This is a genomic window from Achromobacter anxifer (genome assembly GCF_903652925.1).
Classification (GTDB): domain Bacteria; phylum Pseudomonadota; class Gammaproteobacteria; order Burkholderiales; family Burkholderiaceae_B; genus Achromobacter; species Achromobacter anxifer.
The window spans coordinates 1-109,585 of the sequence record NZ_CAHLAR010000001.1; the positions used below are offsets into that span (position 1 = coordinate 1).

Genomic DNA, 109,585 nt, shown 5'->3' on the forward strand with positions numbered 1-109,585 from the left:
ACCGAGCCGCCGGTGTCGCCGCCCAGCGCCAGCGGCGCCAGGCCGGCGGCCACGGCCACGCCTGCGCCGCTGGACGAACCGCCCGGCGCACGCGCGGCCTGCGCATCCCAGGGGTTGCGCGCCGTGCCTTGGGTCGGGTTCTGGCCCGACAGGCCGAAGGCGAATTCGGTCATGCGGGTCTTGCCCAGCACCACCATGCCTTGAGCGGCCAGCTTGTGCAGCGCCGCCGCCGTCTCGCCGCTGATCCGGCCCTGCAAGGCTTGCGAACCCAGGCTCGCGCTGACGCCTTCCCATTGCACGCTGTCCTTCACCGCCACCGGCACGCCATGCAGCGGACCCAGCAGCATGCCCGCATCGCGCAGGCGGTCGGCGGCGTCGGCCTGGGCCAGCGCGCGCTCGGCCGTGACTTCGCTGAAGGCGGCGAGCGCGGGGGCGCGCTCGATGCGGTCCAGGAAGTGGGTGGTGAGCTGGCGCGAACTCAGTTCGCGCCGGCGGAGGGCGCCGGCCAGGGTCTGGGCGTCTTGGAAGTGCAGGGCGGTGTCTTGTGCTGGCATGGGTCTCATCGGAAAAGAAAAAGCTTTCCGGTCCTTGGTGAACCGGAAAGCGCGCGGACGTGATGCGGATCGTGGCTTATTACTTCAGGGTCTGGCCCTTGGTCTCGGGCATGCGGATGAAAGTGATCAGCGTGATCACGGCGCCCGCCAGCACGTAGTAGAAGAACCAGCGCTCCATGCCCTTGCTTTGCAGCCAGGTCAGCAGATAGGGCGTGGTGCCGCCCAGCAGCGCCACGACCAGGTTGTACGGCGTGCCGATGCCGACGGCGCGCACGCTGGTGGGGAACTGCTCCGACATGATGGCCGGCGCGATCGAGGTGTACATGGCGTACAGCACCAGGCCGAACAGTTCCACCGCCAGGATCGAGCCGAACGAGGGGCCCAGCGTGGTCATCAGCGGGTAGAAGAACACCAGGTAGCCGGCCGCGAAGAAGATCAGCTGCGGCTTGCGGCCGATGCGGTCGGACAGGATGCCGAACAGCGGCTGCACCAGCATGAACACGATCAGCGCGACGGTATTGGCGGCGAACGCGGTCTTGGGGTCGGCATGCACCTGGCGGATGGCGTAGGTGGGCACGTAGGCCACGAAGATGTAGAACGCGAACGTGGTCAGGATGGAAAAGCCCACGATGCGCAGCACTTCACGCGGATGGTCGCGCAGCAGGGTGCGCAGCGGCTGCTTTTCGATGCCGGCCTTCTTGGCGTGCGAGAACGCCTCGGTTTCCGGGATCGAGCGGCGGATCCACATGCCGGCCAGGCCGCCCAGCGCGCCCAGCAGGAACGGAATGCGCCAGCCCCAGGCGGCCATTTCAACCTTGCTCAGCGTCGAGGTCAGCACCCAGCCGATGGCGGATGCGGCCAGGATGCCCACGGCGGCGCTGAAGAACACGAAGCTGGAATAGAAGCCGCGCTTGTTGGGCGGCGCCATTTCGGCCAGGAAGGTCGTGGCCGAGGCATACTCTCCGCCCAGCGACAGGCCTTGCAAGAGGCGCGCGGCGGTCAGCAGTAGCGGAGCGGCCAGGCCGATGGTGGCGTAGGTGGGGGTGATGGCGATGATCAGCGAACCGCCGGCCATCATTAGGATGGTCAGGCCCAGCGCGGCCTTGCGGCCGTAGCGGTCGGAGAAAATGCCCAGCAGCCAGCCGCCCACCGGACGCATGAAGAAGCCCACGGCGAAAATGCCGAAGGTTGCCAGCAGGGCGGTGGTTTCGTTGCCTTCGGGGAAGAACTGGCTGGAAAAGAAGATGGCGAAGGACGCGTAGATGGTCCAGTCGAACCATTCGACCGCATTGCCTACACTACCGGCCAGGATGGTGCGCGAGCGGGAGACGGGCGCGGTGCCGGCCGAGGCGGCTGCCCCCTGCTGCTTGCGCAGGGGCGCTGAAGTGCTGCTCATGGAAACCTCAAATAAGAATTTATTTTTGGTCAAAAAGACCGTTTAATTTTGTGTTTTTATCAATGCGCGAACGTTAATTTAATGAATATGGACACGTCAAGTAAGGGTAAGCCCCTAGCTCCGGGCCTGGACGAGACCGATCTCGCCTGTCTGATCGCGCTGCAGGCGGACCCGCGCGCTTCCTGGCGCGAGCTGGGCGCGGCCACCGGCATCGCCGAGCGCACGGTCGCGCGCCGCATCAAGCGCCTGATGGACGCCGATGCCCTGCGTGTCATTGCCGAACCCGACCCCCTGGCCACCGGCCGGGGCGTGGTGCTGCATGCCTGGGTGCGCTGCCGTTCGGGCCGCGTGCCCGAGGTGGCGGACCAGCTGGCGCGGCTGGACATCAGCCAGCTCGTGGTCACCCTGGCCGGTTCCGCCGACCTGATGGCCGAACTGACGCTGGCGGACGCGGCCGACATGCCGCACGTGGTCACGCGCGTGCTGCCGTCCATCGACGGCGTCGAGCACGTGGAGGCGCGGCTGGTGCTGCGGCCCTTCCGCCGCGCCGGCCAATGGCGCATCCAGGCTCAACCATCGGGCGCCGCCGAGACTGCCCCGCCGCAGCAGCCCGCCGCGCTGACGGACGCCGAACAGCGCATGGTCGCGCACCTGATGCGAGACGGCCGCGCCAGCCTGGCCGAACTGGCCGAGCAGGCCGGCGTCAGCGAACCCACGGCGCAGCGCCTGCTGCAGCACATGGTGGAACGCCGCGCGCTGAGCTTCCGCGTGGAAGTGGAGCCGGCGCTGGTCGGCTTTCCGGTGGAGGCGGTGATCTCCGTGCAGGTGCGGCCGCAGGTGGTGGACGCACTGGCCGCGCATCTGGCGCTGGACCCCAACACGCGCTGCCTGTTCGGCACCAGCGGCGCGTCGCAGCTGTTCTGGCATGTGCTGTGCCGCGACAGCCTGCATCTATGGGACGTGGTGACGCGCCGCCTGGGCGAGCTGGACGGCGTGTTGCACAGCGAGGTCGGCGTGGTGATGCGGGCGCACAAGCGCTGCGGCATCGTGCGCGCCTAGCCGGCGCCCTTTCACCAGACCGCGTCGTCCGAACCTGGAGCCCGCAGATGCCGCGCGAAGCGCTGCGACAGGAAGTCGACGAAGGCCAGCGTCTTGGCCGGCAGGTTGAGGCGTTCCGGATACAGCGCATGGATGTCGGCGGGCGGCGTGCGCCAGTCCGCCAGCACCGCGCGCAGGCGGCCGGCGCGCAGGTGCTCGGCGGTTTCCCATTCCGACCGCATCACGATGCCGTGGCCGTCCAGCGCCCATTCCAGCGCGCTCTGGCCGTCATTGGAACTGAGCGGTCCGCGCACCTTCACGGTCTCCGCGCGCAGGCCCGATTCCAGGCGCCATGTGCCGTAGGCCACGTCGTTTTCGCGCACCACGATGCAGCGGTGGCGCTGCAGGTCGCCCGGCGTCCGCGGCTCGCCATAGGTGTCCAGATAGCGCGGCGACGCGCACAGCAGCCGGCGGTTGGAGGCGATCTTGCGCGCGGTCAGGCGCGCGTCGGGCAGGTCGCCGAAGCGCACCGCCACGTCGAAGCCTTCCTCGATCAGGTTCAGCGGCCTGTCGGTCAGGCGCATCTGCACTTCCACTTCCGGGTATTGGCGGGCGAAGTCCGACACCGCGGGCACGATGTGGGCGCGTCCGAAGCCGAAGGTCGCGTTCAGCCGCAACAGGCCCTGGGGCCGGGCGCGGGCGCTCGATACCGAACGTTCCAGCGCCTCCAGGTCCGTCAGGATGCGTCCGCCCTCGGCCAGGTACAGCTCGCCTTCCTGCGTGACGCTGACGCGGCGGGTGGTGCGGTTCAGCAGCCGCACGCCCAGGCGCTGTTCCAGCTTGGCCAGGCGGGTGCTGACGGCGGGCGGCGTCAGCCCCAGTTCGCGCGCGGCGGCGGACAGGTTGCCGTGCTTCACCACCAGCGAAAAGAAGGCGAGATCCGATAGGGCGTCCATGCGCTTATTTATAAACTGAATTTAATAAAGCTTTATCGCGTTCATTAATTATAAGAACCGGACCGGCCTATACACTGGACTCGCCAACATAGAGCCGCCTGACGCGGCCAAACGAGGAGACCAGGAATGAAGATCAAGAAAGCGGCCGGCGCCTTGTGCGCGGCCATCGCCGCATCCTGTTGGGTCCAGCCGGCGCTTGCCGCCGACGCCTTTCCCGCGCGCGCCGTGACGCTGATCGTGCCGTTCGCGCCCGGCGGCAGCGTGGACATCGCCGCGCGCCTGATTTCCGACGCCTGGGGCCGCGCGCTGGGCCAGAGCGTGATCGTGGAGAACCGCGCCGGCGCCTCCGGCAACATTGGCATGGCCGCGGTGGCGCGCGCCGAGCCCAACGGCTACACGCTGGCCGTCAACACCATGTCGCTGGCCATCAATCCGGCGCTGTTCCAGAGCATGCCGTTCGACACGCAGAAGGATCTGCGCTCGGTCGGCACGATAGGCACCTCGCAGCACGTGCTGACGGTGACCAACAGCCTGCCGGTCGCCAACGTGGCCGAGCTGCTGGCCTACGTGCGGGCGCGGCCCGCCAACGAGCTGAGCTTCGGTTCGGCGGGCACGGGCAGCACCTTCCACATGGCCGCGGAGTTGTTCAAGTCGGTGTCGAAGACGCAGATCCTGCACGTGCCGTACAAGGGCGGCGGCCCGGCCATGGTCGACACCATCAGCGGCCAGGTGCAGATGAGCTTTCCGGTGCTGTCCGCGGCCAAGCCGCAGGTGGACGGCAAGAAGCTCAAGGCGCTGGGCGTGACCGGCACGACCCGTTCGCCGCTGCTGCCCGACGTGCCCACCATCGCCGAGTCGGGCCTGCCCGGCTATGAGTTCAATACCTGGTTCGTGATCAGCGCGCCCGCGGGCACGCCGCAAGCGGTCATCGACACGCTGAACGCCAAGCTCGAACAGGCGCTGCGTTCGCCGGAACTGGCGCAGCGCATGGGCCGGGAAGGCTTCGATCCGCTGATTTCCTCGCCGGCCAAGACCGACGCCATGGTGGCCGCCGAGATGACGCGCTGGGCCGGCATCGTCAAGGACGCCGGCATCCAGGCCAACTGACATTCCATCGAAGGACGCAAGACATGCGCGGCATGACGCTGTACGACAAACTGGTGGCCAGCCATGAGGTGGCCCGCATCGACGACGAGCACATCCTGCTTTACGTCGACCTGCACATCATGAACGAATACACCAGCCCGCAAGCCTTCAGCGGCCTGGCCGCGCGCGGGCGCGGCGTGCTGCGCCCGAGGCAGCAGATGGCGGTGGTGGACCACATCATCCCGACGCATCCGGTACCGGCGGCGCTGCGCGTGATCGCCGACGACGCGTCATCGCGCCAGGCGCTCAACCTCAAGCGCAATTGCGAAGCGCAGGACATCGCGCTGTTCGACACGACCGATCCGCTGCAAGGCATCGAGCACGTGATCGCGCCCGAGCACGGCATGATCCTGCCGGGCATGGTGGTGCTGTGCGGCGACAGCCACACCACCACCTACGGCGCGCTGGGGGCGCTGGGCTTCGGCATCGGCACCTCCGAGGTCGAGCACGTGCTGGCCACGCAGACGCTGGCCTACCGCGTGGCGCGCAACATGCGCATCCGCATCGACGGCGCGCTGCCGGCCGGCGTCACCGCCAAGGACCTGGTGATCTGCGTGGTGCATCGCATCGGCGCGCAGGGCGCGCGCGGGCATGCGGTGGAGTACTGCGGCGAGGCCATCGCCGCGCTGTCCGCCGAGGCCCGCATGACCTTGTGCAACATGACGGTGGAGGCTGGCGCCCGCGCCGCGCTGATCGCGCCGGATGCGGTCACCGACGCCTACGTCGCCGCGCATGCGCCTGAACTGCAGGGCGAGGCGCTGGCGCAGGCGCGCGCCCACTGGACCACGCTGCGCACGGACGCGGATGCCGTGTTCGATGCCGAGCACGTGATGGACGCGGCGGCGGTCGCGCCCTTCGTCACCTGGGGCACCAGCCCGGACCAGGCCATGCCGGTGGACGGCGTGGTGCCTGATCCGCAAGCCGAGCCCGACGCGCTGGCCCGCCTGGCGCTGGAGAAGGCCATGGACTACATCGGCCTGGCGCCGGGTATGCCGATAGCCGGCCTGCCGATAGACCGCGTGTTCATCGGCTCCTGCACCAACGGGCGCATCGAGGACCTGCGCGCCGCCGCGGCCGTGGTGCGCGGCCGCAAGGTGGCCGCCGGCGTGCGCGCCATGGTGGTGCCCGGATCGGGCGCGGTGCGCGCCCAGGCCGAGGCCGAGGGCGTGGCGGCGCAATTGATCGAGGCGGGCTTCGAATGGCGCCAGCCGGGCTGTTCCATGTGCCTGGCCATGAACGACGACGTGCTGAGCCCGGGCGAGCGCTGCGCCTCCACCACCAACCGCAATTTCGAGGGCCGGCAGGGGCGCGCGGGCCGCACGCACCTGATGAGCCCCGCCATGGCTGCCGCCGCCGCGCTGGCCGGCCGCATCGTCGACGTACGCGCCTGGGAGCAACAAGCATGACCGCAACGATGGAAGGCATTGCCGCGCCGCTGCCTTTTTCCAATCTGGACACCGACCAGATCATGCCCAAGCAGTTCCTGCGCATCATCGACAAGGCAGGGCTGGACCGGGGGCTGCTGCATGATCTGCGCTTTGACGGGAATGGCGCGCCCAGGGCCGACTTCGTGCTGAACCGGCCGGCCTATGCCGGCGCGTCCATCGTGGTGGCGGGGCCGAATTTCGGCTGCGGTTCCAGCCGCGAGCACGCCGTGTGGGGCTTGCAGCAGTTCGGCATCCGCGCCGTGATCGCGCCCAGCTTCGGCGAGATCTTCTACTTCAATGCGGTGAATAATGGCCTCTTGCTGATCAGCCTGGCGCCGGCCGAGATCGACGCCCTGCTGGCCCAGGTGTCGGTTGCGGCCAGCAACCGCGTGCAGATCGACGTGGCTGCCGGGCGCGTCACGGCCGCGGACGGCTGGACGGCGGACTTCACGCTGCCGGAGCGGCATCGCCGCATGTACGTCCAGGGGCAGGACATGGTGGGCGCATCATTGCAGCAGCTGGACGAGGTGGAACGTTTCGAGGCCCGCCATTGGGCGAGCCATCCGTGGATGAAAGACCTGGCGCGCCGCGTGCGCGACCGCCTGGACCGAGAGGCCGTATGACCGCATTCTTCGACCTGCCCGTGCGCCGCATCGCCGCCAACGGCGTGGAGATCGCCGCCCGGGTCGGCGGTTCGGGACCGCCGCTGCTGCTGTTGCACGGGCATCCCCAGACCCACGCCATCTGGCACCGCGTCTGGCCGGAACTGACGCGCCACCGCACTTGCGTGGCGGCGGACCTGCGCGGCTACGGGGACAGCGGCAAGCCCGCCGCGTCGCCGGACCACTCGGCCCATTCCAAGCGCGAGATGGCGGCCGACATGGTCGGGCTGATGCGGGCCTTGGGGCACGAACGCTTCGAAGTGCTGGCGCACGACCGCGGCGCGCGGGTGGCGCACCGGCTGGCGCTGGACCATCCCGCCGTCGTCAGCCGCATGATGCTGCTGGACATTGCGCCCACGCTGGACATGTACGAAGGCACCACGCGCGCCTTCGCCCAGGCCTATTTCCACTGGTTCTGGCTGATCCAGCCCGCGCCCTTGCCCGAGACCATGATCGAGCGCGATCCGGTGTTCTACCTGCGTTCCGTGATGGGCGGCAGGCCTGGCGGGCTGGCGCACTTTTCCGCCGAGGCCATGGCCGAATACGAGCGCACGGCGCGCCTGCCCGGCTGGGCCACCGGCCTTTGCGAGGACTACCGCGCGTCCGCCACGCTGGACCTGGAGCATGACCGCGCCGGCCGGGCAGCCGGCGAGCGCCTGCGCCTGCCGCTGCGCGTGCTGTGGGGCGAGCGCGGCGCGGTGGGCCGGAACTTCGACGTGCTGGCGCTGTGGCGCGGGGTGGCGGACGAGGTTTCCGGCGGTCCGCTGCCGGGCGCGCACTATCTGGCGGAAGAGTGTCCGGACGCGTTGCTGGAGCAGGCGGCGGCGTTCTTCGAATGGGACCGGGACGGCCGTTCCGAGGCGGCCGCGTCCTGAATTCAGGGGCGTTTTGTGGCGTCTAGCACCCCGCGCGCGGGCTGGCAGCCAAGCCCGGGCGGGGCATAGGGCCTTCCAAAAGGGGACGCACTGCGGGTGTTAACCTACGCCCGATGAATCAGCACCACGTCGACCTTTCCAAACTTCCCGATGCCGAAGACGCGCAACGCGCCTTCAAGGCCTCGGATTCGCCCTGCGTGGCCGTCTGCTCCACCTTGTTCGACGACATTTGCCGCGGCTGCGGCCGCACCGCCATGGAAGTCGCCAACTGGGTCTTCATGACGGAAGAGGAAAAGCGCGAAGTCTGGGTGCGCATCACGGCGCAAGGGTATCCCCGCCGCAACAATTAGCGCCGGGCCTGCGGGCCGTCTTGGGCATGTCACATGGCGCGGGCTAAATCGCGCTATTGCCCACTTCCGGCCCCATCATGCGCATCGTCCTGGTCACGGATGCCTGGCATCCGCAAGTCAACGGCGTCGTCCGCACCTGGACGACCATGCAGCAGATCCTCGGAGAATGGGGCCACGAACTGATCGTGGTGAACCCGCAAGGCAGCCGCACCGTGCCGGCGCCTTCCGAGCCGGACCTGCGGCTGTGTTTGCAGCCCCGCCGGCAATTGCGCCGCATCCTGGGCGACATCGTGCCCGACGCCCTGCACATCGCCACCGAAGGCCCGCTGGGCCTGGCCGCGCGCCGCATGGCGCTGAAGCGGGGCTGGCGCTTCACGACCTCGTTCCACACCATGTTCCCGGACTACCTGCAGGCGCGCATGGGCATACCGGCGGCCTTGCCCTGGCGCTATCTGCGCTGGTTCCACCGGCCTTCGCAGCGCGTGCTGGTGCCCACGCCCACGGTGCGCGACGTGCTGGCGCGGCGCGGTCTGGCCAACCTGCAGATCTGGTCGCGCGGGGTGGATCCGCGCAAGTTCCAGCCCGGCGCCGGCCCGGCCTTCCCGGAGCTGCCCCGTCCCGTATTCCTGAGCGTGGGCCGCGTGGCGCGCGAGAAGAACCTGGACGCCTTTCTGTCGCTGGACCTGCCGGGCAGCAAGGTGGTGGTGGGCGCGGGGCCGGACGAGGCGCGGCTGAAGAAGCGCTTTCCCGACGCGGTCTTCCTGGGCATGCGGCACGACGACGCGCTGCCGGCGCTGTATGGGTCGGCGGACGTCTTCGTGTTTCCCAGCCTGACTGACACCTTCGGCCTGGTCATGTTGGAAGCCATGGCCTGCGGCACGCCGGTGGCGGCGTTCCGCAGCGAGGCGCCGCTGGCGGTGGTGACCCAGGGCGTCACAGGTTTCCTGGACGAGGACCTGGCCCACGCCTGCCGCGCCGCGCTGACGCTGGACCGCCACGCGGTGCGCGAACACGCGCTGACGCGCAGCTGGGATTCGGTGGCCTCGACCCTGCTGGCCGCACTGGTGCCGCTGGACGGGAGCGTCCGCGGGGCGGAACATGCGGAGGCGTCGTGCGTGCCCGAAGGGGCCGTGCTGGGACGGCGGCCCGGCGGCGAAATGCCCGTCAGGGAACCAGGGGTTTGATCCCTGGCGGCCGGTTCCCGGGTACAATGCGCGGCAATCCTGAGGAGCGTTGCGACGACCCTGCGGTACCCGCCAGCCGGCAAGGCATGCGGGCCAGGCTCGCCAGGCTCAGGAATCCTTGTTCAAGCGGCGCGCTTCGCGCGGCGCTACAGCAACGGCGCTCACCTTTGTCGCATATGGCGGGAAAGGCGAGCACTCGACCTTCGTGGTGTCTTCGCGTTGTCCGGCCATATCGTGCGCCGTTCGTATTTCACGTGGAGCCTACACACCATGAATGCTGTGACCGATAAATCCTTCTCCGACTACCTCGTCGCCGACATGTCGCTGGCCGGCTGGGGCCGCCGCGAACTCGCCATCGCCGAAACCGAAATGCCCGGCCTGATGGCCATCCGCGAGGAATTCGCCGCCAAGCAGCCGCTCAAGGGCGCGCGCATCGCCGGCAGCCTGCACATGACCATCCAGACCGGCGTGCTGATCGAAACGCTGGTGGCGCTGGGCGCCGAAGTGCGCTGGGCCTCGTGCAACATCTTCTCCACGCAGGACCACGCCGCCGCCGCCATCGCCGCGTCGGGCACGCCGGTCTTCGCCGTCAAGGGCGAGACGCTGGAAGAGTACTGGCAGTACACCCATAAGATCTTCGAATGGCCCAATGGCGAAAACGCCAACATGATCCTCGACGACGGCGGTGACGCCACGCTGATGCTGCACCTGGGCACCAAGGCCGAGAAGGACATCTCGGTGCTGGCCAACCCGGGCAGCGACGAAGAGCGCATCCTGTTCGCCGCCATCAAGGAAACCCTCAAGCGCGATCCCAAGTGGTATTCGACCCGCCTGGCCCTGATCAAGGGCGTGACGGAAGAAACCACCACAGGCGTGCACCGCCTGTACCAGATGTCGCAGAAGGGCGAGCTGGCCTTCGCCGCCATCAACGTCAACGACTCGGTTACCAAGTCCAAGTTCGACAATCTGTACGGCTGCCGCGAATCGCTGGTCGACGGCATCAAGCGCGCCACCGACGTGATGGTCGCCGGCAAGGTGGCCGTCGTGGCCGGCTACGGCGACGTGGGCAAGGGCTGCGCCCAGGCGCTGGTCGCGCTGCGCGCCCAGGTCTGGGTCACCGAAGTCGACCCGATCTGCGCCCTGCAGGCCGCCATGGAAGGCTTCAAGGTCGTGACCATGGAAGAAGCCGCCGCGCACGGCGACATCTTCGTCACCGCCACCGGCAACTACCACGTCATCACGCGTGAGCACATGAACGCCATGAAGGACCAGGCCATCGTGTGCAACATCGGCCACTTCGACAACGAAATCGACGTCGCCAGCCTGGCCGACTGCAAGTGGGAAGAGATCAAGCCGCAGGTCGACCACGTCATCTTCCCGGACGGCAAGCGCATCATCCTGCTGGCCCAGGGCCGCCTGGTGAACCTGGGTTGCGCCACCGGCCACCCCTCGTTCGTGATGTCGTCCTCGTTCGCCAACCAGACGATCGCCCAGATCGAACTGTTCACGCGCAACGAAGCCTACACGTCCGGCCAGGTCTACGTGCTGCCCAAGCACCTGGACGAGAAGGTCGCCCGCCTGCACCTGAAGAAGCTGGGCGTCAAGCTGACGACCCTGCGCCAGGACCAGGCCGACTACATCAACGTGCCGGTGCAAGGCCCCTACAAGCCCGAGCACTATCGCTATTGATGGTTGTAGCAAAATAGGAAAGTGCCGCGCCATGTCGGCGCGGGCTTTCCGGTCTGCGGGGCCCCTGTCGCGAACGTATCGCCGTGGCGGGGCCAGCGGGCTCACAACAGGAGATCGAACATGGCCTTGATACTCGTCTGGATCCTGAACGCGGTGGCCCTGCTGGTGGTGGCCTACCTGCTGCCCGGCATCACCGTGGCCAGCTTCGGCTCGGCGCTCATCGCCGCGCTGGTGCTGGGTCTGGTGAACATGCTGGTCAAGCCGGTGCTGGTGCTGCTGACGCTGCCCATCACGATCGTCACGCTCGGTCTCTTCCTCATCGTCATCAACGCCTTGTTGTTCTGGTTCGTCGGCTCCGTGCTGAAGGGCTTCCAGGTCAACGGGTTCTGGTGGGCCGTGGGCGGTGCGATTCTCTACAGCATCATCTCCGGCCTGCTCACCAAGCTGATCCCCTGAATGCCGCCCACCCCCGAAGCGCTGCGCGCTTCCCCCTCAAGGGGGCGCCGCTGCGGACCGGCAAAGCCGGCTCCGCGCGGCCCTGCGGGGCCTCAGGCATCGCGGGTAATGTGCTGCGCCATGGATAACTAATATGTCCGATTCGATTTCCCCTGCTTTCAGTCTGGAATTTTTCCCGCCGCGCGACCTGGCCGGCCAGGAACGGCTGGTGCGCGCGGCCAAGCAGATGCTGGCCATCCAGCCCAAGTACGTCAGCGTGACCTTCGGCGCGGGCGGTTCCACCCGCGCCGGCACGGCGGACGCCGTGCGCACGCTGCGCAACCTGGGCTGCGAGGCGGCGCCGCACCTGTCGTGCGTCGGCGCCACGCGCCAGGATCTGCGGGACATACTCCAGGCCTACAAGAACGAGGGCGTGCGGCGCGTGGTCGCCCTGCGCGGCGACCTGCCCTCGGGCATGGGCGGCGACGCGGGCGAGTTGCGCTACGCCAACGAGCTGGTGTCGTTCATCCGCGAGGAAACGGGCGACTGGTTCCACATCGAAGTGGCGGCCTATCCCGAAATGCATCCCCAGGCGGCCAATCCCTCGGCCGACCTGAACCATTTCGTGAACAAGGTGAAGGCCGGCGCCGACGCGGCCATCACGCAGTACTTCTTCAATGCCGACGCCTACTTCGACTTCGTCGATCGGGCCCAGGCCAAGGGAGTCCGCGTGCCCATCGTGCCGGGCATCATGCCCATCACGAACCACACGCAGCTGCTGCGTTTCTCCGAAATGTGCGGCGCGGAAGTGCCGCGCTGGATCCGTCTGCGCCTGGCCGAGTTCGGCGACGACAAGGCTTCCATCCGCGCCTTCGGCGTGGACGTGGTGACCGAGCTGTGCCAGACCCTGCTGGACAACGGCGCGCCGGGCTTGCATTTCTACACCCTGAACCACGCGGAAGCGCCACTGGCGGTGTGGAAGGAACTGTCGCTGCAGGCATAGCAACGGCAGCGCGCCTGGCAACCGCCATAAAGGCCGAGCCCACCCGCGAGGGTGGGCTTTTCTTTGGGCGCGCGCCGTTGTGGGCGTGTACCGTTGCCGCTTACTCCGGCTGTATGCCCGCCTGCCGGATCTGCTGGCCCCAGGACTCGTACTGGGACCGCACGAACTGCTGCAGCGGTTCGCCCGTGGCCAGATCGGGCTCCATGCCCATGGCGCGCAGCTTTTCCTGGACCGCCGGGTCGCGCATCGTCTGCGTCAATTGCTCGGACCACCACTTGGCGGCCTCGGGCGCCAGCCCGGCTGGACCGGCCACGCCGATCCAGCCGGTCAGGTCCAGGCTGCCCATGCCCAGCTCCTGGGCGGTGGGCACGGACGGCAGGATGGTCGAGCGCTTGGTGGACACCAGGGCCACCGCGTTCAGGTTGCCGGCGCGGATCTGCGGCAGCACCGCGCCCAGGTCGGCGGCCACGAAGTCGATGCGTCCGCCCATCAGGTCGGTGACCGCCGCCGGCTGGCCTTTGTAAGGCACACCCAGCACCTCGGCGCCCGCGGCGCGGCTGAAGGCCGCGGCCACGACCTGGCCCGTGCCCGAGCCGTAGCCGCTGGTCACCGCGTTCGGCTTGGCCTTGGCCGCCGCCACCAGTTGGCGCGCGTCGCCATGCTGGCCGGCCGCGCTGGTGACGATCACGACGTCGAAGCGGACCACGCGCCCGACCTGGGTGAAGTCCTTCATGGCGTCATAGCGCTGGAAGGCCTTGGACAGATAGGGGCCGGAGGAACTGGTGGCGCTGGAACTCGGCATCATGGTGTAGCCGTCCGGCGTGGCCCGCGCCACCGTGTCCACGCCCAGCACGCCCAGCGCGCCGGGCTTGTTCTCGACGATGATCTGCGCGCCGCTGCGGGCGCGGATGCTGTCGACCACCACGCGCGACACGTTGTCGATGGTGCTGCCGGCGGGAAAGCCGACCACGAAATGGATGGGCTTGTCCGTCTGCGGGTAAGCGGAGGCGGCGCCCGCCAGGGCGGGCAAGCACAGCGCGGCGGCGATCAGGGCGGATGCGATGTTGTTTTTCATGTTTGTCTCCTCGTGCTTGAAACCTGGGTTCAGGGCGTCCGGCCGGCCCGGGCTTGCGCCAGGATCTCGGCCGTGTGTTCGCCCAGCCCGGGCGGATGCCGCCGGATCTCTGCCGGCGTGCGGCTGAATCTGACGGGCAGGCCCGCCTGGATCAGATGTCCTTCTGTCGGATGCTCGGACTCATGCCAGAAGCCGGTGGCGCGCAGGTGCGGGTCGGCCAGCAGTTCCTCGAAACCGTTGACCGGCGCATAGGGGATGTCGGCGGTGGCCAGCAGCTCGGTCCATTGCGCGGTGGTGCGCTCGCCCAGCACGCTTTCGACGTAGCGGTACAGCTCGGGGAAATGCTTGCTGCGGCTGTTGAGCGTCAGGTAGCGCGGGTCTTCTGCCATCTCGGGATTGCCAGCCAGGGCGAAGAAGCGCTGCCATTGCGGCGTGGTGTAGGGCACCACGCTCATATAGCCATCGCGCGTGCGGAAGGGGCGGCGGTACTCGTTCAACAGGCGCGTGTAGCCCGCCGGCCCTTCGGGCGGCACGAAGGTCAGTCCGGCCAGGTGTTCGGGCGCCAGGAAGGCCACCATGCATTCGAACATCGGCACTTCGACGGCCTGGCCGCCCGCGCCGCGCTCGCGCGCCAGCAGCGCGCTGGTTACGGCGTTGGCCACGTACAGCGCCACCACCTTGTCGGCGACCACGGAGTTCACGTAGCGCGGCGCGTCCGCGCCGGCGCCGCCTTGCAGCCAGGCCATGCCGGACGCGGCCTGGATGGTGTCGTCGATGGCGGCGCGGCCCGCGTAGGGGCCTTGTTCCGAATAGCCGTAGCAGGCGCAATACACCAGCTCGGGAAAGCGCGCCTGCAGCGTCGCGTAGTCCAGGCCCAGGCGGCGCATGGCGGGTGCGCGCATGTTGGAGATGAAGACGTCCGCGCCGCCGATCAGCGCTTCCAGCTGGGCGCGGCCCTCGGCGGTCTTGGCGTCGATCACGGCGCTGCGCTTGTTGCGGTTCAGGTTCAGATGGGTATGGCTCATGGCGGCGTGGCGCTGGGGCGTGACGTGGCGGAACACGTCGCCCTCCGCGGATTCCACCTTGATCACGTCGGCGCCCATGTCGCCCAGCATCTGGGTGGCCATCGGCCCCATGCCGACGCTGGTCATGTCGATGACGCGTATGCCGTGCAGCGGTCCGGGCATGGTCAGTCCTCCCCCAGCAGTCGGCGGGCCAGCCGCAGGTGCGGCCGGTCGATCATCTTGCCGTCCAGCCGCAAGGTGCCCGCGCCCGGGTTGGCGGCGAACGCGGCGATGACCGCGCGGGCCCATTGCAGCTGCTCCGCGTCCGGGCTAAGCGCCGCGTTGACGGCTTCGACATGGCGCGGATGGATCGCCATCTTGGCGACGAAGCCGTCACGGAACGCCTCTGCGGCTTCGGCGGCCAGCACCTCGGGCGCGTCCAGGTCGACGCAGACCGTGTCGATGGCGCGCACGCCGGCGGCGGCGGCCGACATCAGGCACAGCGAGCGCGCCAGGCGGAAGGGCTCGGTGTAGCGGCCCGCGTCGCGGTTGCGCAGCGCGCCGACGTCGGCGGCCAGGTCCTCGGCGCCCCACGACAGGCCCCACAGCCGGGGTGTGGCGTCGCGGTAGTCATGCAGTCCGAACAGCGACTGCGCGGTTTCGGTGACGATGGCCAGGATGCGGGTGGCGCCCGGCGCCGTGCCGGCGGCCGCTTCGAAGGCGTCCAGATAGTGCGACAGGTGCAGCAGGCCGGCGCGGCCGGCGCACTTGGGCAGCACGATGCCGTAGGGCGCGGCGGGCATCACCGCGGCCAGGTCGGCCAGGGCGTCGCCGCCATCCAGCGCGTTGATCCGCACCCACAGCTGCTTGGCCGCAGCGCCGCGTTCCAGCATGGCGCGGACTTCCGCGCGCGCCGCGGGCTTGCGGTCCGGGGCGACGGAGTCTTCCAGGTCCAGGATCAGGGCGTCGGCGGCGCTGGCGGCCGCGTGCTCGAACTTGCGCCCGGAATCGCCGGGCACGAACAACAGGGAACGGGTCATCGTGATCCTCCGGCGGCGGCCTCAGGCCGGACGCTTGTGCATCAGGGCCGAGCGCTTGCAGGTGGCCACCACCTCGTCGCGATGGTTCAGCGCGGTGTGCTCGAACTCGACGATGCCCGCGTTGGGACGCGACCTGCTTTCGCGCACCGACAGCACGCGGGTGCGCACGTGCAGGGTGTCGCCCGCGAAGACGGGCTTGGGGAAGTTGACGTCGGTCATGCCCAGGTTGGCCACGGTGGTGCCCAGCGTGGTGTCGTTGACCGTCATGCCGATCAGCAGGCCCAGGGTGAACAGGCTGTTGACCAGCGGCTTGCCGAACTCGGTCTGCGCGGCGAAATGCGCGTCCAGGTGCAGCGGCTGCACGTTCATCGTCAGCGAACTGAACAGCACGTTGTCCATTTCGGTCAGGGTGCGGGTCCAGGCATGCTCGAACGTCTGTTCGGGCGAAAACTGTTCGTAATAAAGGCCAGCCATGTTCCTTCCTTCAAGAAGAGAGCGCCGGGCGGTCACCCGGATCGTGAGCGGCCGCCGCCGGGGAATTCGGCTGGCGTTCTTACTCTTGAACAAAAGTTTATAAGCATGAACGATGGCCGGCAATCGATTTTGCTTGGCGTAAACCCGTAGGCGTTTGAGGCGGAGGTAGTTGGGGGCGGGTGTGCGCAGCGGGCATACGGACCCAGCAGACGAGCGCAGCCGGCACGCAGTTGGCACCCACAGCGGGGCTATGCGGGGGGCACACGCAATGGGCTTACGCAGCGGACACGCGCAACGAACACACACGCAACGGACACACGCAGCGGGCGCGGACGGCGCGACGCAATGGAGAAATGAGGGCGAAGGGGGGGCGGGGGGGCGCCATCCTCGAGGACGGGAACGGACGCCGGGGTAGGGTCAAGGCGGGACGCCGCAGGCGGGGACCTGTGCGCGGCGACGTGAGGCGCGAGGCCGGCGGGGGGGCGGGCCCCCTCTTGAGGTTCTAGTACGCCGGCACGGCGGGCGTCGGGCTGTCCAGGCGCTGCGTGAGCTCGCGGCTGGCGGCCAGCAGGGTCTGGCCGATGAGGTCGGCCTTGGCGGCCGAACGGTCCAGCGGAGCGCCCACGACCAGCGCCAACACCGCGCCGTGCAGCACCAGCGGCGCGGCGACCGACAGCGTGTCGGCCTGGTGCTCCGCCAGGTTCACGTGCCAGCCGCGGCTGGCTTCGGTTTCGATCAGCTGCAGCAACTGTTTGTGCGTCTTGACCGTCTTGGCGGTGTAGCGGTCCAGGGTCAGGCGCGCCGCCAGCGCCTCGCGCTCGGCGGGCGGCATGGCGCCCAGCAGCGCGCGGCCGGAGGCCGAGGCGTGCAGCGGCTTCTGCTGGCCGACCCGCGCCGTGAAGCGCACGATGCGGTCGGGCTCGGCCACGTCCAGGTAGACCACCTGGTCGCCGGACCGCTGCGCCAGGATCAGGGTTTCTTCCAGCTCGTCGCGCAGCGCTTCCAGCGTGGGGCGGATGCGGGTGGTCAGCTGGTCATGTTCAGCCACCGTGCGCGCCTCGTTCAGCCAGCGGCGGGTCAGGTAGTAGCGGCCCGCGGTCTGGTGCGCGTAGCCGTCGCCTTCCAGGGTGTCCAGCAAGGCCAGGCAGCTGGACTTGGGGATGCCCAGCCCGGCCGAGATCTGCGACAGCGTGGCCGGCGCCCGCGTCGCGGCGAAGAACTGCAGGATGTCCAGGACGCGCCTGGCGCTTTTTACGTCGTTCGTACTCATGCACGGGAATATATATTCATGAACAGGCAGCGGCAACCGCCGCTGCCTGCCGCACGATCAGTCCGCGTACACGCCCGCCTTGCGGATCACGCCGCCCCATTTGTCGACCTCGGCCTGCAGCCAGGTCTGCAGGCCCTGCGGCGTCTGCTTGGATTCCGGCACGATCTCGGCGCCCAGCTCCGCCATCTTCTGCGTGAAGGCGGGGTCCTTCAACGCGGCGCGCAGGGCCTCGTTGAACTTGGCGATGGCCTCGGGCGGCGTGCCCTTGGGCGCATAGACGCCATGCCACACCTTGACCTCGAAGCCCTTCAACCCGTTTTCCTGCAGGGTCGGCGCATCGGGCAAGGTCTTGATGCGGTCCAGCGTGGTGACGCCGTACAGCTTCACGCGGTCGGCCTTGATCTGCGGAATGGTCTGCGTGGTCTGGTCGCACAGCACGTCCACCTGGCCGCCGAGCAGCGCGGTCATCGCTGGCGCCGTGCCGGCATAGGGCACGGTGGTGAACTGCACGCCCAGCGATTCCTGCAGCAGCATGCCGCACAGCTGCGACACCGCGCCCAGGCCGGCGTTGGCCAGGTTGATCTTGTTGCCGTTTTCCTTGGCGTACTTGATGAAGTCCTTCATGTCGTTCGCCGGCAAGTCCTTGCGGCCCAGCAAGGTCATGGGCACGTCCGCCACCTGGCCCACATAGGCGAAGTCCGTCAGCGGATTGAACGACAGCTTGCGGTACAGCGCCGGCGCGGTGGCCATGCCGTTGTGATGGATCAGGAAGGTGTAGCCGTCGGGCGCGGCGCGCGCCACGTGCTGGGACGCCAGCGTGCCGCCCGCGCCGGTGCGGTTCTCGATGATGATGCTCTGGCCCAGCGTCTTGGACATCGCCGCGCCCAGGCTGCGCGCCACCACGTCTGTGGGCCCGCCCGCCGCGAACGGCACGACCAGCGAAATCGGATGATTGGGGTAGGCGCCTTGCGCGCCGGCGCTGCCAGAGACCAGGCAGGACAGGGCCAACAGCGGCCAGGTCGCGCGCTTGAGCGCACGCGCGTAGAGAGGGGACATGTCTCGCTCCTTGTGGTTTTGTCTAGGCCCCCAAGGCAAAGCATGACGGCCGGACACCAGTGTGGCGCGACAGCGCCCGGCTGAGAATTCGCGGTTCCGCAAGCCGGGTTTCGGTTGATGGAAAGGAGGGTTTACGCGGAAGTGTGACCGTGAAGCGGATTTGCGGGTTCTTCGCGCGGTTCGAGTCCGCTGCATGGGAGCGCCGTGGCTTGCAGCCGGTCGTGAAAATAGCGGTGGAAAATCTCCCAGTCCCGATACTGGCCCGACGCTACCTGATAGGTACACAGCCGGCCCACCAGGCTGCAGATCCAGTCCGCGCATTGAAGCGTTTGAAACAAATGGCTCTCGCCTTGTATCAGCGGCTCGACCAGCGTTCGGCACCGATGGGTGGCATCTTCGAACATAGCCAGCGTGCAGGCTTCGACATTCATTTCGCGCCACCGGCTGCCCGCCTGCTGTTCGTCGATCAAGAGCATGAAGGTAGCCTGCCTGGCCGAGAAAAACTGGTCCGCGCGCCGGACGATGCGCAGCAGCTGATGCCTGAAAACGGCTGCTGGCTGATGTGATGCCGTCTCCGCCATCTTCTGTTCGCCGCTGTAGATTACGTGTCCGCCGATCTGCTTGATCTGGTTGAGCAATCGGCCTGTGGCGGTCCGCAGTTGCCGGTACTTTTCCACGTTCCGGACGGTATAGAGCTGCGCGCCTTTCTTTTCCCAGCGGTATGCCGGTTGGTCCTGTTGTTCGAGTTCAAATTTCAAGAGATGGCATTTCAGCTTGTAGAAGTAGATCGCGAATTCACGCACCGCTTCTATTGGCAAGACCAGTCCGCCGAATCCGAAGACCGGACTGGTTTTGTGCTTGTCGTGATCACGGGAGACGAACGGGCCGATGTGGCCGAATTCGTCCAGGTACATGACGTAATGCATGGCGCGATCCTTTGCTCGACACAGGGTTTGCATGCGAATCGAAGCAGTGTAGGAGGCGGGAGCGCGCCGGTTTTCCGTCAGTGCATGGAAATATCACACCCTTCGTAGTGCGAGTGATGATTCATGCCGCGCAAAAACACGAAAGCCCGCAGCAAGGATTTGCGCGGGCCTCGGAAGGTGGGCATATGGCGGGCATATACGTTGAGGAAACTGTAGAGCAGGTGCTGGCCTCGAAGCAAGGGGGCGAGGCGTCGGAAATGCGCAAATGAGCGCCGCAGTGCCTGTTATAGGACCGAATCTCGGGGGCGCCTCGAGCGCCCGTTGCGTTCCACACCGTCCCTAACTCGCCTGATCCTTGCCCGGATCCTCGGCCAGCACCTGCGGCGCGGGATAGCTCGCCATGGGGGCGTCCACCGGTTCGGCGCGCAGCGGCTGGTGCACGCGGCTGGGCGGCACCAGGGAGTCGGGGGCGTCGGGGTTGGTCCACAGCGGGTCGGGGATCTCGGCGAAGACCTGGCGCAGGCGTTCGCCCCAGGTGCCGCGGATCATGCGGAAGTACTCGTTGTGCTCGTCGATGCTGGCGAAGTGCGTGACGCGCAGCGCATGCGTGTCGTAGACCAGCAGGTCCAGCGGCAGGCCGACGGAGATGTTGGAGCGCAGCGTGGAGTCCATCGAGATCAGCGCGCACTTGGCGGCCTCGTCCAGCGAGGTGTCGGGGCGCAGCACGCGGTCCAGGATGGGCTTGCCGTATTTGGCTTCGCCGATCTGGAAGTACGGGCATTCCTGGCCGGCCTCGATGAAATTGCCGGCCGAGTACACCTGGAACAGGCGGCAGCGCTCGGCGCCGATCTGGCCGCCGAAGATCAGGTTGACGTTGAAGTCCACGCCTTGTTCGCGCAGGGCCGGCGCCTCGCGGTGGTAGACGTCGCGCACCGCCGCGCCGACGCGGCGGGTGGCCTCGAACATGTCGGGCGCGTTCCAGACGGTTTCGCCGCCTTCGTCGTGCTGGCGCGCCAGCGCGTTCAGCACGGCCTGGCTGACGGCCAGGTTGCCGGAGCTCATCAGCACCATCACGCGGTCGCCCGGCCGCTCGAAGACGGTCATTTTGCGGAAGACGCTGATCTGGTCGACTCCGGCGTTGGTGCGGGAGTCGGCCAGGAACACCAGGCCGGAATCAAGGCGGGCTGCGACGCAGTAGGTCATGATCGAAAAAAGGTAATACCACGCCGCATTGTATTGCGGCGCGGCCGGCCAGGATGTTACTGCTGGGCGCTGGTCTGGACCTGCACGCTGACCTCCATGGATTCCTGGCCGCCGCCGCTGCGCACGCCGCGCACCGGCGAGGCCGAGTCGTAGTCCCGCGCCACCGCCAGCCGGCAATGGCAGTCCGAGGCGAACTGGCGGTTGGTGATGTCCACGCTGGTCCAGCCCACGTCGGGCAGCCAGACGTCGGCCCAGGCGTGGCTGGCCGCGTGCTCGGCGGTGGTGTACAGGTAACCGCTGACGTAGCGCGCGGGCACGCCCAGGCCGCGCACGCAGGCCAGGAAGAGGTGGGCGTGGTCCTGGCAGACGCCATGGCCCATGGCCAGCACCTGGTTCGCGGCGGTGGTGACGTCGGTGGTGCCGGGTTCGTAGGCGACGCGGTCGCTGACCGCGGTGGCCAGCGCCAGGATGTCGTCCGGGGTGCGCAGGCCGCCGGGCAGCGCTTCGCGCGCGAAGGCCATGACGGTGTCGTCCGCCTGGGTCAGCGGGGTCTGCACGCAATAGGCGTGCACCGGCAGGCGGCTGTCTTCGCTGCCCAGCAGGCCGCGTTGCAGCGGCGCCACCAGCACCTGTCCGACCACGCGCAGTTCGATGTCGGTGTGCGGCTGGTTCAGCGTCAGCGTGTGCGTGATGTTGCCGTAGGCGTCCACCTGCTTGTCCAGCGCGCCCGGCGCTTCGATGTGCCAGCGCAGCACGCGCTGGTGCTCGTCGTCGCGCGGCGTCAGGCGCAGGGTCTGGATGCTGTAGGTGACCGGCGCGGTGTAGCGGTAGTGAGTGAGGTGGGTGATGATCTGCTTCATTCCGTTCTCCCGTCTAGGCCGACAGCGGTACCAGGAAGTCCTGGCTGATCCGGTTGCCCAGATCGTTGATGCGGTCGAGGAAGTGTTCCAGGTATTGGTGCAGGCCGCTGTCCAGGATGTCCTCGACGCGGCCGTATTGCAGCTCCGCGCACAGCATGCCTGCGCGCCTCTCGGTTTCGGTCGAGCGCTGGTTGGAGACGCGCGCCAGGTCCCCGGCCACCGCGCGCATCGAGGCCAGCAGCGAGCGCGGCATGTCGCCGTGCAGGATCAGCAGCTCGGCCACGCGGTCGGGGGTGATGACGTCACGGTACACCTTGCGGTAGATCTCCAGCCCCGAGACCGAGCTGAGCAGCGCCGACCAGCGGTAGAACTCGCTTTGCAGCGCCGCGGCGCCGGCGGGTTCGGCGCGGCCGTCGTGGCCGTTGGCGCCGCGTTCGTGGAACTTCACGTCCAGCATGCGCGCGGTGTTGTCGGCCCGTTCCAGATGCATGCCGATGCGCAGGAAGTACAGGGCCTCGTCCTCCAGCATGGTGCCGATGGTGACGCCGCGCGCCAGGTGCGAACGGAACTTGACCCACTCGAAGAACTCGCCCGGGTTGCGTTCCAAGAGGCCGGTGTGCAGGTGCTTCAGCAGTTCCAGCCAGGTGGTGTTGTAGGTTTCCCAGACCTCGGTGGTGAGGCTGCCGCGCACGGCGCGCGCGTTTTCGCGGGCCGCGCGCATGCAGGAGTAGATGGACGAGGGGTTCTCGGGATCGCGCACCATGTACTGCAGCACGTCGTGCGGTGAAATGGACGCGTACTTGCTCTGGTACAGGCCCTGCAGCTCGGAGATGCGCAGCACGCCCAGCCAGGAGCCTTCGCGCGTCTGCGCGTCCTGCGGCAGCAGTGACATCTGCAGGTTCACGTCGAGCATGCGGGCGGTGTTTTCGGCGCGCTCGGTGTAGCGGCACATCCAGAAGAGATTGTCTGCGGTTCGGCTCAGCATGTTCAGTCCTCCTCCAGCACCCAGGTGTCCTTGGTGCCGCCGCCCTGGCTGCTGTTGACCACCAGCGAGCCCTCGGTCAGCGCCACGCGGCACAGGCCGCCCGGCACGGTGCGTATGTCCTTGCCGCACAGCACGTAGGGGCGCAGGTCCACGTGGCGCGGCGCCACGCCCGATTCCACATAGGTCGGAACGGTGGACAACGCCAGCGTGGGCTGCGCGATGTAGTTGCCCGGGTTGGCGCGCACCCGATCCTTGAAGGCCTCGACCTCGGCGCGCGAGGCCGAAGGCCCGACCAGCATGCCGTAGCCGCCCGAGCCATGCACCTCTTTCACCACCAGTTCATGCATGTGGGCCAGCACGTGCGACAGCTCGTCCTGCCGGTTGCAGCGCCAGGTCGGAACGTTGGACAGTATCGGCTCCTCGCCCAGATAGAAGCGGATCATGTCGGGCACGTACAGATAGGTGGACTTGTCGTCGGCGATGCCGGTGCCGATGGCATTGGCCAGCGTGACGCGGCCTGCGCGGTACACCGACAGCAGGCCGGGCACGCCCAGCGCGGAATCGGCGCGGAACGACAGCGGGTCAAGGAAGTCGTCGTCCAGGCGGCGGTAGATCACGTCCACCTTGCGCGGGCCTTGCGTGGTGCGCATGTAGACGGTGTTCTGTTCGACGAAGAGGTCCTGGCCCTCCACCAGTTCCACGCCCATCTGCTGCGCCAGGAACGCGTGTTCGAAGTAGGCCGAGTTGTACATGCCCGGCGTCAGCACCACCACGGTGGGGTCGTCGCCGCCGTGCGGCGCCACTTCGCGCAGGTTGTCCAGCAGCAGGTCGGGGTAGTGCGCCACTGGTTCCACCTTGATGCGGCTGAAGGCGTCGGGCATCAGCCGCATCGACATCTTGCGGTTCTCCAGCATGTAGGACACGCCGGACGGCACGCGCAGGTTGTCTTCCAGCACGTAGAACTCGCCCGCGCCGGCGCGCACGATGTCCACGCCGGCGATGTGGCAATAGATGTCCTCGGCCACGTCCACGTCCTGCATCTCGGGGCGGTACTGGGCATTGAGGAAGACCTGTTCGGCGGGCACCACGTCCGCGCGCACGATGTCGTGGCCGTGGTAGATGTCGTGGATGAACATGTTGAGCGCCCGCACCCGCTGCTTCAGGCCGGCTTCCAGCAGGCGCCATTCGTCGGCGGGGATGATGCGCGGAATCAGGTCGAAGGGGATCAGCCGTTCGGTGCCCGCGGCATCGCCCGCGACCGAGAACGTGATGCCGACGCGGCGAAAGCTCAGGTCCGCTTCCAGGCGGCGCGCGGCCATGGCCTGCGCGGACTGCTCGACGTGCCAGCGCTCGAAAGCCTGGCAATGGGAGCGTATGCCGCCGGCGCTGTCGCGCATCTCGTCATAGGCGGCGGGACGGGTGGGTCTGTCCTTCATGGCTCCTCCGGTACAGGTGCTGGCGGCCGCGCTTGCGCGCGGCGGCCGCCCGGCCGATGTGCGGCCGGTTGCAAAGGATTAAGCAACACGCGTGCCAGCCTGGCCGGCACGGGCGGGGGGCGCCCCTGAGGACGAATATCCTCCGAAGGGCGTTGTGGCGCCATCGCCGCGGCGGTTGAGGCCAGCGGATGGCGCGGGCGCCAGGCGCGGACGGGCCGGGGCTGGCGGGCTTGGAACGGGTTCAGTCGGGCTGGCGCGGAACAGCGTGGCCAGGGGGAACGGGTGGGGCGGCGCCGGAATGTGGGCCGCGTCGGGGTGTGCGGGGTGCTGCGTGTTGCGGCCGGGACGGTCCCGGCCGCGCAGACTATCTTAGGTCATGCACCGTTTTGGTGCAAGCTGGTGGGCAAGGCTGGTGCGTCAGTGCATGCGGTAGGTGTGCAGCGTGGCGCCGCCCGATCCGCCCTGTTCCAGCGGGGCCTGGGGCACCCAGCCGTCCTGGGTCAGCACCGCGTCCAGCGGGAAATCGTGCGCGGCGGGCTCATAGTCTGCGTCCAGTTCGCCGCAGCTCCAGGCGATGCCGATGGCGATGAAGGGATGGCCCCGGTCGCGCAGCGCGGCCAGGGTGCGGTCGTAATAGCCGCCGCCGTAGCCCAGGCGGTCGCCCTGTTCCGTGTAACCCAGGGTGGGCACCAGCACCACGTCGGGCAGCAGCTCGGGGCCGGCGACCGGCTCCTGGATGCCGTAGGGACCGGCGCGCAATTCGGCGTCCGGCGTCCAGGGCAGGAAAGCCAGCGGGGCGTTGCGTTCGCGCACCACGGGCAGCGCCACGGCCACGCCGTTTTCCACCCACTGTTCGAGCAGGGGCCGCAGGTCGGGCTCGTCGGCCATGGGCCAGAAGGCAGCCACCGTGGCGGGGGCCGGCCGGCCCGCGCGCGCGGCTTCGTCGCGCGCCACGTTCAGCCAGGTGAACAGGCGGGCGCGCATGAGCAGACCGCCGCGGCTGCGCTGGTCTTCCGGCAGTTCCGCGCGCAGTTTTCGCAATCGCGCGCGTAGCTGTACTGCGGTATCCTCTGGAGTATTTTGCGTAGTCATGCGGTGGCAGTGAAGGAATGAACAAATGATGGCGAATGCGCGGACGAATACGCGGACGAACTTGCAAGTTGCCGGCATGCTGGCGCACGGCAAAGCCGGTGTATGAGGGACAGGGCATGACACAGACTCTGCAACCCGGACGGTATCAGAAATCCGCGCGGAAATCCGGGCCCGCCGCCGCCTCCCAGGCCGCTCCCGGCCTGCGCCGCTGGCTGCCGTTGCTGGCGCTGTTCACTGCGGCCTGTGCGCCGGTGGACGCACAGCAGCGCAGCGCGTCCCTCAACGCCCAGCCCCAGCCCGCCGCCCAGGCGCCGCAACCCGCCATCTCGGTGCCGCCGGCCACGCTGGCGGGCCTGCCGCCCACGGCCGATACGCCGGCGCTGGCCGCCGTGGTCGCCGCGCGCGAAGCCATGAACCGCAAGCAATGGTCCGTGCTGGGCGCGCTGGTGCCGCAGGCCAAGTCCGACCCGCTGGGCATGTACCCGGAATACTGGCTGCTGCGTTATCAGCTGTGGAGCCCGCCCGCCACCGGCCGGCCCACCGCCGACCTGCAGAAATTCATCAGCGCCAATCCCGACGCCTATCTGGCCGACCGCCTGCGCGCCGACTGGCTGCTGGCCGCCGCCCGCAGCGGCGACTTCGAAACCGTGCGCAAGCTCGCGCCCGTGAAGAACAGCAATGCGCAGATCGAGTGCGCCATCCTCGACGCCAAGCACATGACCGGGCAGCGCGCCACGGCGGCGCAAGCCACGGCCGCGTTTGCGCCGGGCACCTCGTGCTGGGCGCTGTACGACCAGCTGGTCGCCGACGGCATCATCGGCTGGGACCAGCTGGAGCCGCAGCTGCGCGACGCCATCGAGGCCAACAAGACCACGGACGCGCGCAAGTTTGCGCAATACATGTTCGAGGCGCGCGACCTGAAGACCTATGACTTGCTCATGAAGGATCCCATGAAGTGGCTGACGCGCCAGGACCGTCAGCCCGTGGGCCGCAACGAGAAGGAACTGGTGACGATCGCATTGGCGCGCCTGGCGCGTTCCGACGTGAGCGTGGCCGATTCCTACCTGCGCCGCGAATGGGGCAAGTCGGGCGATTGGTCCAAGGCCATGGCCAAGTCGAACCTGGCCTGGGTCCGCGGCCAGTACGCGCTGGTCGCCGCGCTGAATCTGGACAGCCGCGCCGACGATTGGTACCACGAGGCCGGCCACATCCGCATGACGGAATACAACGCCGCCTGGAAGGTGCGCGCCGCCTTGCGCCAGCCCAAGATCGACTGGAAGTGGGTCATCGAATCCATCGACCAGATGCCGCCCGCGCAGCAGGCCGATTCTTCCTGGGTCTACTGGAAGGCGCGCGGGCAGGCCGCGCGCGGCAACAAGGAACAGGCCGCCACCGCCTACGCCAGCATTGCCGACCGCTTCGATTTCTACGGCCAGTTGTCCGCCGAGGAGCTGGGCCGCCGCATCACCGTGCCGCCGCGTCCGGCGCCCATCAGCGACAAGGAAATCACCGAGGCCCGCGCCAATCCCGGCCTGCGGCGCGCGATCCAGCTCTTCCGCCTGGGCTGGCGCGCCGAAGCCGTGCCGGAATGGAATTTCTCGCTGCGCGGCATGAGCGACCGCCAACTGATGGCGGCCGCCGAGCTGGCCCGCGCCGAGAACATCTACGACCGCGTGGTCAACACCTCCGACCGCACCGAGAAAGAGTTCGACTTCAGCCAGCGCTTCATCGCGCCCTTCGAAGGCCGCGTCACCGCCAAGGCCAACGCCATTGCGCTGGATCCTGCATGGGTCTACGGCCTGATCCGCCAGGAATCGCGCTTCATCATGGATGCGCGCTCGCACGTGGGCGCATCCGGCCTGATGCAGCTGATGCCGGCCACCGCCAAGTGGGTCGCGGGCAAGATCGGCATGAGCAATTTCACGCCGGACAGCGTCAACGACTTCGACACCAATACCGAGCTCGGCACCAACTACCTGAACATGGTGCTGCGCGACCTGAACGGTTCGCAGATGCTGGCCAGCGCGGGCTACAACGCCGGCCCGCGCCGTCCGCACAACTGGCGCTCGACCTTCACGCATCCGGTGGAAGGCGCCATCTTCGCCGAGACCATCCCGTTCAACGAAACGCGGACCTACGTGAAGAACGTGATGTCCAACTCGGTGTATTACGCGGCCATGTTCACCGGCCAGCCCCAGTCCTTGAAGGAACGCCTGGGCAATATCGTGCCGTTGGGCGCGGAAAGCACCTCGATCCCATGACGCGGGATCCGGCCACCGACGGCCTGCAGGTCTATATCGTGGGCGGAGCGGTGCGCGATGCGCTGCTCGGCCTGCCTCCCGGGGACCACGACTGGGTGGTGGTAGGCGCCACGCCCGAGGACATGGCGCGCCGCGGCTTCGTGCCGGTCGGCGGCGATTTCCCGGTATTCCTGCATCCGCGCAGCAAGGAGGAATACGCGCTGGCGCGCACCGAACGCAAGTCCGGGCGCGGCTACAAGGGTTTCACCTTCTATACCGGCGCCGACGTCACGCTGGAAGAAGATCTGCGCCGCCGCGACCTGACCGTCAACGCCATCGCTCAGACCGGGGACGGCGCGCTGGTCGACCCCCTGGGTGGCGCGGCCGACGTGCGTGACCGCATCTTCCGCCACGTCGGCGAGGCGTTCGAAGAGGATCCGGTGCGCATCCTGCGGCTGGCCCGCTTCGCGGCCCGCTTCGCCGATTTTTCCGTGGCGCCCGAGACCCTGGCGTTGTGCCGCCGCATGGTCGAAGCCGGTGAGGCCGACGCCCTGGTGGCCGAGCGGGTTTGGAAGGAGCTGTCGCGCGGCCTGATGGCGGCGGCGCCGTCGCGCATGCTGGGCATCCTGCAGCAATGCGGCGCGCTGGCGCGCGTGATGCCCGAACTGCAAGGCGTGGAGCAAATCGCGGCCGAGGTGGACCGGGCCGCCGCGCAAGGGCTGTCGCTGCCGGGCCGCTATGCCTTGCTGTGCCGGCTGACGCCCGAGCGCGACGCCATGGGCCGCCGCTTGCGCGTGCCTACGGAATGCAACGACTACGCGCGGCTGTTGCCGGAAGTGCTGGCTGGGTTGGACGCCGCGGAGCAAAGCGCGGGGCAGAACGCGAGTCAGGGCGCAGACCCGGCCTCGGGATCAGGCGCGGACCCTGCCGATGCGCAGCTGGCGCTGATGGAGCGCGCCGATGCACTGCGCAAGCCGGAACGTTTTCTGGATTTGCTGGATGCGGCGGCCGTGCTGCGTGCCGTGGACCGCGCGGCCTGGCAGTCGCGCGTGGCGGTCGTGCGCGGCGTGGATGCCGGAGCCATCGCGAAGGCCTGCGCCGGAGATCCGGCGCGCATCAAGGAACAGGTGCGCGCCGCGCGCCTGGAGCGCCTGCGGGCACAGTGATCCCGCGATCGATCTGAACGCGGGGGCCATCGGGCCGCCGCGCGTTCCTACAGCTTGCCCAGCCGGTCGCCGCGCGAGAACCCCGCCAGCGGCTCGGTGATGCCGCGTCCCACCGCCAGCACCTTGAACAGCTCGCCCATTTCCGATTCGGACAGTAGCTTCTGCACGGGCGCCACGGCCTGCGCGTATTGCTGCGCGTCGCCAGGATCCAGCTGCGCCAACAGGTCCATCAGCCCCGCGTTCATCAGGAAGCGGGCCTGCGAGGTGTAGCCCAGGACCTGCAGGCCGGCGGCCAGCGCCGCGTCGGCCATGGCGGTGAAGTCGACGTGGGCGGTGATGTCCTGCAGGCCCGGCGCGGTGAAGGGATCGCCGTGGGCGTGATGGCGCAGGTGGCACATGAGCGTGCCGCCGGCGCGCTGCGGATGGTAGTACTCGCTGCGCGGAAAGCCATAGTCCACCAGCAGCGCCGCGCCGCGCTCCAGCCAGCCGCCCATGGCGGAGATCCAGGCTTCGCCCTGCAAATTGATCTCGGATACGTAGCCGGGCAGCGCCGGCATGCGTTCGGCGACGGCGGCCGCCAGCGCCGGCGGCGCGGGGCGGTCTTCCCAGACGAAGCCTTGCGAGGCGTCCACCGCCACGCCGCGTTCCAGCACCTCGCCCGCGTCGCTCCAGCGGAAGATCGATACCGGCATCGCGTCCAGCACTTCGTTGGCCAGCACGCAGCCGGCAAAGCGCTGCGGCAGCGCGTCCAGCCACTGCACGCGGTCGCCGAACGGCGCCAGCCGTTCGGCCTGGCGCGCGCGCAGGTCGGCCGAGACTTCCAGGATCAGGTAGCGGGTCTGGTCCAGGCCCAGGGCGTCCAGTTCGCGCAGCACGCCTTCGGCCAGCGCGCCGGTGCCGGCGCCGAATTCCAGCACGGCGTCCGTCTGCGTCTGGCGCAGCACCTGGGCGGCCTGGCGGGCCAGTGTGCGGGAGAACAGCGGTGTCAGCTGGGGCGCGGTGACAAAGTCGCCCGCCGGCGCGCGGACCTCGCCGTCGGCCTCGGCCAGCTTGACGTTGCCGGCCGCGTAGTAGCCCAGCCCGGGCGCGTACAGCGCCTGCGCCATCCAGTGGTCGAACGACAGCCAGCCGCCGTGGGCGGCGATGGCGGCGCGCAGATGCTCGGCGGCGGCGTCGCTGTGTTGCTGGGCGGCGGGGGACAGGGCGGGCAGGTTGGCGGGGGCGGATCGTTGCATGGTCGGGGAGAGCGTGGGCAAGCGGACATTTTCCCAAAAAGCAAACCCCGCGGCAGGCGCGGGGTTTGCTGTGGGTTCAAGCGGGACTATCAGCCGCGGCGGTCGGCCGACTTGCCGAAGCGCTTGGCGGGGCCGCCGGGACGCTTGTCGAACGAGGGCTTGCCACGGAAACCGCCTTCCGGACGGTCGCCGCCGCGGAAGCCGCCTTCACGCTGCGGACGGTCGCCGAAGCTGGGACGGTCGCTGAAGCTCGGGCGGTCGCCGAAGCTGGCGCGGTCGTTGTAGCTGGGGCGCGCATCGCGGTCGCCGCCACGGAAACCACCTTCACGCGGGCCGCGCTCGCTGAACGGGCGGGCATCGCGCTGGGGGCGGTCGCCATAGCTGGGACGGTCGCCGAAGCTGGGACGCGAATCGCGGTCGCCGCCGCGGAAGCCGCCTTCGCGCTGGGGACGGTCACCGAAGGGACGATTGCCCTGGTAGCCGCCTTCGCGTTGCGGGCGGTCGCCGAAGCTGGGGCGATCGCTGAAGGAACGGGCCGGACGGTCGCCGAACGGACGGTTGCCTTGGTAGCCGCCCTCGCGCGGAGCGCCGTCGCGGTTGCCTTGATAGCCGCCTTCACGCGGCTTGAACTCGCCACGCGGGCCGCCGAAGGAACGACCCTCGCGGTTGCCCTGGTAGCCGCCGCCCGGACGCTTGCCGAACGAGGGCTTGCCGCCGCGCGGACCGGCGCCGCCGGTCGAGGGACGCGGGGTGCGCTTGGGTTCCAGGCCGGCGATCACTTCAGGGGTGATCGATTGGCCGATGTAATGCTCGATGCGGCGGACCTTGTGGCGCTCGGAGTGCGTGGCCAGCGTGAAGGCCAGGCCGCTGCGGCCGGCGCGGCCGGTACGGCCGATACGGTGCACGTAGTCTTCGGCCTGCATCGGCAGGTCGAAGTTGACGGCGTGGCTGATGCCTTGCACGTCGATGCCGCGGGCGGCCACGTCGGTCGCCACCAGGATGCGCAGCTGGCCGCGTTGCAGTTGCGACAGCGTACGGGTGCGCTGGCGCTGGTTCATGTCGCCGTGCAGGGCGGCGGCGGCAAAGCCCTGGTCGGCCAGGCGGTCGGCCAGATCGTCGGCGCCGCGCTTGGTCGACGTGAAGACGATGGCTTGGTCCAGCGAGGCGTCGCGCAGCACGTGGTCGAGCAGCTGCATCTTGTGGCTGGCGTCGTCCGCGTACAGCAGGCTTTGCGTGATGTTGGTGTGCTTTTCCTTGGCGCCGGCGATCTCGATGCGCTGCGGTTCGCGCATCATGCGCGAGGCCAGCTTGGCGACGGTGCCGTCCAGCGTGGCCGAGAACAGCAGCGTCTGGCGGCCTTCCGGCAGGCGGCTGACGATGGTCTCGATATCTTCGATGAAGCCCATGTCCAGCATGCGGTCGGCTTCGTCCAGCACCAGCGTGTGCACGGTGTTCAGTTTGACGCGGCCGGAGTTCAGGTGGTCGATCAGGCGGCCGGGGGTGGCGACCAGCACGTCCACGCGGCGCGACAGCGCCTTCAGCTGCGCGCCATAGGGCATGCCGCCGACAACGGTGGCGGTGCGCAGGTCGGCCAGCTTGCGGCCGTAGGTGGCGGTGGCGTCGGTGACCTGCAGGGCCAGTTCGCGGGTCGGGGTCAGCACCAGCACTTGCACGCCGACGCCCTTGTTGGCGGGCATCTGGGCGATGCGGTGCAGGGCCGGCAGCATGAAGGCCGCGGTCTTGCCGCTACCCGTCTGCGAGGACACCATCAGGTCGTGGCCGGCCAGCGCCTGCGGAATGGCGGATGCTTGGACGGGGGTGGGGGTGGTGAAGCCAGCGTCTTGAATGGCCGACAACAGAGCGGGCGCCAGGCCCAGGTTTTCGAAAGACATTACTTTCCCTTGCCGCAATCAATGCGACGCAGTGCTTGGTCGGGCCAGGGGATTAGGCGGCCGGATCCAGGCGACGGTTGATGGAGCATCGTGCCGACCGAATCAACCGTGCGCGTGGCGCGTTCTCGTGTACTGAGTGGAACGCAGGGCGAAAGGAAAGGAGGTCAGGAATCGATGATAGTTCGGCATGGGGCCGGGGCTGTGTCACCCGGCAGACTGCGAAAACTTCCGCTAAATCAAGGCGGTAAATGCCGAACTCGTTTTGTGCAGTGCGGCGATCATAACCCGAATTCGCCTTGCATGGGAATTATTTTTTTGTCCAGCTCCCAATCAATAGGGTTTTTCCCTTGGTTGGCCAGCCACTGATTGGTCGCCAGGAAATGCCCGCAGCCCAGGAAGGGCACAGGCGGCCTTCTGGCGGATAGCGGAGAGGGATGGTTGGACATCAGGACCAGGTGGCCACTGTTGTCTGGCAGCAACGTCCGCTTGGCCTGGGCATGGGCGCCCCAGAGCATGAAAACCTTGGGCGAGGGGTCGCGGGCGACCAGGGCGATCAAGGCATCCGTCACCGTTTCCCAGCCGCGCTTGGCGTGGGAGGCGGGCTGCCCGTCCTCCACTGTCAGGGCGGTGTTCAGCAGCAGCACGCCCTGATCGGCCCAGCCGCTCAGGTCGTTGCCGGCCGGCGCCCGGCTGCCCGGAAACTCCTGGGCGATCTCATTGAAGATGTTGCGCAGGCTGGGTGGACGCTTGCAGTCGTCCGGCACCGAGAAGGCCAGGCCCTGCGCCTGGCCCGGGCCATGGTAGGGATCCTGCCCCAGGATCACCACGCGCACATCCGACGGCGCCAGGCCGTGCAGGGCGCGAAAGGGCGTCGCGGGATAGACGGTCGTGCCTTCGCTCAGGCGTTTCTCGACATGGGCCGTCACCGCGGCCAGCGCGTCGGCCACCGGCCTGGCGGCGAACGCCTCTTGCCAGGCGGCGGGAAGTTGCGCCGTCTGGGCGGCGAGGGCGTGGGGTATCAGGCGGTTGTCGGTCGGCATGGCGGGATTTTGGCACAGCCCGTTTCTTTCGATTTTTTGCCACGAATCGCGATCTTCCCTTAATTACACCCGGTAACGTCCGTTATGAATAGATACGTGCGATTTCAATAGGAAATAGGTGCGACTTTCTAGGAGAATGTGTTGAGAATCTATATAGCCTTGGCGGTATCGCTGGCGCTGGCTGGGTGCGCCACGGTTTCCAAGCCCTTGGCCGTTACCGAAACGCCGGCCAGCCGTAACGAACAGGTCCAGGCGCAGGCGGCCGTGGCGCAACCCGAAGCGCCCGTGCTCAAGCGCAAGGTCGCCATTGCGCGATTCAGCAATGAAACCCGCTATGGCCGCACCTTCCAGACCGATGCGAACCAGGATCCGCTGGGCAAGCAGACGTCCGACATGCTTGCCAGCCGCCTGACCGACTCCAAGCGCTTCCTGGTGTTCGAGCGTTCGGACCTGAACAAGGTGCTGGCCGAGCAGAAGATCTCGGGCGACGCCGGTCTGATCGGCGTGGACACCATCATCGTCGGCTCCCTGACCGAGTTTGGCCGCAGCACCGAAGGCAAGGCCGGCTTCCTCAGTGCGACCAAGGTGCAGACGGCGCGGGCCAAGGTGGAAGCGCGTCTGGTGGATGTGCGCACCGGCCATGTCTTCTTTTCCGTGACCGGCAGCGGCAATGCCAGCACCGAATCCGGCCAGATCGCCGGTTGGGGCAGCAAGGCCGAGTACGACGGCACCCTCAACGACCAAGCCATCGGCGCGGCCATTTCCGACATGATCGGACGCCTGATCACCAAGATGGAGGAACGCCCCTGGCGCACCGCCGTACTCAAGGCGTCCGGCCGGCAGGTGCTGATTGCCGGCGGCGCGCGCCAGGGCTTGAAGGTTGGCGATCAACTGGTGGTCTATCAGGCCGGCGAGAAGGTGAAGAACGATCAGACGGGTTTTGCGATCGACCTGCCGCCGTCGGCGGTGGGCACCCTGCGCGTGGTCGATTTCTTCGGCGACACCGAAACCAACGAAGGGGCGATCTGCGAACTGGTGTCCGGCGCGATTCCGCCCGGCGCCAAGGGCGTGTTCGTGGCCCAGAGCAAGAGGTAAAGCATGAAATCCATACGTATTGCCATCGCGCTGGCCCTGGCCGCGCAGCTTGCCGCCTGCGCCATGCCCCACGGCCACGTGTCTTCCGGAACGCAGCGCCCCACGCTGGGCTTCATCGGCCAGCCGCCCGGCACGGTCGTCAAGGTGGACGGCCTGCCGTTGGACCCGAATGTCACCGTCGATGGCGCGATGACCGTCGTGCGCGTGGAGGAAGGCGTGCATCGCGTACAGGTCGAACAGAACGGCACGGTCATCCACCAGGAGCAGATCTACCTGTCCGGCGGCGAACGCAAGATTCTCGATCTAGGCAAAGGAAACGTGAAATGAAGCGCCTCATTACTCTCCCTCTCGTGGCCGCGGCGTTGCTGCTCAGCGCCGGCTGCGCCCAGAACCAGGGCAAGTACACCTGGGGCAAGTACGACGATGCCCTGCATTCGTTCTACAAGCAGCCCGGCCAATCCGCCGAGTACATGGCCGAACTCGAAAAGACCATCCAGACCGCCGAAGCGGGCAAGCGGCCCCTGGCGCCCGGAATCTATGCCGAGTACGGCTACATGCTGATGCTGGCGCAACGCAATGGCGAAGCCGTGACCTACTTCCAGAAGGAAAAGGCGGCGTGGCCGGAGTCGGCGCGCTTCATGGACGGAATGATCAAGACCGCGGGCGGCGCCGTGGATACCAAGCCGCAAGCCGGCGATACCAAACAGGTGCAAGGATGATGCAACGACTGATCAAGGCCGCGCTGGCGGTGTGCGCAGCGGCGGCGCTGGCTGGCTGCGCGGCCCCGCGCACCGCCGAGAAGAACGACTACAGCAAATTCCGCGCGGAGAACCCGCGTTCGGTGCTGGTCGTGCCCGTGGTGAACCGCAGCGTCGAAGTGGATGCACCGGATTCCTTGCTGACCACCGTCACGATGCCGCTGGCCGAGCGCGGCTATTACGTGTTCCCCGTGAACCTCGTCAAGCAGGTCATGAACGAGGAAGGCATGTCGGACGCCGACATGGTCCATGCCAATGACCCCGTGCGCCTGGCGGGCCTGTTCGGCGCGGACAGCGTGCTGTACATCTCCATCGAGCGCTGGGATGCGCGCTATGCCGTCATTGGAACCACCGTCACCGTGGCGCTGACCTATACGCTCAAGAGCGGCAAGACCGGCGAGACGATCTGGGAGACCCAGCAGAGCGTGGCGTATTCCTCGCGTTCAGACCAGGGATTGATCGGCGCGCTGATCAACGCGGCCATCGCGAAGGCGGCGCCCAGCTACATGCCGCTGGCGCGCCAGGCCAACACCACGGCGATCTACGTGCGGGGCCGCGGCTTGCCCGCCGGTCCCTATGATCCCGTGTACCAGAAGGATCAGAACCTGTTCTGATGCCTGCGGCGCCGTGGCCGGCCAACTGGCCGGCCACGGGCCATTCAAACCGGCCAGCCGTCCTGGCGATAGGCCGAATCCCAGAACATCCATTCCAGTTGCGCGGCGCGCGTGTAGGCGGCGTGCATCTGTTCCAGCGTTTCGGGCGAGGCCTGCTCGGCGACGCGGTCGACGGTCGTGATGACCTTGCGCACCAGGGCGTGGAAGTCCTCGCAGGCATAGGCCTCGATCCAGGCCCAGTAGGGATTGGGTTGCGTCGTCCGCGCGTGGATTTCGCGGCCGATTTCGGCATAGATCCAGAAGCAGGGCAGCAGGGCCGCCAGCGCCACCGGGTACGGGGCGCTCCAGGCGGTGGCGATCAGGAAGCTGGTGTAGTGGTGGCAGGCGGGGGTGAGCGGCGAGGCTTCGAAGGTGGCGTCGTCGATGCCGAACTGCTTCAGGAAGCCCGCGTGCAGGGTGCGTTCGGCGACGACGGCGCCCTTGGCCGCGTCCGCGAACTGGACCACGCCGTCGGCGTCGTCGGCCTTGGCCGAAGCGATGGCCAGCGCGCGCCCGAACGCCACCAGGTAGTGCGCATCCTGGATCATGTAGTGCTTGAATGCGTTCTCGTCGAGCTGGCCGCTGGCCAGTTCCTGGTTGAACGGCATGTCGCGCGTTTTTTCGTACAGCGCGGCGTTGCGCGCCCAGGCGTCGGAGCTGAAAGACATGGGGTTCCTCAAGGCAGGCTGCCGGCGCGCGAGCGCGCGCCGGCCTACAAAGAGGGCCAGGATATCAAAGAGCGGGCGGCAAGGGCGCCGCCCGCCGCCTCACTGCATGTACCAGCCGTGGCTGACCACGAAGGACTGGCCGGTGAACGCGGCGCTGGGGAAGGTGGCCAGGAACAGGGCGGTCTGCGCCACGTCCTCGACCGTCGTGAACACGCCGTCGACGGTGTCGCCCAGCATGACCTTCTTGACCACGTCCTCTTCGCTGATGCCCAGTTCCTTGGCCTGTTCGGGAATCTGCTTTTCCACCAAGGGCGTGCGCACGAAGCCCGGGCAGATGACGTGCGAGCGCACGTTGTGCGCCGCGCCTTCCTTGGCCAGCACCCGTGCCAGGCCCAGCAGGGCGTGCTTGGCTGCCACGTAGGCGGATTTCAGCGGCGAGGCCTCGTGCGAGTGGACCGAGCCCATGTAGATGACCACGCCGCCGCGGTTGTCCTTGTACATGTGCTTGAGCGCCGCCTTGGTGGTGAGGAAGGCGCCGTCCACGTGGATGGCCTGCATCTTCTTCCAGTCCGAGAATGCGAAGTTCTCGATCGGATTCACGATCTGTATGCCCGCGTTCGAGATCAGGATGTCGATGCTGCCGTAGGCGGCGGCGACGCGGTCCACGCCCTGGTTCACGGCCTCTTCGCTGGTGACGTCCATGGCGACGCCCATGGCCTTGCCGCCGGCCTGTTCGATTTCACGGGCGACGGCGTCGGCGCCCGCCTGGTTCAGGTCGGCGATGGCGACGGCCGCGCCGGCGCGCGCGAGCGTGAGGGCGATTTCCTTGCCGATGCCGCTGGCAGCGCCTGTGACGACGGCGACTTTTCCATTCAGGTTATGCATGCTGGAACCTCCGGGTTGGATTGCCGGTGGGCCGGGCAGCGCCCTGTCGCCCACGGATGCGGGGAGCATGGCTTGATGGTAACGCCGCAATATTAGAGCTGGCTGAACGCGCCGCGGGCGGCTCAGGCCTTGCGCTTAGGGTGATGGCGCAGGTAGTCCTGCAGGACGTCGCGCAGCACCACGGCCTGGTTGTGTTCGGTGTCGCGGGCACCGTACAGCAGGGTCAGCGGGCGCTCGCCCGCCGCTTGCAGCAAGGCCGCGATGCGGGCCTGCTGCTCCGGCGCGGCCAGTTCGGCCAGGTAGCGCTTGCGGAACTCCGCCCAGTGTTCCACGACGTGGCCGTACCATTTGCGCAGTTCCGTGGACGGCGCGATGTCCCGGTTCCATTCGTCCAGTCCCAGGTCGGCCCGGCGCAGGCCGCGCGGCCACATGCGGTCCACCAGCACCCGGTAGTTGCCCGCGGGGCCGGTGCCCTCGTAGACGCGTTGCACGGTGATGTCGGAGGATGTCATGGCGGCTCCCGGGATCGTGGCGGCGGACCCCTGATACTTTAGCCCCAGCCGCCGATCCTCAGTCCCGCTTGTCCGCGCTCAAGGGTTTTCCTGGGAGCCCTCGCGCGCGCCGCCGGCGCGCAGCAGCAGGAAGCCGACCACCGCGGAAGCCAGCGAGCCCGTCAGCACGCCGATCTTGGTGGCATCGATGGCGGCCGGATCGGTGAACGCCAGGGCGCCGATGAACAGGCTCATCGTGAAGCCGATGCCGCACAGCAGCGACACGCCATACAGCTGCTTGAAGCTGGCGTGGCGCGGCAGGGTGGCGATGCCGCTCTTGATGGCCAGCCAGGCAAAGCCGAACACGCCCAGCTGCTTGCCCAGGAACAGGCCCAGCGCCACGCCCAGCGGCACGGGCTGCGCCAGACTGCCCAGACCCATGCCGGCGAACGACACGCCGGCGTTGGCGAAGCCGAACACCGGCACGATCAGCAGCGCGACCGGCTTGTGCAGCGCGTGCTCCAGCGCATGCAGGGGCGAGTGCGCGCCCGGATGCCCTTGGTTCTGCGGACGCAGCGGGATGGTCAGCGCCAGCGCCACGCCGGCCAGCGTGGCGTGCACGCCGGACTTCAGGACGAAGTACCACAGCACCGCGCCGATCAGCAGGTAGGGCGTCAGCCGCAGCACCCCGGCGCGGTTCAGGCAGAACAGGCAGGCCAGCAGGGCGCCTGCCATGCCCAGCGCGAACACGTTCAGTTCGGACGTATAGAAGAGGGCGATGATGACGATGGCGCCCAGGTCGTCCAGGATCGCCAGCGCGGTCAGGAAGATCTTCAGGGACGTCGGCACGCGACTGCCCAGCAGCGCCAGGATGCCCAGCGCGAAGGCGATGTCGGTGGCGGCGGGTATGGCCCAGCCGCGCAGCGTGCCGGGGCTGCCGAAATTGATGAGCACGTAGATCAGCGCCGGCAGCACCATGCCGCCCAGGGCGGCGATGCCCGGCAGGACGATGCGGGCGGCGCCGCGCAGTTGGCCGTCCAGCACCTCGCGCTTGATTTCCAGCCCCACCAGCAGGAAGAACACGGCCATCAGGCCGTCGTTGATCCAGTGCAGCACCGACTCCTTCAGCATGACCGGACCCGCCTGGAAGCCGAGCTTGGTTTCCAGCACGCTGAAATAGGCGGGGGCGGCGGGACTGTTGGCGACGATCAGCGCCACCAGCGCGGCCAGCATCAGGACGTAGCCGCCCAGCGCTTCGGAGCGCAGGAATGCTTGCAGGAATGACGTGGATTTTTGGGGAGATACACCCTGTGAATTCATGCAGTACCGCCCTTGCTTACGTTTTGATAAGATGCGCGTTTCATTCCTGAATTTTACCTGAATTGGTACTTCAGGATTCCTCTACTTCGTCGAACGTCTTTCAATTTTTCGAAAAAACAGGCTATCAACGTTGAATTCTGGCGTTGTTGTCCGGCGGCCAATCCCCCCTTTCCTTGATATCCGACCAGTCTGTGGCTTGCAAGGCCGCCTGGCGACTTTTGCTAGCTGATGCCATTACGTCCTCTTACGGTATTGACCTACACGCCCGGCAAGCCCGGCGCCGCTAGCCGCCTGGTGGATGTCGGCGACAGCCTCGCCGCGCCAGCGGCTCCGAATCCGCACGGCGTCTACCAGACCCTGCGGCTGGCGCCCAGCGCTCGCCTGCTGGCCTGGGCCCGCGAGGGCGCGCGCTTTGAATTGTCCCGCACCGGCGCCGCGCGCGTCTGGTCCGGCGGCAAGCTCCAGGCTTCCGAATGCCCGCGCGATTGCACCAGCGCGGGCGCGGCGGCGCTGGACCAGGAAGACATCGCCTACCTGGAGGCCTACCTGCTGTCGCAAGGCAGCCGCTGGAACGACGCGGAAGCTACCCACGGCGGCCATCCCTGATCATGCCGAATTCCATCCAATCGCTCCCGGGCCGGGCCGGCCCCGATGCGCCCCTGCGCATCCTGCACACCGAGGCCGCGACTTCCTTCGGCGGACAGGAGTTCTGCATCTACAAGGAGATGATAGCCATGCGCGAGCGCGGCCATCATCTGGAAGCGGTCTGCCAACCGGATGCCGAGCTGGGCAGGCGCCTGCGCGCGGCGGGCTTCATGGTTCATCTCATTTCCATGGACGGTCCGCTCAACTTCGTCCGCGGCGCCAGGTTCGTGCGGCGCCTGCTGCGCACCGGGCGCTTCGACGTCGTCAACACGCACAGCCGCCGCGACACCGTCCTGGGCGCGATCGCGGCCCGCCTGGCGGGCACGCCGCTGATCGTGCGCACGCGCCATCTGGCCAAGCCCATCAATTCCCTCTACGCCTATACCTGGCTGGCGCATCGGGTGATCGCCGTCAGCCGCCATGTGCGCGGGCAATTGCTGGACGGCGGGGCGCGGCCGGAGGCCGTCGCCACTATCCATTCGCCGGTGGTGCTGCCGCAGTTGCGCAGCGGCGTCTGCGTCAGGCGCGAACTGGGCTTGCCGGAGGACGCGCTGGTGATCGGCTGCGTGGCCGTCATGCGGGCGGACAAGGGCCATTGCGATCTGCTCGACGCCTTTCACCGCATTGCCGCCACCTTCCCGCAAGCCCACCTGGTGCTGGTGGGCGAAGGCGAGCCCATGTCCGGGCGGTTGCGGGCGCAGGCAGAGGAACTGGGGCTGTCGCAGCGCGTGCATTTCACCGGCAGGCGCGAAGACATCGGCAATGTCCTGACGGCCTTCGACGTGTTCGCGCTGCCGACGCTGCGCGAAGCCCTGGGCACTGTCTTCATCGAGGCCGCGGCGATGGGGGTGCCGGTGATCGGCACCGACGTGGGCGGCGTGCCTGAAACCATGCAGGCCGGCGTGACCGGGCTGCTGGTGCCGCCCAACGATCCGGCCGCATTGGCGGGCGCGCTGGAAAGCCTGCTGGCCGATCCGGCCTTGCGCCGCCAGATGGGCGACGCAGGCCGCGAATTGATCCGAGGGCAGGGCCTGTTTTCCGCCGAGCGCACGGCGGGCCTGGTGGAACAGGCTTATGCCGGCTGGCTGGCCGAATTGCGCGGACCGGCGCGCGCCGCTTGAGGCCTGCTGCGGCTCAGTGCCAGAGCAGGGCGTTCATGGCTTCGACCAGGCGGTCGCGGTAGCGCGGCAGCAGGGCCTGCACGCGGGCCTGGCGGTCTTTCCATTCCTGCGGCTCCGCGCCGGCGGCGATGCGCGGCGGCGCCCAGATCGGATCGGGGAAATGGCGGTCGCCGCGCCAGCGCGGGATCACGTGCCAGTGCAGGTGCGGCACCATGTTGCCCAGCGAAGCCAGGTTGATCTTGTCGGGTCCCAGGACCGACTGCTGCGTTTCTTCCACCACATACACGGCCCGCATCAGCAGGTCGCGACCGTGGGTGGACAGGCTGGTCATCTCGGCCAGATGGCCGTTCCAGATCACCCGCGTGAAGCCGGGGTAGTCGGCGTCGGCGACCTCGACGATGCGCAGGTGCGGTCCGCGCCACAGCAGCTCGCCGCCATCTTCCTGGCACAGCGGGCAATTGGGATCGCGCGCGCTCAAGGCATCACCTTGCGGTACTGGATGAAGCCCGAGCGGTCGGCGATGCGGTCGTAGAGCTGGATGGCGGTGGCGTTGGTTTCGTGGGTCAGCCAGTACACCCGCGCACAGTTGGCGGCGGCCGCCTGCGCATACACGTGTTCGATCAGCTTGCGGCCGGCGCCCGTGCCGCGCACGTCCGGGTCCACGTACAGGTCCTGCAGATAGCAATAGTCGCCGGCGGTCCAGGTGGAGCGATGGAAGATCCAGTGCACCATGCCGATGGCCCGGCCGCTTTCATAGGCCAGCGCCGCGTGCATGGGTTCGGCGGGATCCAGGAAGCGCGCCCAGGTGTTGCGCGTCACGGCGTCGTCGATGTTGACGCGGTAGAAGTCCTGATAGCCTTTCCATAGCGGCAGCCAGGCTTCGAAGTCGGCGGCGACGATGGGACGGATTTCTGCGGTACTCATGGCTTGCTGCCTCCGGGCGGAATTCAGATTCAGAGTTGGTTTTCCATGGCTTCGACGATGTGTCGCAGCACTTGCAAGCGAGCGTACCGCTTGTCGTTGGCGGACACCAGATGCCAGGGCGCGTGGGCGACGTCGGTGCGCGTCAGCATCTCGTTGGTGGCGGCCGCGTAGTCCTTCCATTTGTCGCGGTTGCGCCAGTCCTCGGCGGTGATCTTGAAATTCTTGAACGGCGATTCCTCGCGTTCCTTGAAGCGTTCCAGCTGCACGTCCGGCGTGACCGCCAGCCAGAACTTCAGCACCAGCGCGCCGCTGGCAGCCAGCTGTCCTTCGAAGTCGTTGATCTCGGCGTAGGCCCGGCGCCAATTGACGGGCGCGGTCAGTTTCTCGACGCGTTCGACCAGCACGCGGCCGTACCAGGAGCGGTCGAAGATCGCGATGCGGCCATGGCGCGGCACATGGCGCCAGAAGCGCCATAGGTAGGGGCGGGCCAGTTCTTCGCTGGTGGGCGCGGATATAGGCGTGATGTCGAACTGGCGCGCGTCCAGCGCATGCGTCACGCGCCGGATCGCGCCGCCCTTGCCGGCCGCGTCCTGGCCTTCGAACACCAGCACCAGCGAGCGGTCCTGGAATTTCTTGGAACGCGCGGCGCGCGCCAGCCGGCCTTGCAAGAGGCCCAGCTCGGATTCGTAGTCGTCCTTGTCGGTCTTGGCGTCGTAGTCCAGCTCGCCCAGGCGGTCGACGACGCGCATGGGGCTGGCGTGCGCCACGAAGGCAGGCGGAATGCGCGGCACGCCGCGTTGGCGCATGGCGGCCAGCACCGCTTCGGCCGTGCGCGCCGCGCGCATGTCGCCGTCGGCACTGGGGATCACGACCCACGGCGCATGGCCGCTGTCTGTGTGGTTCAGCACCACCTGGCCGGCATTGCGGATGCGGTCGTATTTCTTGTAGACCTTGAGATCCACGGGGCTGACCTGCCATGACGTTTCGGGGCTGGCCAGCAGCCGTTCGGCGCGCGCCTTCTGGGCCTTGGCCGACAGGTGGAACCAGAGCTTGACGATCTGGACGCCCTCGGCGGCGAGCATGGCCTCGAAGCGGCGGATCGCGGCGGACTGGGCTTCGATGCTGTTCTGGTCGGGCTTTTTGCGCGTGGCTTCCTGCAGCAGCGGCGTGTACCAGGAACCGAAGACGATGCCGGTGCTGCCCTTGGGCGGCAGGTCGTGCCAGTAGCGCCAGAAGGGCGGGCGCTCCAGCGCGGCGCCCTCGGGCGGTCCGTAGGCCAGCGTCTTGATGTGGCGCGGGTCCATCCATTCGTTCAGCAGGTTGACCGTGGCGCCCTTGCCGGCACCGTCGATCCCTGCGATGACGATCAGCAGCGTCTTGTCGGCCTTCTGCAGCCGCTGGTACTGCGCGTTCAGCAGGGCGACACGCAGGCGCGCCTCCAGCGGCTTGAATTCTTCCTTGGACAGGCTGGGGTCGGCTTCGGCTTCGGCGAACATGGGTGATCCGTCTGATCGGCATTTCTGCGGTCGGACGATCTTGCGGGATAAGCCCCGGGCGCGCAAGCCCGGGCCGCGGGCTTGCGCGCCAGCTTCAGAGCGCGTCGACGGGGATCTTCAGGTAGCGCACGCCATTGTCTTCGGCCGGGGGAAAGTGGCCGGCGCGGATGTTCACCTGGATGGCGGGCAGGATGAGGGTAGGCATGGAGAGCGTGGCGTCGCGCCGGGTGCGCATGTCCACGAACGCATCTTCATCGATGCCATCGCGCACGTGGATGTTGGCGCGGCGCTGTTCGGCCACCGTCGTCTGCCAGGATGCCTCGCGGCCGGCGGGCGGGTAGTCGTGGCACATGTACAGCCGCGTGTCGGCCGGTAGGTTCAGCAGACGCTGGATGGAGCGGTACAGCTGATGGGCGTCGCCGCCCGGGAAGTCGCAACGCGCCGTGCCCACGTCCGGCATGAACAGCGTGTCGCCGACGAAGGCCGCGTCGCCAATCAGGTAGGCCATGTCGGCTGGCGTGTGGCCGGGCACGTGGATGGCTTGCGCCGTCAGCGCGCCGATGCGGAAGGTCTCGCCGTCGGCGAAGAGGTGGCCGAACTGCGAGCCGTCCAGCTGGAATTCCGGTTCCAGGTTGAATATCTTCTTGAACACGCCCTGTACGGTCCGGATGCTCTGGCCGATGGCGATGACCCCGCCCAGCTGGCGCTGGAGATAAGGCGCCGCTGACAGGTGGTCGGCGTGGGCATGGGTTTCCAGTAGCCATTCGGTCTTCAGGCCATGCTGGCGCACGTAGTCGGCCACGCGGTCGGCGCTGGCGGTGCTGCTGCGGCCGGACTTGGGGTCGTAGTCCAGCACCGAGTCGATGATGGCGCAGGCCCCGCCCGGCGCGGGCTCATGCACCACGTAGGTGACGGTGGCGGTGACGGGATCGAAGAAAGCCTGGATCTGGGGTGACATGGATGCTCGCGGCGCAGCGAGTCGCTGCATTAGGAAACACTATATATTTTTCAATAATATTGTCAAATATTATGTTAGTCAATATAATGATCAAACTTTACCCATCCAATTGATACGCATCAAATGAACGACGCCCTGACCGAGTGCGAAGTCGCCGCCCTGCGCGAATCCGCCTCCCAGGCTTGCGCCCTCCTCAAGGCGCTGGCCAACGAAGACCGCCTGCTGCTGTTGTGCCAACTGGTTCAGAACGAGCGCAATGTGAGCGAGCTCGAATCGCTGACCGGGATCCGCCAGCCCACGCTGTCCCAGCAACTGGGCGTGCTGCGCGACGAAGGGCTGGTCGCGACGCGGCGCGAAGGCAAGTACGTCTATTACCAGATGGCCAGTTTCGAGGTCAGCCAGGTGATGAAGACGCTATCGAGTTTGTACTGCGGCCGGACCATGGAGTCACTGGAGTCGTTGAAATGAGTATTGCCTGGTCTGTTTTCACCCCGGTTTCCGCCGGCGCGGGCGGCCTGCTCATCGGCGCCGCGGCCGTGCTGTTGATGGCGGGCGCGGGCCGCATCGCCGGCATCAGCGGCATCCTGGGCGGACTGCTACCGCCCGAGCGCGGCGGCATGTGGCGCCTGGCCTTCCTGATCGGTCTGTTCGCCGCGCCCTGGCTGTACCGCCTGGGCAGCGCCTTGCCCCCCATCGTGGTCGAAGCCGGCACGGCGCGCTTGATCGTGGCCGGCCTGCTGGTGGGCATCGGCACACGCTACGCATCGGGCTGCACCAGCGGCCATGGCGTCTGCGGCGTGTCGCGCGGATCGCGCCGCTCGCTGACCGCCACCGCCTTGTTCATGGCCGCTGGCTTTGCCGTGGTCTATGTCACGCGCCATCTGGGAGGACTCTGACATGGTTGCGCTGATCGCCTTCGCGTCCGGCCTGGTGTTCGGCCTGGGCCTGATCATTTCCGGCATGGCCAACCCGGCCAAGGTGCTGGGCTTCCTGGATATCGGCGGCGACTGGGACCCGTCGCTGGCCTTCGTCATGGGTGGCGGCGTGCTGGTCACGGCGGTGGGCTTCGCATTCCTGCGCCGCCGCCGCGCCAGCCTGTCGGGCGAACCCCTGCGCTGGCCCACGGCCACGCGCGTGGACCTGCGCCTGGCCGCGGGCAGCCTGGCCTTCGGCGCAGGCTGGGGCCTGGCGGGCTTCTGCCCCGGGCCGGCGCTGGTGGCGGCATCCGCTGGCGTGCCCGAGGCGCTGATCTTCGTGGCCGCCATGGTTGCCGGCATGGCGATATTTTCAGTCCTGGAAAAATTCAAAAGCCGCTAGACCGGCGAGGAGACAAGGATGGCGACAGCAGAGGCGCAGCGCGATTTCGATGTGGTGGTGGTGGGCGGCGGCTCGGCGGGCATAGGCGTGACCGCCAGCCTGCTGCGCCGCCGCCCGGATCTGCGCATCGGCGTCATCGAACCCAGCGACAAGCACTACTACCAGCCCGCCTGGACGCTGGTGGGCGGGGGCGCATTCGACATCGCCAAGACCGTGCGCCCGACCCGCGCCGTCATGCCTGCACGCGCCACCTGGCTGCAGGCCGCCGCGGCCGGATTCGAGCCCGATGCCAACCGCGTGCTGCTGTCCGACGGCCGCGCCGTGACTTATCAGCAGCTGATCGTCTGCCCCGGCCTGCGCCTGGCGTGGGACAAGGTCGAAGGCCTGGCGGACACGCTGGGCAAGAATGGCGTCAGCTCCAATTACCGCTACGACCTGGCGCCCTATACATGGGAGCTGGTGCGCGGCTTGAAGGGCGGGCAGGCGCTCTTCACGCAGCCGGCCATGCCCATCAAATGCGCCGGCGCGCCGCAAAAGGCCATGTACCTGGCCTGCGACCACTGGAAGCGCACGGGCGTGCTGGACCGCATCGAGGTGGAATTCGACCTGGCGGGCGCAGCGCTGTTCGGTGTGCCGACCTTCGTGCCGCCGCTGATGCGCTACGTGGAAGGTTACGGCATCGCGCTGGCCTTCAATTCGACGCTGGTGGCGGTGGACGGCGCGGCGCGCAAGGCCTGGTTCGACATCAAGAACGCCGACGGCGCGGTGGCGCGCGTGGAAAAATCCTTCGACATGCTGCACGCGGTGCCTCCGCAGGTGCCGCATGATTTCCTGAAGAACAGCCCGCTGGCGGACGCCGTCGGCTGGTGCGAAGTCGACCCCGCCACGCTGCTGCACGTGCGCCACGGCAACGTGTTCGGGCTGGGCGACGGCATCAGCACCAGCAATGCCAAGACCGCCGCCGCCGCGCGCAAGCAGATCGTCACGGTGGCCGAGAACCTGCTGGCGCTGCGCGAAGGCCATGCCATGCCGGTCAAGTACGACGGCTATGGCTCCTGCCCGTTGACGGTGGAGCGCGGCCGTATCGTGCTGGCCGAATTCGGCTATGGCGGCAAGCTGCTGCCGACCTTCCCGCTGGACCCGACCGTGCCGCGCAAGAGCGCCTGGTTCCTCAAGGCCACGCTGCTGCCGTGGGTCTACTGGAACGGCATGCTCAAGGGCCGCGAATGGCTGGCTCGCCCCTTGGGCAACTGAGCGGCAGCCATGATCGATACGGTATTGGCCGCCAGCGCGGCGCTGGGGGCGTGCGTCGGCTTGATCCTCGGATTGACCGGCGCGGGCGGCGCCATCATGGCCGTGCCCCTGCTGGTATTCGGCCTGCATCTGCAGGTCTCGCAGGCCGCGCCCATCGCCCTGCTGGCGGTGGGCCTGTCCGCCGCGCTGGGCGCGGCCCTGGGGCTGCGCAAGGGACAGGTGCGTTACCGCGCGGCGGGCTTCATGGCCGTCACTGGCATCGTCGTGTCGCCGCTCGGCTTGTGGGCCGCGCGGCGCCTGCCGAATGCGCCGCTCGCCATCATCTTCGCCGGCGTGCTGGGCATGGTGGCGTGGCGCATGTGGAACCAGGGCGCGAAACCGGCGACGGCGGCGCAGGCCGCGCCGCGCACGCCTCCTTGCCAGCTCAACGCCAGCACCGGCCGGTTGCGCTGGACGGCGCCTTGCGCGCGCGCCTTGACGGGCGCGGGCCTGATCGCGGGTTTCCTGTCCGGCCTGCTGGGCGTGGGCGGCGGCTTCGTCATCGTGCCTGCGTTGCGGCGCGCCACCGACCTGAGCATGCAGGCCATCGTCGGCACCTCGCTGGCGGTGATCGCGCTGGTGTCCGCCAGCGGCGTCGTGGCCGCGGCGGCGGGCGGGCATTTGGACTGGCACATCGCGGCGCCATTCACGGCGGCCGCGGTGTTGGGCATGCTGGCCGGCCGCAGGGTGGCCGACCGTTTTCCGCCGCGGCGCCTGCAGCAGAGCTTTGCGCTGTTCGCGGGCGTGGTGGCCGTCGCGATGCTGGTAAAGGGTTTGCTGGCGCTGCTCGCGGCGGCTTGAGGCCGCAAGCAGCGCGGTCAACGCGGTTTACTCGTAGGTCCGGATATCGTCGATGACCTTGCCGTCGTTCGGCAGTCCGTCCGCATCCACCCATTCCACGTCGCTGCGCAGCTTGGTCACGTCGCGCACCGATTCCGCGATGCGCTTGCCCAGCTCTTCGCTGCGAGTCCGCGCTTCCACCTTCAGCACCATGCGGTCCGACCCGGTGCTGCCGCTGATCACCAGCCGCGCGTGCACGATCTCGGGATGGCGGCGCGCCACGTCGGCCACCTGCGACGGGTGCACGAACATGCCGCGCACCTTGGTGGTCTGGTCCGCGCGGCCCATCCAGCCCTTGATGCGGGTGTTGGTGCGTCCGCAAGGCGAGATGCCGGGCATGACGGCGGAAAGGTCGCCGGTGCCGAAGCGCACCAGCGGATAGTCCGGATTCAGGGTGGTGACCACGACCTCGCCGACTTCGCCATCGGGCACGCGTTCGCCGGTGCCGGGACGGACGATCTCGACGATGATGTCCTCGCCCAGCACCAGTCCTTCGCGCGCCGGGGTTTCAAAGGCGACCATGCCCAGATCGGCGCTGCCGTAGGCCTGGTAGCCGTCGATGCCGCGCGCGGCCAGCCAGTCGCGCAGCGACGGCGGAAAGGCTTCGCCGGACACCAGCGCCCGGCGCAGCGAGTCCAGCTTCACGCCCAGCTCGTCGGCCTTTTCCAGAATGATCTTGAGGAAGCTGGGCGTGCCGGTGTAGCCGGTGGGCGCCAGGTCCTGGATCGCGCGCACCTGCTGTTCGGTCTGGCCCGTGCCGCCGGGAAATACGGTGCAGCCCACGGCATGGGCCGCCGTTTCCATCATGGAGCCGGCCGGCGTGAAGTGGTAGGAAAAGCAGTTGTAGGCCAGCTCGCCGGCGCGGAATCCCGCTGCGTGCAGGGCGCGGGCAAAGCGCCAGTAATCGCCACGCGCGCTTTCCGGCTCGTAGATGGGGCCGGGGGACGCGAACACGCGCATCGCCTCGCCCCAGCCGATGGCGGAGAAGCCGCCGAAAGCCTTCTGCGGCCCGGCCGGCGCGGTGGCATCGGCGCGGCTGTGCTGCTGGCGTTCCAGCAATTCATGCTTGCGCAGCACCGGCAGGCCCGCCAAGGCGGCGCGCGACGTGATGGTGGCGGGGTCAATACCGCGCAGCTGCTCGGCGATGGCCGGCGCGCGCGCAATGGCCCGGGCGATCGCGCCGGGCAGGGCGGCCATCAATTCGCGCTCGCGCTGCTCGGGCGCTCTGGTTTCCAGAACATCGAAAAACTGGGACATGGATTCGCACCTTCCAGGAATCACGCCAGCCAGCGCTTGCGCCGGCGGTAGAACTTGTTGTCGCGGAAACTCTTGCGTTCGCCGCTGGATATGCCCAGGTAGAACTCCTTCACGTCTTCGTTCTGCGCCAGGTCGGCGGCGGCGCCGTCCATCATCACGCGGCCGTTTTCCAGGATGTAGCCGTAATCGGCGTAGCGCAGCGCGATGTTGGTGTTCTGCTCCGCCAGCAGGAAGCTGACGCGTTCGCGCTGGTTCAGGTCGCGCACGATCTCGAAGATTTCTTCGACGATCTGCGGCGCCAGGCCCATGGAGGGTTCGTCCAGCAGGATCATGTTGGGGTTGGCCATCAGCGCGCGGCCGATGGCGGTCATCTGCTGCTCGCCGCCCGAGGTGTAGCCGGACTGGCTGGCGCGGCGCTGCTTCAGGCGCGGGAAATACTGGTAGACGCGATCCAGCGCCGCCGCGGTATCGCCCCGGCTCATGCTGCGCGTGTAGGCGCCGGTCAGGAGGTTTTCCTCGATGGTCAGGTGGGCAAAGCAATGCCGGCCTTCCATCACCTGCACGACGCCGCGCTTGACCAGCTCCGCCGGCGACAGCTTCTCGATGCGCTGGTCGCGGTACTGGATGTGGCCCTTGGTGACGTCGCCGCGCTCGCCCTTGAGCAGGTTCGAGATGGCGCGCAGCGTGGTGGTCTTGCCCGCGCCGTTGGCACCCAGCAGGGCCACGATCTTGCCTTCGGGCACTTGCAGCGAAACGCCCTTGAGCACCAGGATCACGTGGTTGTAGATCACCTCGATGCCGTTCACGTCTAGCAGCACCTTTGGGGTGCCTATGGTGGCGACAATATTGGCGTCGTTCATAAAGGTTCCTGCGGTGTGGCGGCTGCCAGTCCCAAGGGACGGCAGCCGGTTCGTATCAACATCCTGTGCATCTGCGATACCCGCGCCGCATGCCGCCGGCGCGGTTTGAGCGGGGCCGCCGCGGAGCCGGCTTTGCCGGTCCGCGTGCGGCGCCCCTTGGGGGGAGGCACCGCAGGTGCTTCGGGGGGACTACTCACACTTGCGGGGCGTGATGTTCTTCTCTTTGGCGTACTTCGCCGCGGCTTCCTTCACCATCGGATCGAGGATGGTCTTGTCGGCCTGATACCAGTCGGAGACGACCTTGAACTTCGCGCCGTCCCACTGCACGATGCGGGCCCAGTCGTCGCCCTTGTGGTTGCTGCAAGAGGTCTTGACCGGACGCATGATCTGGCCGAAGCCCAGCTTGTCCAGCTTCTCTTGCGTCAGGTTCAGGTTCTCGAAGCCCCAGCGCACCTGGTCCGGCGTCAACGCCTTGCCCTTGCCGAACTTCTCCTGCGCGGTGCGGATCGCTTCCACCTGCAGCATCGAAATCATCATGCCGCGGGTGTGGGCGATGGTGCCCAGCGTGTTCTTGCCAGTCTTGTCCGCGCCTTCGCCCTTGTCGTAGACGTACTTTTTCAGATCGTCATAGACCTTGTCGTGCTCGGCGCCGCTGTTGTGGATGGTGATGGCGTTGTAGCCCTTGGCGACATCGCCCAGGTCCTTCACGTCGCCTTCCGAGCCGGCCCACCAGACCGCGTACATCTTGTCCCGCGGATAGCCGCTGGCCTGGGCCTCGCGGATCGCGGTCGGCGTCATGATGCCGGCGCTCCAAAGCAGCACGTAGTTGGGGCGCGCCTGACGGATCTGCAGCCAGGTGGACTTCTGCTCCACGCCGGGGGCGGTCACGGGATACAGCACCAGCTCGAAGCCTTCCTTGGCCGCGCGCTTCTGCAGCAGCGGGATCGGCTCCTTGCCATACGGCGAGTCGTGGTAGACCAGGGCGATCTTCTTGCCCTTGAGCTTGTCCATGCCGCCTTCTTTCTTGGCGATGTCCTGGATCATCACGTCGGCCGCGGTCCAGTACGTGCCCAGCAGCGGGAAGTTCCATTCGAACACGCTGCCGTCGACCGATTGCGACAGGCCGTAGCCCATCGTCTCGACCGGCACCTTGTCGACCATGGCCTTGTCGCTGACGGCGAAGGTGATGCCGGTGGACTGGGTGTCGAAGCCCGATGCTCCGGTGCCCTTGCCCTTCAGGCGCTCGTAGCATTCCACGCCGCGGTCGGTGGCGTAGGCGGTTTCGCACTCTTCGTACGTGATCTTGACGCCGTTGACGCCGCCATCGCGTTCGTTGACCAGCTTCAGGTAATCCAGCTTGCCGTCGGCCCAGGGAATGCCCAGGGGCGCGAAGGACCCGGTGCGATACACCAGCAACGGAACGAACTGCTCTTCCGCCGCCATTGCCGGCGTGGCCACGGCGCCTGCGGCGCCGGCTGCGGCCATCAAAGCTGCCGCCAACTTCAGGTTAAGACGCTTCATCTCCATTTACCTCCTGCGTGGTGCTTGGGTCAGTAAACCCTGGGACACCGGGATTGGCCCGGTCTTGAGCCGGGTATTCAGGGCGGGTCCGCCGCGCTTGTGCCGCCGCGGACCGCGGAAATCAATGCGAAATCAGTGGGGGAAGGGCCAGATGCGAAGCTTCTCCTTGCCGATGCTCCACAGCCTGGCCAGCCCATGCGGCTCGGCGATCAGGAAGAACACGATCAGCGCGCCGAACACCATGTGTTCGATATGCGCCGCGGTGTCCACCGACAGCGGGATGCCCAGCATGTGCGGAATATTGGATAGCGCCACCGGCACCAGCACGATGAAGGCTGCGCCGAAGAAGCTGCCGATGATCGAACCCAGGCCGCCGATGATGACCATGAACAGCAGCTGGAACGAACGCGTCAGGTCGAAGGCCAGCGGTTCCCAGGAACCCAGGTGGATATAGCCCCACAAGGCCCCGGCCACGCCGACGATGAAGGAGCTGACCGCGAAGGCCGTGAGCTTGGCGTACATGGGCCGGATGCCGATGACGGAAGCCGCCACGTCCATGTCGCGGATTGCCATCCACTGCCGGCCGATGGCGCCGCGCACCAGGTTCTTGGCCAGCAGGCTGAAGATGACAACCAGGATCAGCACGAACAGGTACTTTTCCAGGGCGCTCTGCACCGGCAGGCCGAAGGCGGTCAGCGGCGGCACGGACACGTTGCCGGACGACGAATAGTTGGTGAAGAAGGGGATGCGCAGGAACGCCCAGTCCACGAAGAACTGCGCGGCCAAGGTCGCCACCGCCAGGTACAGGCCGCGGATGCGCAGGCTGGGAATGCCGAAGATCACGCCCACGATGGTGGCGAAGAATCCGCCCAGCAGGATCTGGATGATCAGCGGCATGCCGGGAAAGCGCACGCCGAAGTTCCAGGCCGCATAGGCGCCCACCGCCATGAAGGCGCCCGTGCCCAGCGAGATCTGGCCGCAATAGCCCACCAGAATGTTCAGGCCCACGGCGGCCAGCGCCAGGATCAGGAACGGAATCAGGATGGCGCGCAGCAGATAGTCGCTGGCCATGGCCGGGATGGCGACGAACGCCACCGCAAGCAGCAGCCAGATGAAGATGCGGTCCTGGCGGATCGGGAAGATCTGCTGGTCAGCGCGATAGCTGGTCTTGAATTGGCCGTTTTCGCGATAGAACATGTTTTTATCCTAGAGGGCCTGTCTGCTCAGACGCGGTCGATGATCTTCTCGCCGAACAGTCCTTGCGGACGGAACAGCAGGAACACCAGCGCCAGCACATAGGCGAACCAGATTTCGATACCGCCGCCCACCAGCGACCCCAGATAGACCTCGGACAGCTTTTCCCCGACGCCGATGATCAGGCCGCCCAGGATGGCGCCCGGCACCGAGGTCAGTCCGCCCAGGATCACCACCGGCAGCGCCCGCAGCGCCGCGGTGGACAGCGTGAACTGCACGCCGAACTTCGAGCCCCAGATGATCCCCGCCACCAATGCCACCAGCCCCGCCACGCTCCAGACGATCACCCAGATGCGGTTCAGCGGAATGCCGATGGACTGCGCGGCCTGGTGGTCGTCGGCCACCGCGCGCAGGGCGCGGCCGGTCGAGGTGTACTGGAAGAAGAGCGCCAGCGCCGCCACCAGCAGGGCCGCGATCACCGCCGCCGTCAGGTCTTCCAGGTTGATCAGCAGTCCGCCCTCGAAGACGGAATCCAGGATCATCAGCGGATCCTTGGGCATGCCCACATTGATCGAATACACCGAGCTGCCGAAGGTGATCTGGCCCAGGCCGTCGAGGAAGTAGCTGATGCCCAGCGTGGCCATCAGCAGGGTGGTGGCCTCCTGGTTGACCAGGTGGCGCAGCACGAAGCGCTCGATGGCGACCGCCAGCAGGAACATCACGATGGCGCTGACGATGAAGGCCAGCACGTTGGCCAGGATCATGTTGTCGAAGCCGAACCAGCGCGGCAGCCATTCCGAGAAGCGCGCCATGGACAGCGCGGCCACCAGCACCATCGCGCCCTGCGCGAAGTTGAAGACGCCCGACGCCTTGAAGATCAGCACGAAGCCCAGGCCGATCAGCGCGTACAGCATGCCGCTCATCAGGCCGCCGAATAAGGTCTCTAGAAAAAATCCCATGTCCGCTTCCTAGTTCAGCGTTGCCGGCTTGCTTTCTCCCTCCCCCTTGGGGGGAGGGTTAGGGGAGGGGGCTCTCTCCTGCGCAGGCGCGTCCTTGGCGACGGCGGCTTCGCCGCCGACGCCAAGGTAAGCGCGAATCACGTCTTCGTTGGCGCGAACTTCGTCCGGCTTGCCGTCGCCGATCTTCTTGCCGTAGTCCAGCACCACCACGCGGTCCGAGATGTCCATGACCACGCCCATGTCGTGCTCGATCAGCACGATGGTGGTCCCGAATTCGTCATTCACGTCCAGGATGAAGCGGCTCATGTCCTGCTTCTCCTCGATGTTCATGCCGGCCATCGGCTCGTCCAGCAGCAGCAGGCGCGGCTCCATCGCCAGCGCGCGGCCCAGGTCCACGCGCTTTTGCAGGCCGTAGGGCAGCCGGCCGACGGGCGTCTTGCGGTAGGCCTGGATCTCCAGGAAGTCGATGATGTTCTCGACGAATTCGCGGTGCTTGATCTCTTCGCGCTCTGCCGGGCCCAGGCGGAAGGCCTGGGCCAGCAACCCGCATTTCATGCGCAGGTTGCGGCCGGTCATGATGTTGTCCAGCACGCTCATGCCCTTGAACAGGGCCAGGTTCTGGAACGTGCGCGCGATGCCCATTTCGGCCGCGCGGCGCGGGTTCATGCGCGCGAAGCTCTGGCCGCGGAATTCGATGCCGCCTTGCTGCGGCGTATAGACGCCGTTGATGACGTTGAGCATCGAGCTCTTGCCGGCGCCGTTGGGGCCGATGATGGCGCGTATCTCGTGTTCGCGCACGTTGAAGGAAATGTCCGTCAGCGCCTTCACGCCGCCGAAGGACAGCGAGATGTTCTGCATGTCCAGCATGACGTCGCCGATGCGCTGGTCGCGGTCGTTGTTGCTCATGATCTCTACGCGGCTCGGGCGGTGATGGCGGGGAAGGTCTTGACCGGGCGGATCTTCAGGTCTGCCGAGATCTTGCCGGTGCGTCCGTCTTCGAATTTCACTTCGGTCTCGATGAACTGCGACTGTTTGCCGCCAAAGAGCGCATCGATCAGCACGCCGTACTTCTGCGCGATGAAGGCGCGGCGCACCTTGCGCGTGCGGGTCAGTTCGTCGTCATCCGGGTCCAGTTCCTTATGCAGGATCAGGAAGCGGCTGATCTGCGAGGCCGACAGCTTGGGATCGGTGGCCAGGTCGGCGTTGACCTGTTCCACGCATTCCGCGATCAGCTGGTAGACCTCGTCCTTGGACGCCAGGTCGGTGTAGCCGGCATAGGGCATGCCGCGGCGCTCGGCCCAGTTGCCCACGGCTTCCAGATCGATGTTGATGAAGGCGCACACGTCCTCGCGGTTGGCGCCGAAGGCGACCGCTTCCTTGATGTGCTGGAAGAACTTGAGCTTGTTCTCGATGTACTTCGGCGCGAACAGGCTACCGTTGGCGAGCTTGCCCACGTCCTTGGCGCGGTCGATGATCTTCAACTGGCCATCGGTGTCCAGGTAACCCGCATCGCCCGTATGGAACCAGCCGTCGGCGCTGCGCGCTTCGGCGGTCGCCTCGGGGTTGCGGTAGTACTCCTTGAAGAGGCCGGGGCTCTTGACCAGGATCTCGCCGTTGTCGGCCACGCGGATCTCCACGCCTGCGACGGGCGGGCCCACGGTATCGTCGCGCACCTGGCCGTCGGGCTGCACGCAGACGAAGACCGAGGTCTCGGTGGAGCCGTACAGCTGCTTGAGATTGATGCCGATGGAGCGGTAGAACACGAACAGGTCGGGGCCGATGGCCTCGCCCGCGGTATAGGCCACACGCACGCGGCTCATGCCCAGCGCGTTGCGCAGCGGGCCGTAGATCATCACGTTGCCCAGCGCATAGCGCAGGCGGTCCCAGGCGCCAACTTGCTCGCCGTCCAGGATCTTCGCGCCCACGCGGCGCGCGAGCTTCATGCAGGCGCCGAACAGCTTGCGCTTGATCAGCCCGGCGTCCTCCATGCGGATCATCACATGCGTCAGCAGGCCTTCCAGCACGCGCGGCGGCGCGAAGTAGTAGGTGGGGCCGATGTCGCGCATGTCGATTGACACGGTATCGGGCGACTCGGGATGGTTCACGGTGAAGCCCGTGACCAGCAGCTGCGTGTACGAGAACATGTTCTGGCCGATCCAGGCGGGCGGCAGATAGGCCAGCACGTCTTCCTGGTCGGTCAGCTTTTCCATGTCCGACACGGCGCGCGCGCGGTCGATCAGCGCATGGTGCGTGAGCACCACGCCCTTGGGCTTGCCGGTCGTGCCTGACGTATAGAACATGGCGGCCGGATCCTGCGGCTGCACGGCGGCGACCGCGCTGTCGAAGAAGCCCGGGTGCTGGCCGGCGTATTCGCGGCCCAGCTCTTCCAGCTGTTCATACGAGCGCAGCATGGGATCGGTGTAGTGGCGCAGGCCGCGCGGGTCGTCGTACACCACGTGCTTGAGCGCGGGGCATTGCTCGTGGACTTCGAGCATCTTGTCGACCTGTTCCTGGTCTTCGACGATGGCCACGCTGATCTCGGCGTCCTGCAGCACGTAGACCATTTCCTGGGCCACGGCGTCCTGGTAGAGCGGCACGGGAATCGCGCCCAGCGACTGCGCGGCCATCATGGCCATGTACAGGCGAGGGCGGTTTTCGCCGATCACGGCCACGTGCATGCCGGGCTTGATGCCGAGCGCGGCCAGGCCGTGCGCGACGTGTCGGACATGCTCCGCGACCTCGGACCACGTAAGGGTTTGCCAGATCCCCAGATCTTTTTCGCGTATGGCGGGCCGCGACCCGCGAACGCTGGCATGCGTGAACAGCAGCGCCGGAAAGGTATCCAGCGCCGCCGGCATCCGTGCAGATGCGGGCGGTGTATGTGCCACGATGTCTCCTCCGGTTTGGGCGCATCGGGCCGGGAGTCCGCAAGAGCGGCGCTGGCGATGGAGCGCTTGACCAGTTGGTTTTAGATTTACGGCAGGACTTAAGGTATAAGGTTGGGTTGCTACCAACTGTCACCATCGCGACATTCAAGGAACTTTTAGGGTATTCCCGATGCAGCTATCCGACTCCCTGCAACTCGCCGCCGCCTGGTTTCGCGTGCTCAGCCGCGATCAGCAGGAACGCGTCGAAAGGGACCTTACCGTGCAGCAGGTGGTTGCCGGGTCGATCATAGAGCGCAAAGGTGAACTCGCCCAGGCTTGGATAGGCGTGTTGGCGGGGTTGGTGAAGGTGTCGGTGGGCAATGCGGAAGGCAAGGTGGCGTCGCTGACCGGCGTGCCGGCCGGCGGCTGGATCGGCGAGGGTTCGCTGCTCAAGCGCGAGATCCGCAAATACGACATCGTTGCGCTGCGGGATTCGGTGGTGGCGCGCCTGCCCGCCGCCACGTTCGACTGGCTGCTGGACACCAGCATCCCGTTCAACCGCTATTTGCTGCATCAATTGAACGAGCGCGTGGCGCAGTTCATCGGCAAGGCGGAATACGACCGCCTGCTGGACCCGGACGCGCGCGTGGCCCGCTGCCTGGCGGAGCTCTTCAACCCTTTGCTGTACCCCGGCATGGGCATGCGTCTGGCGATTACCCAGGAAGAAGTGGGCTATCTGGCGCGGGTGTCGCGGCAACGCGCGAACCAGGCGTTGCGCAAGCTGGAAGAGGCCGGCCTGCTCAACGTGGAGTACGGCGCGGTGCGGGTGTTGGACCTGGACGGCCTGAAGCTGTACGGGGCGGATCGCAACGCGGTCGAAGGAGAGCCGGCGTAGAGGCCGGGCAAGGCGTCTTCGGACGTTGGCGCAGGCAGGTTTCTTCGAGCCGGCGCTTCAACAAAAAAACTCTTGACGATAAATAGTGCGCTATTTAATATTGCGCAATGAAATCACGATCCAAACCCAAGGCGGCGTTCAATCCGCTGCTGCTGGACAGCCAGCTGTGCTTCGCCCTGTACTCGACCTCGCTGGCGATGAACAAGGTGTACCGCAAGCTGCTGCGCGGCCTGGATCTGACCTATCCGCAGTACCTGGTGATGCTGGTGCTGTGGGAAGGCGACGAGATTACGGTGACGGATATCGGCGAACGCCTGTTCCTGGATTCCGCCACGCTCACGCCGTTGCTCAAGCGGCTGGAAGCGGCGGGCCTGGTGACGCGCAAGCGGGCGGTGGAAGACGAGCGCCAGGTGATCGTCGGCCTGACCCGCCAGGGCCGTGAACTGCGCGCGCAGGCGGAAGCCGTGCCGCAATCCATTGCGGGCGCCGCACAGTGTTCGCTGGAAGAGGCGCAAGGTATGATGAAAACGCTGCATGCGCTGCGGGAGAAGCTGACCGCAAGTCTTTGAAGTCGCGGGCAATGTCTGTCATTGTCCGGTCAAATAAGTAGTGCGCAATTTAATATTGCACTATTTAATTAGTAAGGGCACAAGCGGGATGTTCCCGCCAGGCCCGGCAGTCAACCCCCACTTTCCATGAAAGGAAACGCATCATGTCTATCGAAAAAGTGCTGTACCGCGCACATGCGCACGTTACCGGCGGCCGTGAAGGCACGGGCGCTTCGGACGACGGCAACCTGAACGTCAAGCTGACGACCCCCAAGGAACTGGGCGGCGCGGGCGCGGCCGGCACCAATCCGGAACAGCTGTTCGCCGTGGGCTATTCGGCCTGCTTCATGGGCGCCATGAAGTTCGTCGCCGGCCGCGACAAGATCGCGATGCCGTCGAATGCGACGATCGACGGCGCTGTCGGGATCGGGCCGATTCCTACGGGGTTCGGGATCGAAGTCGAGCTGAAGATTTCGTTGCCGGGGATGGAGCGGGCTCAGGCTGAGAAGCTGGTGGCTGCGGCGCATATCGTTTGTCCTTATTCGAATGCTACGCGGGGGAATATTGATGTGACGTTGACGATTGTTTGATCGTTGATGGTTTTTTGGTAGTTCTATTGGCGGGCGGTCTGTTTCATAGGCCGCCCGTCGTCGCGTGCGGCGTGGCGGCTCGCGCCCACGATTGCGGTCCGGAGCGTTCGCTCCGGACTGCCCCTTCGTCATCTTCGTCAAGGCCTGCGGCCTTTCCTTCAGATTCCCTCGGGCGCATCGAGGTTGCGAGCCGCCACGCCGCACGCGCCGACGGGCTACGTGTGTCTTGGCCTGCCGTGCTGCTATATCCGTGGTCAGTGGCGAGTCTTGTGGGGCCCGTTGGCGACGGCCGCCCGGGCGGCCGTCGCCAACATACGTGTTCCTGGGTGTTGGGGCGGAGCGCGCTTGCGCGAATGCGGCGTGTGGCTTGCTAATGGCATCGCCATCAAGTGTGTGGGCGGTGATGGGTGGCGCGCGGCCGGCAGTGGTTTGCGCGTGAAGACCGTCACGCGCGCGCCACCCATCCGGCACCGGCTTTGAAATGCAAAGGTTGAGCGTACATGAACACGCCACAGGCACGGCCACTGCGCGCAGCGTCACCACGCGACGCAAGACACAGCGTAAGCCTCGGAAGGCCGCCCGCGCGGCCGGCCCGAGGCGGGCCCCGCAAGACTCGCCGCCACACCCCGATTCGCGCAAAAACGCCAAGCACACCACCCGCCCCAGCGCCCGTGAAGATTCAGACAACGCAGCCTGCCGCGTCGGGGACTCGCGCTGCGCGGGGCGTCGATAAGCCCGAGGGAATCCGAAGGAACCGCCGCAGGCGGTGACGAGGATGACAAGGGGGAAGTCCGGAGCGAAGGCTCCGGACCGCAATCGTTGCCCCGCGCAGCGCGAGTCCCCGACGTGGCGGGCGTGTCAAGAAGGCCAGCCAAAGAACGCAAAACAAAAGTCCCTCAATGCGACCCACCAAGATAAGCCGCCACCACAGCCGGATCATGCTTCAACTTCTCCGCACTCCCATGCACAGAAATCCGCCCGTTCTCCAACACATACCCATAATCCGCCACATTCAAAGCCGCCGCCGCAAACTGCTCCACCAGCAGCATCGTCACCCCCTCGTCCTTGAGCCGCGCAATGATCCGGAACACCTCTTCCACCAGGATCGGCGCCAGCCCCATCGAAGGCTCGTCCAGCAGCACCAGCTCGGGATTCAGCATCACCGCGCGCGCCATGGCCAGCATCTGCTGTTCGCCGCCCGACAAGGTGCCGGCCAACTGGTCGCGCCGCTCCTTCAGGCGCGGGAACAGGTCCATGGCGCGGCCCAGGTCGGACTGCACGTCGCCCTTCGGACGGCTGCCCGTCAGGCGCGGGAAAGCGCCCAGCAGCAGGTTGTCGGTGACCGACAGCGTCGGGAAGACGCGCCGGCCCTCGGGTGAATGCGCCAGGCCCAGCCGCGCGATGCGGTGGGATTCCAGGCCGTCGATGCGCTTGCCGCTCAGCGTGACCTCGCCCGCGGTCGGACGGATCATGCCGGACAGCGCCCGCATCGTCGTGGTCTTGCCGGCGCCGTTCGAGCCGATCAGCGTCACCACCTTGGCTTTCGGCACCTCCATGCTGATGCCGTGCAGCACCTTCACCTTGCCGTAGCCTGCTTCCAGATTCTTGATCGATAGCATCTCGTTGTCCCCTTGGCGTCAGGCGGGCGCGCCGCCCAGATACGCCTCGATGACCTTGGCGTTGCTTTGCACTTCGTTGGGCAGGCCTTCGGCGATCTTCTGGCCGAAGTCCAGCACCGACACGGTGTCGCATACCCCCATCACCACGTCCATGTGGTGTTCGATGAGGATCAGCGTGATGCCGTGGTCGCGCACCTTGCGGATGATGGCCAGCAGTTCGACGATGTCGGGCGCGGTCAGGCCGGCGGCGGGTTCGTCCAGCAGCAGCAGTTGCGGGTCCAGCGCCAGGGCGCGGGCGATTTCCAGGAGGCGCTGCTTGCCGTAGGGCAGGTTGCGCGCCTCTTCGCTGGCCAGCGATTCAAGACCCACGAATTCAAGCAGCGCCATGGCGCGGGCGCGGGCGCCCTGTTCCTCGCCCTTCCATTTGGAGGTGCGCAGCGCGATGCCGGCCAGGCCCGTGGTGAAGGTGTGGTGCAGGCCCACCAGGACGTTCTCCAGCGCCGTCATTTCGCCGAACAGCTGCACGTTCTGGAAGGTGCGGGCGATGCCGGTCTCGGCGATGTCAGCCGGCGTCATGCCGACCAGCGACTTGCCCGAGAACTCCACCGCGCCGGCGGTCGGCACGTAAATGCCGGTGAGCACGTTCATCATGGTGCTCTTGCCCGAGCCGTTGGGTCCGATCAGGCCGTGGATGGTGCCGCGCTTGACGGTCAGGTCGACCTGGTTCAGCGCCTTCAGGCCGCCGAACTGCATCAGCACGCCCTTGGCTGCCAGCAGCGTGTCGCCCTTGCCCTTTTCGGCATCGGGTACGGCCTCCTGCGCCTTCACCAGGTCCGACTTGACCGACAGCGCGGCGCGGCGGTTGGAGAAGAACAGGTTGCGCACGAAGCCCACGATGCCGTCGGGCAGGTAGTACACGACGAACAGGATCATGGCGCCGAAGATCGTCAGGCGCCAGTCGGTGACCGCTTCCAGCCAGTACGAGAACACCGCCAGCAGGATGGTGCCGATGACCGGCACCGCGACGCGGCGCGGTTCGGTGCGGCCCTTGGAGATGGCGATGGCGCTGCCGACCGTGACCACGATGGCCACGCCCAGGGCGATCAGCCTGAAGGTCGAGATGTCGTCCAGCATCTTGGGCAGCAGCACGATGATGGAGGCGCCCAGCAGCGCGCCCGTGCGGCTCTTGCGGCCGCCCATGATGATGGCCAGCAGGAACAGGATGGTCAGTTCGAAGTTGTAGGTGTTGGGCGAGATGTACTGTTCCGAGTACGAATACAGCGCGCCGGCCAGGCCGGCGAAGCCGGCGCTGATGACGAAGGCGAACACCTTGTGCCGGTAGACCGACACGCCCATGCAGTCGGACGCGATCGGGCTGTCGCGCAGGGCCTCGAACGAGCGGCCCAGGTGCGACTTGAGGATGCGGTGCACCACGATCAGCGACAGCACCAGCAGCGCGGCAACCAGCCAGAAGTATTCGCTCTTGGTCAGCACGTGTCCGGCGATGGACGGTTTGGGGATCTTGATGCCCAAGGGCCCTTCGGTCATGAAGGTCATCTCGTTGATCAGGATCTGGATGATGGTGCCGAAGGCCAGCGTCACCATGGCCAGGTATGGTCCCGTGACCCGCAGCGCCGGCAGCGCCAGCACCGCGCCGAAGGCCGCCGCGATCAGGATGGCGGCGGGCAGGATCACCCAGATGGGCATCTGCAGATGGAAGAACAGCACGCCGGCGACGTAGGAGCCGATGCCGAACAGGCCGGCGTGGCCCAGCGACACCTGGCCGGTATAGCCCACCACGATATCGAGCCCGAACAGCAGGATCGAATAGATCATGATGGTTTCGATGAGGTGCAGGTAGTAGGTGTTGGTCACGCCCAGCGGCACGGCGGCCAGGCAGGCCACGGCCACGATGGATAGAAGCAGGTGCAAGGGTTTCATCGCTTACACCTTCTTGATCGCGGTCTTGCCGAACAGGCCGGCGGGCTTGAAGGTCAGTACGAGCAGCAGCAACACCAATCCCGGCACGTCTTTGTACCCCGTCGAAAGATAGAAACCGGTGGTCGTCTCGGCGATCCCCAGGATCAGCCCGCCCACCACCACGCCCATGCCGCTGGACAGGCCGCCGATGATCGCGACGGCGAAGGCCTTCAGGCCCAGCACCGCGCCCATGGTGGCGCCGGTCAGGGTCAAGGGCGCGACCAGCACGCCGGCGAACGCGGCCGTCAGCGAGGACAGCGCATAGGAAAACGTGATCACCATGCCGGTGTTGATGCCCATCAGGCCGGCGGCGTCGCGGTCGTTGGAAGTCGCGACGAAGGCCTTGCCGTAGATGGACTTGCGGTTGAACAGCTCCACCAGCAGCATCATTGCCAGCGCGCCGAACACCACCAGCAGTTCCATGGGCAGCACGTTGGCGCCCAGCACCTGGATCGGCGCCTCGGGCAGCGGCGAGGGGAAGCGCAGGTCGTCGCGGCCCCAGATGTTCTCGGCCACGTTCTTGAAGATGATGCCCAGCGCGATGGTGGCCATGATCCAGCCGAACTCCGAGCGGGTCTTGATGGCCGGCCTGACGCCGACGCGCTCGACCAGCGCGCCTTGCGCGAAACCGAAGATGCAGACGATGGGAATCATTACCCAGTAGTTCACGCCCAGGCCGACCAGCGTGAGGCCGACGAGCGCGCCCAGCATCAGGGCTTCGCCCTGGCCGAAGTTCAGGGTGCCCGACGTGGCGAACGTGAGCTGGTATCCGAACGCGATGACGGCATAGATCATGCCCAGCGCGATACCGCTATAGATGAGCTGTAGAAGAATCATGGTGTGTGTCGTGTAGCGCTGTGGTTCCGTCCCAACCCCCTTGGGCAGAACGCGTTTTTCAGGCGGCGGCAGACCCGCGCCCTGGCGTGCAGGGCGCGGATGGCGGCGGCCGGGCAGCCGCCGCCGCGATGCGCTGCGGGAACCTAGTTGGCCTTGACCACGCGGCCGCCCTTGACCTCGCCGATGACCACTTCCTTCGCGGTGATCGCGTCGTGGTTGTCGTGGGTGAACGGCTTGTTGTAGGTCATCACCACGCCCTCGACGGGCGTCTGCAGGTTTTCGAGGGCCTCGCGGACCTTCGGGCCGTCGGTGGAGTTGGCCTGCTTGAAGGCCGCGGCCAGCAGATAGATGGAGTCATAGCCCTGGGCCGCCGACACCGGCGAATCGATGCGGTTGTTCTTGGGCTTGAACTTGGCCAGGTAGGCGTCGATGAAGGCCTTGCGCTTGGGCGTGTCCGGGTCCTGGATGAAGGTCTGCGGCATGCGCGCACCTTCGCCGTTGGCGCCGGAGTTGTCGATGTAGTTGGCCATGGACAGGGTCCAGCTGCCGATGATCGGCACCTTCCAGCCCAGCTTGGTCATGCCGTTGGCGATCTGCGCCAGTTCGGGGCCGATACCGTAGGTCAGCACGGCTTCGGCGCCGGCGGCCTTGGCCTTCAGCAGCTGGGCCGTCATGTCGACGTCCTTGATGTTGAACTTTTCCACGGCCACGGGCTTGATGCCCTTGGAATCCAGGGCTTTTTCCAGGTCTTCGCGGCCGAGCTGGCCGTAGTTGGTGGAGTCGGCCAGGATCGCGACCTTCTTGAAGCCGCGGCGGGTGACGGCTTCCTCGACGATCATCGGGGCCTGGATGCTGTCGTGCGCGGCGTTGCGGAACACGTAGTTGTCGGGGAATTCCGGCGCCTTGAACTGGTGCGTGATCACGCTGCCCGTGGCGACGTTGTTGAACACCGGGATCTTGGCATCCTGGTAGAAGCGCTGGGAGGCCAGCGCCACGCCGGTATTGATGTAGCCGACGGTGGCCGCCACCTGTTCCTTGTTGATCAGTTCCTGCGCGATCTGCACGCCGCGCTCGTTCTTGGCTTCGTCGTCGCGCTCGACGGCGACCAGCTGGCGTCCCATGACGCCGCCGTTCTTGTTGATTTCTTCAATGGCCAGGCGCACGCCGTCGCGCATGCTGACGCCCATGGAGGACGAGCCGCCGGTATAGGGGCCGGCCACGCCGATCTTGATGGGGTCGGCGGCGTAGGTCGCGGCCGTTGCGGCAAATGCAAGGGTTCCTGCTAGCAGCTTCAAACGAAAATCCATGGATGTCTCCGTTGTAATTGGTAGAACTGCGTGGAAAACCGTATGCCGGCGCCAGGCGGCGGAAATCAAGTGCTGCGGCGCTCTCCTGTGTTGCGTGTCGTGACTGTCTGCCTAATGACTTACGCGAAACTGACCCGGCGGGGTTTTTCCGCGTAAATACCTAGTACGGGCGTACAGGGATTCCCGTCATGCGCCATGGCGCAGCCTTGGGGCTGAGAAAGGGACGGGAGGCTGCATGTCGAGGCAGACATGGGTGGGACCGTTGCATTGGCCGCATCCTAGCCAGCGCGGGGCAGGGGCGCGCGGAATTTCGTTCCGCCCCGGCCTGGAAATTTATTCCTGACCGCCTCGCGGGCCGCATGGCCATTGGGATACCTGTTTGCATACGCCGTCCAGCCATAGGGAAAACGCTTGGACGGCGTTGCCAGGCGGGCGCGAGGTTTCGGTGCACAGGTAGTACTGCGATTCGCCGGGGATCTCGATGTCCAGGACGCGCACCAGCTTGCCCTCGTCCAGCCACTCCGCGGCCAGCGCGCGCCGCGTGAGCGCCAGGCCCTGGCCGGCGCGCGCGGCTGCCAGCATGATGCCCAGGTCCACCAGCCAGACGCCGCGGGCGGGCTCGGGCCAGTCCAGGCCGGCGGCGGCCAGCCAGGGGCGCCAGGGTTCCATCGGGCAGCGCAGCAGATGCGCCCGGGCCAGGTCGGCGGGCCGTTCGAACGGGCCGTGCCGGTCGCGGTAGCCCGGCGCGCAGACGGCGAATACAGGATCCGCGGTCAGTTGGTGCGTATGCAGGCCGGGGTACTTGCCGCTGCCAAAGCGTATCCAGACGTCGGCGTTGGGCGGCATGATGTCCAGGTAGGGGATGGACAGCATGATTTCCAGTTCGACCTCGGGATGCGCGGAGGTGAAGCCGGGCAGGGCGGGGATCAGCACCTGGCGGGCGAAGGTGGGGGTGGAGACGACCCGCAGCGGTTCCAGCTTGGGTTCGCCCCGCTTGTGCAGGGAGGCGTCGGACAGCAGGTCCAGCGCGGTGCGCACCTGCTCCAGGTACTCGCGCCCGGCCGAGCTGAGGGTGGCGCCGCGGCTGCTGCGGATGAAGAGGGTGACATCCAGCATGGCCTCCAGCGCGGCGATACGCTTGCCGATGGCGCTGGCGGTGACGAAGAGTTCCTCGCTGGCGCGTTCGAAGGAACCCAGGCGGGCGGCTGCTTCGAAGGCCTGGATGGCGGCCAGCGGCGGCAGGCGCACATCTTTGGAGGGGGAGGGACCGCGCATGATCGTCTGGCGGGCCGGTGTTGCGCCCGACGAAAGAATGGCAACTGGCCGATTATAAGGACGGCGGCGCCAGCCCCTCGCCGTAGCGCCTGAGCACCTGGGAGATCTCGACGCGGTAGCCGTCCAGCCAGCGCGATTGCGCCGCCTTGGCCTGCTGGTGCGCGGGATGCCGGATCAGATGCTCCAGCGCTTCCAGCGAGTCCCAGTAATAGACGTTGGAGATCAGGCCGCGCGCGGCGTCTTCCCAGCTCTCTTCGCCCAGATAGCCGGGAATGGCACGGGCAGCGGCGGCGATGGCCTGGTCCAGGCGATGGAAGTCATCGTCGAACTGCTTCTTGGCGAAGATGAAGGTGGAGCTGTACATGGCGGGACTCCGGATGCGGCGGGAGCCGCAAGAAAACCGGCCGCCGGGAAGTCCGGGCGGCCGTTCTGGGGAATTGCTGGAGGCGTAGCTTGACGCCCTTGTAGCCTCTTTATACGCCCTTCAGCGCCAGGCTGACCGCCAGCGCCGCCATGACCACGGCGATGATGCCGTCCAGCACGCGCCAGGCGGAGGCGCTGGCGAAGAACGGGGCGAACAGGCGCGAGCCGATGCCGAGCACGGCGAGCCACAGCAGGCTGGCCGTGAGGGCGCCGGCGGCGAACGCCATGCGGGCATCCTCGAAGCCGTGCGCCAGCGAGCCGACCACCACCATGTCCAGCCAGAAGTGCGGGTTCAGCAGCGAGAAGCCCAGCGCGCCCAGCATGGCGGCGCGGCGCGAAGGGACCACGTCGCGCGCGGCGGCCAGTCCGCCGGTGGCGCTCCAGGCGCGGCGCGCCGATTGCAGCGCGTACCAGGACAGGAAGGCCACGCCGAACCACAGCACGGCGGTCGTCAGCCAGGGAAACCAGGCCGTGAGGGCCTGCAGGCCGGAGACGCTGGCGAAGATGAAGATGGCGTCGATCAGCGCGCAGATGGCGACCACGCTCAAGAGGTGGGCGCGCATCAGCCCTTGTCGCAGGATGAATGCGCTTTGCGCGCCCACGACGGCGAACAGGCCCAGCCCGGTGGCCGTACCGCTGGCCCAGGCAGTGAAGAAGAGGGGGGATGACAACGTGGCGAACATGACCTGCACCTGTGCTGCTACGCCTGTGGCGGCGCTTGGATGACAACGCCGGGCGCTCGGGGCGCTCCGGCAATAAGGCATTTTCGCTTGCGGTGGATGTGAAATAAAGCTAATTTTCCTTCACTATCTTAAGCAAAACTAATGTCATGAAAATCGATCACGGCAACCTGCGAGCCCTGGCCGCGGTGGTGCGGGAAGGCAGCTTCGAACGGGCGGCGCTGTCGCTGAGCGTCACGCCATCCGCGGTGTCGCAGCGGATCAAGGCGCTGGAGGACCGCATGGGCCGGCTGCTGGTCCAGCGCACCGTGCCGGCGGTGGCCACGGCGGACGGCCAGGTGCTGGTGCGGCTGGCCGAGCAGACGGCGCTGCTTGAACACGACGCGCTCGACCGCCTGGGCGTGGCGGACGACGATGTGCCCTATGCCAGCATCCCCGTCGCGGTGAACCACGACAGCCTGGAGACCTGGTTCGTCGACGCCGCCGTGCAGTTCGCGGCGCGCACCCGGGCCACGCTGGACATGCAGTCGGAAGACCAGGACCACACCGCCACCCTGCTGCGCAATGGCTCGGTGCTGGGCGCAGTGACCGCCCTGGCCGAGCCGGTCCAGGGTTGCCGCATCCACGCGCTGGGCAGCATGCGCTACGTCGCCACCTGCACGCCGGAATTCCACAAGCGCTATTTCTCGCAGGGCGTCAATGCGCAGACGCTGGCGCAGGCGCCGGTGCTGGTTTTCAACCGCAAGGACGCGCTGCAGGCCCGCTTCGCCCACAAGATCGCGGATCCCGCGCCCTGGCAGCCGCCGGTCTGGTGGGTGCCGTCCACGCGCGCGTTCGTGCAGGCCACGCTGGGCGGCCTGGGCTGGACCATGAATCCGCTGCCCTTGGTGCAGGAGCACCTTGACGCAGGTCAGCTGATGCTGCTTCGGGGGCGCGCCTGGGAGGATGTGCCGCTGTATTGGCAGCATTGGCGGGTAAACTCCGAAGCGATGGAAGCCCTGACGGATTCGGTCCTGTCAGCCGCCCGCAGCCTGGTCAGGCGGCGTTAACCCTCTAGGAGAACCACCCATGAACATCCGCAAGCTCGCTATCGTCGCCGCCCTGGGCCTGTGCACGGCCGGCTCGGCATGGGCGAAGGACTACAAGGTTGGTCAGATCGAGGTCGACGACCTCTGGGTCCGCGCGTCAGCGCCCGGCCAGTCCAACGGCGCCGGCTACATGGACATCGACAACGACGCCAAGGCGGCGGATCGCCTGCTGTCGGTCTCGTCCGACGCGGCGGAGCGGGTCGAGCTGCACACCGTGCAAACCGAAAACGGCGTCTCGAAGATGCGCCAGGTCGAAGGCGGCATCGCGCTGCCCGCCGACACCGAGGTCAAGCTCAGCCCCGGCGGCTACCACGTCATGTTCATCAAGCTGAAGGCCCCGTTCGCCGAAGGCGCCACGATCCCGGCCACGCTGAAGTTCGAAAAAGCCGGCGAAGTGGCCGTGCAATTCAAGGTCAAGCCGGCCTCGCACAACCCCGGCATGAGCCACGGCGGCATGGACCACGGGACGATGAAGCACTAAACGGCACGAGCTACCCGCGCCTGACGGCGCGGGTATGCGAGTGTGGTGCATGGATAGAGCCGGGCAGCCAGCCCCGCTGGTTCAGGTAGATCGCTGCCAGTGAGGCGGAGCGGTTTCGATGTGGCGCTCGCCCAACCAGAAGCTGCTATTCGACAGGTCCATCTCAAGTAGATAGATCGGTCCCAGTCAGCCAGCTCGGCTCCAATGCGGCAGGATCATCCCAATAAGGCAGGATCAGCCCCAATCACGCTGGCCCGCCCCAATCAGGGCCGCGCGGAGCCGGGCTCCGCCGGTCCGCAGCGGCGCCCCCCTGGGGGGGAAGCGCGCAGCGCTTCGGGGGGGATCTAATACAGCCCTTGCTGACGCATCGCGTCAGCCACCTTCACGAAGCCGGCGATGTTGGCGCCGTCCAGGTAGTTCACGTACTCGCGCTCGCTGTGGCCGTGGCGCACGCAGTTCTCGTGGATGTCGCGCATGATGGCGTGCAGGCGCGCGTCGACTTCCTCGCGCGTCCACGACAGGCGGGCCGAGTTCTGCGCCATTTCCAGGCCGGACACGGCCACGCCGCCGGCGTTGCTGGCCTTGCCGGGCGCGTAGAGCACGCGGGCGGCGATGAAGGCCTTGGCGGCTTCCAGCGTGGCCGGCATGTTGGCGCCTTCGGCGACGCACAGCACGCCGTTCTTGATCAGCGTTTGCGCATCGGCCAGTTCCAGCTCGTTCTGGGTGGCGCAGGGCAGGGCCACGTCCACCGGCACGTGCCACGGACGCTTGCCCGATTCATAGGTCAGGCCGAATTGGCGGGCGTAGGTGTCCAGGCGGCCGCGCAGGTCGTTCTTGATGTGCATCAGGGCGACCAGCTTCTCGTGCGTGAAGCCGGCTTCGTCCACCACGGTGCCGTTCGAGTCGGACACCGTCACGACCTTGGCGCCCAGCGCCATGGCTTTTTCGATCGCGTACTGGGCGACGTTGCCCGAACCCGAGACCGACACGCGCAGGCCGTCGAAGGAGCGGCCCACGCGCTTGAGCATTTCTTCAGCGAAGTACACGGTGCCGTAGCCGGTGGCTTCGGGGCGGATCAGGCTGCCGCCGAACGTCAGGCCCTTGCCGGTGAACACGCTGGCCGTCGAGTTCGACAGCTTCTTCATCATGCCGGCCATGAAGCCGACTTCACGCGCGCCCACGCCGATGTCGCCGGCCGGCACGTCGGTGTCCGGACCCAGGTGGCGGTACAGCTCGATCATCAGGGCCTGGCAGAAGCGCATGACTTCGGCGTCGGACTTGCCCTTGGGATCGAAGTCGGAACCGCCCTTGCCGCCGCCCATGGGCAGCGTGGTCAGCGAGTTCTTCAGGGTCTGTTCGAAGGCCAGGAACTTGAGGATGGACAGGTTCACCGAGGGGTGGAAGCGCATGCCGCCCTTGAAGGGGCCGATGGCCGAGCTGTGCTGGATGCGGAAAGCGCGGTTGACCTGGGCCTGGCCGCGGTCATCGGTCCAGCACACGCGGAACTGGATCACGCGTTCCGGCTCCACCAGGCGCTCGAGCACGGCGTGCTCGGCGTAGTGGGGGTGCTTTTCGATGAAAGGCCAGAGACTCAGCATCACCTCCTGGACGGCTTGCATGAATTCAGGTTGCTGCGGGTCGCGCGCGGCGACGCCACGCAGGAAGTCGTCCAGACTCTGCACTTTCAACATGATCTCCTTGGGGGTGCTTCGAATAGGTGCGGACTGCGCCGGATTGGGGCGCGAAAAATTCTTTTTGGTGCACGGCTGCACCTGTATGGTGCGGAATTGTAGGGGCAAAATGTTGCCCTGCGCAAAGCCGAAAAATAGTGCCATCGCCTTGATATCAAAGCATTTTTTCTTTTAATTTATTAGGGACATATTAAAAGCGCAAGATATAGGAAAGCCTGTCGGAAAAGCGGTTTTCTGAAGAAGATGTTTGAATTGCCTAGGGAAATTAATATGTCCCTATTTTTATACCATAGGAGAAAAGGTGTTTCCCTGAAGTCTTCCGAGGCCATGGAGGGCATGGCAGGGGAGGCTTGGGCAGGTTTGGGGGGCGCTTTTGCTTTTATATGTCCCCATTATTTATTTGAGCAAGATCAGGTCCGGGCGGCAGTATTACAACTGCGCCGCCGCCAGCGCCGCGCCCAAGGCCATCAGGACCGCGCCGACCACCCGATCGGCCGCAAGCTGGTGGTCCAGCAGCACCCGGCGCAGGAACGGCGAGGACACCGACCAAGCCACGGCGCCGAACCAGACCCAATGCGCGAACGACATGAACAGGCCATAGCCGAATTGCCAGGATAGGGGCGTGCCAGGCGAGACCAGTTGCGTGTACGTGCTGACCACGAACAAGGTGGTCTTGGGATTGAGGGCATTGGTCAGGAAGCCGCTGTAGAGCGCCTGCCAGCCTGTGATCGGCGGGCGCGCGGACAGGTCGCGATCAACCTGCGCGCGGTTGAAGAAGGTCTTCCAGCCCATGTAGACCAGGTAGCAGGCGCCCGCCAGCTTGATGCCCTGCAACACGGGCTGCGCGTAGTGCGCCAGCAGGCTGACGCCGAACATCGTATAGAACACGTGCACCTGCACGCCCAGGGCGATGCCCAGCGCGCACTGCAGGCCGGTGCGGCGGCCGAACAGGTAGCTGTTGCGCGTGACCATGGCGAAGTCCGGCCCCGGGCTGATGACGGCAAGAATGGTGATGAGGGCGACGGCGATCAGTTCGGTCATGGCGGCAGCGGCGGGTTGCGGAAGGAAGCCGGCATTGTGGGACGCTGGCGCGTGGCCGAAAAACGATTTCTAATGCCGCGTATCTGTGAGAAAAAATCACCTATTTTCATGAAGCTGCCGCCGCTCAACACCTTGCGCGTCTTCGACGCCGCTGCCCGCCATCAGGCCTTCGGCAAGGCGGCGGAAGAGCTGCACGTGACGCACGGCGCCGTCAGCCGGCAGATCCGGCTGCTGGAGGAAGCCCTGGGCATGACGCTGTTCGAGCGTCGCAACCGGGCTGTTTTCCTGACCGATGCGGGCAGGCAACTGTTCGACGTGACCCGGACGCTGTTCGAGCAGTTGTCGGCGGGCCTGGCCAAGCTGCGCCAGCCCGCCGCGGACGCGCCGCTGGTGCTGTCCTGCGAGCCCACCATCGCCATGATGTGGCTGATCCCGCGGCTGCCCGATTTCCAGCGCGAGCATCCCGCGGTGCAGGTGCATCTGTACGCGGCGGGCGGACCGGTGGATTTCACCGCCCAGGGCGTAGACGTGGCGCTGCGCCGCAATGACTTCGAGTGGGATACGGCTTTGCATGCCGAACGCGTGTGCGAGGAATGGACGGGGCCGGTGCGCCGGCCGGGCCTGTCAGGAGGGGGGGCGGCCACGGACGATTGGCTCGGCGCGCCGGCGCTAGGCAGCGCGACACGTCCGCAAGCCTGGAAGGACTGGTCGCGGGCGGCGGGCCTGAAGCCGCCGCGCGTGGCCGGGCCGACTTATGAACACTTCTATTTGAGCTTGCAGGCAGCGACCGCCGGGCTGGGGGTGGCGATAGGCTCCGCGCTGATGGCCTGCGATGCCGTGCGCGACCGCCGGCTGGAGGCGCCTTGCGGCTTTGTCCGCGACGGTTCGGCCTATGTGCTGCTGTCGCCCCGGTCCTGCACGGAAGACGCGCGGGCGCAGGCGTTTCTGCAATGGTTGCGCCGGGAGGCAGCCGCCTCGTTGCGGGCGGTGGCCGCCGGCGGGACGCCGGGCGAGGCTTAAAGCGTGGCGTCGTAGTCGATCGTCAGGGGCGCGTGGTCGGAGAAGCGTTCGTCCTTGTAGATGGCCACGTTGCGGGCGCGGGCGGCGATGCCCGGCGTCGCGATCTGGTAGTCGATGCGCCACCCGACGTTCTTGGCCCAGGCCTGGCCGCGGTTGCTCCACCAGGTGTATTGGTCGGGGCGCTCGTCGATGGTGCGGAACACGTCCACGAAGCCGCGCTTGTCGAACACGTCGGTCAGCCAGGCGCGCTCTTCGGGCAGGAAGCCTGAATTCTTCAGGTTGCCCTTCCAGTTCTTCAGGTCGATTTCCTTGTGGGCGATGTTCCAGTCGCCGCAGATGATGAACTCGCGGCCGGTGGTCTTGTGCTCGTGCATCAGCGCGTCGATCCAGGGGCCGAAGCGGTCCAGGAAGCGGTACTTGGCCTGCTGGCGTTCGTCGCCGCTGGAGCCCGAGGGCAGGTAGGCGCTGATCACCGACAGGTTCTTCCAGTCGGCGCGGATGATGCGGCCTTCGGGGTCGAATTCCTCGCAATCCAGGCCGGCGTTCACCCGTTCGGCCGCGTCGCGCAGGTAGATGCCCACGCCGCTATAGCCCTTCTTCACGGCGTGATGGAAGTGGCCGGTATAGCCGGGAGGATTGCGCAGATCGTCGGTCAGATCGTCTTCGGATATCTTGATTTCCTGCAGGCACAGCACGTCGGCGGAATGTTTTTCCATCCAGGGTTGCAGGCCCTTGCGGAAGGCGGACCGGATGCCGTTGAGATTGATCGACGTGATGCGCAGCAAAGCGTGACTCCTGTTGAGCGGCCGCGAGGGCCGGGGCAATGCCAGCAATTTAACCGACTCGAAGCGGCAGGCCGGGAATAGCCCCGACAGCGGATAAAATGCCTGCGTTTGCCATCTACCGGACCTCTACGCATGCCCGCCGCCCATTCTTCCGCCACCGCCCTGGATTTCGTCCGCTTCGCCTTGAACGAGGGCGTGCTGCGCTTCGGCAGCTTCAAGGTCAAATCGGGCCGTATCAGTCCCTATTTCTTCAATGCTGGACTGTTCAACAGCGGACGCTCGGTCGGCAAGTTGGCGCAATTCTATGCCCAGGCGCTGCTGGATTCGGGCGTGCAGTTCGACATGCTGTTCGGCCCGGCCTACAAGGGCATCCCCCTGTCGACGGCGACCGCCGTCGCGCTGGCCGGCCACCCGGACATGAAGGGCGGCGACGTGCCTTTCGCCTACAACCGCAAGGAAGCCAAGGACCACGGCGAGGGCGGCACCCTGGTGGGCGCGCCGCTCAAGGGCAAGGTCGTCATCATTGACGATGTGATTACCGCGGGCACGTCCGTGCGCGAATCGGTGGAAATCATCCGCGCGGCGGGCGCCGAGCCGGCCGCCGTGCTCATCGCCATGGACCGCATGGAGCGCGCGGGCCCGGACGACGCCCTGTCGGCCCATTCCGCCGTGCAGGACGTGGCCAAGACTTACGGCATGCCGGTGGTGTCGATTGCTTCGCTGTCGGACATCTTGGCCCTGCTGCAGGACGACGCGTCGTTCGCCGAGCACCGCGAGGCGGTGCTGGCTTATCGGACGAAGTACGGGGTGAAGTAAACCTCGTACTTGGCGAGTAGAAAGGGGCGGCCAGGTGCCGTCCTTTTTTTATCCGTAGCTTGCCGCTGGTTCGGCGACGCCGTGGGGTTGGCCAAAGACGGCGACGCCGCTCGCTCGGGCGGCATCCGCCAGCTTGCGGTCAAAGGTGGCCAGATAGCCGTTGGTTCTTTGGGCCAGTTCGAGATAACTGGCATCGTAGACGGTCAAGCCGTGGGTTCGAGCCAGCAGGTAGCTGCGGGCCGCGCTGGAAGATGGGGCGGCCGGATCCGGAAGTATGGGCAGGCGTTCGAGTAGCTGCCTGAACGAGAACAGTTGACCCGCCGATGCCCGTTGGCTACGTTCGGCGCGCAACATGCCGTTCGCGACTTCCGTATGCCAGATGGGGGGGCACCGTGTTTTCAGACTCGTGGGCCGTTTCCAGCAGATGCCGGGCCATCAGCGCTTCGTGGGCGTCCGCGCGGTCGACCAGCCACGCCAGGGCAAGCGAGGCGTCCGGTATCAAGCGGACCGGATTCATTCCCGGCCCTCTTCGATCCAGGAACGGATGACTTCGTGGGGGACGGCCGGCGCAGGCTTGAAGCTTTTCATTGCCTCAAGCGCATCATGGGCATCCAGCGACGTGCCGGGCAGGACCGGCGTCAACCTGGCGCAGAACACGCCGTCCAGTGAAATGATGAAATGCTGGCCTTCGCGGACCGCCAGCAGGTGATCGGAAAAGCTATGCAGCAGTTCGCTGGTGCTGATTTCCAGGTAGTTCATGTCCAAGCCTCCGGGCAAAAGTCGACCAGATCATTCTTGGATAAACGAAGGGCCGCGGCAATATGCCGCGGCCCTTCGTTTCGTCTGATACGTCAGGAGTGCTCCCGTTGCCGGGGCGTCCTGCTCGGTCAGCTATCCAGCTTCTGCTTCAACAGATCATTCACCTGCTGCGGATTCGCCTTACCGCGGGCGGCCTTCATGATCTGGCCCACCAGCGAATTGAACGCCTTCTGCTTGCCGGCCCGGTACTCTTCGACGATGGCCAGGTTGGCGGCCAGCACCTCGTCGATCATGGCGCCGATGGCGCCCGTGTCGCTGATCTGCTTGAGGCCGCGCGCCTCGATGATGGCGTCGGGTTGGCCGCCGTTTTCGCCGGCCCACATGGCGCCAAAGACTTCGCGGGCGATTTTGTTGGAGATCGTGCCGTCGATGATGCGGCCGATCAGGGCTGCCAGCGCCGGCGCCTGCACCGGGGAGTCGGCGATGCTCTTTTCGTCCTTGTTCAGGGCGGCGGAAACTTCGCCCATGACCCAGTTGGCGGCCAGCTTGGCCTGGCCGGCCGGCAGCGCGTCCGCCACCGCCTGGAAATAGGCGGCGAGGTCGCGGCTGACGGTGAGCTGTGCGGCGTCGTAGGCGGGCAGGCCGTACTCGGATTCGAAGCGGGCGCGCTGGGCGGCCGGCAGTTCGGGCATGGCGGCGCGGACCTCGTCGACCCAGGCGCTGGAGATCACCAGCGTGGGCAGGTCGGGGTCGGGGAAGTAGCGGTAGTCGTGCGCGTCTTCCTTGCTGCGCATGCTGCGCGTTTCGTCACGGTCGGCGTCGTACAGGCGGGTTTCCTGGACCACCGTGCCGCCGTCCTCGATCAGCTCGATCTGGCGCCGCGCCTCATAGATGATGGCGCGTTCCAGGAAGCGGAACGAGTTGACGTTCTTGATCTCGGTGCGGGTGCCGAATTCTTTCTGGCCCACGGGGCGGACCGAGACGTTGGCGTCGCAGCGGAACGAGCCTTCCTGCATGTTGCCGTCGCAGATGCCCAGCCACACGACCAGGCTGTGCAGGGCGCGGGCGTAGGCCACGGCCTCGGCGGCGGAGCGCATTTCGGGTTCCGTCACGATTTCCAGGAGCGGCGTGCCGGCGCGGTTCAGGTCGATGCCGCTGCCGGGGGCGCCGTTGGCCAGGCTGAAGTCGTCGTGCAGGGACTTGCCCGCGTCTTCTTCCAGGTGGGCGCGCGTCAGGTTGACGGTTTTCTCTTCCTCGCCCACGAAGAAGGACAAGGAGCCGCCCACGACCACCGGCAGCTCGTACTGGCTGATCTGGTAGCCCTTGGGCAGATCGGGGTAGAAGTAGTTCTTGCGCGCGAACACCGAGCGCGGCGCGATCGTGGCGCCCACGGCCAGGCCGAAGCGGATGGCGCGTTCGGCGGCGCCGCGGTTCATGACCGGCAGGCTGCCCGGCAGCGCCAGGTCGACCACGTTGGCGTGGGTGTTGGGCGCGGCGCCGAATTCGGTGCTGCTACCCGAAAAAATCTTGGAGTCCGTGGAAAGCTGCGTATGCGTTTCCAGGCCGATGACGATTTCCCAGTTCATGTTCTCAGCCTTGCTGGACCGGGGCACGCTTGTGCCAGTCCGTCACTTGTTGGTAGCGGTCGGCGATGGCCAGCAGGCGGCCTTCGTCGAAGTAGTTGCCGATGATCTGGAGACCGACGGGGCGTCCGTTGCCAGCGCCGCCGAAGCCGCAGGGGATCGACATGGCGGGCAGGCCGGCCAGGCTGACGCCCAGTGTGTAGACGTCGGCCAGCCAGTCGGCGGTGGGATCGTCGCGGTTGTCGCCGATGTTCTTGGCCACGGTGGGCGTCACCGGGCCCATGATCACGTCGCACTGGTCGGCATAGGCGCGCTGGAAGTCCTGCGCGATCATGCGGCGCAGGCGCTGCGCCTGCAGGTAGTAGGCGTCGTAATAGCCGTGGGACAGCACGTAGGTGCCGATCAGGATGCGGCGCTTGACCTCGTCGCCGAAGCCTTCGGCGCGCGAGCGGCTGATCATTTCGTTCAGGTCGCCATACTGGGCGGCGCGGTGGCCGTAGCGCACGCCGTCGTAGCGCGCCAGGTTGCTGGAGGCTTCGGCGGGGGCGATGACGTAGTAGGCGGGAATGGCGAGCTCGGTACGCGGCAGCGACACCGGCACGCGCACGGCGCCCAGCGCCTCGAACTGGGCCAGCGCGGCTTCGACAGCGGCGGCCACGTCGGGCGCCAGGCCGGCGCCGAAGTATTCGGCGGGCACGCCGATGCGCAGGCCCTTCAGGGGCTGGCTGCCGGCGGCGTCGTAGCGGCTCTGGGCGGCGTCGAAGTCGCGCCGGACACGGCCCGGCTCGTTGACGGCGGCATCGCATTTTTCCAGGCTGGTGGCGTCGCGCGGATCGAAGCCGCTGATGACGTCCAGCAGTTCGAGCAGGTCGCGGGCGCTTTCGGCCAGCGGACCGGCCTGGTCCAGGCTGGAGCCGAAGGCCACCATGCCGTAGCGGGAGACGGTGCCGTAGGTGGGCTTGATGCCGCTGACGCCGCACAGGGCGGCGGGCTGGCGCACCGAGCCGCCGGTGTCGGTGCCGGTGGCGGCGGCCACCAGGCGGGCGGCCACGGCGGCGGCCGAACCGCCCGAGGAGCCGCCGGGTACGGCGGCGTGGTCCCAGGGGTTCTTCACGGCGCCGTAGGCGGAGTTCTCGTTGCCGGAACCCATGGCGAATTCGTCGCAGTTCAGCTTGCCGAGCGACACGGCGCCGGCCTGTTCCAGGCGTTCGACGACGGTGGCGTCGAACGGGCTGACGTAGCCTTCCAGCATCTTGCTGCCGGCGGTGGTGCGCCAGCCGCGGGTGACGAAGGCGTCCTTGTGGGCGATCGGGATGCCGGCCAGGGGGCCGGCCGAGCCGGCGGCCAGCGCGGCGTCGGCGGCGCGGGCCTGGGCCAGCGTCAATTCGGCGTCAATATGTAAAAAGCAATTCAGGCCGCTGGCCGCTTCGGCGGCCGCCAGGCCGCTTTGGGCGAGCTCGACGGCGCTGACCTGGCGTTGCGCGAGGGCCGCGCGCAGGGCGGCGATCCCCTCGAATTGGGTATGCAGAGCGGGTTTCGTCATGACTTAATCCAGGACCTTGGGAACCAGGAACAGGCCTTCCTGGGCGTCGGGGGCGTTGGCCAGCAACTCCTGCCGGCGGGCTTCCGAGCTGGGTTCGGTCACGACATCTTCACGCAGGCGCAGCACGATGTCCTCGTGGGCGGACAGCGGGTGGGCCAGGGGTTCGACCCCCTGCGTGTCGACGGACTGGAGCCGTTCGATCAGGTGGAGGATGCCGTTGAGTTCGGCCTGCGCGAGGGTGCGCTGGTCGGGGGTCAGTTCGATTCTGGCCAGCCGGGCAATGCGGGCCACATCTGTGTCATTGAGCGCCATGGGGGAGTGCAAAATCGATAAGCGAAGGCCGAAGGGCGGGACAGGGCAGTATGCATATGCCAAACCCGTTACAAAGCTTGAATAGCCTGCATTTATGCGCTATTTCCGGGGAAATTATAAGTTATGATTCACGGTTTAATCGCCGTGATGACAGGCGGACCCGTTGTTTCACGGGCCCTACGCCCCGCGGCATGAACCCAATTCCCCCCAGAATTTAGCTGAGCTCCCATGTTCGGATTCCTGCGCAGTTATTTTTCCAGCGATATGGCGATCGACCTCGGTACCGCCAATACGCTGATCTACGTCCGCGGCAAGGGCATCGTGCTCGATGAACCGTCCGTGGTCGCAATCCGTCATGAAGGCGGTCCCCACGGCAAGAAGATCATTCAGGCCGTCGGTCAAGAAGCCAAGCAGATGCTTGGCCGCGTGCCCGGCAACATAGAGGCCATCCGGCCCATGAAGGACGGCGTCATTGCCGACTTCACGGTCACCGAGCAGATGCTCAAGCAGTTCATCCGCATGGTGCACCCCCGCAACATGCTGGCGCCCAGCCCGCGCATCATTGTCTGCGTGCCCTGCGGCTCCACCCAGGTTGAACGCCGCGCCATCCGCGAATCGGCCCTGGGCGCGGGCGCGTCCCACGTCTTCCTGATCGAAGAACCCATGGCCGCGGCCATCGGCGCCGGCCTGGCCGTGTCCGACGCCAGCGGCTCCATGGTGGTCGACATCGGCGGCGGCACCACCGAGGTGGCGGTCATCTCGCTGGGCGGCATGGTCTACAAGGGTTCCGTGCGCGTTGGTGGCGACAAGTTCGACGAAGCCATCGTCAACTACATCCGCCGCAACTACGGCATGCTGATCGGCGAGCCCACCGCCGAACTCATTAAGAAGGAAATCGGCTCCGCGTTCCCGGGATCCGAAGTCCGCGAGATCGAGGTCAAGGGCCGCAACCTGGCCGAAGGCGTGCCGCGCAGCTTCACGGTCTCGTCCAACGAGATCCTGGAATCGCTGACCGACCCGCTGAACCAGATCGTCTCGGCCGTGAAGATCGCGCTGGAACAGACCCCGCCCGAGCTGGGCGCCGACATCACCGACAAGGGCATCGCCCTGACCGGCGGCGGCGCGCTGCTGCGCGACCTGGATCGCCTGTTGCAGGAAGAGACCGGCCTGCCCGTCGTGGTGGCGGACGATCCGCTGACCTGCGTCGTGCGCGGTTGCGGCGAGGCGCTGGAACACCTTGAGAAACTGGGCGCCATCTTCATCAACGACTAATTTTGCCCGCCAGCCCGGAGCCCCGCTAGTTCACGGCTCCGGCCGCTGCCGGAGCGACGGACGCGGGCGTCCGGGCTGAGATTCATGCAACGACAAGGGACTCCTCCCCTATTCAGGCGCGGCCCACCTGCGGAGGTGCGGCTGGTCGTTCTGGTCGTCCTTGCTTTGGCCCTGATCGTCATGGATTCGCAATGGCGCATGCTGGAACCGGCGCGCCGGGCGATGTCCGCGGCGCTTTACCCCTTCCAGCGCGCCGTCATGGCGCCGCGCGACCTCGTCCAGCAAGTGAACGAATGGGTCAACGCGGCCAATCTCATCCGTAGCGAAAACGAAGCCTTGCAGCGCCAGCGCATCGAGCTGGCGCAGGTGACCACGCACGCGGCCCAGCTCGCCGCCGAAAACTCCCAATTGCGCCGCCTGCTGGGCGTGACCGACACGGTGGCCCAGTCCGCCGTGGTGGTCGAAGTCATGTACGAACCCGCCAACGCGTTCACGCAGCGCCTGGTGTTCAACAAGGGCAGCAAGGCCGGCCTGGCTCCGGGCATGCCAGTGATCGACGAAGGCGGCGTGGTCGGGCAGATCGTGCGTGTCACACCCATGACCGCCGAGGCGGCTCTGGTCACCGACGAACAGGTCTCCATCCCCGTGCAGTTGCTGCGCAACGGCCTGCGTCTGATCGCTTTCGGCGGCAATTCGCCGGGCAAGATGGAAGTCCGCTACCTGGCCGCCAATGCCGACATCAAGGAAGGCGACACCATCGTCACCAGCGGCGTCGGCGGGCTGTTCCCGGCCGGCCTGCCCGTGGCCAAGGTGACCTCGGTCGAACGCGATACCGCGTCCGGCTTCGCCCGCGCCGTGTGCGAACCGCTGGCCCACCCCGAACGCTATCGCCACTTCCTGGTGTTGCAGGTCGATGTGGAACGCGCCGAATCCAACCGTCAGGAGGTCGATTCCGGTGGATCGGACTAATCAATCCTCGGGCCGGGGCGCGCGCCGCCTTGGCACCCCCAGCAATGTGCAGCCCGACCGCCTGTCCGGCCCGGCGCATGGCGTGTTCGTCTGGGGCACGGTGCTGGTGGCGTGGCTGGTGTCCCTGCTGCCCTGGCGCCTGTGGCAGGGCGCGCCCGACATCCTGTTGCTGATCATCGCCTTCTGGTGCGTGCACGAGCCGCGCCGCGTCGGCCTGTTCACCGCCTTCTTCTTCGGCCTGCTGATGGACGTGCACGACGCCGGCCTGCTGGGCGAGCACGCGCTGTCGTACACGCTGGTGGCCTACGGCGCCGTGGTGCTGCACCGCCGGCTGCAGCGCTTCGACCTCTGGAGCCAGGCCATGCACATGCTGCCTGTGTTCTTCATCGCCCGCTTCGTGACCCAGATCATTCATGCCTGGCTGGCCGGCAAGTGGCCGGGCTGGGAATGGGGCCTCGGCGTGCTCCTGACTGCCGCCCTGTGGCCGCTGGCGGGCTGGGTCCTGCATTTGCCGCAGCGCGGCGTCGACGACGCCGAATCGTCCTCCGCCTGACGGCGGCGCCGCGTCATGTTCGAATTCAAGAAAACCGGCCTCCAGCAGAAGCAGCGTTTCCGCCTGCGCGCCTGGGTGGGCGGTTTGTTCGCCCTGGCCTGCTTCGGCGTGCTGGTCGGCCGCTTCTGGTACCTGCAGGTCGACCGCTATGAAGGCTTGTCCGAACGCGCCGACCGCAACCGCATCGCGGTCGTGCCGATTCCACCGCGGCGCGGCGAGATCCTGGACCGCAACGGCGAAGTGCTGGCGCGCAACTACCGCACCTATACGCTCGAAGTCGTGCCGGCCCAGGCCGGCAACCTGAGCCAGCTGTTCGAGCGCCTGACCGAGGTCGTGTACATCAGCCCGGCCGACCAGCGCCGCTTCAAGCGCCGCGCCGCCGAATCCAGCCGCTACGCCAGCCTGCAGTTGCGCAACAACCTCAACGAAACCGAAGCCGCCTGGTTCGCCGCGCATTCCTTCCAGTTCCCCGGAGTGGAGCTGCGCGCGCGCTGGGTGCGCGAATATCCGCAAGGCGTGTCGGCCGCCCACGTGGTGGGCTATATCGGCCGTATCGCCGAGGGCGACATCGAAGACCTGGACCGCGTCGGCCAGCTGGGCAACTACCGCGGCACCGATGTCATCGGCAAGAAGGGCATCGAGAAAACCTGGGAAGAGCAACTGCACGGCCGCACCGGCCTGGAAGAAGTCGAGGTGACCGCGGGCGGGCGCCCCATGCGCACGCTGCGCCGCATCGATCCAGTGCCGGGCTCCGACATCATGCTGTCCATCGACCTGGGCCTGCAGAAGGTGGCCGAGGCGGCCTTCGAGGGACAGCGCGGCGCGCTGGTCGCCATCGATCCGGACACCGGCGAGGTGCTGGCCTTCGTCTCGCAACCCTCGTTCGACCCCAACCTGTTCGTGGACGGCATCGACGTCGACAACTGGCGCATGCTGAACGAATCGCCCGACCACCCGCTGATCAACCGGCCGCTGTACGGCACCTATCCCATTGGTTCCACCTACAAGCCTTTTGTCGGCCTGGCCGCCCTGGAACTGGGCAAGCGCCGCGCCACCGACCGCATCTCGGACCCCGGCTATTACGAGTTCGGCGGGCAGAAATTCCGCAACGCCGGCGGCGCGGCCTACGGCATGACGGACATGCACAAGGCCATCGTGGTGTCTTCCGACACCTACTTCTATTCGCTCGGCCCCGAGATCGGCGTGAACGCGCTGCACGACTTTTCCAAGCAGTTCGGTTTCGGCCAGATCACCGGCATCGACCTGGAAGGCGAAAAGCGTGGCGTGCTGCCGTCGACCGACTGGAAGCGCTCGGCGTATAAGGACAAGGAGCGCCAGCGCTGGTACGCGGGCGAGACGATTTCCGTGGCGGTGGGGCAGGGCTACAACGCCTTCACGCTGCTGCAACTGGCGCAGGGCACGTCCACGCTGGCCAACAACGGCCTCTTCCGCCGTCCCCACCTGGTGCACGCGGTGCGCGATCCGCGCAGCGGCGAGGCCAAGGCCACCGAATCCGCGCCTGACTACCGCATTCCCCTCAAGCAGGCCAACGTGGACGTGATCAAGAACGCCATGGCGGACGTGGTGCGCGCCGGCACGGCGCGGCGCGCGTTCGCCAATGCTCCCTACCAGGCGGCCGGCAAGACCGGCACCGCGCAGGTGTTCAGCCTGCGCGGCGGCCATTACCGCGCCAGCGCCATCGACGAGCGCCTGCGCGACCACGCCTTGTTCATGGGCTTTGCGCCGCTGGAACACCCGCGCATCGCCGTCGCGCTGATCGTCGAGAACGCCGGCTGGGGCGCCAGCGTCGCCGCGCCGGTCGCGCGCAAGGTGTTCGACTATTGGCTGGCCAAGGACCGCCAGGACAAGATCGTGCGGCCCGAACGCACCGATCCCCTGGCCTCGGTTGAAACCATTGCTTCCGACGTGGTGCGCCAATGAAACGCCTGGGCCTCATTCTGCTGCGCGTGTTCACGGCCTTCGACTGGCCGCTGCTGGCGATCCTGCTCATGTTCGCCGCGCTGGGCATGACGGTCATGCACTCCGCGGTGGGCGGCACCGACTGGCGCTTCGCCGAACAGTCGCGCAATTTCATCATCGCCTTCTTTGCGATGTGGACCATGGCGCTGATTCCGCCGAAGTGGCTGATGAAGCTGGCGTTGCCTTTCTACATCGTGGGCGTGGTGCTGCTGCTGGGCGTGGAGTTCTTCGGCGAAACCAGCAAGGGCGCGACCCGCTGGTTGAACCTGGGCGTGACCCGCATCCAGCCGTCCGAAATGATGAAGATCGCCGTGCCGATGATGCTGGCCTGGTACTTCCAGCGCCACGAGGGCGCGGTCCGAATCCGCGACTTTCTGGCCGCCGCCGCCATGCTGGCCGCGCCTTTCGGCCTGATCGTGCTGCAGCCCGACCTGGGCACGGCGCTGCTGGTGTTCGGCGCGGGCTTCTTCGTGATCTATTTCGCGGGCCTGTCGTTCAAGCTGCTGGTGCCGGTCATGCTGGCCGGCATCATCGCCATCGGCACGCTGGTCTACTACGAAGACCAGCTATGCGAGCCTGACGTGAACTGGGTGGTGCTGCACGACTACCAGAAGCATCGCGTGTGCACGCTGCTCAATCCCAGTTCCGACCCGTTGGGCAAGGGCTTCCACACCATCCAGTCGATGATCGCGGTGGGTTCGGGGGGCGTGTACGGCAAGGGCTATATGAAGGGCACCCAGACGCACCTGGACTTCATACCCGAGCGCACCACCGACTTCATCTTCGCGGTGTACGCCGAGGAATTCGGGTTGTATGGCGGCATCGCGATCCTGGTGCTGTACGGGCTGATGATGGCGCGCGGGCTGACGATCGCGTCGCGGGCTTCGTCGCAGTTCGGCAGGCTGCTGGTGGGGTCGTTGACGATGATGCTGTTCATCTATGTATTCGTGAACGTGGGGATGGTGACGGGGATCCTGCCTGTGGTGGGGGTGCCGTTGCCGTTCATGAGCTATGGGGGGACGGCTTTGTTCACCATGGGGATTGCGTTCGGGATCATGATGAGTATTAGCCGGCATCGGTCGGTCAAGACTTGATCTTTTGCTGATGGCGGCTGCGAGGTCTTCGTAGGTCGCCCGTCGTCGCGAGCGGCGTGGCGGCTCGCGCCCACGATTGCGGTCCGGAGCGTTCGCTCCGGACTGCCCCTTCGTCATCTTCGTCAAGGCCTGCGGCCTTTCCTTCAGATTCCCTCGGGCGCATCGAGGTTGCGAGCCGCCACGCCGCCCGCGCCGACGGGCTGCCGCCGTCTTGGCTTGTCGCGCTGCTAGAGCCGTGGTCAGTTGCGAGTCTTGCGTTGCCCGTTGCCTACGGCCGCGCGGGCGGCCGTAGGCAACATACGTGATTGTGGGCGTCGTGGCGGTGGTCGCTTGCGCGCTTACGGAGGGGGCTTGCTAATGGCCCCTCATCATTGGGGGTGGGGCGGTGATGGGTGGCGCGCGGCAGGCAGTGGTTTGCGCTTGGAGACTCTCTCGCGCGCGCCACCCATCCGGCAGTGTGGCTTAGCGGCTGGCGACAATTGATTGGCCTGGCGCCGTTCAGTGGTGTACAGCCGCTCAAGGCACTCAACGGTGACAGGTGCCCCATGCCCGCGCAGCGCCATCCTAAATCGCAAGACACAACGGAAGCCTCGGAAGGCCGCCTGCGCGGCCGGCCCGAGGCGAGCCCCGCAAGACATTCCGCCATACCCCGCCCGTTGCCAGAATGCCAAGCACACCATCCGGCCCAGCTGCCGTGAAATTGCAACTGAACGAGCCCGTCGCGTCGGCGGCCCGCGATGCGCGGGGCGTCGATAAGCCCGACGGAATCCGAAGGAACCGCCGTAGGCGGTGACGAGGATGAGGATGGGGAAGTCCGGAGCGAAGGCTCCGGACCGCAATCGTTGCCCCGCGCATCGCGGGCCGCCGACGCGACGGGCGTCTTAAGAACTCATAGAACGCCCGCAAGCAAGTACAACCTCAAGCAGGCAACGCCTCAGGCACCCCAAGGTCAACGGCCAGCTTGGTAAGACCATCCCAGATCCGACTGTCGAAAGTCAGCGCGTCCTCGTTGAGTGCCCGGTTGCGCGCTTCGTACTCGCCCGGATACTGCACCGCTTCAACGCCAGGTTGCGGCTTGCAGGCGTGCAGATAGTCGATGAACGCGCCCACCTCCATCGACCGCCAGTCCGTATTGAAGTCCACCTGCGGATCCAGCAGCAGCGCGAACATATTGTTCGTCGCTACGCCCGTGCGCGGATGTTCCGGCTGGATCGTGCCGCCGCCCGACAGCACGCCGGCCAGCAGCTCGGCCACCAGGCCCAGCGCGTAACCCTTGTGGCCGCCGAACGGCAGCAGGGCGCCGGGCGGGTCGGTGAACAGCGCGTTGGGATCCGTGGTCGGATTGCCCTGGGCGTCGATCAGCGAGCCCGGGGGCGCCTGTTCGCCCTTGGCGGCCAGCACCCGCGCTTTGTTGACGGCGATGGAGCTGGTGGCCATGTCCACGATGAACGGCGGACGGCCGCCGGGCAGCGGGCCCGCGAAGCACAGCGGATTGGTGGTCAGGCAGGCCTGCGCGCCGCCGAAGGGCGCCACGGTCGGCGAGCGGTTGATCACGTTGGTGAAGGCCAGCAGGATCAGGCCTTGGGCAGCCACCATTTCCCCGTAGTGGCCCATGCGGCCCAGGTGGTGGCTGTGGCGCAGGGTCAGGATGCACTGGCCGTGCTCCTGCGTGCGCTCGATGGCCTTCTCGATGACGACCTTGCCGACATATTGGCCCAGTCCGTGATGGCCGTCGTAGGCCAGCATCGCGCCGCGGTCGTTGACCAGCTCGGGCCGGCCGTCGGCCTGGGCCAGGCCTTCGGACAGCACGCGCCGGTAGTTGGTCAGGATCGACAGGCCGTGGCTGGTGTAGCCGACCCGGTCGGACTCGACCAGGTGCTCGGCCACGTCGCGGGCGATGTCCTCGGGCACGCCTTGTGCCATCAGCACGCGGCGGCCGTATTCGTTGGCTTGGGCGATCGAAATCTTCATGATGCGCCCTCCTTACAGCCAGCCCAGCCAGCGCCAGTAGGTCATGCCCATCAGCAGCATCAGCAGGTAGCCGACGATGGTGACGATGATGCCGACCTTGGCGAACTGCTTGGCGTTGAAGGTCTCGGTACCCAGGCACACCATGTTCTGCGGCGCGTTGATGGGCAGGATGAAGCCGTAGCTGACCACGAAGCCCAGCAGCATGGTCATGCCCAGGCGGCTGAATTCGCCCGGCAGCGTGGCCAGCACCGAAATCAGGATGGGCAGCATGGCCGAGGTCAGCGCGGTGGCGCTGGCGAAGCCCAGGTGGATGACGATGAGGAAGGCGGCCAGGATCGCGAAGATCGCCAGCGGTCCGAGATGGTCCAGTCCGGTATGCGCCACGACCTGGTTGCCCAGCCATTGGCCGGCCTGGGTCGTCAGCAGGGCGGTGCCCAGGCTGATGCCGACGCCGAACACGATCACGGTGCCCCATGGGATGCGCGATTGCACGTCTTTCCAGGTCATCACGCCAAAGCGCGGCAGCAGCAGCAGGACCAGGCCGAAGTAGGTGGTCGACGTGGTGTCGAACTTGTGCAGCTTGCCTTCGGTCGACCAGAACAGCAGCAGCATGAGCGACACGGCCATCAGGCGTTTTTGCGCGCCGGTCATGGGGCCCAGTTCAAGCAGCGACTTCTCGACAGCTTCCTTGCCTCCCGCGATGCTGTCGCTTTCCGGCGGCAGCAGCTTGAGCACGATGATGATCAGCACGGCCGACATGATCAGCGACCAGGGGGCGCCGGCGATCAGCCAGTCCGACCACGCCACGCGCTGGCCCAGCATCTTTTCCATGAAGCCGACGGTCAGCAGGTTCTGCGCGGCGGCGGTCTGGATGCCGACGTTCCAGATGCTGGTGGCCTGCGCCACGATGATCATGATGCCGGCGGCGATGTTGGAGCGCTTGTCCACGCCGAAGGCCGCGATGACGCCCATCATGATGGGCACCACGGCCGCGCTGCGCGCGGTGGCGCTGGGCACGACCAGGCTCAGCACGATGGTCACGGCGATACATCCGATCAGGATGCGGCGGGTGCTGGTGCCCACCTTGGACAGAGTCACCAGAGCGATGCGCCGGTCGAGCCCGGTGAAGGTCATGGCTGCGGCAATGAACAAGGCGCCGGTGACGAGCGCCAGCGCCGAGTTCGAGAAGCCCGCCAGCGCCATGCTGATCGCGGCCGAGGTGCCATAGATCACTTGCGGGTCTTTGATTGTCGGAGCCGTACCCAGCAGGAAGGCCATCAGCGTCGTGATCATGATCGCGCTGGCTTCGTAGGACACGGCTTCGGTAATCCAGACCACCACCGCGAACGCCAGGATGGCGAGCATCCGGTGGCCCGCGACGGGCAGGTCGGCGGGCAGGGGCATCATCAGCACGCCGATCATCACCAGGATGCCGGCGACGAGTCCGATTGGAATTTTGGTTTTCTTTGGGGCTTGCGAGGCAGGGACGGCGGCTTGCGCGGTCATATCCATCTCCAGTTGAGGTCAAACTGCCGACACACCGCCCCGCGAGCACGGGATAGGTCAAACCGGTGTGTCGACGCTACAGCATGATCGTGACGGCATTGCGGAAAACCCGTATTGATGCGGATCAAGCCAGTGGAGATTTGGGCTTGTGGAAAACCTTTGACGGGCATTATGCTCGTCGCCCCGCGCCGCCGGCAAGCCTGGATTGTTGCGAAATTGCACGCAAATCAATATGAAAAGGCAGAAACCGCCGGCGAATTCGTTCGTATTGCGACCTAATTGACGGCCCAGGCCGGGCGGCCGGACAGGCGGATCAGCCCAGCGCCAGGCGCAGCTGCTCGTCCAGGTGCAGGGTGGGCGCGACGCGCCAGCCGCTCTGGGCGTAGCGCAGCCAGCGGCCCAGCACCAGGTGCGTCAACAGGCTGGCATGCGCGGCCACATTGGCCTGCGGCGGCAGGCCGCCGTCGGTCACCGCGATGCGCAGCGACTGCTTCAACGAGGCTTCGATGCGGTCGTTGATGTGGTTGATGCGTTCTTGCAGGCGGTTGTCTTCCGTGACCAGCGCGTCGCCGGTCAGCACCCGCGTCATGCCTTTGTTGCGCTCCGAGAAGGTCAGCAGCATGGAGACAGTCTTGTGGGCCTGGGTCAGGCCCTGAGGTTCGGCGATGGCGATCTGGTTCACCAGCGTGAAGATGCTGGTCTCGATGAATTCGATCAGCCCTTCGAACATCTGCGCCTTGCTGGCGAAGTGCCGGTACAGCGCGGCCTCGGACACTTCCAGGCGCGCGGCCAGGGCCGCGGTGGTGATGCGGGAGGCGTGAGGCTGCTCCAGCATCTCGGCCAGGGTTTGCAGAATCTGGGTCTTGCGCTCGCCGGGTTTGCTCGCCATGGAGGGGTCTGCTCTCGCGCAGGCTTGACGGTGAATGGGGGGAGGAGCGCGCCGCTATCCCCGCAGGGGGCGTCGGCGTAACAGCAAATCACTGACGGAGTTTACCCGCAAGTCGACATAGGCCGGCCGCTGCGAACGGCCGCGGGCGAACGGCGTGCCGGGGTGATACACGTGCACGGTGCGCAGGCCCGCGCGGCGCGCGCCGCGCAGATTGGCCAGGGTGTCCTCGACCAGCACGGCATTGCGCGCCTGCACGCCTTCGCGCGCCAGCACGTGGCGCAGCAGCGCGGGAGAGGGCTTGGGCCGGAATTCGCCGTGCAGCCGCATGTGCTCGATGGCCCACAGGCTGTCGAACTGGCGCAGGATGCCCAGGCGCGCCAGCACGGCGCGGGCGTAGTGCATCGGCGCGTTGGTCAGCAGCACCTTGCGTCCCGGCAGCCGGCTCAGCTTGTAGGCCAGCGCCTTTTCCGAGCGCACCAGGGGGCCAACGTCGAAATCGTGGCTGCGGTGCAGGAATTCATGCGGATCCACGCCGTGATGCCGGACCATGCCTATCATGGTGGCGCCATAGCGCTTCCAGTACAGCGAGCGCATGCGGTTGGCGGTGTCGACGTCGACATTCAACGCCTCGGCCACGGCCATGGTCATGCCGTGGTCGATCTTGGGGAAGATGGCGTGCGAGGTGTCGTGGAGCGTGTTGTCCAGATCGAACAGCCACAGGCGTTCGGAAACGCCCGTGGCTGCGCGGCGCGAGCGGCGCACACGCACCGCCGGCCGCAGCAGGTAACGCTGTGCCCGCATCAGTGCGAGCTGATCATCGTGCCCACGCCCTGGTCGGTCAGGATTTCCAGCAGCAGGCAGTGCGGCACGCGGCCGTCCACGATGTGCACCGAGTTCACGCCGTTCTTGGCGGCGTCCAGCGCGGACGAGATCTTGGGCAGCATGCCGCCGGAGATCGTGCCGTCGGCGAACAGTTCGTCGATGGTCTGCGCCGACAGGCTGCGCAGCAGCTTGCCGGCCTTGTCCAGCACGCCCGGGGTGTTGGTCAGCATCAGCAGTTTTTCGGCGCCCAGCACTTCCGCCATCTTGCCGGCGACCACGTCGGCGTTGATGTTGTAGGCCGTGCCGTCCTCGCCATAGCCGATGGGCGAGATCACGGGGATGAACTGGTCGTCCTGCAGCGCCTTCACCACGGCCGGTTCGACCATGGTGATGTCGCCGACGAAGCCGATGTCGATGGGCTCGGACGGATTGTCCTTGTTGGCCATCAGCTTCTTCTGGGCCTGGATCAGGCCGCCGTCCTTGCCGGTCAGGCCCACGGCCTTGCCGCCGACCTCGTTGATCATCATGACGATGTCCTGCTGGACCTGGCCGCCCAGTACCCATTCGACCACTTCCATGGTCTCGGCGTCGGTGACGCGCATGCCCTGGATGAAGGTGCCCTGCTTGCCGATGCGGCGAAGCGCGTCGTCGATCTGCGGACCGCCGCCGTGGACCACCACCGGGTTCAGACCCACCAGCTTCAGCAGCACGACATCGTGCGCGAAGCTGCGCTGCAGACGCTCTTCCGTCATGGCGTTGCCGCCGTACTTGACCACGATGGTCTTGCCGTGAAATCGTCGGATATACGGCAGTGCTTCAGACAGCACAGCAGCTTTGACAGCAGGAGACGAGACGGCAGCAGGGTCGGGGGTGTCGGTCATGGCAGCTAAGTCGGCAAATATACGTATGTGTGGTTAGAAAAAATGCCTGCACAAAAACGCGTTCGGAACGCGGTAGCGCAAGCATACGACGGATTGTAGTACCCACAGGTTTCTTATGCTTTAAACCCATGTTCATATGCCCGACAAATAACCGGCATTCAGGTAAATTGGGGGCGTTTTCACAACGGCGAGCCCCGCAAAAGGGGGCTGGTCCGCACCGGCAGGGCATCAGCCCCTAATTTTTTTACCCATAAAAGAGGCAACACATGCGTTTGAACTTTGTCCGGTCCGCCCTGGCGGCGTCGGTGTTCCTGGTGGCGGCGAACGCCGCCCATGCCGAAAAAGTGGTGGTGGGCGCGACCCAGGTTCCCCATGCCGAGATCCTGGAAGTGGTGAAGCCGCAACTGGCCAAGGAAGGCGTGGAACTCGACATCAAGGTCTTCAGCGACTACGTGCAGCCCAACCTGCAGCTCGCCGACAAGCAGCTGGACGCGAATTTCTTCCAGCACAAGCCCTACCTGGATTCCTTCAACAAGGACCGCAGGCCACGCTGGTGCCGGTGGCCCTGGTGCACGTCGAACCCTTCGGCGGCTATTCCAAGAAGATCAAGAGCCTGTCCGAACTCAAGGACGGCGCGACGGTGGCGATCCCGAACGATCCCTCCAACGGCGGCCGCGCCCTGGTCCTGCTGCAGAAGCAGGGCGTGATCAAGCTGAAGGACCCGTCCAACATCCTGGCCACGGCCGCGGACGTGGTCGAGAACCCCAAGAAGCTGAAGTTCCGCGAACTGGAAGCCGCGATGCTGCCGCGGTCGCTCGACGACGTGGACCTGGCGCTGATCAACACCAACTACGCGCTGGAAGCCGGCCTGGTCCCGACCAAGGACGCCCTGTTCATCGAAGGCGCCGATTCGCCTTACGCCAACATCCTGGTGACCCGCGAGGACAACAAGGACGCGCCCGGCATCAAGAAACTGGTCCAGGCCCTGCATACGCCTGAAGTGAAGAAGTTCATCCTGGAAAAGTACAAGGGCGCCGTGGTTCCGGCGTTCTGATTCCGGCCCGCCGCGGCCTGATCTGGAAACCGCCTGCAAGGGCGGTTTTTCTTTGGCGCGCCGGCGCGGACAGGCAAAAAAAAAGACCGCCCTGGCGGGGCGGTCCGTTGTGGAGGGCGCGGGCGGGGCTCAGCCTGCCGCCAGGGCCTTTTCCACGGTGGCGTGGAATTCCGCCACGTCGTATTCGCCCAGGTAGCGCTTGATGATGCGGCCCTGCTTGTCGATCAGGAAGGCCGTGGGCGTCAGGCGGATGTCGCCGAAGGCGCGGGCGATGTCGCCCTTGGTGTCCAGGGCCACCGGGAACGGCAGCTTGCGCGTTTCGGCGAAGTTCAGCACGAAGTTGGGCGGGTCGTAGTTCATGGCGACCGCGACCGCCTCGTAGCCCTTGGCGGCGTACTCGTTGTAGGCCGAGATGGTCTCGGGCATCTGCTTCACACAGGTCACGCAGCTGGTTGCCCAGAACTTGACCAGCACGACCTTGCCGCGCAGGTCCTGCATCGAGAAGGACTTGCCTTCCAGCGTGGTGAAGGTCACGTCGGGCGCGGTCTGGGCGGGGCGCATGACGAACCAGGCGCCGATGCCGACCGCCACCAGGACGGCCAGAGCGAGAATGGCTTTCTTCATTTGATGGGCATGGCCTCTACGCCGTTGCTGGTGCCGGCCGCGTTGTCGCTGGCTGCGCCGGTTCCGCTTTCGATGGGCGCTTTGGCCTCCGAGGAAGGGTTGGACTTGGTGCCGCTGTTCGACAGCCGGATCGCTTCGTCGCGGCTGATCGTCTCGAACAGTTTAACCACCTTGGCCACGCCGCCGACGTCCGCGGTGGCATTGGCGGCGTATTCGCCTTCGGCCTGGGTCACCTTGCCCATCAGGTAGACGACGCTATGGTCGGTCGTGACCGCGATGGTGCCCGAGGGCACGTACTTGGTGTTGAGCAGGGCGGTCTTGACCTTGGAGGTCAGCCAGGTGTCGTTGGAGCGCACGCTGAACGAGGCGATCGGGCCGACGGTCAGCTGGTTGATGACCTGCTTGACGTTTTCCACGCCCTGGGCGATGGCGGTGGCCTGGTTCTTGGCTTCCTCGGTGGGTACGTCGCCGGTCAGCAGCAGATGGCCGCCGTAGGCCATGGCGTTGACGCGGGCGGTTTCGCCCAGCTTCTGCGAGATCTGGCTCTGCGCCTTGAACGCCATGTTCTGGTCTTCGAGCTGGATGCCGGAGGTGCGGCGGTCCGTCACGACGACCGCGGTGGTGGCGGCCGCCCCGCCCACGATCAGCGGCGCGCAGGCCGACAGCGAGAGCGCGGCGGTGGACAGCGCCGCGGCGAGCATCAACGGGCGGACAGCGGTACGGACGTCAGAAATCATTCGGTGTCTCCAAGCAGAAGAGCGTCTATGCCGTCGCACAGCGCGTGCAGCAGCAGAATATGGACTTCCTGGATGCGCATCGTGCGATCGCTGGGAACACATAGATGGACGTCCATCGGCGTAATGAGTTCCCCCATGACGCCGCCGCCCTTGCCGGTCAGGGCAAGCACGTGCATTTCGCGGGCGCTGGCGGCTTCCATGGCGCGCACCACGTTGGGGGAATTGCCGCTGGTGGAAATCGCCACAAGCACGTCACCAGCTTGACCGAAGGCGTTGACCTGGCGCTCGTAGATTTCGTCGAAACCGTAGTCGTTGCCCACCGCGGTGAGTATCGAGGTATCGGTATTGAGGGCGATGCCGGCCAGGGGCAGGCGTTCGCGTTCGAAGCGGCCCACCAGTTCGGCGATGAAATGCTGCGCGTCGGCGGCCGAGCCGCCATTGCCGCAAGCCAGAATCTTGCCGTTGTTTGCCAGGGCGCCGAACAGCACGTCCACCGCCACCGCCAACGGTTCGGCCAGGACGTTCATGCTTTGTTCGCAGGCCGCCATGGCGTCGCGAAAGTGCGACGTCATACGAGAGGTCATATCCATGGCCGCGATTATCTCACGGGGCCGTCACCCGGTTCTGTCCAGGCGTAACGACTATGCGGCATGTCGTTACCGGGGTCCTGGGGCCTCAGGCCTGCCAGAAGGCGCCGCGCAGCCACTGGACGCGTCCAGCCTCGAAGACGACCGCGTCGTAGCGGGCCGCCGGCAGCCTGCCTTGCCAATGGCGCCGAGCCAGCTCGGGCAGCCACAAGGCCGCGGCGCGGGCCAGCCGGGCCTGCTTCTCGGGGCCGATGCTGGCGGCGGCGCCGCCATAGCGGGTCGCGGCGCGGGCGCGGACCTCGACGAACACCAGGGTGTCGCCGTCGCGCATGGCGAGGTCGATCTCGCCGGCGCGGGTGTGCAGATTGCGCGCCAGCAGCACGAGGCCGCGCGCCTGCAGCAGGTTCAGGGCGGCGTCCTCGTGGCGATCGCCCTGGCGCTGGGCGGGCGAACGCCGCGGCGGCGGACGCTCCGGCGCGGTACGGTCCGCGGCGGCTGCGCGGACGGAACGGCGCCGCCGTTTGGCGGCGCGGCGGCGCGCGGCCAGGGCGAGTTCGCAGGCCAGGCGCAAAGTGTCATCCGTCATCAAGGCTCCAGGAAGCGGCGGGCATAGGCGGCTACACTGACATGGTTTCCCGTGTCTGTAGGCTGCAATGAATCAAAATGTCTCACCCCCGTCTGCCGGAGATGCCTGGTCCCGCGTTGCCGAACGCGTGGCGGGGCAGCATTGGCCTGCCGCGACGCTGTACGTCGTGGCCACGCCGATCGGCAACCTGGGCGACCTGGGGCTGCGTGCCTGGCACGCCCTGCAACGCGCCGACGTGATCGCCGCGGAAGACACGCGGGCCAGCCGCGCGCTGATGGACGCCTGGGGCGTCGGTACGCCGCTGATGGCTGCCCACCGCCACAACGAGGCCGCCGCGGCCCAGGCCATCTGCGAACGCCTGGCGCAGGGTCAGCGCGTGGCGCTGGTGTCCGACGCCGGCGCGCCCGCCGTCAGCGATCCCGGCGCGCGCATCGTGCGCGCCGTGCGCGAGGCCGGATTCGGCGTGGTGCCGGTGCCCGGTCCCAGCGCCGTGATCGCGGCGCTGATGGGCAGTGGGGTCACTACCGATGAAAACCCGGGCTATGCCTTCGCCGGCTTTCCGCCGCCCAAGGCCGTGGCCCGCCAGCGCTGGCTGCGCACCTGGTGCGCCTTGCCCGCGCCCGTGGTGATGTTCGAGTCGCCCCACCGGTTGGCGGCCACCTTGGCCGACCTGCTGGAAGTGTGCGGTCCGGACCGCCTGCTGACCGTGGCGCGTGAACTGACCAAGCGCTTCGAAGAGATCGCCACGTTCCCGATGGGCGAGGGCGCGGCCTGGCTGGCCGCCGATGCCCACCGCGAACAGGGCGAGTTCGTGCTGATCGCGCATGCGCCGGTGGAACAGGAATCGGACGAGGAAGCCGACCCGCGCACCGACGCGCTGCTGGACGCCTTGCTGGAGTCGCTGTCCGTGCGCGATGCCGCGCGCGTGGCCGCCAAGGTCTCGGGCCTGCCGCGTGACGTGCTGTACAACCGGGCCCTGGCCCGCAAGAAATCGGTGGAGTAAGCCATGACGTATTCCACCATCGTGTCGAACAAGCCCGCGGATCCGGACGAACGCCTGGTCTACCGCGACATGCCCACGTCGTTGGGCGACATGCGCCTGGTTGCCAGCCCCAAGGGCCTGCGCGGCGCGTGGTTCACCGATCAGGATCTGCTGCCGTCGGCCGAAGGCTGGACCCTTGCGGATTCGGATCCCATCCTGGAGCAGGCGCGCCGCGAACTGGATGAATGGTTCGCCGGCCAGCGCCGCGTATTCGAGGTGCCGCTGGACCCCGTGGGCACCACGTTCCAGCACGAGGTCTGGCATGCCTTGTGCGACCTGGATTTCGGCGTGCTGGCGAGCTACGGCGACCTGGCGCGAACGGTGGGGCGGCCCAAGGGCGCCCAGGCGGTCGGCGGCGCGGTCGGGCGCAATCCGATCAGCATCATCATCCCCTGCCACCGCGTGATCGGCGCGGACACATCGCTCACCGGCTTCGGCGGCGGCCTGCCGCGCAAGCAGGCTTTGCTGGCGCACGAAGGCAATCTTTACCGCAGCCGCAGCGCACGCGCGCGCCGCGTGTGCGACGGGCAGGCCGAGCTGCCCTGGTAAGCCGCCAGGGGCCGGCTCCGTAGCGGGCCGGATTATTGCGAAGCGATGCTGGGCAGGATGCCGATGCGGTCCGACACCAGCGGCACGGCGTTCAAGGCGCTCTGGCGGTCGGGGTAGGGGCCGATCTTGACCCGGTACAGGTTGTTCGACTGTTCCACCGACGCGGGCGGCGCGCCTTCGGCGCCCAGCTGCGTGTTGATGCGGCTGACCAGCGATTGCGCGTTGGCCGGCTGGCTGAACGCGCCCACCTGCAGATAGACGTTGCCGATGCCGCCCGCGGCCGGTTGGCGGACGGGCGCCGAGCCGGGGGCGGGCCCAGCCGACAGGGGTTCGGCCGCAAGCGCCACGGGCACCGCGGCGATGGGCGCTGCCACGGGCGAGGAGCCTATGGCCGAGGCGGGTTCGGGCGTGGCAGCGGCGGGCGCGCCTTGCGAGGCCAGCCGCCGGATCTCGTCTTGCGGAATCGCTTCCACGATCACCTGGCCGCTGCCGGGCCCGATGAGGCCCAGCTTGTAGGCCGCGACATAGGACAGGTCCATGATGCGGTCGCTATGGAACGGCCCGCGGTCGTTCACGCGCACCACGATCGTCTTGCCGTTGACCAGGCTGGTGACGCGGGCGTAGCTGGGCAGCGGCAGCGTGGTGTGGGCGGCCGTCATGGCGTACATGTCGTAGGACTCGCCGATGGACGTGGAATTGCCGTGGAACTTCTTGCCGTACCAGGAGGCGGTGCCGCGTTTTTTATAGGGCTGGCCGCTGGTGTCGGGCACATAGCGCTGTCCGAACACCACGTACGGGCGGTTTGCGCCGCTGGCGTAGGGTTCCACGCGCGGCACCGCGTCGGGCACCTGGTCCAGGTTCGAAGGCGGATTCGCGTCCGGCCCGTCGTCCTTGTAGTAGCCGCCGCCCTTTTTGCGTCCGCCGGTGGAGGAGCATCCCGCCACGGCAATGGCCAGCAGCAGCATCATGAACAGGCGGATCGGGCGGGACAGGGTCATGCGGATTCGTCGGGCAGTTGGGTGCGATGGCGCACCAGCAGCGGGTCATGGTCGGCAAAGCGCAGCGCCAGCTGTTCGACCACATACACCGAACGGTGCTGGCCGCCGGTGCAGCCGATGGCGACCGTCAGGTAATTGCGGGTGTCTTGCGTGTATTGCGGCAGCCAGCGGTTCAGGAAGCCGGCGATGTCGTCGATCATCTGCTTCACCAGATCGAAGCCGGACAGCCAGGCGGCCACGGGTTCGTCGCGCCCGGTCAGCGGCCGCAGGTTGCGGTCGTAGTAGGGGTTGGGCAGGCAGCGCACGTCGAACACCAGGTCGGCGTCTCGCGGCACGCCGCGCTTGTAGGCGAAGGACTCGAAGGTCAGCACCAACGGCGCGCGGTCGGCCTTGATCAGGTCGCGGATCCAGACGCGCAACTGCCCGGGCGTCAGGTCCGAGGTGTCGATGACGTGTTCCTGTTCGCGCAGCGGCGCCAGCAGCTCGCGCTCCAGTGCGATGCATTCGCCCAGCGTCGGAGTCTTGCCGCCGCGCTGCAGGCGGTCGGTCAGGGGGTGGCGGCGGCGCGATTCGGAGTAGCGCTGCACCAGCGTCGCGGTGCTGGCGTCCAGGAAGACCACGCGCAGGCTGGTGCCCATGGCGCGCAGCGCGGTGACCACGTCGGGCAGTTCGGCCAGTTCGCCGGGGGAGCGGACGTCGATGGCGACCGCCACGCGTTCCATGCCGTCGTCGCGGGCATTGGCGATGAACTCGGTCAGGAACCGCACGGGGAGGTTGTCGACGCAGGTATAGCTGGCGTCCTCAAGCATGCGCAGGGCGACGGACTTGCCTGAGCCTGAGATGCCGGTGACGAGGACGACTTTCAACATGGACATGATTGTGGCACGCTTTTCCAGGACGATGCCGGCGGGATGACATCTGATATGGCCGTAAACTGCCAATCTGCGCCTGTACCGGTTCGGTTCCCATGACGTAAGCTGAGGGCCGGATACTCGACAGATTCACATACGCGCCCCGCCGTCATGCGTTTCGGGGGAATGGAATTCGACCTAGATGTTAGCCTTCATTTCCTTTCGTAGTGTTTCACTGCCGCGTTTTTGGGCAATTTCCCTACTAGGGGCCGCTGCTGCCGCCTTCATGGCCGCGCCCGCGCAAGCCCAGCAGGCGTCCCAGGAAAGCCTGCGGCCCGACACCATGGCGGCCCGCGTCGCGGCCTGTACGGCCTGTCATGGCGAACAGGGCCGGGCCGGCGCCGATGGCTACTATCCGCGCCTGGCCGGCAAGCCGCAGGAATACCTCTATCACCAGCTGCTGAATTTCCGCGACGACCGGCGGCAGTACCGGCCCATGACGCATCTGCTGACCGGACTGCCCGACGACTATCTGCGCGAGATCGCGGCGTACTTCTCCGCGCAGCACGTGCCGTATCCGGCGCCGACGCGCGCCGATGTCTCCGCCGCGACGCTGGAAGCCGGGCGCACGCTGGCCTTGAACGGCGACCCTGCGCGCGGCCTGCCCGCCTGTGCCGCCTGTCATGGCGCCGCCCTGGGCGGCGTGCTGCCCGCCATCCCCGGCCTGCTGGGGCTGCCGCGCGACTACATCGGCGCGCAGATCGGCAGCTGGAAGAACGGCCTGCGCCGCGCGGCGGAGCCGGACTGCATGGCCGACATCTCCAACAAGCTCACTCCCCACGACATCGGCGCGCTGGCCGCATGGCTGTCGTCGCAACCCGTCGTCGAACCCTATGCGCCAGAAGCCGCGGGTTCGATACGCCTGCCCGCGGAATGCGGCAGCCAGGCGCAACGGTAAGGGAGAGGCCGGATGTCGATCGTGAAGAAAGTTCTGTGGGTCCTGCTGCTGGTCGTGGTTGCAGCCGTGGGCAGTCTCTATTGGTTGGGCACGCGCGACGATGTCAGCACGGGTCCTGCCGCAGCCGCGGCCGATACCGCCACGCTGGTCGAACGCGGGCGCTATCTAGCCCTGGCGGGCAATTGCATGGCCTGCCACACCAGCCGGGGCGGCAAGGCGCTGGCGGGCGGCACGCCCATCCCCACGCCCTTCGGCACCGTGTACGGTCCGAACATCACCCCCGACGAGCAGACCGGCATCGGCGCCTGGACGGCCGACGACTTCTGGCAGGCGCTGCACAACGGCAAGTCGCGCGACGGCACGCTGCTGTATCCCGCCTTTCCCTACACGGAGTACACGCGCGTCACCCGCGCCGATTCCGATGCGCTGTACGCCTATCTGCGCAGCGTCGCGCCCGTGAGCCAACCCAACCGGCCGCCCGAACTCGACTTCCCCTACGACCAGCGCGCCCTGCTGGCCGCCTGGCGCGCCCTGTATTTCAAGCCAGGCGTGCAGGAGGCCGACGCGGGGCAATCGGTGCAATGGAACCGCGGCCGCTATCTGGTCGAAGGCCTGGGGCATTGCGCCGCATGCCATACGCCGCGCAACAGCCTGGGGGCGCTGCGTTCGGCCGACGCCTTGGCGGGCGGTGTGATTCCGGTGCTGGACTGGTATGCGCCGCCGCTTACCAACGACATGGAGACCGGCATGGGGCGCTGGTCGGCCGAGGACATCGCCGCCTTGCTCAAGACCGGCATCGCCAAGCATTCCAGCGCTAGCGGACCGATGGCGGAAGTGGTGCTGGGCAGCACGCAGCACCTGACCGATGCGGACGCGCTGGCCATAGGCGTCTACCTCAAGTCCCTGCCCGCCACGCCGGCTTCGACCGAGCGCACGCGCGCGGCCGTCGCGCCGGCGGCCATGGAGCTGGGCGGCAAGATCTACAAGCAGCAATGCGTTCAATGCCACCAGGCCGCGGGCGAAGGCAGCGGCACGGCATGGCCGGCGCTGGCGGGCAATCCGACCGTGACGGCGCCATCGCCAGTCAACGCCATCCGCATGGTGCTGGACGGCGGCTACGCGCCGGCCACGGCGGCGAATCCGCGGCCGCATGGCATGCCGCCGTTTGGGCAATTGCTCAATGACAATGACATCGCCATGCTGGTGTCCTACATCCGCAATAGCTGGGGCAACGAAGCCGGCGGCGTGACGGCGCTGGAGGTCAAGCGGGCGCGCGCGGCGTCGACGCTGAACTAAGGCCCGTGCCTTAGCGTGATGGGTCCGGGCGCGCTTTCACGGGCTGGGCGCAGGCCTCGCGCGCCAGTTCGCCCAACACGCGGATGGCGGCTTGCGTGGCGGCGTTCCAGGGATGACCATAGTTCAGGCGCAGCGCGCTGCCGAACTGGCCGCTGGCCGAAAAGATCGGTCCCGGCGCCACGCTGATGCCGCGCGCCAGCGCCTGCCTGTGCAGCGTCAGCGCATCCACGGCGGCGGGCAGTTCCAGCCACAGGAAGAATCCGCCTTGCGGCCGCGTCACGCGCGTGCCGGCGGGGAATTCCTGGGCGATGGCTTCCGCCATGCGTTGCTGTTGAGTCTGCAGCGTCTCGCGCAGACGGCGCAGATGGCGGTCATAGCCGCCTTGTTCCAGGTATTCGGCAATGGCGCCCTGGGCGGGGCCGGACGCCGACAGCGTCGACGACAGCTTCAGGCGCTGCACCTGCTGCGTATAGCGGCCGGCAGAGGCCCAGCCGATGCGGTAGCCCGGCGCCAGGCATTTCGAAAACGACGAGCAATGCAGCACCAGTCCCTGGGTGTCATAAGCCTTGGCGGGCACCGGCCGCGCCGGTCCGAAGTACAGCTCGCCGTAGACGTCGTCCTCGATCAGGGGAATGCCGTGGCGCGCAAGCAGCTGCACCAATTGCCGCTTCTTTTCGTCCGGCATCAGGCTGCCCAACGGGTTCTGGAATTGCGTCATCAGCCAGCAGGCCTTGGGCGCATGGCGCCGGATGGCGGCCTCCATTGCGTCCAGGTCGATGCCGGTGCGCGGATGGGTGGGCACTTCCAGCGCCTTCAGGCCCTGGCGTTCGAGCGCCTGCAGGGCGCCATAGAACGTGGGGGCTTCGACGATGACTGTGTCGCCCGGTTGCGTGACCGCCTGCAGGCACAGGTTCAGCGCTTCCAGCGCGCCATTGGTGACGACGATATCGCTGGCCGGCACATTGATGCCGCCGATCAGGTAGCGCAGCGCGATCTGGCGGCGCAGGCCGGGATTGCCCGGCGCCAGGTCTTCCACCGTGTCCAGCGGATCCTGGCGCTTGAGGTGCGCGGCCATCGCCTGGGCCAGGCGAGGCAGCGGAAACAGCAGCGGGGAAGGGAAGGCGGAGCCCAGCGGCGTCACGTCGCGGTTGCGCACCGAACCGAGGATGTCGAAGATGCGCTCGCTGATCGCGAGCTCCGTCGATTCGCCGTCGGGGTGGGAGGCGCCGGGTTCCGGCGGCAGGGAGGCGGCGGGCGCGCTGACGTAATAGCCAGAGCGCGGCTGGGCCCGGATCAGGCCGCGCGCTTCCAGCAGGTAATAGGCCTGGAATACGGTCGACGGGCTGAGGCCGCGCGCCGCGCAGGCTTCCCGCACCGAGGGCAGTTTGTCGCCGGCGCGCAGCACGCCATCGCGGATCGACTTGGCGATCTCGGCGGCCAGGTTTTCGTACAGGCTCAAGGTGCCGCCGGCGAGGCGCGTCTACTTGCTGCTTTGCAGGATCGCCATGGCCTGGCGTTCCATGAATTCGCCCAGCGTGTCGATGCCGCGCAGCTTCAGTATCGTGTTGCGCACCGCGGCTTCCACCAGCACTGCCAGATTGCGGCCCGCGGCCACTTGCAGCATGACCTTGCGCACCGGCAGGCCCAGCATGTCCTGCGTGATGTCCTGCAGCGGCAGGCGCTCGAACTTGTCCTGCGCGGTGGCGCGCACCAGGTGCACGATGAGCTTGAGGCGCATCTTGCGGCGCACGGAGGTCTCGCCGAAGATGGTGCGGATATCGAGCAAGCCCAGGCCGCGCACTTCCAGCAGGTTTTGCAGCAGCTGCGGACAGTGGCCTTCGATCATGTTGGGCGCCGTGCGCGAGAACTCCACGGCGTCGTCGGCCACCAGGCCGTGGCCGCGCGAGATCAGTTCCAGCGCCAGCTCGCTCTTGCCCAGGCCGGATTCGCCGGTGATCAACACGCCCAGTCCCAGCACGTCCAGGAACACGCCGTGCACGGTGGTGGTGGGCGCCAGCTTCTTGCCCAGGTAGATGCGCAGCAGGTCGATCAGCTGCGCGGCCGCGACCGGCGTGGACAGCAGCGGCACCTGATGCTGGTCGCATTGGTCGATGAGGTCTTGCGGCGGAGTCAGGCCGTCGGCCAGCAGGATGGCCGGCACGCCGCCGATCAGCAGCTCGTCCATGTGGTGCATGCGGCGGCGCAGGTCGAAGCGGGTGTAGTACGCCAGCTCTTCCTGTCCGAACACCTGGATGCGGGACGGGTGGATCAGGTTCAAGTGGCCGACGAGGTCCGCGGCCGACATGCCGTCGTCGGGAATCGCGCGGTCCGCGGCGCCCTGGCCGGAAATCCAGTTAAAGGGGATTTTGTCGGCGTTGTCGTCGACGAGTTCCTGCACCGTGAGCATGGCAGCGTTTCCGCGAGGTATTCAGAGTTGGCCGGTCGTGAGCATCTTGTGGACGACGGCCGGATCAGGCTCCGTGGCCAGGGCTTCGCGCAATGCCTTGTTCGACATGAGCTGCGCGAGTTCGGCCAGGATGTCCAGGTGCTGCTGCGTGGCCGTCTCCGGCACCAGCAGGCACAACAGCATGGACACCGGCTGTCCGTCCGGCGCATCGAAGGTGATGGGCTGGGCCAGGCGGATGAACGCGGCCAGCGCTTGCTCCAGACCCTTCACGCGGCCGTGCGGAACGGCCACGCCTTGTCCGAGCGCGGTCGAGCCCAGGCGTTCCCGCGCGAACAGGCTGTCGAAGACGAGCGCGCGCGCCAGACCATGGTTGTTTTCGAATAGAAGGCCGGCCTGTTCGAACGCACGTTTCTTGCTCGTTGCGAGCATATCGAGCACGACGTTGCCGGCGGGTAGGATGCGCGACAAATGATTCATCGGATCATTATATGGTTATATGACGCACTGCAATAATCGGCCTCTGGGATGCGTGCCTCGGCACGGTCGCATCATGGGGCGGCAAGAGCGACAGCATAGACCGATAGCGGGGGATTGTGGGCATTCTTGCGCCGGGCGACGGACTGAGCTCAGGGGAAACGTCGGAAATCTGGGGAAAACAGGATCGCCGGCAAGGCCGGGAATGGGGGACAAAGAAGGGAGGGGGGCTACAGGAGGCAGTTTGCCGATGCCCCAACTGGACGTTGCGTCTAGCGGGACACCGGGACTCAGGCAGGATTTCTAGAATCGCTGTTTAGCTAGTCTCGCAGTGCGAGTGGTCATGAAGCGCGTTACTGCTGGGTTGGCGTGAGATTCGCCGCTTGCCGCTTCACGGACTCCGCTGTGTGACTTCGTACCTTGTCCTTGTGCTTGATGACCTGACGGTCGACTTTGTCAGCAAGAAGGTCTATGGCTGCATAGAGGTTTTCATCGGTTGCTTCACAATGAATGTCCTTACCGCTAAGACGCATGGTGATTTCGGCTCTATGCCGCAGGGGCTCTACCGAGAGCATGACCTGGGTATCGATGACGTGATCGAAATGCCGCAGCACTCGCGCCAGTTTGTTCATGACATATTCCCGGATGGCCGGGGTGACGTCGAGGTGACGACCGCAGATGCTCAGGTTCATAGTGTGCTCTCCTTCTAAAAGAGGAAAAAAGGGTGCGCGTGTAGCGCGGCTGATTCGTTAGGCGTTCTCCTTGATTGAGCGGGTTCGTTTAGTACTAGTGTATAGACTCGGGCCGATAAAACAAGCTGACCTAGCGCAAGAACATGGCATTTTTATGGCTGACCCCCGGGGCGCGTGGATGGCTTGCGCCACGGCGCCTAGGGGTCTTCCCCAGGGCCGTCCTACATGCGAAAGTGTTCGCCCAGATAGACGCGGCGCACGGCCGGATCGCCCACGATTTCGTCGGGGTGGCCGTCGGTCAGCACCTTGCCTTCGCTGATGATGTAGGCGCGGTCGCAGATGCCCAGGGTTTCGCGCACGTTGTGGTCGGTGATCAGCACGCCGATGCCGCGGCCCTTCAGGAAACGCACGATGCGCTGGATCTCGATGACCGCGATGGGGTCCACGCCGGCGAAGGGTTCGTCCAGCAGGATGAAGCGCGGGCTGGTGGCCAGCGCGCGCGCGATTTCGACGCGGCGGCGTTCGCCGCCGGAAAGGGAGATGGCCGCATTGCTGCGGATATGGCCGATCTGCAGTTCTTCCAGCAGGGCTTCCATCTGCTCGTTGATCTTGGGCGTGGACAGCGGTCGTCCATCCGGCCCCAATTGCAGTTCGAGCACGGCGCGGATGTTCTGTTCCACCGTCAGGCGGCGGAACACCGAGGCGTCCTGGGGCAGGTATGACAGGCCCATGTGCGCGCGCTTGTGGATCGGCATCGAGGTGATGACGGAACCGTCGATCTCGATGCGGCCCGCATCCGCCGGCACCAGGCCCACGATCATGTAGAAGCTGGTGGTCTTGCCGGCGCCGTTGGGGCCGAGCAGGCCCACGACTTCGCCGCTGACCACGGACAGGGACACGTCCTGCACCACGGTCCGGCCGTTATAGGTCTTGCGCAAGCCGGTTGCGCGCAGGCTGCCCTGCTTGACGCCCGAGGGGGCGGAGGTTACCGGAGTCGGCACTGAAGGTTGGTTCATCGTGGCTGCGAGTGGTGTTGCATGGGAGGCGTTCAACGCCCCTTCTTGGCGGCCTGCTGCTTGCGGCATTCGGCGATGGCTGCATCCGACTTGGCGCGCGGTTCAGCCACGGAGCGGACCCGGCCGCCTGCCGCTGCGGAATTGGGGCCGCCATGGGCTTCGTAGGTGCCGGTCTTCTCGTTGTAGCGTACCCGTTCGCCGCGAATGGTGTCGAACGGTTTTCCACAGACGTAGCGGATCACGACGGCCTGGCCGATAAGGTCGAACGTGCTCTTGGAGCCGTCGTATTCGGCGCGCAGGCCCGTGCCTTCGATGAGCTCGAAGGTTTCCGGGCGTTCCTGGCGGATGGTCACGATCTTGCCCTTGTTGGCGGTGGCCGTGCCGAACTGATTGCCTTGTGCGTCTTCATTCATTTCCAGCACGTCGGACGTCAGGGTCATGAGGCCGCGCGTCATGTTGACGTTGCCCGTGAAGACGCTTTTCTTCTTCACGTCGTCGTAGTGCAGGGTGTCCGACAGGATCAGCGTGCTGGGCTCCTCGGCCGGCGTGGCCGCCTTGGGCGCCGGGTCGGCGGCATGGGCCGGCGCCAGCGCCGAAGCCGTCAGCAGGATGGCGCCGAGCAAGCGAGTCGTCGGGGCAAGGAGAATCCGAAGGTCGGTCATGGTTTTTTCTGGTCAGTGTTGTTGGCGGGAATTTCGGTCCGGCGTTGCTGCTTGCCTTCGGAACCGGCAATTTCCACATCGGTCGATGCCGAAACCTGCAGTTGGCGCGTCTTGTTGTTGTAATGCATGCCCGTGCCGTTCATGCGCGAACGGCCCTTGATGACTTCCGCCGGCAGGTCGGTGTAGACCACGTCGTCGTCGGGCAGGATGATCAACTGCTGGCTGCGCACGTCCAGCAAGTCGTTATTGGCGTCCGGCTGGCGGCGCACGTGGGCGTCGCCGTTCATGACGATGCGCTTGCCGCCTTGTTCCATCACGGCCGTCTTGGACACGGCCACGGTGATGGGGTTGTCCTCGCGCTGGCCCACCGCGCGCGGCGTGGTCACGTGGTACGAGTCGTCGTCCGGGAAATGTTCCGCGTATACGCCTTCCAGCCGGTTGATGGGCTTGCCGCTGGCGTCGGTGCGCAGCATGACGAAGTCGCGCGACCAGGCGTCCATTTCGTGGGTGACACGGCGTGGCGGGTCCGTCTGGATGGCCCGTTGCGCGTAATCGGCCGCCCACCACGAGCTGGCGACCAGCACCAGCAGCAGGAACAGCGCGATCAGGGTGGGAAAACGTTCTTTCATCGGGTCAGCCGCAAGGGCGTATGGGTTGTCGCGGCGGTCATTGGATTGCGCCCGGGCCGAGCAGGCCCGGCGCCGCTAGGAAGGCGCCGAGGCGTCCCTGGGACGCCAGCAGCAGGTCGCAACATTCGCGCACCGCGCCGTTGCCGCCGGTGTGCGTCGCCACCCAGTGCGCGGCCTGGCTGACGTAGCCCGGCGCGTTCGGCACGCTGGCGGCGAAGCCGGCGCGTTGCAGGGCCGGCAGGTCGATGACGTCATCGCCCATGTAGCCGGTCTGGTTCAGTTGGACATTGGAGCGCTGCGCAAGTTCTGCCAGGGCGGCGCCCTTGTCGCGGACGCCCTGCATGACCTCGGCGATGCCCAGCTCGGCGGCGCGGCGCGCCACGATCGGGCCCGAGCGGCCGGTCATCAGGGCGACCTTGAGGCCGCCTTCCATCAGCAGGCGCAGCCCATGGCCGTCCAGCGCGTTGAAGCGCTTCTGCAGTTCGCCGTTTTCGCCGTAGTAGAGGCTGCCGTCGGTCAGCACGCCGTCCACGTCGAACACCATCAGGCGCACGGCGGCAGCGCGTTCGCGCACGCCCGCCGGGATGCGGGCCAGGACCAGCGCTTCGGCCGGATGAGTCACGGGAACGGAAAGAGTCATAGTCATACCACTTTGGCGGCCATCAGGTCGTGCATGTGCAGGGCGCCGAGCAAGATGCCGTCGCCATCCAGCACCAGCATCTGGTTGAGCCGTTGTTGGTCCATTTGCTGAGCCGCTTCGACGGCCAGCGCGTCAGGGGAAATGCTGCGCGGCGACCGCGTCATGCCGGCCTCGACCGTCAGGCTGCGGATGTCGCCGTGCCGGGCGATCAGGCGGCGCAGGTCGCCGTCGGTGAAGATGCCCACGGGGTGGTGCTGCGGGTCGGTCACGACCGTCATGCCCATGCCCTTGGCGGACATGACTTCCAGCGCCTGCGACACCGGCGTGCCGGCCATGACGATGGGCAGGGCGTCGCCCTGGCGCATCACGTCGCGGACGTGGGTCAGCAGGCGGCGGCCGAGCGCGCCGCCTGGGTGCGAGCGCGCGAAATCCTGGGGGCCGAAGCCGCGGGCTTCCAAGCAGGCAACGGCCAGCGCATCGCCCAGGGCCAGCGCCGCGGTGGTGCTGGTCGTGGGTGCCAGGTTCATCGGGCAGGCTTCCTGGGCCACGCTGGCGTCGAGGTGGATATCCGCCAGCTTGGCGAGTTCCGACTGCGGATTGCCAGTGATGGCGATCAGCTTGGCGCCCATGCGGCGGGCGACGGGCAGGATGGTCAGCAATTCCTGGCCGGAGCCCGAATACGAAATGGCGATGAGGACGTCGTCCTGGGTGATCATGCCGAGATCGCCGTGGACGGCCTCGGCGGCGTGCACGAAAAAGGCCGGCGTGCCGGTGGACGCCAGCGTCGCGGCGATCTTGCGGGCGACGTGGCCGGTCTTGCCGATGCCGCTGACGACCACCCGGCCGCGGCAGGCCAGCAGCATCGCGACGGTCTGCGTGAAGCTGTCGTCCAGCCGGGCCGACAGGTCCAGCAGGCCCTGGCTTTCAATCTGCAACGTTCTGCGCGCAGATGCCAGCGCGGTCTCGGACGATGTTGTGGGATGGTCAGTCATACGTGGATTTTAATAGCAGTATGCGGGTTTGCCCCCAGAAAGGGCGTATGGCATGCTGGCGGCTCATTTCAACGGCTTTCCAACTTTCTTTCCAGGCCCGCTCCATGTCCAGCATTTCCAGCCCCGTCCTTGGCACGCCCCTGTCCCCCTTGGCCACCCGAGTCATGCTGCTCGGATCCGGCGAATTGGGCAAAGAGGTCATCATTGCCCTGCAGCGGCTGGGCGTGGAAGTCATTGCCGTGGATCGGTATGCCGATGCCCCGGGCCACCAGGTGGCGCACCGGGCGCATGTGGTCTCGATGACGGACCCGCAGGCGCTGCGCAAAGTCATCGAACAGGAACGGCCCCACGTTATTGTCCCCGAAATCGAAGCCATTGCCACCAATTTGCTGGTGGAACTGGAAGCTGCGGGCGTGGCCCGGGTCACCCCGACCGCGCGCGCGGCCCAATTGACCATGAACCGCGAGGGCATCCGCCGCCTGGCGGCGGAGACCCTGGGGCTGCCCACCTCGCCCTACCGCTTCGTCGACACGGAAGAAGAACTGCGCCAAGCCATCGATGGCGGCATCGGCTATCCCTGCGTCATCAAGCCGGTCATGTCCTCCTCGGGCAAGGGCCAATCCGTCATCAAGAGCGCCGACGACGTCGAATCCGCCTGGCGCTACGCCCAGGAGGGCGGCCGGGTGGGCGGCGGCCGCGCGATCGTCGAAGGCTTCATCCGCTTCGATTACGAAATCACCCTGCTGACTGTCCGCGCCCGTGGCGCCGACGGCCAGGTCGAGACCCGCTACTGCGAGCCCATCGGCCACAAGCAGGTCGACGGCGACTACGTGGAAAGCTGGCAGCCGCACCCGATGTCGCCCGCCGCGCTGGAGCGCTCCCGGGAAATCGCGCTGGCCGTCACGTCCAATCTGGGCGGCCTTGGCATCTTCGGCGTGGAGCTGTTCGTGGCAGGCGACCAGGTCTGGTTCTCGGAAGTCAGCCCGCGCCCGCACGATACGGGCATGGTTACCATGATCACCCAGGTCCAGAACGAATTCGAACTGCACGCCCGCGCGCTGCTCGGGCTGCCGGTGGACACCAGCCTGCGCCAGCCGGGCGCCAGCAGCGTCATCTACGGCGGCGTGGAGGCCGCTGCGGTCTCGTTCCACAACGTGGCCGAGGCCCTGGCCGAGCCCGGCACCGATATCCGCCTCTTCGGCAAACCCGAGTCCTTCGTCAAGCGCCGCATGGGCGTGGGCCTGGCGGTGGCCGAGGACGTCGCGGCCGCCCGGGCCAAGGCCAAGCGGGTGTCGGCGGCGGTGTCGGTCAAGGCCGGCTGACCTTTCTTCCTCTTAGCAAACGCAAGCGGCCGCCAGCCTCCGGGTTGGCGGCCGCTTGCGTTTGCCCGCGACGGTCCGGGAGCTTTGTCTCTTCTGGGGCGCCAGGCCTTGCGGCCATACCCCTGCTGCCTGTGTGGTTTGCGCTTTCGCATGGTTTGTTCGATAATTTCAGAAATTTCTGAAAGCGGTGTAACTGAATTTTTTGATCAGCGCCGCGGTTATGACCTTGCCGGTGTCGCCTCCAATCATGGCTCTGTCCCCACAAAACGAACGCTTCGTCCTGCATTTCGGCGAAATGGGCAGCCGCTGGGGCGTGAATCGCACCGTCGGCCAGATCTACGCGCTGCTGTTCCTGGCGCCCAAGCCGCTGAACGCGGACGACATCGCCGAGACGCTGGGCTTCTCGCGCTCCAACGTCAGCCTGGGGCTGAAGGAGCTGCAATCCTGGCGCCTGGTCAAGCTCATGCATCAAGTCGGCGACCGCCGCGACTACTTCGAAACTCCCAAGGACGTCTGGGAGATCTTCCGCATCCTGATGGAAGAAAAGCGCAAGCGCGAAATCGATCCCACGCTCACCCTGCTGCGGGACACCTTGCTGGAGCCGCCCTCGGGTCCTGATGAGGCTTACGCGCAACAACGCATGAACGAAATGCTGGAGCTCATCGAACTGTCCACCGGATGGTTCGATGAGGTTCAACGACTGCCGCCAGAAACCCTGCAGAACCTGATGAAGCTCGGTTCGAAAGTGCAGAAGGTGCTGGGTTTCGCCGGCAAATTGCGGGGCAAGGGCTGACCTTGATCCGCCCCGATTTTTCAGGAAACCTCTATGAAGTTGTATGCAACGCTCGTAACATGGCGCGAGAGACGGCCTGGGAACCATGCCGGTTGCCGCGGCACCTCAACTGCTTGGGAGCGACCCAATGATTGATCTCGACGTCGTAAATCTGTCGCGATTCCAGTTTGCCGCGACCGCGCTCTACCACTTCCTCTTCGTCCCCCTCACGCTCGGCCTGTCGTTCATCCTGGCCATCATGGAAAGCGTGTACGTCATGACCGGCCGCGCCATCTGGAAGCGGATGACCATGTTCTGGGGCACGCTCTTCGGCATCAACTTCGCATTGGGCGTCGCCACCGGCGTCGTGATGGAGTTCCAGTTCGGCATGAACTGGTCCTACTACAGCCATTACGTGGGCGACATCTTCGGCGCGCCGCTGGCGCTCGAAGGACTGATGGCCTTCTTCCTGGAAGCCACCTTCGTCGGCCTGTTCTTCTTCGGCTGGAACCGCATGTCCAAGGTCAGCCACCTGGTGGTGACTTGGCTGGTAGCGTTCGGCACCAACTTCTCGGCGCTGTGGATCCTGATCGCCAACGGCTGGATGCAGAATCCGGTCGGTTCGATCTTCAATCCCGACACCATGCGCATGGAGATGACCGACTTCGCGGCGGTGATCTTCAACCCGGTGGCCCAGGCCAAGTTCGTGCACACGGTCAGCGCGGGCTACGTCGCGGGCGCCATGTTCGTCATGTCGATCAGCGCCTGGTACCTGCTGAAGGGCCGCCACATCGACCTGGCCAAGCGCTCGATGGCGGTCGCCGCCAGCTTCGGCCTGGCGTCGGCGCTGTCGGTCGTGGTGCTCGGCGATGAAAGCGGCTACCTCACCACCGAACACCAGAAAATGAAGATCGCGGCCATCGAGTCCATGTGGCACACCGAGCCGGCCCCCGCGTCCTTCAACCTGATCGCCATTCCCAACCAGGCGGAACGCAAGAACGACTTCGCGATCGAGATTCCCTACGTCATGGGCATCATCGGCACGCGCTCGCTCACCACGCCGTTGCTGGGCATCGACGACCTGATCCGCCGCGCCGAAAACCGCATCCGCGACGGCATGGTGGCGTATGAAGCCTTGCAGAAGATCCGCGCCAACCCCAAGGACGTGGATGCGCGCATGGTCTTCGACAAGACCTGGCCCGACCTGGGCTACGCGCTGCTGGTCAAGCGTTATCAGCCCGACATGAGCAAGGTCACCGAGGACGACATCAAGAAGGCCGCGGTGGACACCGTGCCCAACGTGGCGCCGCTGTTCTGGGCCTTCCGCATCATGGTGGCGGTGGGCATGTACCTGATCCTGTTCTTCGGCGTGGCCTTCTGGCTGGCGTCGCGCGGGCGGCTGGACAGCCGGCGCGGCCTGCTCAAGGTGGCGCTGTGGAGCCTGCCGCTGCCCTGGGTCGCGATCGAAAGCGGCTGGTTCGTGGCCGAATACGGCCGCCAGCCCTGGGTGATCGAAGGCGTGCTGCCGACCTACTACGCGGCTTCCGGCCTGACCATCGTCGACCTGGCCATCAGCCTGACGATCTTCCTGGTGCTGTACACGGTGCTGCTGATCATCGGCGTGAAGGTGATGCTGCACGCCGTGAGGAAGGGACC

General features: G+C 66.8%; 110 protein-coding genes, 1 pseudogene and 1 riboswitch (1 of these 112 cut by a window edge). Of the genes and pseudogenes, 43 read left to right on the forward strand and 68 right to left on the reverse strand.

What is annotated here, in order from left to right:
* Positions 1–554 (reverse strand): amidase family protein (locus HWY37_RS00005; protein WP_176087553.1); only part of this gene is annotated, 554 nt, incomplete at its 3' end.
* 79 nt (positions 555–633) lie between these two features.
* Positions 634–1,950: an MFS transporter gene (locus HWY37_RS00010; protein WP_175209318.1), complete on the reverse strand. Its 1,317-nt coding sequence runs from the start codon at positions 1,948–1,950 to the stop codon at positions 634–636.
* 81 nt (positions 1,951–2,031) lie between these two features.
* On the opposite strand from HWY37_RS00010, the gene HWY37_RS00015 reads away from it, so the two are divergent.
* Positions 2,032–3,009: an Lrp/AsnC family transcriptional regulator gene (locus HWY37_RS00015; RefSeq protein WP_176087554.1), complete on the forward strand. Its 978-nt coding sequence runs from the start codon at positions 2,032–2,034 to the stop codon at positions 3,007–3,009.
* A gap of 11 nt (positions 3,010–3,020) precedes the next feature.
* Here the strand turns inward: HWY37_RS00015 and HWY37_RS00020 are convergent, their stop codons facing one another.
* Positions 3,021–3,944: a LysR family transcriptional regulator gene (locus HWY37_RS00020; protein ID WP_176087555.1), complete on the reverse strand. Its 924-nt coding sequence runs from the start codon at positions 3,942–3,944 to the stop codon at positions 3,021–3,023.
* A gap of 126 nt (positions 3,945–4,070) precedes the next feature.
* On the opposite strand from HWY37_RS00020, the gene HWY37_RS00025 reads away from it, so the two are divergent.
* The 9 genes from HWY37_RS00025 (at position 4,071) to metF (ending at position 12,715) form a co-directional block, all read left to right on the forward strand.
* A complete protein-coding gene (locus HWY37_RS00025) occupies positions 4,071–5,051 on the forward strand; it encodes a tripartite tricarboxylate transporter substrate binding protein (protein WP_176087556.1) in 981 nt (326 codons plus the stop codon).
* 23 nt (positions 5,052–5,074) lie between these two features.
* Positions 5,075–6,496 carry a 3-isopropylmalate dehydratase large subunit gene (gene leuC / locus HWY37_RS00030; protein WP_176087557.1) on the forward strand — a complete coding sequence of 474 codons (1,422 nt, stop codon included), beginning with the start codon at positions 5,075–5,077 and terminating at the stop codon, positions 6,494–6,496.
* The gene (gene leuD / locus HWY37_RS00035) at positions 6,493–7,140 is read left to right on the forward strand and encodes a 3-isopropylmalate dehydratase small subunit (protein WP_176087558.1); all 648 of its coding nucleotides are present in this window, start codon (positions 6,493–6,495) and stop codon (positions 7,138–7,140) included. Before leuC ends, leuD begins: the two co-directional genes overlap by 4 nt.
* Positions 7,137–8,054, forward strand: a complete 918-nt coding sequence (locus tag HWY37_RS00040; protein WP_175209324.1) for an alpha/beta fold hydrolase — start codon at positions 7,137–7,139, stop codon at positions 8,052–8,054. Before leuD ends, HWY37_RS00040 begins: the two co-directional genes overlap by 4 nt.
* A gap of 113 nt (positions 8,055–8,167) precedes the next feature.
* Positions 8,168–8,404, forward strand: a complete 237-nt coding sequence (locus tag HWY37_RS00045) for a DUF1289 domain-containing protein (RefSeq protein ID WP_054457003.1) — start codon at positions 8,168–8,170, stop codon at positions 8,402–8,404.
* Between the two features lie 77 nt (positions 8,405–8,481).
* A complete protein-coding gene (locus HWY37_RS00050) occupies positions 8,482–9,588 on the forward strand; it encodes a glycosyltransferase family 4 protein (protein ID WP_175209325.1) in 1,107 nt (368 codons plus the stop codon).
* Positions 9,589–9,623: 35 nt separating this feature from the next.
* Positions 9,624–9,758: riboswitch (S-adenosyl-L-homocysteine riboswitch) on the forward strand.
* Between the two features lie 100 nt (positions 9,759–9,858).
* On the forward strand, positions 9,859–11,277 hold the full coding sequence (gene ahcY, locus HWY37_RS00055; protein WP_059374131.1) for an adenosylhomocysteinase: 1,419 nt from the start codon (positions 9,859–9,861) through the stop codon (positions 11,275–11,277).
* Positions 11,278–11,397: 120 nt separating this feature from the next.
* Positions 11,398–11,733, forward strand: a complete 336-nt coding sequence (locus HWY37_RS00060) for a phage holin family protein (RefSeq protein ID WP_006391891.1) — start codon at positions 11,398–11,400, stop codon at positions 11,731–11,733.
* Between the two features lie 133 nt (positions 11,734–11,866).
* Positions 11,867–12,715 carry a methylenetetrahydrofolate reductase [NAD(P)H] gene (gene metF, locus HWY37_RS00065; RefSeq protein ID WP_175209327.1) on the forward strand — a complete coding sequence of 283 codons (849 nt, stop codon included), beginning with the start codon at positions 11,867–11,869 and terminating at the stop codon, positions 12,713–12,715.
* A gap of 100 nt (positions 12,716–12,815) precedes the next feature.
* Here the strand turns inward: metF and HWY37_RS00070 are convergent, their stop codons facing one another.
* The 12 genes from HWY37_RS00070 to HWY37_RS00125 all read right to left on the reverse strand — a co-directional run bounded on the left by HWY37_RS00070 (position 12,816) and on the right by HWY37_RS00125 (position 25,136).
* Positions 12,816–13,790: a Bug family tripartite tricarboxylate transporter substrate binding protein gene (locus HWY37_RS00070; protein WP_176087559.1), complete on the reverse strand. Its 975-nt coding sequence runs from the start codon at positions 13,788–13,790 to the stop codon at positions 12,816–12,818.
* A gap of 29 nt (positions 13,791–13,819) precedes the next feature.
* Positions 13,820–14,977 carry a CaiB/BaiF CoA transferase family protein gene (locus HWY37_RS00075; RefSeq protein WP_176087560.1) on the reverse strand — a complete coding sequence of 386 codons (1,158 nt, stop codon included), beginning with the start codon at positions 14,975–14,977 and terminating at the stop codon, positions 13,820–13,822.
* Between the two features lie 2 nt (positions 14,978–14,979).
* Positions 14,980–15,834, reverse strand: coding sequence for an HpcH/HpaI aldolase/citrate lyase family protein (locus HWY37_RS00080; protein WP_176087561.1), 855 nt, complete (start codon positions 15,832–15,834; stop codon positions 14,980–14,982).
* Between the two features lie 21 nt (positions 15,835–15,855).
* Positions 15,856–16,308 carry a MaoC family dehydratase gene (locus tag HWY37_RS00085; RefSeq protein WP_175209331.1) on the reverse strand — a complete coding sequence of 151 codons (453 nt, stop codon included), beginning with the start codon at positions 16,306–16,308 and terminating at the stop codon, positions 15,856–15,858.
* A gap of 502 nt (positions 16,309–16,810) precedes the next feature.
* Positions 16,811–17,578: an IclR family transcriptional regulator gene (locus HWY37_RS00090; protein ID WP_175209332.1), complete on the reverse strand. Its 768-nt coding sequence runs from the start codon at positions 17,576–17,578 to the stop codon at positions 16,811–16,813.
* Positions 17,579–17,635: 57 nt separating this feature from the next.
* Positions 17,636–18,634: a tripartite tricarboxylate transporter substrate-binding protein gene (locus HWY37_RS00095; RefSeq protein WP_175209333.1), complete on the reverse strand. Its 999-nt coding sequence runs from the start codon at positions 18,632–18,634 to the stop codon at positions 17,636–17,638.
* A gap of 131 nt (positions 18,635–18,765) precedes the next feature.
* Positions 18,766–19,560, reverse strand: a complete 795-nt coding sequence (locus tag HWY37_RS00100) for a DUF3800 domain-containing protein (protein ID WP_175209334.1) — start codon at positions 19,558–19,560, stop codon at positions 18,766–18,768.
* 339 nt (positions 19,561–19,899) lie between these two features.
* Complete coding sequence (locus tag HWY37_RS00105; RefSeq protein WP_175209335.1) at positions 19,900–20,763, reverse strand: proteasome-type protease; 864 nt, start codon at positions 20,761–20,763, stop codon at positions 19,900–19,902.
* A gap of 56 nt (positions 20,764–20,819) precedes the next feature.
* On the reverse strand, positions 20,820–21,623 hold the full coding sequence (locus tag HWY37_RS00110; protein ID WP_176087562.1) for a transglutaminase family protein: 804 nt from the start codon (positions 21,621–21,623) through the stop codon (positions 20,820–20,822).
* A gap of 13 nt (positions 21,624–21,636) precedes the next feature.
* Positions 21,637–22,608 carry an alpha-E domain-containing protein gene (locus tag HWY37_RS00115; protein WP_175209337.1) on the reverse strand — a complete coding sequence of 324 codons (972 nt, stop codon included), beginning with the start codon at positions 22,606–22,608 and terminating at the stop codon, positions 21,637–21,639.
* A gap of 2 nt (positions 22,609–22,610) precedes the next feature.
* Positions 22,611–24,044, reverse strand: a complete 1,434-nt coding sequence (locus tag HWY37_RS00120; RefSeq protein WP_373418164.1) for a circularly permuted type 2 ATP-grasp protein — start codon at positions 24,042–24,044, stop codon at positions 22,611–22,613.
* A gap of 417 nt (positions 24,045–24,461) precedes the next feature.
* Positions 24,462–25,136, reverse strand: coding sequence for a 5-formyltetrahydrofolate cyclo-ligase (locus tag HWY37_RS00125; RefSeq protein WP_176087563.1), 675 nt, complete (start codon positions 25,134–25,136; stop codon positions 24,462–24,464).
* Positions 25,137–25,252: 116 nt separating this feature from the next.
* Between HWY37_RS00125 and HWY37_RS00130 the strand changes: the two genes are divergently transcribed.
* Positions 25,253–27,397, forward strand: coding sequence for a lytic transglycosylase domain-containing protein (locus tag HWY37_RS00130; RefSeq protein ID WP_176087564.1), 2,145 nt, complete (start codon positions 25,253–25,255; stop codon positions 27,395–27,397).
* Positions 27,394–28,542 carry a tRNA nucleotidyltransferase/poly(A) polymerase-related protein gene (locus HWY37_RS00135; RefSeq protein ID WP_176087565.1) on the forward strand — a complete coding sequence of 383 codons (1,149 nt, stop codon included), beginning with the start codon at positions 27,394–27,396 and terminating at the stop codon, positions 28,540–28,542. The genes HWY37_RS00130 and HWY37_RS00135 overlap by 4 nt, the downstream gene beginning before the upstream one ends.
* Before the next feature lie 47 nt (positions 28,543–28,589).
* Here HWY37_RS00135 and HWY37_RS00140 read toward each other — a convergent pair whose 3' ends face one another.
* From HWY37_RS00140 to HWY37_RS00150, 3 genes are all read right to left on the reverse strand, one after another.
* Positions 28,590–29,777: a class I SAM-dependent methyltransferase gene (locus tag HWY37_RS00140; protein ID WP_176087566.1), complete on the reverse strand. Its 1,188-nt coding sequence runs from the start codon at positions 29,775–29,777 to the stop codon at positions 28,590–28,592.
* Positions 29,778–29,866: 89 nt separating this feature from the next.
* Positions 29,867–31,669: a DEAD/DEAH box helicase gene (locus tag HWY37_RS00145; RefSeq protein ID WP_175209342.1), complete on the reverse strand. Its 1,803-nt coding sequence runs from the start codon at positions 31,667–31,669 to the stop codon at positions 29,867–29,869.
* Positions 31,670–31,947: 278 nt separating this feature from the next.
* Positions 31,948–32,709: a uracil-DNA glycosylase gene (locus HWY37_RS00150; protein ID WP_176087567.1), complete on the reverse strand. Its 762-nt coding sequence runs from the start codon at positions 32,707–32,709 to the stop codon at positions 31,948–31,950.
* Positions 32,710–32,850: 141 nt separating this feature from the next.
* Between HWY37_RS00150 and HWY37_RS00155 the strand changes: the two genes are divergently transcribed.
* From HWY37_RS00155 to HWY37_RS00170, 4 genes are read left to right on the forward strand one after another with little or no spacing between them, the layout of a single operon-like run.
* Positions 32,851–33,804 carry a CsgG/HfaB family protein gene (locus HWY37_RS00155; RefSeq protein WP_175209344.1) on the forward strand — a complete coding sequence of 318 codons (954 nt, stop codon included), beginning with the start codon at positions 32,851–32,853 and terminating at the stop codon, positions 33,802–33,804.
* A gap of 3 nt (positions 33,805–33,807) precedes the next feature.
* Positions 33,808–34,131: a hypothetical protein gene (locus tag HWY37_RS00160; protein ID WP_175209345.1), complete on the forward strand. Its 324-nt coding sequence runs from the start codon at positions 33,808–33,810 to the stop codon at positions 34,129–34,131.
* Entirely contained in the window at positions 34,128–34,523 is a 396-nt protein-coding gene (locus HWY37_RS00165; RefSeq protein WP_176087568.1) for a DUF4810 domain-containing protein, read from the forward strand. Before HWY37_RS00160 ends, HWY37_RS00165 begins: the two co-directional genes overlap by 4 nt.
* Positions 34,520–35,176 carry a DUF799 domain-containing protein gene (locus HWY37_RS00170; RefSeq protein WP_246302150.1) on the forward strand — a complete coding sequence of 219 codons (657 nt, stop codon included), beginning with the start codon at positions 34,520–34,522 and terminating at the stop codon, positions 35,174–35,176. The genes HWY37_RS00165 and HWY37_RS00170 overlap by 4 nt, the downstream gene beginning before the upstream one ends.
* A gap of 44 nt (positions 35,177–35,220) precedes the next feature.
* Here the strand turns inward: HWY37_RS00170 and tenA are convergent, their stop codons facing one another.
* From tenA to nhaA, 4 genes are all read right to left on the reverse strand, one after another.
* Complete coding sequence (gene tenA / locus HWY37_RS00175; protein ID WP_176087569.1) at positions 35,221–35,883, reverse strand: thiaminase II; 663 nt, start codon at positions 35,881–35,883, stop codon at positions 35,221–35,223.
* Between the two features lie 99 nt (positions 35,884–35,982).
* Positions 35,983–36,768 (reverse strand): 3-hydroxybutyrate dehydrogenase, encoded by a 786-nt coding sequence (locus HWY37_RS00180; RefSeq protein WP_175209348.1) that lies wholly within the window; start codon positions 36,766–36,768, stop codon positions 35,983–35,985.
* A gap of 122 nt (positions 36,769–36,890) precedes the next feature.
* Entirely contained in the window at positions 36,891–37,280 is a 390-nt protein-coding gene (locus HWY37_RS00185) for a DUF488 domain-containing protein (protein ID WP_175209349.1), read from the reverse strand.
* Between the two features lie 78 nt (positions 37,281–37,358).
* Positions 37,359–38,579, reverse strand: a complete 1,221-nt coding sequence (gene nhaA / locus HWY37_RS00190) for a Na+/H+ antiporter NhaA (protein WP_175209350.1) — start codon at positions 38,577–38,579, stop codon at positions 37,359–37,361.
* 228 nt (positions 38,580–38,807) lie between these two features.
* Here nhaA and HWY37_RS00195 point away from each other — a divergent pair, with 228 nt between their 5' ends.
* Both HWY37_RS00195 and HWY37_RS00200 read left to right on the forward strand, forming a co-directional pair.
* The gene (locus HWY37_RS00195; RefSeq protein ID WP_175209351.1) at positions 38,808–39,185 is read left to right on the forward strand and encodes a hydrogenase; all 378 of its coding nucleotides are present in this window, start codon (positions 38,808–38,810) and stop codon (positions 39,183–39,185) included.
* 2 nt (positions 39,186–39,187) lie between these two features.
* Positions 39,188–40,345, forward strand: coding sequence for a glycosyltransferase family 4 protein (locus HWY37_RS00200; RefSeq protein WP_175209352.1), 1,158 nt, complete (start codon positions 39,188–39,190; stop codon positions 40,343–40,345).
* A 13-nt stretch (positions 40,346–40,358) separates the two neighbouring features.
* On the opposite strand, the gene HWY37_RS00205 is transcribed toward HWY37_RS00200, so the two are convergent.
* From HWY37_RS00205 to HWY37_RS00220, 4 genes are all read right to left on the reverse strand, one after another.
* Positions 40,359–40,823 (reverse strand): HIT family protein, encoded by a 465-nt coding sequence (locus HWY37_RS00205; RefSeq protein WP_176087570.1) that lies wholly within the window; start codon positions 40,821–40,823, stop codon positions 40,359–40,361.
* Positions 40,820–41,269 carry a GNAT family N-acetyltransferase gene (locus tag HWY37_RS00210; protein WP_175209354.1) on the reverse strand — a complete coding sequence of 150 codons (450 nt, stop codon included), beginning with the start codon at positions 41,267–41,269 and terminating at the stop codon, positions 40,820–40,822. The genes HWY37_RS00205 and HWY37_RS00210 overlap by 4 nt, the downstream gene beginning before the upstream one ends.
* 29 nt (positions 41,270–41,298) lie before the next feature.
* Positions 41,299–42,765, reverse strand: a complete 1,467-nt coding sequence (gene pap, locus HWY37_RS00215; RefSeq protein WP_176087571.1) for a polyphosphate:AMP phosphotransferase — start codon at positions 42,763–42,765, stop codon at positions 41,299–41,301.
* Positions 42,766–42,859: 94 nt separating this feature from the next.
* A complete protein-coding gene (locus tag HWY37_RS00220) occupies positions 42,860–43,723 on the reverse strand; it encodes an MBL fold metallo-hydrolase (RefSeq protein ID WP_176087572.1) in 864 nt (287 codons plus the stop codon).
* Between the two features lie 123 nt (positions 43,724–43,846).
* On the opposite strand from HWY37_RS00220, the gene HWY37_RS00225 reads away from it, so the two are divergent.
* From HWY37_RS00225 to HWY37_RS00245, 5 genes are read left to right on the forward strand one after another with little or no spacing between them, the layout of a single operon-like run.
* Positions 43,847–44,191 (forward strand): ArsR/SmtB family transcription factor, encoded by a 345-nt coding sequence (locus tag HWY37_RS00225; protein ID WP_054456945.1) that lies wholly within the window; start codon positions 43,847–43,849, stop codon positions 44,189–44,191.
* Entirely contained in the window at positions 44,188–44,619 is a 432-nt protein-coding gene (locus tag HWY37_RS00230; protein WP_176087573.1) for a YeeE/YedE family protein, read from the forward strand. Before HWY37_RS00225 ends, HWY37_RS00230 begins: the two co-directional genes overlap by 4 nt.
* Before the next feature lies 1 nt (position 44,620).
* Positions 44,621–45,040, forward strand: coding sequence for a YeeE/YedE family protein (locus HWY37_RS00235; protein WP_176087574.1), 420 nt, complete (start codon positions 44,621–44,623; stop codon positions 45,038–45,040).
* Between the two features lie 18 nt (positions 45,041–45,058).
* Positions 45,059–46,294 carry an NAD(P)/FAD-dependent oxidoreductase gene (locus HWY37_RS00240; RefSeq protein WP_176087575.1) on the forward strand — a complete coding sequence of 412 codons (1,236 nt, stop codon included), beginning with the start codon at positions 45,059–45,061 and terminating at the stop codon, positions 46,292–46,294.
* Between the two features lie 9 nt (positions 46,295–46,303).
* The gene (locus HWY37_RS00245; protein WP_176087576.1) at positions 46,304–47,134 is read left to right on the forward strand and encodes a sulfite exporter TauE/SafE family protein; all 831 of its coding nucleotides are present in this window, start codon (positions 46,304–46,306) and stop codon (positions 47,132–47,134) included.
* 27 nt (positions 47,135–47,161) lie between these two features.
* Here the strand turns inward: HWY37_RS00245 and HWY37_RS00250 are convergent, their stop codons facing one another.
* The 7 genes from HWY37_RS00250 to HWY37_RS00280 form a co-directional block, all read right to left on the reverse strand.
* Positions 47,162–48,430: a phenylacetate--CoA ligase family protein gene (locus tag HWY37_RS00250; RefSeq protein WP_176087577.1), complete on the reverse strand. Its 1,269-nt coding sequence runs from the start codon at positions 48,428–48,430 to the stop codon at positions 47,162–47,164.
* A 20-nt stretch (positions 48,431–48,450) separates the two neighbouring features.
* Entirely contained in the window at positions 48,451–49,290 is an 840-nt protein-coding gene (locus HWY37_RS00255) for an ABC transporter ATP-binding protein (protein WP_176087578.1), read from the reverse strand.
* Between the two features lie 189 nt (positions 49,291–49,479).
* The gene (locus tag HWY37_RS00260; RefSeq protein WP_176087579.1) at positions 49,480–50,817 is read right to left on the reverse strand and encodes an ABC transporter substrate-binding protein; all 1,338 of its coding nucleotides are present in this window, start codon (positions 50,815–50,817) and stop codon (positions 49,480–49,482) included.
* Positions 50,818–50,943: 126 nt separating this feature from the next.
* Positions 50,944–52,008 (reverse strand): branched-chain amino acid ABC transporter permease, encoded by a 1,065-nt coding sequence (locus tag HWY37_RS00265; RefSeq protein ID WP_176087580.1) that lies wholly within the window; start codon positions 52,006–52,008, stop codon positions 50,944–50,946.
* Positions 52,009–52,034: 26 nt separating this feature from the next.
* Positions 52,035–52,964, reverse strand: coding sequence for a branched-chain amino acid ABC transporter permease (locus HWY37_RS00270; RefSeq protein WP_013396773.1), 930 nt, complete (start codon positions 52,962–52,964; stop codon positions 52,035–52,037).
* Between the two features lie 9 nt (positions 52,965–52,973).
* Positions 52,974–53,870 (reverse strand): ABC transporter ATP-binding protein, encoded by an 897-nt coding sequence (locus HWY37_RS00275; RefSeq protein ID WP_176087581.1) that lies wholly within the window; start codon positions 53,868–53,870, stop codon positions 52,974–52,976.
* Between the two features lie 5 nt (positions 53,871–53,875).
* On the reverse strand, positions 53,876–55,852 hold the full coding sequence (locus HWY37_RS00280) for an AMP-dependent synthetase/ligase (protein WP_176087582.1): 1,977 nt from the start codon (positions 55,850–55,852) through the stop codon (positions 53,876–53,878).
* A gap of 169 nt (positions 55,853–56,021) precedes the next feature.
* On the opposite strand from HWY37_RS00280, the gene HWY37_RS00285 reads away from it, so the two are divergent.
* The 3 genes from HWY37_RS00285 to HWY37_RS00295 all read left to right on the forward strand — a co-directional run bounded on the left by HWY37_RS00285 (position 56,022) and on the right by HWY37_RS00295 (position 57,864).
* Positions 56,022–56,726: a Crp/Fnr family transcriptional regulator gene (locus HWY37_RS00285; protein ID WP_175209367.1), complete on the forward strand. Its 705-nt coding sequence runs from the start codon at positions 56,022–56,024 to the stop codon at positions 56,724–56,726.
* 107 nt (positions 56,727–56,833) lie between these two features.
* Positions 56,834–57,295 (forward strand): MarR family winged helix-turn-helix transcriptional regulator, encoded by a 462-nt coding sequence (locus HWY37_RS00290; protein WP_175209368.1) that lies wholly within the window; start codon positions 56,834–56,836, stop codon positions 57,293–57,295.
* A 143-nt stretch (positions 57,296–57,438) separates the two neighbouring features.
* A complete protein-coding gene (locus tag HWY37_RS00295; RefSeq protein ID WP_175209369.1) occupies positions 57,439–57,864 on the forward strand; it encodes an organic hydroperoxide resistance protein in 426 nt (141 codons plus the stop codon).
* A gap of 896 nt (positions 57,865–58,760) precedes the next feature.
* On the opposite strand, the gene HWY37_RS00300 is transcribed toward HWY37_RS00295, so the two are convergent.
* The 7 genes from HWY37_RS00300 to HWY37_RS00330 all read right to left on the reverse strand — a co-directional run bounded on the left by HWY37_RS00300 (position 58,761) and on the right by HWY37_RS00330 (position 65,988).
* Positions 58,761–59,483, reverse strand: coding sequence for an ABC transporter ATP-binding protein (locus tag HWY37_RS00300; protein WP_119450177.1), 723 nt, complete (start codon positions 59,481–59,483; stop codon positions 58,761–58,763).
* A gap of 18 nt (positions 59,484–59,501) precedes the next feature.
* Positions 59,502–61,424, reverse strand: coding sequence for a branched-chain amino acid ABC transporter ATP-binding protein/permease (locus tag HWY37_RS00305; RefSeq protein WP_176087583.1), 1,923 nt, complete (start codon positions 61,422–61,424; stop codon positions 59,502–59,504).
* A gap of 3 nt (positions 61,425–61,427) precedes the next feature.
* Complete coding sequence (locus HWY37_RS00310; protein ID WP_175210352.1) at positions 61,428–62,300, reverse strand: branched-chain amino acid ABC transporter permease; 873 nt, start codon at positions 62,298–62,300, stop codon at positions 61,428–61,430.
* Between the two features lie 143 nt (positions 62,301–62,443).
* The gene (locus HWY37_RS00315) at positions 62,444–63,607 is read right to left on the reverse strand and encodes an ABC transporter substrate-binding protein (RefSeq protein WP_175210353.1); all 1,164 of its coding nucleotides are present in this window, start codon (positions 63,605–63,607) and stop codon (positions 62,444–62,446) included.
* A 333-nt stretch (positions 63,608–63,940) separates the two neighbouring features.
* Positions 63,941–64,882, reverse strand: a complete 942-nt coding sequence (locus HWY37_RS00320) for a LysR substrate-binding domain-containing protein (RefSeq protein ID WP_176087584.1) — start codon at positions 64,880–64,882, stop codon at positions 63,941–63,943.
* Positions 64,883–64,934: 52 nt separating this feature from the next.
* Positions 64,935–65,246, reverse strand: a complete 312-nt coding sequence (locus tag HWY37_RS00325) for an antibiotic biosynthesis monooxygenase family protein (protein WP_176087585.1) — start codon at positions 65,244–65,246, stop codon at positions 64,935–64,937.
* A gap of 109 nt (positions 65,247–65,355) precedes the next feature.
* Positions 65,356–65,988, reverse strand: coding sequence for a LysE/ArgO family amino acid transporter (locus tag HWY37_RS00330; RefSeq protein WP_175210356.1), 633 nt, complete (start codon positions 65,986–65,988; stop codon positions 65,356–65,358).
* A gap of 146 nt (positions 65,989–66,134) precedes the next feature.
* On the opposite strand from HWY37_RS00330, the gene HWY37_RS00335 reads away from it, so the two are divergent.
* Complete coding sequence (locus tag HWY37_RS00335; protein ID WP_013396760.1) at positions 66,135–67,034, forward strand: LysR family transcriptional regulator ArgP; 900 nt, start codon at positions 66,135–66,137, stop codon at positions 67,032–67,034.
* A gap of 19 nt (positions 67,035–67,053) precedes the next feature.
* Entirely contained in the window at positions 67,054–67,554 is a 501-nt protein-coding gene (locus HWY37_RS00340) for a copper chaperone PCu(A)C (protein WP_175210357.1), read from the forward strand.
* A 344-nt stretch (positions 67,555–67,898) separates the two neighbouring features.
* Here the strand turns inward: HWY37_RS00340 and gdhA are convergent, their stop codons facing one another.
* A complete protein-coding gene (gdhA, locus tag HWY37_RS00345; protein WP_176087586.1) occupies positions 67,899–69,245 on the reverse strand; it encodes an NADP-specific glutamate dehydrogenase in 1,347 nt (448 codons plus the stop codon).
* Positions 69,246–69,674: 429 nt separating this feature from the next.
* Complete coding sequence (locus HWY37_RS00350) at positions 69,675–70,286, reverse strand: LysE family translocator (RefSeq protein WP_175210359.1); 612 nt, start codon at positions 70,284–70,286, stop codon at positions 69,675–69,677.
* 108 nt (positions 70,287–70,394) lie between these two features.
* Here HWY37_RS00350 and HWY37_RS00355 point away from each other — a divergent pair, with 108 nt between their 5' ends.
* Entirely contained in the window at positions 70,395–71,306 is a 912-nt protein-coding gene (locus HWY37_RS00355) for a LysR substrate-binding domain-containing protein (protein WP_176087587.1), read from the forward strand.
* Here HWY37_RS00355 and HWY37_RS00360 read toward each other — a convergent pair.
* On the reverse strand, positions 71,303–72,091 hold the full coding sequence (locus tag HWY37_RS00360; protein ID WP_176087588.1) for an exodeoxyribonuclease III: 789 nt from the start codon (positions 72,089–72,091) through the stop codon (positions 71,303–71,305). The two genes, HWY37_RS00355 and HWY37_RS00360, sit on opposite strands and share 4 nt — an antisense overlap.
* A 132-nt stretch (positions 72,092–72,223) precedes the next feature.
* Between HWY37_RS00360 and pyrE the strand changes: the two genes are divergently transcribed.
* Complete coding sequence (gene pyrE, locus HWY37_RS00365) at positions 72,224–72,907, forward strand: orotate phosphoribosyltransferase (protein WP_175210361.1); 684 nt, start codon at positions 72,224–72,226, stop codon at positions 72,905–72,907.
* A gap of 48 nt (positions 72,908–72,955) precedes the next feature.
* On the opposite strand, the gene HWY37_RS00370 is transcribed toward pyrE, so the two are convergent.
* From HWY37_RS00370 to gatC, 5 genes are all read right to left on the reverse strand, one after another.
* Positions 72,956–73,261, reverse strand: coding sequence for a type II toxin-antitoxin system VapC family toxin (locus HWY37_RS00370; RefSeq protein ID WP_246302151.1), 306 nt, complete (start codon positions 73,259–73,261; stop codon positions 72,956–72,958).
* Between the two features lie 159 nt (positions 73,262–73,420).
* Positions 73,421–73,666, reverse strand: coding sequence for a hypothetical protein (locus tag HWY37_RS00375; protein ID WP_175210365.1), 246 nt, complete (start codon positions 73,664–73,666; stop codon positions 73,421–73,423).
* A gap of 128 nt (positions 73,667–73,794) precedes the next feature.
* Positions 73,795–75,252 (reverse strand): Asp-tRNA(Asn)/Glu-tRNA(Gln) amidotransferase subunit GatB, encoded by a 1,458-nt coding sequence (gene gatB / locus HWY37_RS00380; protein WP_176087589.1) that lies wholly within the window; start codon positions 75,250–75,252, stop codon positions 73,795–73,797.
* Positions 75,253–75,256: 4 nt separating this feature from the next.
* The gene (gene gatA / locus HWY37_RS00385) at positions 75,257–76,792 is read right to left on the reverse strand and encodes an Asp-tRNA(Asn)/Glu-tRNA(Gln) amidotransferase subunit GatA (RefSeq protein WP_175210369.1); all 1,536 of its coding nucleotides are present in this window, start codon (positions 76,790–76,792) and stop codon (positions 75,257–75,259) included.
* Between the two features lie 3 nt (positions 76,793–76,795).
* Complete coding sequence (gene gatC, locus HWY37_RS00390; protein WP_042796086.1) at positions 76,796–77,104, reverse strand: Asp-tRNA(Asn)/Glu-tRNA(Gln) amidotransferase subunit GatC; 309 nt, start codon at positions 77,102–77,104, stop codon at positions 76,796–76,798.
* Between the two features lie 228 nt (positions 77,105–77,332).
* Here gatC and HWY37_RS00395 point away from each other — a divergent pair, with 228 nt between their 5' ends.
* The 5 genes from HWY37_RS00395 to rodA all read left to right on the forward strand — a co-directional run bounded on the left by HWY37_RS00395 (position 77,333) and on the right by rodA (position 82,972).
* On the forward strand, positions 77,333–78,376 hold the full coding sequence (locus HWY37_RS00395) for a rod shape-determining protein (protein WP_006391829.1): 1,044 nt from the start codon (positions 77,333–77,335) through the stop codon (positions 78,374–78,376).
* Between the two features lie 84 nt (positions 78,377–78,460).
* On the forward strand, positions 78,461–79,345 hold the full coding sequence (gene mreC, locus HWY37_RS00400; protein WP_175210371.1) for a rod shape-determining protein MreC: 885 nt from the start codon (positions 78,461–78,463) through the stop codon (positions 79,343–79,345).
* A complete protein-coding gene (mreD, locus tag HWY37_RS00405) occupies positions 79,332–79,898 on the forward strand; it encodes a rod shape-determining protein MreD (protein ID WP_175210373.1) in 567 nt (188 codons plus the stop codon). Before mreC ends, mreD begins: the two co-directional genes overlap by 14 nt.
* Positions 79,899–79,913: 15 nt before the next feature.
* The gene (mrdA, locus tag HWY37_RS00410) at positions 79,914–81,839 is read left to right on the forward strand and encodes a penicillin-binding protein 2 (protein ID WP_176087590.1); all 1,926 of its coding nucleotides are present in this window, start codon (positions 79,914–79,916) and stop codon (positions 81,837–81,839) included.
* Positions 81,836–82,972 carry a rod shape-determining protein RodA gene (rodA, locus tag HWY37_RS00415; protein WP_175210376.1) on the forward strand — a complete coding sequence of 379 codons (1,137 nt, stop codon included), beginning with the start codon at positions 81,836–81,838 and terminating at the stop codon, positions 82,970–82,972. The genes mrdA and rodA overlap by 4 nt, the downstream gene beginning before the upstream one ends.
* Before the next feature lie 918 nt (positions 82,973–83,890).
* Here rodA and HWY37_RS00420 read toward each other — a convergent pair.
* The 5 genes from HWY37_RS00420 to argB form a co-directional block, all read right to left on the reverse strand.
* Entirely contained in the window at positions 83,891–84,943 is a 1,053-nt protein-coding gene (locus HWY37_RS00420; protein WP_175210378.1) for an Ldh family oxidoreductase, read from the reverse strand.
* A 12-nt stretch (positions 84,944–84,955) separates the two neighbouring features.
* Positions 84,956–86,449: a DASS family sodium-coupled anion symporter gene (locus HWY37_RS00425; protein WP_175210380.1), complete on the reverse strand. Its 1,494-nt coding sequence runs from the start codon at positions 86,447–86,449 to the stop codon at positions 84,956–84,958.
* Positions 86,450–86,762: 313 nt separating this feature from the next.
* Positions 86,763–87,338, reverse strand: a complete 576-nt coding sequence (gene slmA, locus HWY37_RS00430) for a nucleoid occlusion factor SlmA (RefSeq protein ID WP_175210382.1) — start codon at positions 87,336–87,338, stop codon at positions 86,763–86,765.
* Between the two features lie 54 nt (positions 87,339–87,392).
* Positions 87,393–88,139 (reverse strand): pyrimidine 5'-nucleotidase, encoded by a 747-nt coding sequence (locus HWY37_RS00435; protein ID WP_176087591.1) that lies wholly within the window; start codon positions 88,137–88,139, stop codon positions 87,393–87,395.
* Positions 88,139–89,041: an acetylglutamate kinase gene (gene argB / locus HWY37_RS00440; RefSeq protein WP_175210386.1), complete on the reverse strand. Its 903-nt coding sequence runs from the start codon at positions 89,039–89,041 to the stop codon at positions 88,139–88,141. The genes HWY37_RS00435 and argB overlap by 1 nt, the downstream gene beginning before the upstream one ends.
* A 266-nt stretch (positions 89,042–89,307) precedes the next feature.
* Here argB and HWY37_RS00445 point away from each other — a divergent pair.
* Positions 89,308–90,095, forward strand: a pseudogene (locus HWY37_RS00445) (MetQ/NlpA family ABC transporter substrate-binding protein).
* Positions 90,096–90,224: 129 nt separating this feature from the next.
* Here HWY37_RS00445 and HWY37_RS00450 read toward each other — a convergent pair.
* From HWY37_RS00450 to HWY37_RS00465, 4 genes are all read right to left on the reverse strand, one after another.
* A complete protein-coding gene (locus HWY37_RS00450) occupies positions 90,225–90,719 on the reverse strand; it encodes a peroxiredoxin family protein (RefSeq protein WP_175210389.1) in 495 nt (164 codons plus the stop codon).
* Complete coding sequence (locus tag HWY37_RS00455; protein ID WP_176087592.1) at positions 90,716–91,456, reverse strand: BON domain-containing protein; 741 nt, start codon at positions 91,454–91,456, stop codon at positions 90,716–90,718. Before HWY37_RS00455 ends, HWY37_RS00450 begins: the two co-directional genes overlap by 4 nt.
* Positions 91,453–92,046, reverse strand: coding sequence for a phosphoheptose isomerase (locus HWY37_RS00460; protein WP_013396736.1), 594 nt, complete (start codon positions 92,044–92,046; stop codon positions 91,453–91,455). Before HWY37_RS00460 ends, HWY37_RS00455 begins: the two co-directional genes overlap by 4 nt.
* A gap of 85 nt (positions 92,047–92,131) precedes the next feature.
* Positions 92,132–92,629 (reverse strand): YraN family protein, encoded by a 498-nt coding sequence (locus HWY37_RS00465; RefSeq protein WP_176087593.1) that lies wholly within the window; start codon positions 92,627–92,629, stop codon positions 92,132–92,134.
* Between the two features lie 67 nt (positions 92,630–92,696).
* Here HWY37_RS00465 and rsmI point away from each other — a divergent pair, with 67 nt between their 5' ends.
* Together rsmI and HWY37_RS00475 are read left to right on the forward strand one after the other, a co-directional pair.
* Positions 92,697–93,632, forward strand: a complete 936-nt coding sequence (gene rsmI / locus HWY37_RS00470) for a 16S rRNA (cytidine(1402)-2'-O)-methyltransferase (RefSeq protein WP_176087594.1) — start codon at positions 92,697–92,699, stop codon at positions 93,630–93,632.
* Between the two features lie 3 nt (positions 93,633–93,635).
* Positions 93,636–94,220, forward strand: coding sequence for a methylated-DNA--[protein]-cysteine S-methyltransferase (locus HWY37_RS00475; RefSeq protein WP_176087595.1), 585 nt, complete (start codon positions 93,636–93,638; stop codon positions 94,218–94,220).
* Positions 94,221–94,252: 32 nt separating this feature from the next.
* On the opposite strand, the gene HWY37_RS00480 is transcribed toward HWY37_RS00475, so the two are convergent.
* Positions 94,253–95,218 (reverse strand): septal ring lytic transglycosylase RlpA family protein, encoded by a 966-nt coding sequence (locus HWY37_RS00480; protein WP_176087596.1) that lies wholly within the window; start codon positions 95,216–95,218, stop codon positions 94,253–94,255.
* Entirely contained in the window at positions 95,215–96,087 is an 873-nt protein-coding gene (gene rapZ / locus HWY37_RS00485; protein WP_175209956.1) for an RNase adapter RapZ, read from the reverse strand. Before rapZ ends, HWY37_RS00480 begins: the two co-directional genes overlap by 4 nt.
* Positions 96,088–96,271: 184 nt before the next feature.
* Between rapZ and HWY37_RS00490 the strand changes: the two genes are divergently transcribed.
* Positions 96,272–97,027 (forward strand): c-type cytochrome, encoded by a 756-nt coding sequence (locus tag HWY37_RS00490; RefSeq protein ID WP_175209946.1) that lies wholly within the window; start codon positions 96,272–96,274, stop codon positions 97,025–97,027.
* Between the two features lie 12 nt (positions 97,028–97,039).
* Positions 97,040–98,323 (forward strand): c-type cytochrome, encoded by a 1,284-nt coding sequence (locus HWY37_RS00495; RefSeq protein WP_176087597.1) that lies wholly within the window; start codon positions 97,040–97,042, stop codon positions 98,321–98,323.
* Between the two features lie 10 nt (positions 98,324–98,333).
* On the opposite strand, the gene HWY37_RS00500 is transcribed toward HWY37_RS00495, so the two are convergent.
* The 9 genes from HWY37_RS00500 to HWY37_RS00540 all read right to left on the reverse strand — a co-directional run bounded on the left by HWY37_RS00500 (position 98,334) and on the right by HWY37_RS00540 (position 105,835).
* Positions 98,334–99,782 (reverse strand): aminotransferase-like domain-containing protein, encoded by a 1,449-nt coding sequence (locus HWY37_RS00500; RefSeq protein WP_176087598.1) that lies wholly within the window; start codon positions 99,780–99,782, stop codon positions 98,334–98,336.
* A 21-nt stretch (positions 99,783–99,803) separates the two neighbouring features.
* A complete protein-coding gene (hprK, locus tag HWY37_RS00505) occupies positions 99,804–100,730 on the reverse strand; it encodes an HPr(Ser) kinase/phosphatase (RefSeq protein WP_013396727.1) in 927 nt (308 codons plus the stop codon).
* Between the two features lie 21 nt (positions 100,731–100,751).
* Complete coding sequence (locus HWY37_RS00510; RefSeq protein ID WP_006389881.1) at positions 100,752–101,207, reverse strand: PTS sugar transporter subunit IIA; 456 nt, start codon at positions 101,205–101,207, stop codon at positions 100,752–100,754.
* A gap of 350 nt (positions 101,208–101,557) precedes the next feature.
* Positions 101,558–101,896 (reverse strand): ribosome hibernation-promoting factor, HPF/YfiA family, encoded by a 339-nt coding sequence (gene hpf, locus HWY37_RS00515; protein WP_175209940.1) that lies wholly within the window; start codon positions 101,894–101,896, stop codon positions 101,558–101,560.
* A 221-nt stretch (positions 101,897–102,117) separates the two neighbouring features.
* Positions 102,118–102,912 (reverse strand): LPS export ABC transporter ATP-binding protein, encoded by a 795-nt coding sequence (gene lptB / locus HWY37_RS00520; RefSeq protein ID WP_175209939.1) that lies wholly within the window; start codon positions 102,910–102,912, stop codon positions 102,118–102,120.
* 32 nt (positions 102,913–102,944) lie between these two features.
* Positions 102,945–103,574, reverse strand: a complete 630-nt coding sequence (gene lptA / locus HWY37_RS00525) for a lipopolysaccharide transport periplasmic protein LptA (protein WP_059378291.1) — start codon at positions 103,572–103,574, stop codon at positions 102,945–102,947.
* The gene (lptC, locus tag HWY37_RS00530) at positions 103,571–104,203 is read right to left on the reverse strand and encodes an LPS export ABC transporter periplasmic protein LptC (protein WP_175209937.1); all 633 of its coding nucleotides are present in this window, start codon (positions 104,201–104,203) and stop codon (positions 103,571–103,573) included. The genes lptA and lptC overlap by 4 nt, the downstream gene beginning before the upstream one ends.
* Before the next feature lie 37 nt (positions 104,204–104,240).
* Positions 104,241–104,849, reverse strand: coding sequence for a KdsC family phosphatase (locus HWY37_RS00535; protein WP_175209935.1), 609 nt, complete (start codon positions 104,847–104,849; stop codon positions 104,241–104,243).
* Entirely contained in the window at positions 104,846–105,835 is a 990-nt protein-coding gene (locus HWY37_RS00540) for a KpsF/GutQ family sugar-phosphate isomerase (protein ID WP_176087599.1), read from the reverse strand. Before HWY37_RS00540 ends, HWY37_RS00535 begins: the two co-directional genes overlap by 4 nt.
* A 104-nt stretch (positions 105,836–105,939) precedes the next feature.
* On the opposite strand from HWY37_RS00540, the gene purT reads away from it, so the two are divergent.
* From purT to HWY37_RS00555, 3 genes are all read left to right on the forward strand, one after another.
* Positions 105,940–107,157, forward strand: a complete 1,218-nt coding sequence (gene purT, locus HWY37_RS00545; protein WP_175209931.1) for a formate-dependent phosphoribosylglycinamide formyltransferase — start codon at positions 105,940–105,942, stop codon at positions 107,155–107,157.
* A 247-nt stretch (positions 107,158–107,404) separates the two neighbouring features.
* Positions 107,405–107,950, forward strand: coding sequence for a GbsR/MarR family transcriptional regulator (locus tag HWY37_RS00550; RefSeq protein WP_175209929.1), 546 nt, complete (start codon positions 107,405–107,407; stop codon positions 107,948–107,950).
* 127 nt (positions 107,951–108,077) lie between these two features.
* Positions 108,078–109,585 carry the 5' portion of a cytochrome ubiquinol oxidase subunit I gene (locus HWY37_RS00555; RefSeq protein WP_175209927.1) on the forward strand. The gene runs 67 nt beyond the window's last position, so 1,508 of the gene's 1,575 nt are visible here — the first part of the coding sequence; the start codon lies at positions 108,078–108,080; its stop codon lies off the right edge, out of view.

What these genes read in the sequence shown, in the direction of transcription:
- gatC (WP_042796086.1), bottom strand. Translation starts at nt 77,104, where the DNA reads ATGGCGCTCAATGACACAGATGTGGCCCGCATTGCCCGGCTGGCCAGA.
- HWY37_RS00110 (WP_176087562.1), bottom strand. Translation starts at nt 21,623, where the DNA reads ATGAAGCAGATCATCACCCACCTCACTCACTACCGCTACACCGCGCCG.
- HWY37_RS00355 (WP_176087587.1), top strand. Translation starts at nt 70,395, where the DNA reads ATGAAGCTGCCGCCGCTCAACACCTTGCGCGTCTTCGACGCCGCTGCC.
- HWY37_RS00015 (WP_176087554.1), top strand. Translation starts at nt 2,032, where the DNA reads ATGAATATGGACACGTCAAGTAAGGGTAAGCCCCTAGCTCCGGGCCTG.
- HWY37_RS00330 (WP_175210356.1), bottom strand. Translation starts at nt 65,988, where the DNA reads ATGTTCGCCACGTTGTCATCCCCCCTCTTCTTCACTGCCTGGGCCAGC.
- HWY37_RS00195 (WP_175209351.1), top strand. Translation starts at nt 38,808, where the DNA reads ATGCCATTACGTCCTCTTACGGTATTGACCTACACGCCCGGCAAGCCC.
- lptC (WP_175209937.1), bottom strand. Translation starts at nt 104,203, where the DNA reads ATGAAAGAACGTTTTCCCACCCTGATCGCGCTGTTCCTGCTGCTGGTG.
- HWY37_RS00465 (WP_176087593.1), bottom strand. Translation starts at nt 92,629, where the DNA reads ATGACGGATGACACTTTGCGCCTGGCCTGCGAACTCGCCCTGGCCGCG.
- HWY37_RS00200 (WP_175209352.1), top strand. Translation starts at nt 39,188, where the DNA reads ATGCCGAATTCCATCCAATCGCTCCCGGGCCGGGCCGGCCCCGATGCG.
- HWY37_RS00300 (WP_119450177.1), bottom strand. Translation starts at nt 59,483, where the DNA reads ATGCTATCGATCAAGAATCTGGAAGCAGGCTACGGCAAGGTGAAGGTG.
- HWY37_RS00040 (WP_175209324.1), top strand. Translation starts at nt 7,137, where the DNA reads ATGACCGCATTCTTCGACCTGCCCGTGCGCCGCATCGCCGCCAACGGC.
- ahcY (WP_059374131.1), top strand. Translation starts at nt 9,859, where the DNA reads ATGAATGCTGTGACCGATAAATCCTTCTCCGACTACCTCGTCGCCGAC.
- HWY37_RS00180 (WP_175209348.1), bottom strand. Translation starts at nt 36,768, where the DNA reads ATGCATAACCTGAATGGAAAAGTCGCCGTCGTCACAGGCGCTGCCAGC.
- HWY37_RS00455 (WP_176087592.1), bottom strand. Translation starts at nt 91,456, where the DNA reads ATGATTTCTGACGTCCGTACCGCTGTCCGCCCGTTGATGCTCGCCGCG.
- HWY37_RS00235 (WP_176087574.1), top strand. Translation starts at nt 44,621, where the DNA reads ATGGTTGCGCTGATCGCCTTCGCGTCCGGCCTGGTGTTCGGCCTGGGC.
- HWY37_RS00130 (WP_176087564.1), top strand. Translation starts at nt 25,253, where the DNA reads ATGACACAGACTCTGCAACCCGGACGGTATCAGAAATCCGCGCGGAAA.
- HWY37_RS00105 (WP_175209335.1), bottom strand. Translation starts at nt 20,763, where the DNA reads ATGACCTACTGCGTCGCAGCCCGCCTTGATTCCGGCCTGGTGTTCCTG.
- pyrE (WP_175210361.1), top strand. Translation starts at nt 72,224, where the DNA reads ATGCCCGCCGCCCATTCTTCCGCCACCGCCCTGGATTTCGTCCGCTTC.
- mrdA (WP_176087590.1), top strand. Translation starts at nt 79,914, where the DNA reads ATGTTCGAATTCAAGAAAACCGGCCTCCAGCAGAAGCAGCGTTTCCGC.
- lptA (WP_059378291.1), bottom strand. Translation starts at nt 103,574, where the DNA reads ATGACCGACCTTCGGATTCTCCTTGCCCCGACGACTCGCTTGCTCGGC.
- HWY37_RS00070 (WP_176087559.1), bottom strand. Translation starts at nt 13,790, where the DNA reads ATGAAAAACAACATCGCATCCGCCCTGATCGCCGCCGCGCTGTGCTTG.
- HWY37_RS00185 (WP_175209349.1), bottom strand. Translation starts at nt 37,280, where the DNA reads ATGACATCCTCCGACATCACCGTGCAACGCGTCTACGAGGGCACCGGC.
- HWY37_RS00225 (WP_054456945.1), top strand. Translation starts at nt 43,847, where the DNA reads ATGAACGACGCCCTGACCGAGTGCGAAGTCGCCGCCCTGCGCGAATCC.
- nhaA (WP_175209350.1), bottom strand. Translation starts at nt 38,579, where the DNA reads ATGAATTCACAGGGTGTATCTCCCCAAAAATCCACGTCATTCCTGCAA.
- gatB (WP_176087589.1), bottom strand. Translation starts at nt 75,252, where the DNA reads ATGAACTGGGAAATCGTCATCGGCCTGGAAACGCATACGCAGCTTTCC.
- HWY37_RS00320 (WP_176087584.1), bottom strand. Translation starts at nt 64,882, where the DNA reads ATGCGCGGTCCCTCCCCCTCCAAAGATGTGCGCCTGCCGCCGCTGGCC.
- hprK (WP_013396727.1), bottom strand. Translation starts at nt 100,730, where the DNA reads ATGCTCACGGTGCAGGAACTCGTCGACGACAACGCCGACAAAATCCCC.
- HWY37_RS00080 (WP_176087561.1), bottom strand. Translation starts at nt 15,834, where the DNA reads ATGACCCGTTCCCTGTTGTTCGTGCCCGGCGATTCCGGGCGCAAGTTC.
- HWY37_RS00135 (WP_176087565.1), top strand. Translation starts at nt 27,394, where the DNA reads ATGACGCGGGATCCGGCCACCGACGGCCTGCAGGTCTATATCGTGGGC.
- HWY37_RS00375 (WP_175210365.1), bottom strand. Translation starts at nt 73,666, where the DNA reads ATGAACTACCTGGAAATCAGCACCAGCGAACTGCTGCATAGCTTTTCC.
- HWY37_RS00535 (WP_175209935.1), bottom strand. Translation starts at nt 104,849, where the DNA reads ATGACTATGACTCTTTCCGTTCCCGTGACTCATCCGGCCGAAGCGCTG.
- HWY37_RS00510 (WP_006389881.1), bottom strand. Translation starts at nt 101,207, where the DNA reads ATGAATCATTTGTCGCGCATCCTACCCGCCGGCAACGTCGTGCTCGAT.
- HWY37_RS00125 (WP_176087563.1), bottom strand. Translation starts at nt 25,136, where the DNA reads ATGACTACGCAAAATACTCCAGAGGATACCGCAGTACAGCTACGCGCG.
- HWY37_RS00240 (WP_176087575.1), top strand. Translation starts at nt 45,059, where the DNA reads ATGGCGACAGCAGAGGCGCAGCGCGATTTCGATGTGGTGGTGGTGGGC.
- purT (WP_175209931.1), top strand. Translation starts at nt 105,940, where the DNA reads ATGTCCAGCATTTCCAGCCCCGTCCTTGGCACGCCCCTGTCCCCCTTG.
- HWY37_RS00325 (WP_176087585.1), bottom strand. Translation starts at nt 65,246, where the DNA reads ATGTACAGCTCCACCTTCATCTTCGCCAAGAAGCAGTTCGACGATGAC.
- leuD (WP_176087558.1), top strand. Translation starts at nt 6,493, where the DNA reads ATGACCGCAACGATGGAAGGCATTGCCGCGCCGCTGCCTTTTTCCAAT.
- HWY37_RS00460 (WP_013396736.1), bottom strand. Translation starts at nt 92,046, where the DNA reads ATGGATATGACCTCTCGTATGACGTCGCACTTTCGCGACGCCATGGCG.
- HWY37_RS00340 (WP_175210357.1), top strand. Translation starts at nt 67,054, where the DNA reads ATGAACATCCGCAAGCTCGCTATCGTCGCCGCCCTGGGCCTGTGCACG.
- HWY37_RS00495 (WP_176087597.1), top strand. Translation starts at nt 97,040, where the DNA reads ATGTCGATCGTGAAGAAAGTTCTGTGGGTCCTGCTGCTGGTCGTGGTT.
- HWY37_RS00145 (WP_175209342.1), bottom strand. Translation starts at nt 31,669, where the DNA reads ATGTCTTTCGAAAACCTGGGCCTGGCGCCCGCTCTGTTGTCGGCCATT.
- HWY37_RS00150 (WP_176087567.1), bottom strand. Translation starts at nt 32,709, where the DNA reads ATGCCGACCGACAACCGCCTGATACCCCACGCCCTCGCCGCCCAGACG.
- HWY37_RS00075 (WP_176087560.1), bottom strand. Translation starts at nt 14,977, where the DNA reads ATGCCCGGACCGCTGCACGGCATACGCGTCATCGACATGACCAGCGTC.
- gdhA (WP_176087586.1), bottom strand. Translation starts at nt 69,245, where the DNA reads ATGTTGAAAGTGCAGAGTCTGGACGACTTCCTGCGTGGCGTCGCCGCG.
- gatA (WP_175210369.1), bottom strand. Translation starts at nt 76,792, where the DNA reads ATGACGAAACCCGCTCTGCATACCCAATTCGAGGGGATCGCCGCCCTG.
- rapZ (WP_175209956.1), bottom strand. Translation starts at nt 96,087, where the DNA reads ATGTTGAAAGTCGTCCTCGTCACCGGCATCTCAGGCTCAGGCAAGTCC.
- HWY37_RS00090 (WP_175209332.1), bottom strand. Translation starts at nt 17,578, where the DNA reads ATGAGTACGAACGACGTAAAAAGCGCCAGGCGCGTCCTGGACATCCTG.
- HWY37_RS00295 (WP_175209369.1), top strand. Translation starts at nt 57,439, where the DNA reads ATGTCTATCGAAAAAGTGCTGTACCGCGCACATGCGCACGTTACCGGC.
- HWY37_RS00210 (WP_175209354.1), bottom strand. Translation starts at nt 41,269, where the DNA reads ATGAGTACCGCAGAAATCCGTCCCATCGTCGCCGCCGACTTCGAAGCC.
- HWY37_RS00170 (WP_246302150.1), top strand. Translation starts at nt 34,520, where the DNA reads ATGATGCAACGACTGATCAAGGCCGCGCTGGCGGTGTGCGCAGCGGCG.
- HWY37_RS00490 (WP_175209946.1), top strand. Translation starts at nt 96,272, where the DNA reads ATGTTAGCCTTCATTTCCTTTCGTAGTGTTTCACTGCCGCGTTTTTGG.
- HWY37_RS00010 (WP_175209318.1), bottom strand. Translation starts at nt 1,950, where the DNA reads ATGAGCAGCACTTCAGCGCCCCTGCGCAAGCAGCAGGGGGCAGCCGCC.
- HWY37_RS00020 (WP_176087555.1), bottom strand. Translation starts at nt 3,944, where the DNA reads ATGGACGCCCTATCGGATCTCGCCTTCTTTTCGCTGGTGGTGAAGCAC.
- HWY37_RS00395 (WP_006391829.1), top strand. Translation starts at nt 77,333, where the DNA reads ATGTTCGGATTCCTGCGCAGTTATTTTTCCAGCGATATGGCGATCGAC.
- argB (WP_175210386.1), bottom strand. Translation starts at nt 89,041, where the DNA reads ATGACCGACACCCCCGACCCTGCTGCCGTCTCGTCTCCTGCTGTCAAA.
- HWY37_RS00370 (WP_246302151.1), bottom strand. Translation starts at nt 73,261, where the DNA reads ATGTTGCGCGCCGAACGTAGCCAACGGGCATCGGCGGGTCAACTGTTC.
- HWY37_RS00270 (WP_013396773.1), bottom strand. Translation starts at nt 52,964, where the DNA reads ATGGGATTTTTTCTAGAGACCTTATTCGGCGGCCTGATGAGCGGCATG.
- leuC (WP_176087557.1), top strand. Translation starts at nt 5,075, where the DNA reads ATGCGCGGCATGACGCTGTACGACAAACTGGTGGCCAGCCATGAGGTG.
- HWY37_RS00160 (WP_175209345.1), top strand. Translation starts at nt 33,808, where the DNA reads ATGAAATCCATACGTATTGCCATCGCGCTGGCCCTGGCCGCGCAGCTT.
- HWY37_RS00255 (WP_176087578.1), bottom strand. Translation starts at nt 49,290, where the DNA reads ATGAACGACGCCAATATTGTCGCCACCATAGGCACCCCAAAGGTGCTG.
- HWY37_RS00310 (WP_175210352.1), bottom strand. Translation starts at nt 62,300, where the DNA reads ATGATTCTTCTACAGCTCATCTATAGCGGTATCGCGCTGGGCATGATC.
- HWY37_RS00140 (WP_176087566.1), bottom strand. Translation starts at nt 29,777, where the DNA reads ATGCAACGATCCGCCCCCGCCAACCTGCCCGCCCTGTCCCCCGCCGCC.
- HWY37_RS00115 (WP_175209337.1), bottom strand. Translation starts at nt 22,608, where the DNA reads ATGCTGAGCCGAACCGCAGACAATCTCTTCTGGATGTGCCGCTACACC.
- tenA (WP_176087569.1), bottom strand. Translation starts at nt 35,883, where the DNA reads ATGTCTTTCAGCTCCGACGCCTGGGCGCGCAACGCCGCGCTGTACGAA.
- HWY37_RS00085 (WP_175209331.1), bottom strand. Translation starts at nt 16,308, where the DNA reads ATGGCTGGCCTTTATTACGAACAGTTTTCGCCCGAACAGACGTTCGAG.
- HWY37_RS00335 (WP_013396760.1), top strand. Translation starts at nt 66,135, where the DNA reads ATGAAAATCGATCACGGCAACCTGCGAGCCCTGGCCGCGGTGGTGCGG.
- HWY37_RS00450 (WP_175210389.1), bottom strand. Translation starts at nt 90,719, where the DNA reads ATGAAGAAAGCCATTCTCGCTCTGGCCGTCCTGGTGGCGGTCGGCATC.
- rodA (WP_175210376.1), top strand. Translation starts at nt 81,836, where the DNA reads ATGAAACGCCTGGGCCTCATTCTGCTGCGCGTGTTCACGGCCTTCGAC.
- HWY37_RS00305 (WP_176087583.1), bottom strand. Translation starts at nt 61,424, where the DNA reads ATGAAACCCTTGCACCTGCTTCTATCCATCGTGGCCGTGGCCTGCCTG.
- HWY37_RS00315 (WP_175210353.1), bottom strand. Translation starts at nt 63,607, where the DNA reads ATGGATTTTCGTTTGAAGCTGCTAGCAGGAACCCTTGCATTTGCCGCA.
- HWY37_RS00260 (WP_176087579.1), bottom strand. Translation starts at nt 50,817, where the DNA reads ATGGAGATGAAGCGTCTTAACCTGAAGTTGGCGGCAGCTTTGATGGCC.
- HWY37_RS00045 (WP_054457003.1), top strand. Translation starts at nt 8,168, where the DNA reads ATGAATCAGCACCACGTCGACCTTTCCAAACTTCCCGATGCCGAAGAC.
- lptB (WP_175209939.1), bottom strand. Translation starts at nt 102,912, where the DNA reads ATGAACCAACCTTCAGTGCCGACTCCGGTAACCTCCGCCCCCTCGGGC.
- HWY37_RS00050 (WP_175209325.1), top strand. Translation starts at nt 8,482, where the DNA reads ATGCGCATCGTCCTGGTCACGGATGCCTGGCATCCGCAAGTCAACGGC.
- HWY37_RS00420 (WP_175210378.1), bottom strand. Translation starts at nt 84,943, where the DNA reads ATGAAGATTTCGATCGCCCAAGCCAACGAATACGGCCGCCGCGTGCTG.
- slmA (WP_175210382.1), bottom strand. Translation starts at nt 87,338, where the DNA reads ATGGCGAGCAAACCCGGCGAGCGCAAGACCCAGATTCTGCAAACCCTG.
- HWY37_RS00475 (WP_176087595.1), top strand. Translation starts at nt 93,636, where the DNA reads ATGACGTATTCCACCATCGTGTCGAACAAGCCCGCGGATCCGGACGAA.
- HWY37_RS00220 (WP_176087572.1), bottom strand. Translation starts at nt 43,723, where the DNA reads ATGTCACCCCAGATCCAGGCTTTCTTCGATCCCGTCACCGCCACCGTC.
- HWY37_RS00540 (WP_176087599.1), bottom strand. Translation starts at nt 105,835, where the DNA reads ATGACTGACCATCCCACAACATCGTCCGAGACCGCGCTGGCATCTGCG.
- HWY37_RS00025 (WP_176087556.1), top strand. Translation starts at nt 4,071, where the DNA reads ATGAAGATCAAGAAAGCGGCCGGCGCCTTGTGCGCGGCCATCGCCGCA.
- pap (WP_176087571.1), bottom strand. Translation starts at nt 42,765, where the DNA reads ATGTTCGCCGAAGCCGAAGCCGACCCCAGCCTGTCCAAGGAAGAATTC.
- HWY37_RS00480 (WP_176087596.1), bottom strand. Translation starts at nt 95,218, where the DNA reads ATGACCCTGTCCCGCCCGATCCGCCTGTTCATGATGCTGCTGCTGGCC.
- HWY37_RS00245 (WP_176087576.1), top strand. Translation starts at nt 46,304, where the DNA reads ATGATCGATACGGTATTGGCCGCCAGCGCGGCGCTGGGGGCGTGCGTC.
- HWY37_RS00350 (WP_175210359.1), bottom strand. Translation starts at nt 70,286, where the DNA reads ATGACCGAACTGATCGCCGTCGCCCTCATCACCATTCTTGCCGTCATC.
- HWY37_RS00230 (WP_176087573.1), top strand. Translation starts at nt 44,188, where the DNA reads ATGAGTATTGCCTGGTCTGTTTTCACCCCGGTTTCCGCCGGCGCGGGC.
- rsmI (WP_176087594.1), top strand. Translation starts at nt 92,697, where the DNA reads ATGAATCAAAATGTCTCACCCCCGTCTGCCGGAGATGCCTGGTCCCGC.
- HWY37_RS00060 (WP_006391891.1), top strand. Translation starts at nt 11,398, where the DNA reads ATGGCCTTGATACTCGTCTGGATCCTGAACGCGGTGGCCCTGCTGGTG.
- hpf (WP_175209940.1), bottom strand. Translation starts at nt 101,896, where the DNA reads ATGAACCTGAGCATCTGCGGTCGTCACCTCGACGTCACCCCGGCCATC.
- HWY37_RS00250 (WP_176087577.1), bottom strand. Translation starts at nt 48,430, where the DNA reads ATGTCCCAGTTTTTCGATGTTCTGGAAACCAGAGCGCCCGAGCAGCGC.
- HWY37_RS00425 (WP_175210380.1), bottom strand. Translation starts at nt 86,449, where the DNA reads ATGACCGCGCAAGCCGCCGTCCCTGCCTCGCAAGCCCCAAAGAAAACC.
- mreC (WP_175210371.1), top strand. Translation starts at nt 78,461, where the DNA reads ATGCAACGACAAGGGACTCCTCCCCTATTCAGGCGCGGCCCACCTGCG.
- HWY37_RS00290 (WP_175209368.1), top strand. Translation starts at nt 56,834, where the DNA reads ATGAAATCACGATCCAAACCCAAGGCGGCGTTCAATCCGCTGCTGCTG.
- HWY37_RS00550 (WP_175209929.1), top strand. Translation starts at nt 107,405, where the DNA reads ATGGCTCTGTCCCCACAAAACGAACGCTTCGTCCTGCATTTCGGCGAA.
- HWY37_RS00265 (WP_176087580.1), bottom strand. Translation starts at nt 52,008, where the DNA reads ATGTTCTATCGCGAAAACGGCCAATTCAAGACCAGCTATCGCGCTGAC.
- HWY37_RS00435 (WP_176087591.1), bottom strand. Translation starts at nt 88,139, where the DNA reads ATGCGGGCACAGCGTTACCTGCTGCGGCCGGCGGTGCGTGTGCGCCGC.
- metF (WP_175209327.1), top strand. Translation starts at nt 11,867, where the DNA reads ATGTCCGATTCGATTTCCCCTGCTTTCAGTCTGGAATTTTTCCCGCCG.
- HWY37_RS00285 (WP_175209367.1), top strand. Translation starts at nt 56,022, where the DNA reads ATGCAGCTATCCGACTCCCTGCAACTCGCCGCCGCCTGGTTTCGCGTG.
- HWY37_RS00165 (WP_176087568.1), top strand. Translation starts at nt 34,128, where the DNA reads ATGAAGCGCCTCATTACTCTCCCTCTCGTGGCCGCGGCGTTGCTGCTC.
- HWY37_RS00275 (WP_176087581.1), bottom strand. Translation starts at nt 53,870, where the DNA reads ATGAGCAACAACGACCGCGACCAGCGCATCGGCGACGTCATGCTGGAC.
- HWY37_RS00095 (WP_175209333.1), bottom strand. Translation starts at nt 18,634, where the DNA reads ATGTCCCCTCTCTACGCGCGTGCGCTCAAGCGCGCGACCTGGCCGCTG.
- HWY37_RS00100 (WP_175209334.1), bottom strand. Translation starts at nt 19,560, where the DNA reads ATGCATTACGTCATGTACCTGGACGAATTCGGCCACATCGGCCCGTTC.
- HWY37_RS00120 (WP_373418164.1), bottom strand. Translation starts at nt 24,044, where the DNA reads ATGAAGGACAGACCCACCCGTCCCGCCGCCTATGACGAGATGCGCGAC.